Source organism: Actinomyces sp. HMSC075B09 (assembly GCF_001812395.1).
GTDB lineage: Bacteria > Actinomycetota > Actinomycetes > Actinomycetales > Actinomycetaceae > Gleimia > Gleimia europaea.
Genome location: NZ_KV808735.1, coordinates 214,608 through 302,353, shown reverse-complemented (window position 1 = coordinate 302,353; position 87,746 = coordinate 214,608). Strand labels below are relative to the sequence as shown.

Genomic DNA, 87,746 nt, shown 5'->3' with positions numbered 1-87,746 from the left:
CCGGAGCCTCAAACCCGTTGTCCAAGATCGTGTACGTCAAGCCCTTATTCATCTTGGTGCTGGGCATCGTGCCACTACCACCATTAGCGTCATATGAAACTGTTGCGGTTTCCAACGTCACACTCACGGGATCGGAATCAAGCGGCGTTTCCTCCTCGACCAAGCCGCCCCTATCCGTTGCGATCGCAGTAATGGTCGCGCCGACGGACAAATCCTTAATTTGCAGTGTCACGGTACCCGTGCTCGAGTCTACAGAGCCTTCACTCGAAGACCAGGATCCGGTAGATCCCGACGGTTCAGTTCGAGCTAGTACAAATGGGACCACCATTTTCAAGAAAGCGCCGGCGGCCACAGATCTGGTGGACGTATTAGGCGCCGCAGAGTCCGCAGGTCGGGTTAGGGTAATGGTTTTGCCATCATAAAGGACCCTGTAGGAAGCCAAATCTGTATCATCACCCGGATCCGTATAGGCGGGAGGAGTGATGGTGACTGTGCTGGAATCGTAATCAACAGTGATCTTGGGCGATCTTGGCTTGATATTCGTAACTAGGTCTTTCGCGGCGATACTCTTGACCTGTTCCGGGTTCTTGAGTTCATATCTACCGTCTTCGTCCTGTTTAGGGACAAAGGCCCAGTTTTGATCCCAATCCCCAACACTGTTTGAGGGGTTCGCAATTCTCGCGTCGCCATCAGCATTGAAATCAATTAATGCGGGGGTATCTTCCCAGTCTCCGGTACCATCCGGCATTTTTGAAATGCCAGTTACGGTCGTGTAAGCCTGTCGGATGTTCGGATCTATTCTTTTCTTGTCATCTTTAGTTAGTTTCTTCGGATCCCTAACCGGAGTTTTCTCCGGCAACGGTCCCTCCGGAACAATGACTTTGCACGTTGGGAGTTTCTTTGGCTCTTTAACTATGATTCCGATCTCGCCCTCGGAAGACCCCGGCCAATTTAGCTTCAAGGTCTCATAGCCAACGTCGACGGAGAACCTGCCGCTCTCGGCATCTACATCGGCGTACGTTGCCTGAGATTTAACGACGTTACACCTAGCTCCAGGCTCAAAATTCTCACGATCATCGGCATCGATCCTCGTGACAACCTTTACTTTCGTGCCCGGCGTGACTTGCTGTCCATCCTCGGTTTGGAGGGTGCCAGCGACTATATTTCCAGTGACCAGTAGCTTATCAACTAAAGCCTCAGCAGAGCGTTCCGTGATCAGTTTGATGTTGATAGGTTTTGTCGTGCCTTTAGAATTGTCGTTATAAATTATCTCAGCTGAGAGTTGCTCTTGGGAAACGTTATAGAGGTTTATCGCCTTCATATAGCCCGCGATAGCCGGATTACTTGTTTTGAACGCCTCGAAGATCTCACTAATTTCCTCGTCGCTCCGGGTGGCCTGGTCTTCGTGCAAGAATGGACCCTGAGGAACATTTAGACCAGCGTCATACTGATCAGCCAAAGATAGCGAGACTGATACCGATATAGGATCGGATTCAACTCCATCCGGAATCCATTTACTGCCTTTTTTGTTTTCTTGTTTCAGCACGATGTAAAGTATTTGGCCGCTAGCTAGTGGCTCCTGCAATTTCACAGTGAATTTACCGTTGCCTTTACCGGCTGTGCTTTCCCCCAGTGGAATCTGATTAGGCTCCGATTTCGGATCTTTCGCATATACGTATGCCCTAAGTTGCCGATTTCTATCGTTAGTTGCCTCGGCCTGGCCCTTTACTTCTTTCGTACCCGATATTGCAACTATGTCTGTCGGCGGCGCTAGCTTTGCGTTTGGCTCAGCGACGCTTTCACTGACGTTTTCAGGCCCGATCTCCAAGCTCTCCGCGGGAGCAGGCTGTGCTTCGAGCTCCTGATCGTTTTCAACTACAGGAGCTTCTTCTGTGTCAGCTGTGCTTCCAGCTTCCTCTTCAACTCCCGCATCTGCAGTCTCCTCTGATGCAAGAATCTCTTCAGCATTTGCTACATTTTCAGGCTGCTGAGTGGTTGCCAGTTCCCGGGACCCGCTTTCATCCGTTCCTTCATCCTCAGCGTGCACTAGAGGAGGTCCGGAGAACACCAAACCAAAGGTGCAAAACACGATCACCATCAGTCTCAACACGAAACTGAGCGGTTTCTGCCTCGCGACACTAGATTGATCTGCTAACAAAGCTCCGGGCTTTTGATTCAAGCCAAGCATGAGGACCTCCCAAAACCTGCGAAAATAAACGAGTCCTGAGTCCCGATCATACCATCGGCAGCACCGAAAAGATCCGAAATTTCCGCATTTGCTGTAGCGCGAGACGCAGGGGTAACACCAGCATTGAAGCAACCCAAAATGACAGCACAACGATATTGGAATTAATCCTCAGAGATCGTCGTAAATACCACCATCACAGAACCGCTCTACTCGCTCCACATCGTTAAACTTCGTAGAATCGAGGCGTGGCTGACCCTGTAACTTATCGTCCGAAGACGTCTGAGATCCCAACTGAACCTGGGGTGTATCGTTTTCGTGACGCTGAGGGCCGCGTCATTTACGTGGGTAAAGCCAAGAACTTACGCAACCGCCTCACCAATTATTTTCAGGACCCAGCGGGCTTGCATCCGCGCACCCAACAAATGGTGTTCTCTGCAGCATCAGTGCAGTGGACAGTTGTCGCCACAGAGGTTGAAGCACTCACCCTGGAATACTCGTGGATTAAACAGTACGACCCGCGCTTCAACGTCATGTATCGGGATGACAAGTCCTACCCCTACCTCGCAGTATCAATGGGGGAGGACGTGCCGCGCATGCAGATCATGCGAGGAGCCCGGCGTAAAAACACCCGCTACTTTGGGCCCTACTCGCAAGTGTGGGCCATTCGCGAAACCGCTGACCAGCTCCAACGGGTGTTTCCTATTCGCACCTGCTCCAAGGGTGTTTACCGTCGCGCCGAACGCGCCGGGAGACCCTGCCTGCTCGGCTACATCGAACGCTGCAGCGCACCGTGCGTTGGAAAAATCTCCCAACAAGACCACTACGAACTAGCCGAACAACTATGCCAATTCATGTCCGGCAAAGTGGGCCCCTACATTCGTGACCTCAAAACCCAGATGAAGCAAGCCGCCACCGAACTCGACTTCGAGCGCGCCGCGCGCCTGCGCGATTCTCTGGCAGCGCTCGACAAGGTCCTGGAACAAAACGCCGTTGTGCTCGGTGACGGCACGGACGCGGACGTATTCGCCCAAGTTGTTGACGAACTCGAAGCTGCAGTCCAAGTGTTCCACGTGCGCGGAGGCCGTATCCGCGGCGTGCGCGGCTGGGTAGTAGACCGCCCGGACAACACCAGCGAAGCCGAACTCATGCAGCGCCTGCTCCAACAAGTTTATGCCGAAGCTACCCGCGAAGACGTGCACGAACGCGTTGCCGCAGTCTCCGTTGACGATGTGGAACATGCCCCAACATCCGCTGTTCCACGTGAAGTACTCGTATCAGTCCTGCCCACCGACGCCGATGCCGTTGCCGCGTGGCTCACTCAGATTCGTGGCGCCAACGTAGACCTACGTATTCCTCAACGCGGTGAGAAGCGCGCCCTCATGGACACCGTTCAAGCTAACGCGGAGCACGCCCTGCGCCTGCACAAGACCAAACGCGCTGGCGACCTCACGCAGCGTAGCCAAGCCCTCGAGGAGCTGCGCGACTACCTTGACCTCTCGTCCGCACCGCTACGCATCGAATGTTACGACGTGTCCCACACGATGGGCACAAACCAGGTGGCGTCCATGGTCGTGTTTGAAGACGGAGCGCCCCGCAAAACTGACTACCGTCATTTCACTATCCGAGGTGAGGACGGCGATGGCGTACCGGACGACACGGCTGCCATGCGTGAAACCCTAACCCGCCGCTTTAAGAGGCTCTTGGCCGAGGAAGCGGGGGAGTCCGGCTACGACGAGGACGGCATCGAACTCGCCTCCGGCCCGGTAGATCCACAAACCGGTCTTCCTCGCAGATTTTCCTACCGGCCCGACCTGGTGGTGGTTGATGGGGGTCTGCCGCAAGTAAACGCTGCCTCGGCAACGCTAGAAGAACTCGGCATTACCGTACCCGTAGTGGGGCTAGCAAAACGTCTGGAGGAAGTATGGATTCCCGGTGACGACTTCCCGGTCATTTTGCCACGCACCTCACCCGGCCTTTATCTGCTTCAACATTTGCGGGATGAATCGCACCGTTTCGCTATCGCCCACCACCGTCAAAAGCGTTCTAAAGCGATGAGACGATCCGTGCTTGACCAAGTGCCTGGCCTTGGCCCCACCCGGCAGGCTGAACTACTGAAGAAGTTCAAATCCGTAAAGAAGATTCGCGAGGCTAGTGTGGAAGAACTCCAAACGGCTCCAGGTGTGGGGCCCATGTTGGCACAAACCATTTTTGACTTCTTCCACGCCCAGGCGAATGAGCCCGGTAACAAAGAAAGCGAGACGAGCGGCCAAAAGGCTGGCAAACTAGACACATGAGTGAAGACACGAAGTCGGTGACCGAGAACAACCCGCCAACTGTGCCCGCGGGCATCCCGTTACTTGATGAGATGGCGCGGCTTCCTAAAGCGAGCGAACCCGAGCTGATCATCATCTCTGGAATGTCTGGCGCTGGACGTACGCGCGCGTCAATGGCACTGGAAGACCTGGACTGGTACGTGGTAGACAACCTTCCGCCGACGCTTCTGCCGGCGCTGGCCGGCATGATGACCGTGGACGGCTCGGGCGTGCACCGCCTGGGCGCAGTGGTAGACGTTCGCAGCCGCGAGTTCTTTCACGACCTCGAGGACGTCCTTGCCAAACTCAATGAAGACGCGGTTACTTACAGGATTATTTTCCTCGAGGCAGACGAGGCCACGCTTGTGCGCCGGTACGAGTCCAACCGGCGTCCGCACCCTCTTCAGGGCGACGGGCGAATCCTCGACGGGATTCGTAAAGAGAAGCAGATGCTCGCTCCGCTTCGGGTCCGTGCAGATGAGATCATCGATACCTCAAAAATGTCGGTACATGACCTCACGCGGCACATGCGCGACATCGTTGCGGGTGAAGCCGACACGCAGCTGAAACTCACCGTCATGTCTTTCGGTTTTAAGTACGGACTGCCGCTTGACGCGGACCACGTGCTGGACGTGCGTTTCTTGGCGAACCCCTACTGGGTTAGCGAACTTCGCCACCTAACTGGCCGTGATGAGCCGGTTGCGAAATACGTGCTGGAGCAACCCGGAGCTCGCGATTTTGCTATCAATTACGCCAAACTGCTTGCGCCCATGATCCGCGGTTACGTGAATGAACTAAAACCCTTCACTACCATCGCGGTAGGATGCACCGGTGGTAAGCACAGGTCGGTTGCCATGACCGAGCTGATTGCGGCCACGCTGCGTGATGAAGGGTTCCCTGTTCGAGTGCTTCACAGGGACTTGGGTAGGGAGTAACCATGGCAGGTCTACTGGATGCAAACGGCTGGCCGCGCAGGGGAGAGGCTGGCACGCGCGTGGTTGCTTTTGGCGGCGGCCACGGTCTTTCTGCAACCCTGCGGGCCCTCAAACACATAACGCATCAGCTCACGGCAGTGGTAACCGTTGCTGACGACGGTGGTTCCTCGGGCCGGCTGCGCGAGGAAATGGACGTGCTACCTCCGGGAGATCTACGCATGGCACTGGCTTCGCTGTGCGATGACTCCGAATGGGGCCTAACCTGGCGCGATGTCATGCAGCACCGTTTCAACACCGATGGTCCGCTGAATGACCACGCCCTCGGAAATCTGCTGATCGTATCCCTGTGGCAACTTTTGGGTGACCAGGTGGACGGCCTGGACTGGATTGCTCGGTTGCTGGGCGCTCACGGCCGCGTTCTACCAATGGCACAGACCCCACTGGAGATCGAAGCCGACGTGGAGGGCGCCGATGGGCTAACAAGGGTAGTGCGAGGTCAATGCGCGGTAGCCACTGCCGAGGGGCAAACCCGCGCGGTTCGCCTAAATCCTGCTGACCCACCGGTTGCCCCCGAAGTTCTTGATGCGATAGCCGAGGCCGAGTGGGTGGTGCTGGGCCCAGGCTCGTGGTACACGTCCGTGCTCCCACACCTGCTGGTGCCAAAACTGCACGATGCGCTGGTTTCAACGAAGGCGCGGCGAGCCCTCGTGCTGAACCTTGCGGAACAAGAGGGCGAAACAGAAATGCTCTCTGCCGGTGATCACGTTCGCGTTCTGGCTCAGCATGCTCCTGATTTTGCGCTTGATGTGGTGATTGCCCAGCCCTCCACGGTTGACGATATTGAGGACTTGGAGAACGCTGCCCGCGAGGTAGGCGCTAGACTACTGCTTCGACAGGTGTCGATCGGTGGAGCTCAGCCCTTGCACGATCCGTTGCGTCTGGCGGCAGCGCTACGTGACGCATTTGATGGCTTCTTGGGTGAAGTCGGACGGCGCGAGGCCTGGCTCGCTTAGATTGTGGAGAAAGTTTAATGTCGCTGACGCTCGCTCTGAAAGAGGAACTGGTTAGGAAACCCGTTGCCACCCCATCTGAAATGGTGGCGGAGGTAGCCTCAATGCTCCGTTTCGCGGGTGGTTTACACTTGGTTTCAGGCCGCGTGATTATTGAGGCCGAAGTTGATCTGCCGGCCACGGCTGCTCGCCTGCGCACGTTCATGGCGAAGCTGTTTAAGGTGAACTCTTCTGTGGTTATCGTCTCTGGGGGAGCGTTAAAGAAGGGAGACCGCTACGTTGTGCGCGTGGTGGAACGAGCCGATCATCTGGCTCGCATGACGGGACTAATTGATGCGCAGGGCCGTCCGGTGCGAGGTCTTCCCACCCGGATTGTTGCTTCGGGCGACGCCGAGGCCATCGCGGCGTGGCGCGGGGCGTTCCTAGCGCGTGGCTCGCTGATGGAGCCCGGTCGCTCCTCTGCAATGGAAATCACTGCTCCCGGTCCGGAGGCCGCGCTTGCAATGGCTGGTTTTGCGCGCCGAATGGGTGCACAGGCGAAGGTGCGTGAGATTCGCAGTGCGCAGCGGGTTGTGGTGCGCGAAGCTGATGGGATCGCCTCGATTCTGCAGGCCCTGGAAACTCCTGAAACCCTGGAGGTGTGGCAGGCGCGCCGCAAGCGCCGCGTAGCCCGAGGCAGTGCTAACCGATTGGCTAACTTTGACGACGCTAATCTACGCCGGTCCGCGCGGGCCGCAGTAGTTGCAAGCGCGCGGGTAAAGCGTGCGTTCGACATCTTGGGAGACGAGGTTCCCGAGCACCTGCGTGAGGCTGGTGAACTTCGCGTTAGCCACCCGCAGGCCTCGCTTGAAGAACTTGGCAAGCTCGCTAACCCGCAACTGACGAAGGACGCGATTGCGGGACGTATTCGCCGACTTCTTGCCATGGCTGATAAGCGCGCCCATGAGGACGGGCTTCCCGACACGGAAGCAAGTCTCAGCGCCGATTTACTCGAAGGTTAAAGAAAACAGCGGATTGATAGCTAACGCAGACGCCATATTTGCTTAGCTTTTACCTCTAAAAACCTTTCCAAAACCTGGAATTTTCCTAGTAATAACGTAAATGCCGCCTTCGAGCATGCTAAATCTATCGAAACGGTGTAAATTTAGAAGTGCTGGAACCGCAGAAAACTGCGGACTGCGTGCCCGCGTTTCTGGGCATTCAGTTTCATCAGACGAAAATGCGCCGTAGCGCATTACAGGAGGACATTGTGACTTTCCGCGTCGGTATTAACGGCTTTGGTCGTATTGGCCGTAACTTCTTCCGCGCAGCTCGTGAGCAGGGTGCGGACTTTGAGATTGTTGCCGTCAACGACCTAACTGACAACGAGACCCTCGCACACTTGCTCGAGTGGGATTCCATTCTTGGCAAGCTTGACGCAGACGTAACCTACGATGACGAGTCCATCACCGTTGGTGGCCACCGCATCGCAGCTTTCGCTGAGCGCGACCCCGCCAACATTCCGTGGGGCGACCTCGGTGTTGACATCGTGATTGAGTCCACGGGCTTCTTCACGGATGCAACCAAGGCGAAGGCACACATCGATGGTGGTGCTAAGAAGGTCATCATCTCCGCACCGGCTAAGAATGAAGACGCTACCTTCGTTGTTGGTGTAAACCACACCGACTACGATCCGGCTAAGCACAACATCATTTCGAACGCATCGTGCACCACTAACTGCCTTGCTCCGATGGCTAAGGTCCTTGACGAGGCCTTTGGCATCGAGCGCGGCCTCATGACTACGATCCACGCTTACACTGGCGATCAGCGCATCCACGACGCTCCGCACAAGGACCTTCGCCGTGCACGCGCCGCTGCGGTCAACATTGTTCCGACCACTACCGGTGCTGCTCGCGCTGTTGCTCTCGTGCTCCCGCAGCTCAAGGGCAAGCTGGACGGCTACGCACTTCGTGTTCCGGTAATCACCGGTTCGGTCACCGACCTCACCTTCACCACGAAGTCCGAGGTTTCGATCGAGTCCGTCAACGCCGCCATGAAGGCAGCTGCTGAGGGCCCGCTCAAGGGTGTCCTGGCATACTCCGATGGCTACCTCGTTTCGACCGACATCGTAACCGACCCGCACTCGTCGATTTTCGACGCGCCGCTAACCAAGGTTATTGGCGACCAGGTGAAGGTTGTTTCCTGGTACGACAACGAGTGGGGCTACTCGAACCGCCTCGTAGACCTGACCAAGTACGTTGGTGAGCGTCTCTAATTAGGAGTCGAGCGTAAAAGTTGGACGCCCGCACATGCTGACGCGTGCGCGGGCGTCTTCTTTAGGCCCGAACTATTGAACTTCGAGAGGAAGATTTTATGAGAACGATCGAAAGTCTAGGTGACCTTAAAGGAAAGCGCGTCCTGGTTCGTTCGGACTTCAACGTGCCACTAGATGGCAAGACGATCACCGACGACGGCCGTATCCGCGCGGCACTACCCACTTTGAACAAGCTTGTAGAAAGCGGAGCCAAGGTTATCGTCATGGCACACCTTGGCCGTCCGAAGGGCGAGTTCAAGCCAGAGTTCAGCCTTGCACCAGTTGCAAAGCGTCTTGGCGAACTTGTTGACGCCAACGTATCGCTTGCCAAGGACATCACCGGCGAATCCGCTAAGGAAGAGGCCGGAAAGCTAAACGATGGCGATATTCTTCTGCTCGAGAATGTTCGCTTTGACCCGCGTGAAACCTCAAAGGCTGACGCCGAGCGCGAAGAGTTCGCTTCTGAACTAGCGGAACTTGCCGATGCTTTTGTCTCGGACGGCTTCGGCGTCGTACACCGCAAGCAGGCTTCGGTTTACGACATTGCAAAGAAGCTTCCGTCCGCTGCGGGTCTCCTCGTGTTGAAGGAGATCGAATCGCTGTCGAGGGCTACCGACAATCCGGAACGCCCCTACGCGGTTGTACTTGGCGGCTCCAAGGTTTCGGACAAGCTTGGCGTTATCGCTAACTTGCTGAAGAAGGCCGACATGCTCCTCATTGGTGGAGGCATGGCCTTCACATTCTTGAAGGCAAAGGGCTACGAGGTTGGCAAGTCGCTGCTAGAAGAAGAGCAGCTTGCAACGGTTAAGGGCTACATCGATGAGGCAAAGGAGCGCGGCGTTGACCTCGTCCTTCCTGTAGACATCGTGGTTGCTCCCGAGTTTGCAAAGGACTCAACCCCATCCGTAGTTGACGCGGACGCGATTCCTGCCGACCAGATGGGCCTCGATATTGGTCCGAAGTCGCAAGAACTTTACGCTTCGAAGATCGCTTCGGCGAAGACCGTTGCTTGGAATGGCCCGATGGGCGTATTTGAGTTTGAGAACTTTGCTGGCGGCACGAAGGCCGTTGCTCGCGCACTATCCGAAGGTGACTGCTTCTCGGTAGTTGGCGGCGGCGACTCTGCGGCTGCTGTGCGTCTGCTCGGCTTCGATGAATCCACTTTCTCTCACATTTCCACCGGTGGCGGTGCCTCCCTCGAACTTCTTGAGGGTAAGACGCTTCCGGGTATCGCAGTTTTGGAGGACTGATTTAAATGGCACGTACGCCACTTATGGCCGGCAACTGGAAGATGAACATGGATCACCTTGAGGCGATCCACCTGGTCCAGGGCCTAAACCAAGAACTGACCGACGCTAACTTCGATTTCTCGGCTGTTGAGGTTGCTGTCATTCCGCCGTTTACCGACATCCGTTCGGTTCAGACGGTTGTTGAGGGCGACGAGATGAAGATCAAGTACGGTGCTCAGGATGTTTCCACCCACGAGAACGGTGCGTACACCGGCGAGATTTCTGCTTCCATGCTGTCCAAGCTTGGTTGCAGCTTCATCGTTGTGGGCCACTCCGAGCGTCGTGAATACCACGGCGAGAGTGACGCGCTGGTGGGCGAGAAGGCACGCGTTGCCCTCGCTGCTGGAATGACGCCAATCATCTGCTGTGGTGAAGGGCTTGACGTTCGCAAGGCTGGAAACCAAGTTTCACACGTACTAGCGCAGATCGATGGCGCTCTGAAGGGCATGTCCGCTGACGACGTCAAGAAGAGCGTTATCGCGTACGAGCCCATCTGGGCCATTGGCACCGGCGAGGTCGCAACCCCTGAAGATGCACAGGAAGTTTGCGGCGCAATCCGTGTTCGCGTAAGTGAACTGTACGACGCCGAGACCGCTGATGCTGTCCGTATCCTCTACGGCGGTTCCGTGAAGTCCTCGAACGTTGCAGACATCATGGCTAAGGAGGACGTCGATGGCGCCCTCGTTGGCGGCGCATCGCTGAAGGCTGACGAGTTCGCGAAGATCGCGCGCTTCAACGCCTAACCTCTTTATGTGCCTCCACCGGAACAAAATCCGGTGGAGGCACATTTTTAGTGAAAGCCACCATGCTTGCGCGCCCGGCTATGAACTTTCGCGATGCCACGCTAGAATCTAACAGGTTAGAAAGTTTGTTTAAGCGCCGAGGCGTGAAGGAAAAGGATTAGCGTGACAGCTGTAAAAATCATCCTGGACGTGTTGCTCGTGATCTCGAGCCTGTTCCTCATCCTCACCATTTTGATGCACAAGGGTCGCGGTGGCGGCCTATCGGACATGTTCGGTGGTGGCTTTTCGTCCACTGCGGGCTCATCTGGTGTTGCCGAGCGTAACCTTAACCGCATTACCATCGGCACCCTCATCGTGTGGGTAACCGTAATCGTCCTGATCGGTATTTTGACGAAGTTCGCCTAGCTTGGATGCGATAGCAAACATCGAATACTTCTGCGCGCGTGGCCATGTCACGCGCGTTTCTTTTTCTGCAACCGCATTGTTTGACGTTCCAAATTCGTATCCTTGTCAAACGTGCCATGAGGATGCCTACCGTAATCGCCCCCGAGTAGGGGCAAGTGCGGCCTCGCAACGCCAGGAATCCTTGCCTACAACTAGACACTTCGCAGAGGTCGAGGCGCGGCGAAGCTCCGCCGAGAGAGACGCGATCCTCGAAGATGCACTCAGACGTCTACGCGAAGGGGAGCGCTAGAAGATCCTGTCGATCCTGCTGGCTGCAGCTTTGTCCACCCACCACTGCGTTCCCACCTGGTTCATTGCACCTGCGGGCACCTCTCTAAAGTTGGCGCCCTGCAATGCCTGCGCAAAAACCGTAGCCTTTTCTTTACCCGCAACCACAAACCAGGACGCCCGTGAACGCCGCAATAGAGGAATAGTCATTGAGATTCGCTGCGCTGGAAGCTTAGGGGACTGCGGTTCTGCAACATACAGCCCAGCTGCATCCAAGGTTTGGTGAGAGGGAAAAAGGGACGCAAAGTGGCCGTCCTGGCCAATTCCTAAAATACTCATATCAAGAGCTATTGAACGCGGATCCAGCAGGGCGTGCAACGAATATACCGACACCATTTCTTCCGCATACCTGCGTGCCGCCGCCTCCAAATTCCTACTATTCGAGGGGGTGGGTGGCCGGTGGAGCTGAAAAATAGGGAACTGGGATGAGAGGGCCTCATCAACATGCGTGTCGGCGCGGTCTGCATCCTCATATTCCACGTAACACTCGTCAGCCATCCAAATATGAACGGGTGACCACTGCTCCACAAGATCAGGGTGGTGGCGCATGATGTCGGCAATTTTCTGCAACAGCGTGGTGCTTACATCGCTAGCGATCCCTACATGGATACGACTGCGCTGCTGTGAAAGCTCAGTGATCTTGCGAACCAGTGAGAGAGCCACCTTCGCGTGGAGTTCCTCTACCGTTCGGTGAACTTTCAAATCTGTTTCAAGCATTGCTCCGCCTTGCAATCGACTGTGCTCAGTTTACGAGATTAGGGGTAAAAAATCTGGAGGCCAGCTCAGCTGACCTCCAGATTAGTTGAACGTTAGGCTAGAACCTCACGGGCAACCTTAGCCACGTTTTCCGTGGTGAATCCGAACATCTCCATGAGATCATCGCCCGAGCCAACCTCACCGAAACGCTCTAGCGAAACCGCGCGGCCCTTAATACCGAGGTACTTGTACCACGGTGCAGCCAAACCGGCCTCGACACTAACACGTGCGGTAACGGCCGAGGGGAGTACCGATTCCTTGTACTCCTCAGACTGCTCATCGAACCACTCCATACAAGGAACGGACACAACGCGCGCCTTCACGCCCTCACTCGCGAGGACCTCCGCGGCGCCAAGCGCATGCTGGACCTCCGAACCGGAAGCCATCAGAATAATGTCCGGCGTGCCCTCCGTGTCACGCAGCACGTAGGCTCCGCGGGCGAGGCCACTTGCGGGAGCCAGGTCGCCTCCACGCTTCGGGTTAGGCAGGTTCTGACGGGAAAGAATCAGGCCGGCCGTGGCGTCACGCTTCAAGATTTCCTTCCATGCCTCCGCCGTCTCAGCGGCATCGGCCGGGCGGACGATCGAGAGGTTTGGAATAGCGCGGTAAGCGGTCAGGTGCTCCACAGGCTGGTGCGTGGGGCCATCCTCGCCAACACCAATCGAATCGTGGGTCCACACGAAGGTCGTAGGCAACCCCATCAGAGCGGCCAGACGCACCGCACCACGCATGTAGTCAGCGAACACGAAGAACGTGCCACCGTAAACGCGGGTGAGTCCCTCAAGCGCGATACCGTTCATGATGGCCCCCATCGCGTGTTCACGAACACCAAAGTGGAGGTTGCGGCCGTACTTGTTGCCCGAGAACATTGCAGAGCTACGCTCTTCCGGTAGGAACGAGGGCTCGCCGTCCATAAAGGTGTTGTTCGAGCCCGCGAGGTCAGCCGAACCACCCCAAAGCTCAGGAAGAGCCGGAGCCAAAGCGTTCAGCACCTTGCCCGACGCGGCGCGGGTAGCAACGGCCTTGCCCTCTTCGAACTTCGGTAGCGCATCTTCCCAGCCCTCGGGTAGTTCGCGCTTTGCAAGACGATCGTAAAGTTTTGCAAGTTCGGGGTTAGCCTCGCGCCACTTAGCGAACTTCGCGTCCCATTCGGAGCGGGCGGCCTCGCCGCGCTGCTTCATATTCGCCTGTGCGTGTGCGACGGCCTCCTCATCCACATCAAACATCTTCTGCGGATCAAGGCCAAGTGCTTCCTTCAAGCCTGCAAGAGCATCGGAGCCAAGCTTCGAGCCGTGTATAGCGCCCGTGTTCTGCTTGCCCGGGGTAGGCCAGCCGATGATGGTGCGCAGTCCGATTATCGACGGGCGGTCAGTCTCAGCTAGCGCGTTCTGGATCGCCTCTTCAACGGCCGCAACGTCCTCCTTGTATTCGCCGCCCTTGGTCCAATCCACGTGCTGGGTGTGCCAGCCGTAAGACTCGTAGCGCTTCATCACATCTTCAGTGAACGCAATCGAGGTGTCATCTTCAATGGAGATGTGGTTGTCATCCCAGAACACAATCAGGTTGCCAAGCTTTTGCGTTCCAGCCAGCGAGGAAGCCTCGGAAGAAATGCCTTCCTGCAAGCAGCCATCGCCCGCGATTACCCAGATGTTGTGATCGAACGGCGACTCGCCAGGAGCGGCATCCGGGTCGAACATGCCACGAACACGGCGCTGCGCCATTGCCATGCCAACAGCGGAGGAAAGGCCAGAGCCAAGTGGGCCCGTGGTGATCTCAACAAAGTCAGTGTGCTTGTACTCGGGGTGGCCCGGCGTCTTTGACTTCAGGCTACGGAACTTCTTCAGATCCTCAAGGTCAAGGCCGGCGTCAGCTAGGTACAGAGAAATGTACTGGGTCAAAGACGAGTGGCCCGCAGACATCACAAACCGGTCCCGACCAAGCCACAGGCTATCTTGCGGGTCCATCTTTAGGTGCTTCTGGAAGATTAGGTACGCGAGCGGTGCGAGAGAAATCGCGGTGCCCGGGTGGCCGGATCCAGCGTTTTCGACGGCGTCTGCGGCAAGCATCTTTGCTGTTTTAACCGCGCGATCGTCAAGTTCGTTCCATGAAAATGTCATGAAAATAGCCTTCCCTTGTCGTTAATTTAGAAATCGGTCACAATTGTATCTGTTCGGTCGTTTTAACGCGTTCCGTGTTTATTTTAACACGAAAAGAGAGAACATTTAAGATTATGATACCTTCACGCAACAGTGTTTTACAGCAGTATCTAGTCGATTTTTTAGACTATTTGAGTGTTGATAGCGGCGCGTCAAAGCACACCATCTCGGCATACCGTTCAGATATCTCCCGGTTCCTCGATGACACGCACCTAGAGTCGGCCAATGAACTAAACGCCAAGGTCATTAACGACCACCTAACTAAACTTTCAACGGGGGAGCTTGGACGAGCTTTTGCACGGTCCTCGATTGCGCGCGCTCGTTCCTCAATCTCGGGCTTCATAAAGTTCTTGATCGATCGCGACGTGATTGCAACTGATCCCATGGACGACGTCGAGTCGATGGGGACGCCCATGCGACTACCGAAGGCGCTCACGCTCGACCAGGTCAAGCAACTACTCGACGCCGTATCTGAAACACCCGGCCCAATCGGCCTACGCGATACCGCGGTGATGGAGATGCTTTATGGAACAGGGGCTCGCATTTCTGAAATAACCGGTCTCTACCCAGAAGACCTTTTGCTGGATGGAGACGTGCCGGTGGTTCGCCTTTTTGGCAAGGGCCGTAAAGAGCGCCTCGTTCCCCTGGGCAGTTACGCCCGCGATGCGGTAATGAAGTATATGAGGCAGGGCCGTCCCGAACTCGCAGCTAAGAAAGGCAACGACAAGCACCTGTTCTTGAACACGCGCGGGGGAGCGCTATCGCGCCAGTCAGCGTGGGAAATCATCAAGAGTGCGGCAAAGAAGGCAGAGATTGAGGATGTCTCTCCCCACACTCTTCGCCACTCATTTGCCACCCACCTGTTAGAAGGTGGCGCTTCGATCCGCGATGTCCAAGAGCTCCTCGGGCACTCATCGGTGGTAACCACCCAGATTTACACGAAGGTTTCGATCTCAACGCTGCGTGAGGTTCATGCAACCACGCACCCACGAGCCACCTCTGACTAGCGTCGGGGCACTATTTTGGCCCGGCGGCGCAAGAGCAGGCCAGATGACATATTCTAGGGGAGTGAGTGAGATGCAACCAGGATTAGTTCCCGTACCCCCAGAAGGCGGACGCGACAACGACTTCCCCGTACCGTCCCCGCTATCATCGCACGGCCCTGCCCGCGTTATTGCGATGTGTAACCAGAAGGGTGGGGTTGGTAAAACTACCACCACCATCAACCTGGCCGCAGCGTTGGCGGAATACGGCAGGCGGGTCCTCATCGTGGATTTCGACCCGCAAGGCGCCGCATCTGCAGGCCTTGGCATCAACTCGCAAGACCTTGACTTCACAATCTACAACCTGCTGATGTCTTCCAAGGTCTCTATCCGAGACGCCATCGAGCACACCAAGATCGAAAACCTAGACCTAGTGCCCGCAAACATCGACCTGTCAGCAGCTGAAGTCCAGTTGGTAAATGAGGTTGCGCGCGAGCAAGCATTGACCAGGGCTTTGCGCCCCGTCATTGATGAGTACGACGTTATCCTCATCGACTGCCAGCCCTCGCTTGGACTTCTTACCGTCAACGCTCTGACGGCAGCCCATGGGGTTATGGTTCCCCTGGAGGCCGAGTTTTTTGCGTTGCGCGGTGTTGCCCTCCTCATTGACACGATCGACATGGTGCACGACAGGCTAAATCCTCGCCTAAAGATTGATGGCATCTTGGTCACGATGGTTGACCTGCGCACGTTGCATGCGCGTGAAGTCCTCGAGCGTCTTCAAGAAGCCTTTGGGGACAAGGTTTACGACACGATCATCAGGCGTACCGTGAAGTTTCCGGACGCTTCCGTTGCCACTGAACCCATCACTACCTATGCGCCCTCTCACAAGGGAGCGCAGGCTTACCGCCGTCTAGCGCGCGAAGTGATCTCTCGCGGAGACGTAGCGTAGTGACCACAACCGAGGGCGGCGGGTTCACCGTTTCGTTAGAGAACTTCGAAGGGCCGTTCGACCTTTTGCTCGGCCTAATCTCTAAGCGAGAAATGGACATTACTGAAGTTGCCCTCGCCGCTGTGACAGACGAGTTCATCGCCTACATGCGCGTAGACCCCGATCTTTCGCGCACCTCTGAGTTCTTGGTTGTAGCGGCAACCTTGCTGGATATGAAAGCCCGTTCCCTCCTGCCCGTCGAGGATGAACAGCTTGAAGCAGACCTCGAATATCTAGAGGCTCGCGACCTCCTATTCTCCCGGCTTTTGCAATACCGCGCCTTCAAGCAGGTGGCGAATATTTTTGGCCAGTTGTGGGAGGTAAACAGCGGCGCGCATCCAAGGCAAGCGGAGATGGAACCCAAGTTCGCTGCTCTTTTGCCGCAACTACGCTGGTCCACAACCCCGCTTGACCTGGCCAAGATCGCGGCAGAGGTAATCTTTGCTGCGCCGCCGGAAGTTACAACCACCCATTTGCATGACCCGCTGGTGCCCGTACGCCCGCAAGCTGAATACATTTTGAAACAACTGAAAGTGCTTGGCGACGCTAGCTTTGAGCAGCTCTGTGCAGACGCGCCGGATGTCAACACAATAGTTTCTCGTTTCCTCGCCATCTTGGATCTGTACCGTGAAGGCGCAGTGTCATTCAAACAAGAAGCACCCCTCGCGAAGCTCTCAATCCATTGGACGGGTTCGGACACCAACGTCGCCGACATGCGAATGGAAGACGAGGAAGGCGCAGTGGTAGCACCACTTTAGGTACAATGACTTCAGTATTGACGGGAGGTCGACATGCAAGAGGCAATACCCCAAATCTTTAGCGATAAAGAACTAACCAAAATAATCGAAGCAATCCTCATGGTTGTGCCCGAACCTGTAGCATCGGTAGACATTGCGAATGCACTTAATATCGCGGACGACCAGGTGGAGGTAGCACTTACTCAACTTCGCGCCGAGTATGACCGTGACGAACGCGGATTTGAACTCCGCGAAGTCGGTGGGGGATGGCGCTACTATTCGCGTTCTGCATATGACCCCTTCGTGTCTCAGTTTGTCAGTGGTAGCCGCATGCAAAAGCTTTCCCAAGCCGCCCTAGAAACTCTTGCCGTTATTGCTTATCGCCAGCCTGTCACCCGGCAAAAAGTCAGTTCCATTCGGGGAGTCAACGTGGATTCAGTTGTCCGCTCTCTGCAAGCCCGAGGCCTCATTGAAAGTGCTGGTGAAACCGCAAGTGGAGCGACACTCTTTCAAACTACAACTGAGTTCCTTGAACGAATGGGGCTACGCTCACTCGATGAGTTAAGTCCTCTTGCACCCCACCTTCCGCACCGAGACGAACTTTCTGAACTAGCGCAATCTTTGGAGAAATAATGAAGAACGATCCTCACGTAGATTCGGGAATCCGCCTGCAAAAAGTTATCTCGCAAGCCGGCGTGGCATCTCGCCGTCACGCGGAAATCCTCATCACCTCGGGTCGCGTTCGCGTGGACGACAAAGTGGTGCGGAAGCTCGGCACCAGGGTTGACCCCAGCCGGCAAGTGATCCACGTCGACGGCGAACGCCTGCTATTAGATACCGAGTCTCTAACCATTGCCCTCAACAAACCTGTTGGCGTCGTTTCAACCATGGACGATCCAGAAGGACGTGCGTGCCTAGCGGACTACACCCAGGACTACAACCAGCGCCTATTCCATGTGGGACGTCTTGATACCGACACGGCTGGTCTGATCCTACTGACTAATGACGGGGAGCTTGCACACCGACTCATGCACCCCTCGTTTGAAATTCCAAAAACATACGTCGCCACCGTTCCAGGCGAGGTGCCGCGCGGCCTGCGCAAGAAAATGCTCCGCGGTATCGAACTTGAGGACGGGCCAGTTCAGGTTCAAGATTTTCGCGTCAAAGACCAGTATGGCGACCTCACCCTAGTGGAGCTGACGTTGCACGAGGGGCGCAACCGCATTGTCCGCCGGCTGCTCGAAAGCGTGGGCTTTCCCGTGGTTGAACTGGTTCGCACCCAGTTCGGGCCGGTTAAGATCGGGCGACTACACCCAGGCGTCACCCGCAAGGTTGATGGCGCCGTGCTTCAAGAGCTGTACAAAGCCGTAAACCTGTAGGAATCACCGTGCAGATTTCAACCAACCCGGACGGCCGGCCCATCCAAACGACGGGACCGGTGCTTGTGATCGGCTCCGGCCTTCTGGGAGGATCCGCAGCGCTGGCTCTAAAAGCTGCGGGTGTACCAGTGTTCCTCCAAGATATTTCCCCAGTGTCACTAGCTTTGGCTCGCGACATTGGTGCAGGCGAGGAATACACGCCATCTAGCCCGCAACCAGCACTGGTTATTGTTGCAGTGCCCCCCGATGTGACTGCAGATTGTGTTGTGAAGGCACTGAACACACACCCGGATGCGGTAGTGACTGACGTGGCTTCAGTGAAGTCGATTATTTTGGAGGAAGTCGAAGCCGCTGGTGTTGATGCGTCGCGATACGTCCCGTCGCACCCCATGGCAGGTCGGGAAAGATCTGGCGTTGCAGCTGCGGACCGGGACCTGTTTGTGGGGCGCCCGTGGGCAGTGATTCACCACCCAACCTGCTCTCCTCAGGCGCGCGTAGTTGTACGCAACCTTGCGGTGGACCTTGGCGCCACCGTGTTGGAAATGAACGCGCAAGAGCATGATCGGGGAGTGGCTATTGTTTCGCACGTGCCGCAACTAGTCTCGTCCCTACTCGCCTCCCGGCTTCGCGATGCCACCGAGGATGAGCTCAGCCTAGTTGGCCAGGGCCTGCGTGATACCACTCGCATCGCGGCTTCCGACCCGCGCCTGTGGACATCGATCGTGTCAGGTAACTGCGGCCCCGTGGTGGATGTATTGCGCGAGTACCAGCGGGAACTAGACAACCTCGTTAGCGGACTTGAATCGGGTGCTGCCGCAGGCTTTGGCGCTACCGGATCCGTTGCCGCCATAAACACCGCTATATCGCAGGGTAACGAGGGCGTTTCGCGGATTCCCGGAAAGCACGGGGGAGTCCAGCGGCGCTGGGCGATCGTGGAAGTACTTATTCCTGACAAGCCGGGTGAGCTCGGCCGACTTTTCACCGAACTGGGTGCGGCCGGAATCAACATTGAAGACCTCACCATGGATCATTCCGCACACCAGCGCGTTGGTCTGGCCCAAATTTTTGTAAACCCGACTGTAGCCAAAGAAGCCGAAAAAGAACTTGAAATGCGCGGCTGGCGCATCGTTAACCAGTGAGCTGGGAGGAAACGTGGAGGAAACAGCAAACATGAGCGTAGAGCAAATGAAGGCGCTGATTAGCGAGCTTGGGCTGTCTGTTGCTATCGATGGACCCTCCGGATCGGGCAAATCAACCGTTGCTCGTGCATTGGCACGCGAGCTTGGCATCGGCTACCTCGATACCGGAGCGATGTACCGTGCGCTCACGTGGTACTGTCTGGACGCCGGTCTACCCCTGGACGATCACGCCGCTGTAGCTGGTGCGGCAGACTCGTTCCTCTTGTCCATCACCACCTCGCCCGATGATTTCCGCGTAACCGTGGGGGATACGGACGTGACGGAGCAGATCCGCGAGTCCCGTATTTCCAAAGAAGTCTCAAAAGCTGCCACAAATCTGGACGTGCGTGAATCGCTTGTGCGCCAACAGCGCGAAATTATCAATGCGGCCCGCCAGTCCGGCAACGGCATGGTTACCGAAGGCCGGGATATCACCACCGTGGTGGCACCGGATGCGGATGTGCGCCTGCTACTTACTGCTTCGGCTGAGGCGCGCATGAAACGCCGCGCCGTGCAGTTGCTAGGTGAGGGCGTAGACGAGTCCGCCATTGAATCCATGCGCAGCGAGGTTGTTGGGCGAGACGCTAAAGATTCTACGGTGGTCAACTTTCAGGAGGCTACTGAAGGCCAGATCCTGGTTGACTCGTCCGCTCTTGATGCCCAGCAAACTCTTCAGCTTGTACTTGACTACGTGAGGCAGAATCTTGCGCAACGAGCCGAGCAAGCTGAAGCTGACAATGCCCGTGTTCGCGCTATGCGCGCTGCCCTCTCAAACTATGAGCTTTACGACGAAGACCAGAATGTGCTGGAAGGTGAGCTTCCCTTTGAAGAGTTAGAAACCTCGACCTCCGGCAATCCAGTTTTAGCCATTGTGGGACGTCCAAATGTTGGTAAATCAACACTTGTGAACCGGATTTTGCAACGCCGTGCTGCGGTTGTTCAAGACACTCCTGGTGTCACGCGTGACCGGGTTTCTTACCCCGCAAACTGGAACGGACGCGACTTTACGCTGGTGGACACCGGCGGCTGGGAGATTGACGTGCGCGGCCTGGATCGTTCCGTTGCGCAGCAGGCTGAAATCGCAATCGAGATGTCGGACGCGGTGCTGTTTGTTGTAGACGCAACTGTTGGCATCACGGATACGGACGAGCGGATCGTGAAGATCCTTCGTCGTTCTGGCAAACCCGTGGTACTGGCTGCCAACAAGGTTGATTCAGCTGCACAGGAGGCGGATGCCTACGCGCTTTGGAACCTTGGGCTCGGCGAGCCTTTCCCAGTATCAGCGCTACATGGCCGCGGAGCCGGTGACGTGCTCGATGCAGTTCTGAAGATCCTTCCCGAAGAATCCGCTGTTGCACAGAAGCTGCCCGAGGGAGGGCCGCGCCGCGTGGCACTAATTGGGCGCCCAAATGTGGGTAAGTCCTCGCTGCTCAACCAATTGGCCGGGGAAAACCGCGTGGTTGTTGATAACACCGCAGGCACAACCCGAGACCCGGTTGATGAACTTATCGAGATGGCCGGACGCCAATGGTGGTTTGTTGACACTGCTGGTATCCGTCGCAAGATGCACCGCACGTCAGGCGCTGACTACTACGCCTCCATTCGTACCCAGGCCGCGATTGAAAAAGCCGAGGTAGCCATGGTTCTACTCGATGCCACCGAGCCGCTATCGGAGCAGGACGTGCGAATCGTGCAAGCAGCGCTTGATTCGGGTCGCGCCCTGGTAATCGTTAACAACAAGTGGGATTTGGTTGATGAGGATCGCCGGCTTGACCTTCAAAATGAGCAAGAACGCGACCTTGCACACGTTGCGTGGGCTCCGCGCATAAATCTGTCCGCGCTCACCGGATGGCACACGAACCGAATCGTACGGGCACTGGATACGTCGCTACGCTCTTGGGACATGCGCATTTCTACCGCGAAGCTGAACTCGTTCCTGGGAGAACTCGTTGCGGCCACACCCCACCCGGTGCGTGGTGGAAAGCAGCCTCGCATCCTATTCGCAACGCAGGTGTCCGCCCGTCCGCCAAGGTTCGTGATCTTCACAACCGGATTCCTTGACCCCGGCTACCGCCGATTCATTGAACGCCGTTTGCGTGAAACCTTTGGCTTCGAGGGTACCCCAATCAAAATCAGTGTGCGGGTGCGTGAAAAGAAGCGTCGATAAGTTTCCAGCTAGTCTGTTTGGGCCGCGCCATTCTCGTTCCACTCATTCGGAATGGGAATAGCGGCCGCATCAGGCGCGCCCGGATCCACCAGCGTGTTCGATGAGGTTTTACGGAATCTGCGCCAAGAATGTGCCTCATTCTTGGATTTTCGAGGCCGCCGGCGTCGCCATGGGCGTGCTGCGGGCACAGCCCAGGATTTCCTGCGCATAATGGCACGCACGCCATCCAGGCCAAGAATGACCACAGCGAGCCAAATGCCAATGTAAGTAACCCATTCGAGGCCTTCAATGCGCTCGCCCAGCAGGGTTGCAACGACGGTAACCAAGATCGGTTCAACGTAAGACAATAAACCGAATACCGCGTAGGGTAAAAGCTTCGCGGCCATCACGTAAAAGATAAGGGCAAACACGGATAACCCGCCCAGCGTCAAAAGCAAAATTGCGGCAGGAAGGTGCGAAAACGCAATGCTCACGCCGTTTTGTCGTGATGCTGCATAAATCGCGAGGGGCATCGCCAGCGCCATTTCCCAGGTGAGGGCGCCCACGCCATCGGTTTCAAAAATACGGCGAAGGACAAAGTAGATTGGGTATCCCACTGCAACATAAACCGTGACCCAGCCTAACCCGCCACCTCGGATCACTTCGAACACCACCGCGGCGCACGCGACGAGGGTTGCAATAAACGTGATGGTAGAGAGGCGTTCCTTAAAAATCACTCTGCCAAACAGAACCATTACCAGGGGCATCAAGAAGTAGCCCATTGATAGAGCCAACGTGTTACCAGTTTGGGGTGCCCATCCGAAAAGGAACATTTGAGAGGCCAACATTGGCACGTTAAACCCGTATGCCAGTAGTTTCTTTGGAGCAGCTATTGTGCGCTTAAACTCGCCCGAAAACCAGAACCAGCGTCCGCTTACCGCAAGGAGGAAGAGGATTCCTGGAACCGTTAGCACAATGCGCCAGGCCCATACCTGCGTGCCTGACAAAGCTGGTAGTTGTCCGGCCACAAATGCGATAGCTGCAAACATGACCGAGGAGAGAAGCGAAACTACTACGCCGCGACCAGCCATTACACACCAATCTAAAAGGACGCTGTGGGAGGGGATAGGTATTAAAAAAATCCCGAGACATTACTGCATTGTCGCGGGATTTACATCGTCGGGCTGGCGGGATTTGAACCCACGACCCCTTGACCCCCAGTCAAGTGCGCTACCAAGCTGCGCCACAGCCCGTGCTTTTCAGCAACAACGATTCTAACCGAATGATTACTCACATGCCTAATCGGCCAGGCGGATGTGGGCTACTCCCCACATTGTCAGTCCCACGCATGTTTTACTGGGATATCGATTCATGCCGGTAACGGTTTGGTGGCCGCCTTCGATACACTGAAACAGTGGAGACTTTGACCCGTGAAGAAGCGCTGGAACGCAGCGCCAACGTAATACCGGACGAGATTGATGTGTACATCGACCTTTCAAATGCAAAATCTGGTGAAGAGGCGTTTTTCTCAAAATCAACGATTCGATTTGAGACGAAATCCTCATCCGTTTTTGTCGATCTTGTTGCGAATAATGTTGAGGAAGTGCGCGTTAATAGTGCGCCTGCAAACTACGAGGTAACGGATACGCGGGTCTTGGTGAAAGACCTTCCAACGGATCGCCCGGTGAGTTTAGAAATTGAGTCGCGTTGCTACTACTCGACAACCGGGGAAGGCCTGCATCGCTACATCGATCCAGAGGATGGCGCTACCTACCTCTACACGCAGTTTGAGCCCACGGATGCGCGCCGCGCATGGGCCTGCTTTGACCAACCCGATCTGAAGCTCCGCTGGCAGTTCAGTGTTAAGGCTCCCTCGGATTGGATAATTCTATCTAACCAGCCCGAACAGTCCCGTAATACGGTTGGCGAGCTGGCGGAGGTAACGTTCAAACGCACGCCACCGCTGTCGTCCTACATCACTGCGGTGGTTGCCGGCCCATACGCTCGCGTTGATGGAGGCACCTGGAGTGGGGGAGCCGCCGACGGTGGCCACGCCAACATTAGTTTGGGTGTTTACTGCCGCGCGTCTCTTGCGCAGTACTTGGATGCCGACGACATCTTGACAGTGACGCGCCAGGGTCTTGATTTCTATCACGAGCATTACGGCTTCACTTATCCGTGGGGCAAGTACGACCAGGTTTTTGTACCCGAATATAATCTTGGGGCTATGGAGAACCCGGGGTGTGTGACCTTCAACGAGAAGATGATTTCTCGCGACACGCCCACGAGGGCCGCACGCCAATCTCGTGCCAACGTCATTTTCCACGAGATGTGCCACATGTGGTTTGGAGACCTCGTAACCCCAAGGTGGTGGGATGATCTATGGCTGAAGGAGTCCTTTGCGGACAACCAGGGGTCAATGGGATTAACAGAGAATACCCACTTCGACACCGAGTGGGCCACATTCGCTTCCGGCAGGAAAGAATGGGCATACAAGCAGGATCAGCTACCCACTACCCACCCAATCGCAGCCGACATTCCTGACGTTGAAGCGGCAAAGAACAACTTCGATGGAATTACCTACGCTAAAGGTGCGGCTGTGCTTAAACAGCTGGTTGCCTATGTAGGGAAAGAAGCTTTCTTTAGCGGCGCCCGTGAATACTTTAAGAAACACGCGTTCGGAGCAACCCGGATGCAAGACTTTTTAGAGGCGCTCGAGGAAGCCTCCGGTCGCGATAATCTCCAGGGTTGGGCAAAGGCATGGCTAGAGACCACCGGCCCTTCAACTCTGCGTATTCGCCGAGGTGAGGACGGTTTCATACTGGAGCAGGATTCCATGGACGCGATCACTGGGCAGGAGGCGCTGCGCCCTCACCGGGTAAATGTCGGCTTCTATGAGCTGACGGGCGATAATTTGGTGCGCGTGGGGATCGAGAAGGTCACGCTCACTGGATCATCCCTCCCGCTCGAAACTGCCGGGAACTATGACCTCGTCCTCGCAAATGATGATGATCTAACGTACGCGCTTGTTGAACTGGATGAGAACGAGGTAACAACCGCGCTTCGCTTCGTCTCTACGATTGCAAATCCAACCTCACGCGCAGTGCTTTGGTCAGCGCTGTGGGCGGGCGTGCGGGCAGCAAAGATAAATCCATGCGACTACGTGAATGCGGTGGCGAGTCAGGTGCCATTCGAAGAAGATGACGCGGTTGCCGGTGACCTAATCGGCAACGCTCTCGAAGCTCTCCTGCACTACATGGCCACGCCAGAGCGAAAACTGGAGGCAAATAGTTTTGCCAACCACGCGATCAACGCTATTGGACGCTCGGACGCCGAAGATCGCAAGCGCGAATGGGCACTTGCCGCAACTCGTGCTTTGAATATCGCCGGTTCGCCGGGTGAGGATCAGATGCAGTTCTTGCATGACCTTGCCGCCGCTAATTCACCCCTCCTAACAGTTGGTCCAAATCTTGCGTGGCAGGCCCGAATTACCCTCGCTGCGCTAGGAGCAATTACTAGAGAAGATGTGGAGGCGTATCTCAAAACTGATCCTTCCGGTGAAGCTGAAGTGTTTGCGCTACAAGCAATCTCAGCGCTTCCGGGTCGCATCGAGCGCCAGAAGACCTGGACGCGAATTCTTGAAGAAGATCTCGCCAACGAAAAGATGAGCGCTATGCTGGCCGGTCTAAATGCAGGATCGCTAGGTCACGGTGCAACCGGTTTCGCAGGCGACTTTTTTGATCTTGCAGCGAATTATTGGGACTCTCACACGATCGGGATGGGAAGGCGCTTCATTGCGGGTGCATACCCTTCCGTGATCGATGCGGGCAGTCCCGAGGAGGCGGCAGCACTACGGTACATGGCTTCTTGGTGGGTGAGCGCAAACGAGAACGCGCCGGCAGCTCTTGTGCGTCTCATGCGCGAGGCAGCCGATAATTTGGAACGCAGTTTCAGGATCCAAACCAAATGGCTGACGAAGTAGAATCCGTAGATCACGCGGCCGAGGATAATCGGGCATTAACGCAGCCGTCGTCCCAGCTAGGCGACCTCCTTTTTGACCCGCTCAACTATGGCGTGGGCGGATCATCTGAGTCTCGCAAAACGCCGCGCCGCCCATTTGAGACGATCATCGCCCTCTTGCTCGCAATGGTGCTTGCCTTCTGCGTGACCATCGCGGCGAAGAACCTAATCGGCAATAAAACTACACAGGAGAAAACGCGCAGCAACCTCAGTGAGCAGGTTGCTCGCCAGCAAGACATTGTCAATCAACTAGAAGTTGCCAACGCGGAGGACGCGGCTCGAATAGCTCTCTTATCCGCTGACTTAAAGGACACGGTTACTGCAGATCAACCAGCGGCACAGAACGCACAGCTGGAAGAGATCGAAGGAAGTGGCATCCTCGTCACAGTTAGCGAACGGGAGGGGTCCGAATCTGTCGAGAGAGTTTTGGATACCGACCTGCGCTACATCATCAACTCCCTTTGGGCAGGTGGCGCAGAAGGCGTGGAGATAAATGGGGTTCGAGTGGGACCGACCACTGCTGTGCGCACCGCGGGTGGCGCCATCTTGGTTAATTTCCAACCCGTAGTGGCGCCATACAGCATTCGCGCCATCGGAGACCGTGAGGCACTTGAACTCCAGCTAAAATCCGGTGGGGTAGCGGCCTATCTGTCTACACTGGACTCAAAATACGGCATTAAAACATCAATTCAGGCGGAGGAAAAAATCGCCTTGCGCCCAGCTAGCGTTCGGGGCGCGAGCCTTACCGAGATCGTTCAACAGGAGCAGCAATGATCGCAATACTTGGCCTAGTCCTCGGAATTATCCTTGGTATTCTTCTTGACCCGACCATTCCGTACGCGCTCCAACCGTACCTTCCCATCGCCGTCGTGGCAGCGATGGACGCGCTCCTCGGCGGTGCGCGCGCCTGGTTTGAGGGCAAGTTCTCTGATCGCGTGTTCATCACCTCGTTCTTTTGGAACGTGCTCATCGCCGCCCTGCTGGTGCTGGTAGGCGCGCAACTGGGTGTGGGAGCCGCAATGACAACGGCAATCGTGGTTGTTCTAGGTATCCGTATTTTCTCTAACGCAGCTGCGATACGTCGCCACATTTTTGGGGCTTAACCGTGAGAGAAAGAGACTTATCAAAGCGCCGCCTACGCGACCTCCTAACAGTGAGGTTTCGTCCCATTCACCTCCTTATCGGCTTGCTTCTGTTCAGTTTGGGATTTGCGTTTGTGGCACAAATTAAGATCCAACGATCGGATCCACTTGACGGCCTGAATGAAGACGAGTTGGTGTTACTGCTTGACCAACTAACCGCTGCCGAAAGCCAGCTACGCGACGAAAAGGCTGAGTTGACTGACCAAATCTACAAGTTACAATCGGCCCATTCCCAAGGACAAGCAGCCGTGGAAGCCGCCGAGAAGGAGCGTGAACTTGCTCGCATCCTTGGCGGAACTACACCCGTGCACGGGCCCGGGCTCGAGATCGTTGTGAACCAGGGGAGCAGTCCGATTCCTGCCCAAAAGTTCGTCACTATGCTGGGCGAACTGCGCAACTCGGGGGCGGAAGCTATCGAATTGAACGGGAATCGGATTGTGGCCACATCCTTCATTACGTCGGACGATGACGGCGTCTTGAGCCTTTCTGGGACTGAGCTGAAGGCTCCATACACGTGGAGGGTGATTGGCGATGCGGACACTATACAGCCGGCCCTAGACATCGCCCGCGGCGCCACCTCGCAACTTCGCGCGTCAGATGCAACCGTCGAAATCACGCGTGTAGATGACATCGAGATAGATTCCACGGTTGCCCCCAAGACATACCGCTACGCTAAGCCCGTCGAGTAGCGCCACCGTGTGGTGGATAACTTCTTCCAACGGAACTAAACTTGAAGGATAGATATTCGATCCCCGTCGACGAAGGAGAAGGCGATGTCCCTAAACAACACGCCAGATCCCAATGAAACCGCCATTTTTGGCGCATTGGACACGCCAAGTGAACCCACAGAACCGTTTACTCGCCGTCCGCTTTCGGCCGCCGATCAAGCCGCGGTAGACGCGCTACCGTACGGTTCGGCTCTCCTCATCGTTCAACGTGGTCCAAACTCCGGTGCCCGTTTCCTCCTCGACAAAGAGGTAACTACGGCAGGACGAAGCCCAAAGGCTGATATTTTCCTTGACGACGTCACCGTCTCGCGCCGTCACTGTGAATTCCGCGCCGTTGACGGGGGCTTCGTTGTGCGCGATTCCGGCTCTTTGAACGGCACCTATGTTAACCGCGAACGCACTGAGAGTGCCGAGTTACACACGGGCGACGAAGTACAAGTTGGCAAGTACCGCCTTACGTACCACCCATCGAACAAAGCTTCATGAGCGCAAAACGGCTCCGTTTAGAAAATGAGACACCAATATCTTGGCCTCGTGATGTTTCTCATGAGGCAAGGTTTTCTATTGGTCAGGTAACCGAACAGGTTAAACCCGAGTTTCCTGCACTCACGGTGTCTAAAATCCGGTATCTAGAATCGGAAGGCCTGCTTGAGCCTGAACGTACCGATTCCGGGTACCGGAAATACTCCAGCGCAGACATAGAACGGCTGCGTTTCATTCTGACGGAGCAACGTGACTCTTACCGCCCGCTTCGCGTTATACGCGAGCAACTTGCCGCGCTCGACGCGGGTCACGAGATCGACCGGATGCCTACCGCAAGGGTTGTGTCCGACAAGGGCGTAACTAAGGTACCCTCGCGCGAGCATGTTTCGGTTCGTGAGCTTTGTGACCTTACGGGCGCCTCAAAGGCAGAGATCGAGGAATTCACCACGCTTGGCTTGCTCTCTCCGGACCTGAGTGGGTACTTCCGCGCAAAATCTGTAAAGGTAGTTGAACTTCTGCTGCAGATCCGCAACGAGGGGATTAGCCCGCGCAACCTTCGCACGGTGCGCCAAGCTGCCGAGAGACATGCGGATATCATCGACACTACGGTGCAGCCACTTCGAGCACGAGGTCGCGCCTCAGATATTGAACGGGCACGAGCCAGGAGTGCTGAGATTGCAGAACTGACAGCCGATCTGCATCGTGAGTTTTTGCGCATGGCAATCGAGAAACTTTCAGATAGTTAGACGAATTCGATAACAAAATAGTCTCAAGTTAAACTTGAAGGTAAGGCGCGCCGCGCGTTTCATTGACGCCGCGCTTATTCCGTTCTAGCGTTGATCTCAGTTTGACCATCAACCCAATAGTCGCGAGGAGATATTCAGTTGGTACCAGATAATGGAGCCGCTACGGCCCGGCAGGGCATGCTGTTCGGCGACGTCCTCGCGCACCTCACGCCCGAAACCGGCTACCGTGGCCGTATTGCCTGTCAGGCGGCTGGCATAACTTACCGCCAGTTGGATTATTGGGCGCGCACTGGCCTTGTGGAACCGTCTATTCGCACGGCACAGGGCTCGGGTTCACAAAGGCTTTATTCGTTCCGCGACATCCTCGTGCTGAAAGTGGTGAAGCGCCTTTTGGACACCGGCGTCTCGTTGCAGCAGATTCGTACTGCTGTCACGCACTTGAAAGACAGGGGAGTGGACGACCTCGCTTCAATCACTCTTATGAGCGACGGAGCCTCGGTTTACGAGTGCCGCTCACGTGACGAGATGATTGACCTAATCGAGGGCGGTCAGGGCGTGTTTGGTATCGCAGTTGGTCACGTTTGGCGCGAGATCGAGGGCTCGCTAGCTGAGCTTCCTAGTGAGGAGGCCGAGCCGGTTCTTCCGGTTGAAGATGAGCTTGCCAAGGCAAGGCGCGCTCGCCGTAACGCTTCTTAAAATATCTTCGAAGTATTGGGGTGGAACAGATCAAACTGTTCCACCCCAAAGCTTTATTCTGCGCCGGCTAAGCTTCTGCATACTGCCGGCGCAGTTGGGCTACGTCTAGCCTGCGCGCCTTCCTAGCAGCAATCGCGCTAAACAGGAATGACACCAGGCCCCAGAGCAGGAGGGGGATGGCCGTTGCCACGATACTGGTTAGGTTACCGCCAACTACGGTGTGGGTTAGACCGTTCATGAGGGCGGATAGCGGCAGCAATCCAGAAATCATTTGGAACGCACTAGGCGCGGTCTGGATCGGAATGAGTCCTCCAAGCGAGACCACCTGTACCACTAGGAACAGTAACGCCACTATGCGCCCCACGCGCGCTCCAAAAACAGCGAGGAGTGCCTGATTGATTGCGGTGAAAGAAACTACTCCAATGGCCATAATGATTGAGGTTAAAGCGAAGCTCTTTGGAGAAACACCGAACAAACCAGCAATAATCGCAACACCAATGGCTTGTACCAATGCGAACACTAACGCCGGGCGAAGCGAGTTCCAGGCCACCCGCACGGGCGCGACTGAAGAAGCTAGTTCCCGACGGCGCAAACCGGGCATAGCTAAATACGTAGCAAACGCTCCCAACCACAACACTATCGCTGCGGCCCATGGGAATAGCGTGTTGGCTTCACTCGTCTTGTAAAGGGCAGCATTTTCAGACCGGATCGGAATCGCCCCCACATTCACAATGCGGGTACGCTCTGCGTCCGTGTAGCTTGGCACCTGATCGACGCCGCCCTCAAGCTCGGTGGCGAAGCGCGAGGTACCCTCTATCAGCTGCCCGATACCTGCGTAAAGCTCGCTAGTGCCCCCGGCAAGCTGATCGGTGCCTCCTGCCAGCTGGCTCGCTCCGCTTGAGCTTTGCCCCGCGCCCCGCGCCAGTTGCCAAGTGCCGTCTTCTAGCTGAATAAGGCCAGGATTCAAAAGCCTGAGGCCCGCTGCAAGCTGGCTGGCACCATCCACGAGGCCGAGCTGGCTTGGCGTTCCATCGAGGCCACTTTGAAGTTTTGCCGCGCCATCGGAGAGCTGGCTAAGTGCCTGCGACATTCCGAGGCTACCGGGCGTACCGTTCACCCCGTCGCGTAGCTGTGCAATACCTGCGGCAAGCTGGCTCGAACCTTCGCGCAACCTTTCCAAATCTGCGCTAATGCCGGCAAAACCTCCGGCATCTTGGAGTTGTTTCACTAACTCTTCTATGCGAGTACTGATCTGTACGATCTGATCGACGAGCTCATTAATTCCGGACCGGGTGAGTAGCTCATTCAGCTGGGCAAGCGCCTGATCCAGGTTGGGATCGTTCTGAGGAAGATTTGCAAGGGCCTGCTCGAGGTCACTCACAGTCTGGTTAAGCGTTGCGCAATACTCCGGGGTCTGCGTGGCATCGCACTGGGCAGCCAGCTGCCTAAGGCGGGGGAGAGCGCCTATATTCTGGTCCGTACCGTAGATGAGGCCGCGTACGTAATCGAGCAGGTTCTGTGAGTCTTTGATGACGTCACGGATCTTTTCCACCTCAGCGGTAATCTCTGCGGATGAAGGCAGGTTATCCAAGGTTCCATCCGGAATCGCGTTCTCGATCCGCGCGAGGGGTTCGAGCACCTGGTTTAGACCATCTACCAGCTGATCTATGCCTTCGCTTAGCTCTTTGGATCCGTCGGCGAGCTGCCGGGTTCCTTCGGCAAGTCCGCCTGGCTCGTTGACGCTTCGCTCCAACTGGTCGATACCGGATTTCAGCCCGGGGGTAGCGCTCGTCCCTACGAAACCATCACGTAGCTGTTTCGTGCCCGAAGCCAGTTGATCAGCGCCATCGGCAAGCTGTCCCACGCCTGCGCGCAGTTCGCTTACGCCACCGGCAAGCTCATTCGCGCCGCCGTACAGTTGGTTCAATCCAGCCGCCAGCTGTGCGGTTCCATCAGCAAGTTCACGCGCGCCCGAGGAGAGCTGGCCGGCTCCCTCGCCAAGCTTGTTTACACCATCATCTACCTGCTTCGCACCGTCTGCAGCCTGCCCCAGTTGATCCTTCATGTCGCCAAAACCAAGGAAGATCTCATCCAGCATCGTCTCGGTTAGGGTGTGCCCCATTGTGGTGGCAGCGACTGCCGCAATCTGGGCAGAGATGCGTCCCATGAGCTCAGATGATGCGTCATTAGACGTCACGGTAATAAGTGCGGGAGTAGCCGCGGTAGTCCCAATGGACGTCACATTCTTAGAAAAGTTTTTTGGGATGGTGATGACCGCTTGGTACTGTCCAGATTCAAGCCCGCTTCTCGCAGTTTCTTCCGTGACAAGTTGCCAATCCAGGTTCAGATCGACCGGCTCTTCGGGATACATGAGGCCCCCGGCCAGCTCGCGCCCGATGGGCACCAGAATCTCTTCGCCATCAACCACCATTTTGGCGCCCTCGTCCAAGTTGACGATCGCGGCGGGAATCTTGTTGAAGTTGTTCGGGCGGTCTGGAAGCGACCATAGCGTAAGCGCCGTTGCCAGGATGGGCAGTAGCACTACGGCCACGAGCGCCCGTATATCTCGTCCGGTAAGTTTCATTACTCATTCACCGCCAACTTAACGCGTACTTCATATGAGTCTTCATTTGCGAATTCATCCGTGTTATCCGGCCCGAGCAGCAGGGCGCCGCCCGCCTCGAGGTTTTCTTGGACCCAGGCCTTCTCCACCTCGCGAAGAGGGCGATTGACGAGTAACAACATGGGTTTAGAAACGTGCGGGATCTGTGTTGCCGGGTCATCAAGGAAAACGCTGCGTGCGATAACTCGGCTGGCCTCGTCGCGACTCGAAATATCGAACACGTAGATCGATCCGGTGTGGGGGAGGAGCCTGGCGCCAAATGCGGCAAGCATCGCCGTACACGCCACCGGATCGCCGGTGAAGCGGATAATGTCGCCCGGGCGCACGGCCAGTTCTACGCCGCTTACAAGGTCACCGCGCCGGTCTCCAATGCTCACATTCTCAGCTCTGGCGACAACCTCGCCGTATTGGCGTTGCCAATCCACGTGTTTGAAGTGCAGGTCCATGCCGGTTCCCTCAACGTCTAGGAGGGGGAGCATCCGATCCATCCACTTCGGTAAGTACCACGCCTTGTCGCCCAGAAGCTGCAGGACGGCGGGCACCAGTGTCATTCGCACCAGGAATGCATCCACACCAACGCCAACCAACAGGCCGAACGCGATTGGTTGCACGTAGAACGAGCCGTCGGGGATAAAGCCGGAGAACACAGACATCATGATGAGGGCCGCGGCCACAACCACCGGAGCCGAGCCCACGAATCCGGTGCGAATCGACTCTCGCGCGTTGCCACTGTGCGCATAGTCTTCAGCCATGCGTGAGACCAAGAACAGCTCGTAGTCCATTGCCAATCCAAATAGAACGCCCATGAGCATGATTGGCATGAAGGAAATAACGGGGCCTACCTGCCCTATTCGTAACAAGTCGTTGCCAACACCGTCGATGAACACCCACGTGGTCATGCCAAATGCTGCGGCCACAGAGAACACGTATCCAAGCGTGGCTTTGATCGGTACCCAAATCGAGCGGAACACAATCAGCAAAATAACGAGGGAGAGCCCTACAACAACCGCTCCAAATGGCAGTAGCGCAGAGTACAGCTTCTCTGATACATCGATCGCTACGGCCGCCGAACCGGTGACCATCACGTTAGAGATGTCGTATTTACCTTCCCAATCCGGCGCTGCATCCCTAAGGGCATGCACTAGCTGTTCGGTTTCTACGCTATCTGCTCCGGTCTTGGGGATCACCACGACAACGCCCAAATCAGCGCTGCGGTTAGGTGTAGAAAGCTGTACCTGATCAACGCCGGGCATCTGCTCGATTTCAGACTTCATGCTCGCCATTAGGCCCAGCGGATCCCTCGAAGTAACGATGTCACCGATCACAACTAGCGGCCCGTTAGCTCCCGGTCCGAACTCTTCGGCTACGAGGTCAAAGGTTTGCCTAGCCATCGTGGATTCATCTTCAACGCCATTATCTGGCAGAGCAAGGCGCAGATTTAGCGCGGGAATAGTCATGACTACAACCAAGGCAGTAACGCTCAAAATGGTGAGCCAGGGGTGCGAGGTTACGGTTTTCACCCACCATGCAGACAGGTGTCGTTTACGCCCGGAATCGGCCTCGTCCTCGCCATTCTTCAGCTTTCGCCGCTTAGGCCGTAGGCGATCTCCAAGTACGGCAAGGAGCGCAGGCAGGCCAGTTACTGCCATTACCGCCGCAATAGCAACAGCCAAGGCCGCTGCTAGACCCATAATTGTGAGGAAGGGAATGCCCGCTACAAACAGCGCCGTCAGCGCAATAACCACTGTCATCCCCGCAAAAAGCACGGCGGCACCCGAGGTGGCGATGGCACGCGGAATCGACTCTTCGACGGTGTAGCCCTCAGCCAGCTGATCCAAATGTCGCGAAACAATAAATAGGGAGTAATCGATTCCCACAGCCAAACCAAGCATGATAGCAAGCGTTGGGGTAGTGGTAGAGATTGGCACGAAGGCCGCCACTATCATCGTGATTGCCATTGAAATACCAACGCCGAAAAGGGCTGTAATGATCGGCACCATGCCCGTCTTAAACGAGCGGAATGCCACCGATAAAACCATAAGGGCCAGGGCTACGCCCACTGCTTCAAGAGGGGAGAGGGGGATCTCGGTGAGCGACATAATCTGGCCGCCAACGTGCACACTCAACCCGGCTTGCTCTGCCTGTTTCGCGATGCTCACCAACTCAGATACGGAGTTATCATCAATCGAGTCGAGGCCAAATGAGAACTGTACCTGCGACATTGCATAACGATTATCATCTGACACCAGGGGAGCCATTATTGAGTCATCGAATGGGTCAGCTACAGCGGTCGCATACTTAATGCTCTTTGCCTGATCGAGGACGGTAGTAATCTCATCCTGATAATCCCAGATGTTGCCGCCCTCTGGAGCTCCGAAAATAACTTGCCCTGCGGTTCCAGACAGTTCAGGGAAACGCTCAGCCATTACGTTCAGGCCATCTTGCCCCTCGGTGCCCGGGATGGTGAAATCATTAGTCAGCTTGCCGCCCAGACCGAACATCGCAGCTATAACCGCGGCCAGGATCAATATCCAGGCAAGCAGCACCGTTTTTGCATGCTTAACCGTGGAGGTGGCTAGCCGAAACAGAATCGATGACACTATGGTTCCTAAACACGCGATACGTTGTTTCTTCGATTCTATTATTTATTCGCCGCGCTTGAAGACCCAGAACACTCTAGGCGCCAACGCTGAGTGGTTTCGTAGTGGGCACGGCTCATGACAAGCGCCATGCGCTCGCACTCCTCAGGATTGAGAGGGGTAGAGGCACCGTATTGAGATTGCGTAAAACCATATCTAATAATGACATAATGTACATTATCGGATCAGCATATTAGATTGAGCCCTTTGTGGTCGAGGGTCTTTTGCCCTAACGCCGCTCGATTCGCGCATTCAGCTGAAATATTTACCAAAGCGATAGCGTTTATGCGTTTAGACTACGAGCAAGTTCGAAGAAAGGAAAACAGATGGCAGATCGCGCACTACGCGGAATGCAGATTGGCGCTAAGTCGCTAGAGACCGAAGATGGCATCGTTTTTGCTGATCGCCAGCAGCGTCGCTACCAGTGCGAAAATGGGCACGTTTTTGCGGTGACGATGTCGATCGATTCTGAGCCGCCAGCAAACTGGGAATGCCGTTGCGGTTCGCCCGCCGAATACCTTGGCGATGCGGAACCTGAAGAAGAAAAACCAGCAAAACCACAGCGTACGCACTGGGACATGCTTCTTGAGCGTCGTAGCGAAGAAGAACTCGAAGTTTTGTTGCAGGAGCAACTTGAGGTGCTTCGCCGCGGCGAGTTACGCAACGGCGTTGCCTACAGGCGCTAAGCAAAGGTAAAGATTAAGCAAAGCTTGCAGTGAGCATTGTGGTCAAGCAGCGGAGCACCTCACAGAGCCCCTCTTGGCCCCCAAAAAACGCAGATTTGATCTTGCCCACTCCTCCCCCGCGGTCATATATGATCGCGGGGTTCTGCTTGCACCTCGGGTTCGTTTACACGGAATAGTCGAAGCCGCTGATGTCTTTCTTCGAGGCCACGTCGTCCTCGCGCAGGAAGTCCATCTGCTTGATTCCTCGAATTGCTGCCACGATCGAGATTGGGAAGGTAACCACCATCTGGTTCAACAAGCTGATATTGGAGTTCACGATCCGTTTAGAAGCAGCGAGCTGGTCGTTTTCCTTTGCAATCTCACTTTGGAGATTCAGGAACTGCTGCGAAGAGAGCATCTGCGGGTAGTTCTCCCCCACTGCGAAAATATTTCGCAGTGCATTGTCCTGAGAGACCATTGCGTCATTCATCTCTGCAACCGACGCCCCACGGCGCAGTTTTACGATGTTCACAAAAAGCTTCTCTTCATGCTGCGCGTAAGACTTCGCTACCTTCAGCATTTCCAAAATAGTGTCATACCGCTTGGCAAGAGCAATATCGACGTTCTTCTTCGACTCTTCAATAATGACCAGGTAGCGCGACATCTGGTTGCTTTTTGCAATAAACCAAAAGACGATCAACAATAAAATGATCGCAACGGTAAGCCAAATATACAAGTAAGAATTCATTGATTCTCCATTCACAACTGGGAATTAACCTTATCTAACAACGTGTAAAACTGGCCGAGCTGATTCTGCACCTTTTTATACTCGCCACTAAGAGAAAGACTTTCAATCTCTTTTCGGCTAGAGGGACGCTTCAGAATATGGGCGTCCGTGTAAAACGAGACCGCAACCCGTTTCTCATCCATTGTCACAGTAATTGGGCAGCCTTCCCTATACTCCACAAGAGTTCTAAGCAGGTATGGATTCAAGAGCGTGCGGCTGGAGACCTCATCAGTGCAATAGACATTGAACGTCTCATTGAACCGAATGTCTTCCGTCTCAATCTTCAGTTCACCATCCTGGGCTTTGGCATAGCCTTTTTGTTTTTCTCTGCCAAACAGCCCACGAGTTGTGGGCACGATGCGGATGTGGCCGCGCAGTCCCGTGGGATACTCAGCGGTCAGCACCTGCCCATTAAAGTCCTCCACGGTACGCGTATTACCGTCGGAGTCCTCGTACGTATGATAGGCCCACAAATTGCAAAACTCCGTGCGCCTTTCATCATTGAACATAATGTGGCAGTTTGGCGAGTAGCTCTCCGCTCTTGGAGTAACTACTTTCAAAATACGCTTCTCAATGCCGCTGTTGTAATCAACCTCCGCGTTTGGAATAACCTCGTGGAGCACTGGAAGTAAGAAGTGTTCCACATAAGACGCCGTAGTTTTATTTCTGATTGCTGTGCGCTGCTTGTTCCAAAAATAGATGAGGGCTGCGAGTGCCACCATTATGACGGTTTCATTTCGGAGCCAGAACACCAGAATAACTAGCGTAGGAATCCCAATCCACAGCATCTTGTACTGCTCTGACACGCTGGAAACCATGCCCGCCTTGATCTCATTCAACACGGCTTGTTTCTCTGGTGAACTTTCGATTTGTTCGATCCGTGCAAGCACCGTGGAGTCCGCGAAGAATGGATGCTGCTCAGCCATGTTGCGATTCCCCCGTGGTTTCAGCCGTACTGGATCATCATAATTGCTCCGTTGAGCTAAGTAAACATAGCGCCCAAGTTAAGCCACAACTGCAACAGGGTTACGATTTGTTGAACTTAGCGGGCGTACCTTATTTCACTACGCCTGGAAACAGTTCGTATAAACCCCGCAAGCATCAAGAGTCCGCCCAGTGTCATAACCGCATAATTCAGGTACTCGCCCCACCTTGCACTGAATGTGAGGCTGGTACGGAGGGGCACTTCTTCAACAATCCAATCGGCGTGGTAAAGGTCAGTAACTTTGAGTACGGTTCCGTTGGGTCGCACGATAGCCGATACTCCATTAGTGGAAACCTGCATGGCGGTGCGCGACATTGACATGGCCCGCAATCGCACCATCTGGAGTTGCTGCGTGGACTCCGGGGTATAGCCAAAAGACGAATTATTCGTAGGAACAAACAACATCTGCGCGCCCAGCTGCGTGGCCTCACTGAAAATGCGTTCGTAAGCGGCCTCGAAGCATATTCCAACGCCCATCGTGAGCTCTTGATCCGCCAAATCAACCTTCATGACGCCCGGCTTAGTACCCGGGAGCATATCGGTAGATACCTTCGCAGTCTCCTTCGACAGGATCGACAGGTACTCGCGCATCGGTATATATTCACCAAAGGGTACAGGCAGCTGCTTTGTATATATGTCGCCTACAGAACCATCGGGATACCAAACTAGGGCTTCGTTCCAGCGAGCTTCGTCCTCATAGCGCACCACGCCTACAACGAGGGGTACACCGGCACGCTTTGCCAGCCGGTCCAGCATTGCCCTCGCTTTAGCGTCACTACGCGGGTCGCGGTCCATCGAGTTCTCGCCCCACAAGATCACGTCCGCTTTCATACCGGAAGCCAGCGCCTCCTCGGTGGTCTGTACGTGATTCTTCGTGACCTTCAAATACTGCTTGAATGTAGCATCCGCGGGTAGCTCAATATTGCCCTGGATCACGCCTACACGCAGAGTACCCGCCTCCGCGCGTCCATCAAGGGTGAGCATAAACGGTGATGCTAGTAGCAACGCGGCAACAATTATCGCGCCCACGCGTTGAAGCGGCCTGGCGTCTAGTGACGGCACCAGAGAGATGGAGCGACGAATCAACACTGACGAGGTCACTATAACGAGACCGATTGTGACCTCCGAGCCCCAAGGGGCAAGCGTTTGCAAAGGCGCATCAACCTGCGAATACGCGAGGTAACCCCAGGGGAAACCGCCAAATGGCACACGGCCACGTAACTGTTCGACTGCTACCCACAGCAGACCTACGCTTAGTGCATAAAGCAGGGCAGATCGTTGCAACACGCTAATCTGACGTATGCACGCTACCGCGAGCCCGAATACGGCCAGAAACAGAGCCTGCACTGTTGCCAGCGCGAACCATGGCAAATAGCTTCCCACCGAGACCGTAGCCCACCATATGTGGGGTAAGAAAAACCCGAGGCCAAACACGAAGCCATACCAGGCGGCTCGGCCTGCCCTCGACCTATCCAGCGCGGAAACCAGGAGGATTATGGACGGGAATACCAGGAACCAGTACGAAAGATCCGGAAATGCCGCCCACATCAGTGCCGCCGCGGCCGCGATTTGCGTGTAGTCGAGGAAGCGGCGACGTTTAGGAAGATATCCGCTCATGCGGAGCCCTCAGCCAACGCCACTACCGAACGCCGGATGGAGTCGGCGGCCGTATGTGCATTGGTCCGCAATGGTTCGCTAGCACTCGAAGCAATTTGCCCAAGCGCGTCGATCACCTGGCGACACCAGCGCACCCAGTCCCCTGGCGGTAAATCTGCGCTGCGCACGGCAGAGGCGAGGTCATCCCCCATCACCCACCAGTAGATTGCCGGCATGATGCCGTACTCCAGTGGTCCGGTGCTAGGCGCGTGCGCGTCGTTTTCGGCCCGGTTCACATCTTTCAAAATCCGCTCTAAGTCGCGTAGCGCACGGGCCAAGGCACCGGATGGGCCACCGGGGATGTCCGCCTCGGGATCGTGATCTTTACGCGGCTCAAAAACGCACGTTGAGACGGCCGCGGCGAGCTCTGCGGGAGAGAGTTCATCCCAAATCCCTGCGCGAATCGCCAACGCCGTAACCAGATCGTGTTCGCCATAAATACCACGCAGAATCTGCCCGGCTTCAGTAACCTCTTCCCCGTGCAATGCGCCTACTCGATCCAGAACATCCACAATCCGGTCAAACCTATCCGACAGTGAGGAGGTATCTGCCTCGATCTTGTCTGCAAGACGCAGATAATCTCGGCGAGCACTTAGCCAAGCCCTCGCTATGCGGGCATGCTCGTCACGATCAGGGCAAGAGTGCACCGGATGGTTACGCACCTTACTCTCCAGGCGGTCAATCTCAGCTTGAACCGCACGCGGGATACGCATCTTCTTGCGTTTGGGCTCAGCGAGACGGCCCTCTTTACGCATGGCCCTAAGCTCGGAAGAAATTGCCGCCTTGAAACGTGAAGGCCGGCGAATATGGTTCTTCTTAATCCGCATGTGGCCAAGAACAGAGATTCCATGCGGGAATGAATCGGCAGTGACTATATGGACGCGCCCATCCGCGCCAATTACTTGCACGGACGGCCCGTTTCGGCCCGGCCGCGGATCATGCACCACAATCGCATCAATACTCCGTTTGCGCCCCGGTAGTGCTACCACTTCACCCACGCGCAGTTTTGCGATTGCGCGGGCAGTGTCAGCCGACTGGTTTGCCACCCGCAGTTTTGCTGAATCCTTCTGCAACCGGGTCAGGTCATCGCGCGCAATAAAGTAGGAGTGTGCATCACCCAGCTCGCACTCGAAACCATGATCGAGCTCTTTCATCCGCTCCTTTGCTAGACGCGTTTCGCGCGCTACCCCTACCAGTTTTCGGTCAGCCTGGAACTGCGCGAAGGATTCATCCATAACCTCGCGTGCCTGTGCCAACGTTCCCGCAGCCGCCAGGTTAACCACCATGTTGTAAGTGGGACGGAATGCAGAAATCAGTGGGAACGTGCGCTTAGAGGAAAGGGATGCGACCTCCTCGGGCACAATATCGGAGCCGTGCACCACCACCGCGTGGCCCTCAACATCGATACCTCTCCTACCCGCACGGCCAGTCAGCTGTGTGTATTCCCCCGGCGAAAGATCCACGTGTGCAATGCCGTTGAACTTACGGAGCGAATCAAGAACCACGGTTCGCGCCGGCATATTTATGCCCAACGCCAGTGTTTCCGTTGCAAAAACAACCTTTATCAGACCAGCGGCAAAAAGTTTTTCAACCGTTTCTTTCATGACCGGTAGCATTCCCGCATGATGAGCGGCAATACCCGCTTCTAGCGCGGCGACCCATCGCGCAATACCTAGAACCCCGAGATCCTCAGCCGACAGTGAAGATACGGCCTCATCCACCACCGCCGCGATTTCTTGTGCCTCCTGCCGAGTGGTGAAACTAACCCCAGCGCTGTAAACCGCGTCCAGGGCGTCCTCGCACCCCGCACGTGAAAAAATGAAGAAAATCGCGGGAAGCAGATGGGCCTGCTCAAGGGAAATCACTATCTGTGGCTTGGATACGCGGCTGGCTCTGCGTCCGGCTCCACGCATTCGCCGTCCGCCTGCCAGGCCACGGACAGCCTCATGTGGTGAACGCGACTGGATGCCCTGCGACCTAGCGATGGCGTGACGTAGCTGCGGATTAATCTTGCCGCGCAACGCATGTCCACCTTCACGGGTGGGCTGATACAAGTCGTAAAGCTTACGCTCTACCATCATGTGCTGGTATAGCGGGACGGGGCGCACCTCAGACACGATTACGCTACAACCACCGCGCACCTGGTCTATCCAAGCGCCAAACTCCTCCGCGTTCGACACGGTTGCCGAAAGAGCGACGATTTGTACGTGGCTTGGCATGTGAATGATTACTTCTTCCCACACCGGCCCGCGGAAACGATCAGCCAGATAGTGGACCTCATCGAGCACTACCGCACCAAGATCGGTTAGGTCTGTGCCCGAATAGATCATGTTGCGCGCAACCTCGGTGGTCATAACCACCACGGGAGCATCTGCATTAAGCGAAGTGTCGCCAGTTAGTAATCCAACATTTTCACTGCCAAGCTCGGCCACGAACTCGAGATACTTCTGGTTGGACAGCGCCTTAATGGGCGTTGTATAGAACGCGCGCTGTTGCCGGCGTAGCGCCATGTGCAGGGCGAACTCCCCCACCACGGTCTTGCCTGAACCCGTTGGAGCCGCAACAAGAACGCTACGCCCCTCCTCTACTACTTCTAGAGCAGCGCGCTGAAAATCGTCCAGCTCAAAATCAAACTGACTGGCAAACTGGGCGCGCGCAGTTCGCGCATACTCGTTTCGTTTTTTCGCCGCCCGGTAGCGTTCGGCAGCGGAGAGTTCCTGATTCATTCCGCGCTCTCATCCTTCGCGTCCAGCCGTGCCAAAGCGGCATCAAGTTCAGCCTCTTCCTTCGCCATCTTCCTATCATGTCGCCGGTCATGAATATAGGAAATCCCCACAGCTACAAAGTAGAGAGCCAACATAGCTAGCGCCTGGAACGTCATATTCCAAGGGTCAGGCAGCGGATTAGCAAGGGCTGTAAACACGAATGCAGACACTACCGCCCAGCGCCATGCCTTTAGCATCGAAGAGGCGCGAAGCACGTTCATCTGGTTCAAACCAACCATCGCGAGGGGCACCAAAAACGATATGCCGAACACAATCACGAGCCGCATGTAGAAGCTGAAATACATCGAGGAGCGCATAAGCATGACAGCTGAGTTTGGCGCGAACGATGTGAGGATACTAACCGCATGCGGCATGATCCAAATGCCAAAACCTGCGCCCGTAGCGAACAGGATGGCACCCGCGATCGTGAATATCACCGCGTATATCTTTTCCCGCTTCTTCAACGCGGGAGCAATGTAAGCCCAGATCTGGTAAACCCACCACGGAGTGGTTAGTACAAAGCCCGCAAACAACGAAATTTTCAGCTTCAAATCAAAAGCGGCCGAAACCGTCTCAAAGTTGAGATCCGCGCTCACACCACGGGCACGCAGATCACGCAAGGGCTGCGACATATAGTCAAAAATGTAGGGGTAGAGGAACCAGCCGACCACCGCCCCCACCGAAATACCTAGAAGGATGTATATGAGGCGGCGCCGAGCTTCCCTTAAATGATCAACGAGGGGCATTCGCCCCTCGGGATCACGTTTCGTAAGCTTTGCCATAACCTGTAGCGTTATTTATCTTCTTGATCCGAGTCGGAAGGCTTTGGAGAAGGCTGCTCTTCGTCCGTTAGCTCCTTCATTTCCTTCTTCAAAACCTTCGCGGACTTACCGAGGTTCTTTGCAATCTCAGGTAGCTTTGACGCACCAAAAACGATGATCAAAATAATCAGAAGCACAATGATGTGCGAGGGTTTAAATGCGCCCATGTTTCCTCCAAAATACGAAATATTAACTTCATTCTACTTTACTGATTCCATTCACCGCGAAAGAAGTCACGGTTGGCACGCGCCGTCTTTGCCCGCTCTCTCGCCGCCTCTAAAATGTCGGGCCGGTTCGTATCTTCAATCCACGGAGCTACCATCAGCATCTGCGTTGCCATCCACTGCTGGTCGAAAACTTCGAATACCGCGCGCATTTTCTTGTTGTACTGCTTGATAGTCGCGTTTGTCTCTACAGCAGACTTGCCCCGCGGCTCGATAAACATCCAAACTTTCTCACCTCGGTCCTCCCCGCCGGCTTCCGTGGATGCGACCTCTTGACCAGCGCGAATGTTCTCCATCCGGTCCAGGCGGAACGCGCGTTTTTCAGCCTTATCCAAATCTATTGCTTCCACGATCCAATTTGGCCCAGCTTGTCGCAGGCTCAAAGGGTACACATTTCGTTCACTCAGATGATTTGCGTTGCTCACGTATTTGAACTGAAGTGAAGCGCTTTCTCTAATCGCCTGCTGGATGGTTTCGCGATGGCTTGCAACCTGCTCATCCTCAAAAGAAACCAGTTTGGAAAAGTCCAGTTTTAGACCGCGCGGGGCAAGCAGCTTAAGCGCCGCGCTGAAAGTGCTCTCGCGCATGTCAGTGGGAAGAAGGTAAGACAAAAAGATAAGGCCGGTTACGAAACCGATCGTTTCATCATCAGACAGACCAATCTTTTCACTCACCCGGTTCATGTCTTGGAAAGTGACGTAGTTACTCTCTTCAAACATGAACCAGTCCAGGCCGAGGTCTTCATCCGGTGCCCCATCACCAAACCATGCTTCCCCTAAGGTCACCACCGCGGTGCGGACTGAACTTTCGCTCACTCCAAAGCGGCCCGCAATTTCGCTTACCTCTGCGCCACCGACCTCTTGCAACCAGGCGAGGATCGTGAACATGAGCGTGTCTTTGTTTGGATTAGCCACTACTCCCCCAATGCGTCGATCCTGCGGTCCACTGCGCTCACTAGTGCGGGCGGCCCAAGGACCACGATATTGTCGATCTCGCCCAATAGGCGCTCTAACCAGATTCCGAGGGAACCAGCTCTGCCCTCATGGATCTCCCAGCCCTGCGGAGCCTCCACTTCAGTAAGACTGGTGTGCTGCCGGGTCAGCAAGGCCGCGCCCTCTTTAATCGCAAGTTCTGGCGTAATAAGGAAGAGGCCGCGGTCATCATCTGGTGAAGGGGCTGTAGTGATGGATTCGTCCAAAATCTCAATGTTGTCCTCGTCGACGCGAGAGAGCCTAAAAGTACGCTTCTCCTGTCGCCCGCGATCAAAACCGCACATGTACAAGTTGCCGTCTTGGAGGAACAAGTACCACGGTTCAACCGTTCGTCTAACGGTTGAACCATGTGGTTTGTTATAGGTGAAAGCCACCGGTTTTCCCTCGGTCACTGCCCGAGCGAATGCGGCCACGGCTCGCAGTCCGCTCAAACTGGTTTGCGGCATGCTTCCCGGATTATTCAAGATCGCGTGCAGGCGAGCGGAGAAGTTTGGCTCCCTTTCTTTTGACCAAAGTCCCCCGGCTGCGTGGACCAGAAGCTCTTCTGTAGGCGTCAAATCTGCTTCGAGGCCCGTGCCCTTTTCAAGAATGTAAATCTCATTACCCTCGTGATTCACGCCGGTTTTCAGATTGAACCCCATGTCTTTCAACGTAGCCTTGTCGCGAGTGAACAGGCGTTCACGCGCCGAGCCCTGCACCTCATACCCGGGGACGAGATCAAAAATCTGGGTTGCGGTCAGCCCGAGCTCACGCTTAGACAAAGCCAATATTAGGCCCAGAAGGCGCTGTCCTCGCGACGTATCAACATTCATGCTTTCACCCTAACCGCTATGCTAGGCGTGTGTTGCAACGAAATGCCAAGGTCTTGAAACTCGCGCGTTCCTGGGGCCGCGCAACCGAACTCGACGCAGAAATTACGGCTGCGCCCGAAGGCGCTACATGCTTTCTGCCTGGCACAACCGTCCGCGCCGTCGCTCTTACTGAGCTGGTTGGACAAATCGGTTTAGGCGATAACATTCGGATCGACTGCTCCGCACTGGCAAAGAACCTTGGCACGGGAGGTTATGCCACTGTCTTATCTGGCTCTCGACTACCCGCTGATTCCTTGCCCGCCGCCGGCCACATCGTGAAGGCACGCTACATGCCCCACCAGCACGTTGTGCAAAGCGTTGAAGAGCCGGACTCCCCGCATCATCAGATCATGGCTGAGGCCACCTGCCTTGAAGGAGCTCCCGTACTTGTAGCGGACCTGCATTCCGCTGTTCCTGCCGTAGTGGCAGGAATTCGCAGCCAAGACCCTACTTCTCGCATCGCATACGTCTGGGATGACACAGCCGCTCTCCCCCTCGCGTTCTCCATGAGCATCGCAAAAATGAGAGAGTGCGCAGACCTCGATTGCACTATCACCAGCGGGCAAAGCTTCGGAGGTGACCTCGAGGCTGCCTCCATGCCATCAGCCCTCCTAGCCGCCCGCCACGTGGCGAAGGCCGACTACATAGTGGTGGCTCAAGGACCCGGCAATCTCGGAACCGCCACCCGTTGGGGCTTTTCTGGCACGGCCACCGCCCAGGCCCTCCACGTGGCGCACGCTCTTGGCGGCAAACCCATTCCCGTTGTGCGCGCCTCGCAGGCAGATCCACGCCCAAAACACCTGGGGATCTCCCACCACACGCTCTCAGTGCTGAACCAGCTGGTGCTCATTCAGCTTGACGTGCCCATCGTGGATAGCAACTCTCTTAACCTATCCGAGGCCGCTAAAACAGCACTTGAGAATGGCGCCCGAGCGATCGCGCAGAGTCATACCGTGCACCGCGTGAGTAGCAGGAGCGCCCTCGCCTGTCTCAAACACACAACTGTTCCACTTCGAACGATGAGTAGAGGATTGAGCGAGGACGCGCTCGCATTCGCCGCTGCAAGTGCCGCTGGGATCTACGCCGCTAGTGGGCGGCAACCCCGCTAACTAGGCCACAGGTGCTCTAGAGGCGCGAGGCTGAAAGTTCTGTAACCAGGATGCCGCGGGCACCCGCATCATAGAGCTCGTCCATAACGCGGTTGATGTCGCCGCGTGGAACCACCACGCGCACTGCCAGCCAACTCGAGTCAGCAAGTGGCGAGATCGTAGGCGATTCAAAACCTGGCGCCACCGCAACTGCCGCAGCCATGTCCCGCTCGTGCACGTTGTAATCGACCAGCACGTTTGCGTGGGCACGCATCACGCCATCCAGCCGGCGCTGGAGGACCTTTACCTGCGGATCGTCGCGGTATTCCTCACGCCCAATCAAGATGGCCTCGGACTGCAACAGGATTGGACCGAACACTTCCAATCCCGCGGCTCGTAGCGTTGAGCCAGTTTCCACAACATCGGCAATCACGTCCGCAACGCCCAGCTGAATGGAGGATTCTACTGCTCCATCTAAGTGCACGACCTCGGCGTCAACGCCCTCTTTTTCCAAGAACTGCTTCACAAGATGGTCATACGAGGACGCCACACGCTTACCCTCGATGTCGATAAGCTCGCTCATTTTGCCCGCAGGAGCCGCAAAGCGGAACTTTGACTTGGCAAAACCAAGCTGTTGGAACTCAACGGCAGGCGCACCGGAGTCAAGCAGGAGGTCACGTCCGGTAATACCGACGTGAATCGTGCCTTTACCCACGTAAACCGTAATATCGCGCGGGCGGAGCAGGAACAGTTCGACGTCGTTGAGGTTGTCAACGAGCACGAGCTCCTTACCTCTGCGGTTTACCTTGTATCCAGATTCGCGCAGCATCTCTACTGCGGCTTCGTGTAGCGAGCCCTTATTGGGAACAGCAATTCTTAGCATTAGAGCTTCCTATAAATATCTTCTAGGGAAATACCTTTTTTAACCATCATTACTTGCGTGTGGTAGAGCAGTTGCGAAATCTCAAGCGCGGCGTCATCATCCGACTCGTATTCACAGGCCATCCACACCTCGGCAGCCTCCTCAACGATCTTCTTCCCGATCGCATGGACACCCGCATCAAGCTCCGCGACCGTTCCAGAGCCTTCCGGCCTCGTTACCGCTTTGGTGGATAGTTCGTTGAAAAGTTCCTCAAATGTCTTCATGAAATTGATGATAACGAAAAGTGGGCGCGGAACGAGTCCGCGCCCACCAGTAGAACACTGAGCCAACTACTTAATGAAGTCGTTAGTCACCGTTTCATCGAGTTTAACGTCAGATGCTAGCAGGCCATCCTGCGTTGCCAAGAAGTCAAGCATGGCCGCCCAAGTATCCAGATTCTGGCGCATCGTCACTTCGCCGTCCTTCTCAAACAGCTTATTGGTAGCAACGAGGGTTGCCTTTGCCGCGTCCGTTGCACCGGGAGCAGACAGATTCGGATCGTACCCCTTGGTCACTTCAACAGCTTTATCCGGGTCATCAACACACAGTTGCTTAGCCTGGCGAAGGCCTTCCAGAACTGCCTTGACCAAGTCGGGATTCTCCCTAGCAAACTTCGAGGTCGTAACAACGTTCGCACCGATAAGCGGTAGCCCGCCTTCTGGCGACATCTCAAGCTCACGCACACCCACATTCGCAAGTCCAAACTGGACCGTATCGTTATTAGTGAAGCCCACAACAGCCTCTACTTCTCCTGCCTGGAGAGCAGCGAGCTGGGTGAAACCAATCGAAGTCAGCTCAATATCGTTCACACTCATGTTGTGCGCGGCCAGGGCAGACAGCAGGCCGTACCAGTTGGAACCGAACTCGCCCGGCAGGCCAACCTTACGCCCGCGCAGGTCCTCGAAGGTCTTAATGTCCGAGTCTTCCTTGACAATCACCACCACCGGGTACTTCGCGTAATACTGGCCCACAGATACCAGGTCCATACCCTGTGACCTCGCAATAGCCATCTCATCACCAGTGGCCACCACCATGTCCTCTTCACCTGCGAAGAGGGCCGTGAACAAGCCCTCGTCGGATCCGTGGTGGCGGATCGTCACATCGGCGCCCTCGCCTGCAAAATATTCTTCCTCAACGCCTACGTATGCGGGAGCGAACTGGACGTTTGGGATGTAGGTAAGGCCCAACGTGACGGGGCTGGCGGTATTCTCACTGCCCTCAGTTGGAGCCTGTGCCGGACCTTCAGCGGGCGACGAACACCCGGCAAGAACGAGCGCACTAAGTGCCAACGTTGGTAGTGCAAGCCGCTTCAAAAACATTATTTTCCTCTCCAAGACTATCGACGAGATGTATTAACGAGCTTCGATTTGCGCTCCACCGTGTAAATCAAGGAATAAACCGTCATCGCCATTACGCACAGAAGTGAGATAGTCACAAACATTCCGCTTGTATCTAAACTGTTACGTTGCACGGTGAGGACCGTTCCAAGTCCGGCCCCTCCCATAACCATCTCTCCAACGACAGCGCCGGTCACCGACAGGGTGAAACCATTGCGCAGACCAGCCAGGATTGACGGTAGTGCGAGGGGGATTTCCATGTAGAGCAGTAGAGTTAGCCCGGATGCTCCGTCGAGTCTGGCTGCCTCCATGACTTCCACGTCAAGGTGGCGTAGCCCGACCGTGGTCGAGACCAAAATGGGGAAGAAAACCATCAGTGTGCATAGTGCAACTATGGCGCTCGTGCCGTAACCGACCCAGAGGACGAGTAGCGGAGCTAGCGCGATCGCGGGGATCGCCTGCGTAGCGCCGAGGAATGGTTCCACCGCAGCTGAGAACACCTGGGACCTGTAAATCAGGTAAGCCATGGGAAGCGCAATGAGGGCACCGAAGAATGAGCCGAGTGCGGCCTCCTTCAGCGTCACCCAAAGTGCTTGCCACAAAGCGGTGCTAGACAACGATGAGATAAGACGCGTAGCGAACTCGGCAGGGCTGGGAAGCATCCAGCTCTCTACGCCCTCTTGAATGGTGATCAGCCACCAGCAAAGGAGCAAAAAGAGCCCAAACACCAGGGGCGCTCCAAACGTGAGCACTGCTGGGCGTCTGCGGCCTGGCCGGGTTGACACGCTATCTTGTCCGTTCCTCGATTAACTCGTCCGGGCAGACAAGGCACAAGCCAGCTTAAGATAAGCGAGCTCCTCCCATCCGGACTTTAACCGTCGGTGCTGGAGTTTCACCAGCTCAACCGCCGTAGCGGCTCGCGGACTTTAACCGCCGGCTCGGAATTACACCGACCCCGGAGCACAATCCAATGTTACACGGCAAGCACAAAAAATACTTGCCCAGCACATTTTCTCAGTGAGCGTGCATAGCCTCGGACGCTATCCGGCGAAGCTGCTCGACCTCCTCATATGCATCTTCCGCGCGGAATACGGCTGAGCCTGCAACAAAAACATCTGCTCCGGCCTCGGCTGCAATCTGGATGGTCTCCCGATTCACGCCGCCATCTACCTGGATTGCGATCTCTACGCCAGCTTGCTTCGCGGCTTCGCGTACACGGCCGATCTTCTTCATCTGCGAATGCAAGAACGGTTGCCCGCCGAAACCAGGCTCTACCGTCATGACTAGAATCATGTCGAATGAAGGCAAGAGATCCACGTAGTCGTGGATGTCCGTGGTTGGTTTTAAACCCAATCCAACCTTGGCACCCTGCTTGTGGATCTCATTTGCCAGACGTAGCGGTGCTTTGGCGGCTTCGGCGTGGAAGGTCACCGAGGCAGCACCTGCCTCGGCATATGCGGGCGCCCAACGGTCCGGGTCTTCAATCATCAGGTGGCAGTCCACCGGCATGATGTCCTTAGCAATCACGGCCTCCACAACGGGCAGACCCCACGTAAGGTTTGGCACGAAGTGGTTGTCCATGATGTCCACGTGCGCGAAGTCTGCGTTGCGAATTTTGTGTAGCTCTCCGGCAAGGTCTGCAATATCGCAGTTGAGGATCGAGGGGCTGATGGTTGGTTTCATTCTTCTCACCTAATTCTCTTGATAAGGGCAAGGAACATGGCGTCCGTGCCATGAACGTGGGGCCACAATTGCACGACGTCTCCCTTACCCATTTTCACGCGGGTTAGTTCAATTTCAGTCATTGAGATTTGGTCAATTGCCGAGGCAGCGGAAAGGAACTCAAATTCCTCTCTGCCGGTAATGCGTTCCATCTGGTCGATGGTTTCTTGTTTGTGAGGCGAGCAGGTGATGTACGCGAGCACACCACCTACATTCAGTGCGTCAAGGCCAGAATCGATTAGTTCGCTCTGGAGTTTCACGAGGTCTGCAACGTCGGTAATCTGCTTGCGCCAACGTGATTCTGCACGCCGGCGAAGAGCGCCCAGGCCCGTGCACGGGGCGTCCAAAATGATGCGGTCAAACTTCTCTCCGCCCAGGTCTCGCCCGTCGCCCACCTGTACAGTAACCCCAGTGAGCTGGCGAGTTGTAGCTTCAACTAGCTTCGCGCGATGTTCTGATACCTCGTTGGCTACAAGGTGTGCTCCCCTGGCATCCGCGATTGCGCCAACTAGGCCTGCCTTCCCTCCGGGACCAGCGCACATGTCGAGCCACCGCACATCGTCATTTTCCACCTCGGTTTCGGCGAAAGCCGTGGCCACAAGCTGCGAGCCCTCGTCCTGCACCGCTGCGCGCCCATCGCGAATCTCTGGCAGACGCCCGGGGTCTCCTCCCCCAATAACTACCGCCCATTCGGAGTAGTCACCTGGGCGGGCGCTGGTCTTCAAGAAATACTCCACGTCCTCGGCCAGATCGATCGGCAGAATCAGGCCTGGGCGCGCACACAGCGTGACGGAAGGATTCACGTTGTCTACCGCCAGTAGGTCTTCCAGTTCACGCGGGTCGCGCCCGTGCGCCCGCAGAGCACTGGCCAGCGCCCGAATAATCCACTGGGGGTGCGAGTAGATGATAGAGAGGCGCTCGGCATCGTTCTCGATGCGCTGCATCCGCTTTTCCCACTCGGCCGGTGAGTGTTCTGCCACGGAGCGCGCTACACCGTTTACAAACTTCTCGCTGCCCCTCTCACCTACCTGTTTTGCAAGTTCTACCGCCTCGGCAACCGAAGCGTGGTCGGGTACACGCATATGCAGGATCTGGTGGGCTGTCATCCGCAAAATAGCGCGGACCTCTGGATCCACATCCGCGATCTTGCGGTTCATGCATTGGCTTAGCACCCAGTCGATGCGATCGCGGTATCGAAGCGTGCCGTAAACCAACTCGGTTGTCATACCCGCGTCACGCGGAGATAGCCGGGCTTTGGTGAGCATGGGCGGCAACACGAGGTTTGCGTAAGCGCCTTCAGTTTCAATTTTGAGCAGCGCCTCGTAGGCGACTCGGCGCGAATCTTCTACGCCGCGAGGGCGACGCGCCCGAGGAGGTCTGTTATCTCGGCGATATTCCATCAGTTCTCCTTGCCTTTCAAAACCGCGCCTTGCTCTAGCCTGGCTCCCCTGGCCCAATCAGCTGCTGCCATATGTGATTTACCAGCCGGCGCCACGGTAATCAGTTCCAGCCATGCGTCTGCGGTCGCAACGAATACAGCGTTCTTTTCTATACGTAGCTCGCCTGGTTTTCCACCTGGCTGATCCGTCATTTTCGTTGCCAGAATTTTTAGTCGCTTCCCGTCAGGAAGCATCGCGTAAGCACCGGGAGCGGGCGCGAATGCACGCACCTGATTGTGTACCTGCAGTGCAGGTTTAGTGAAGTCGATTGGCAAATCGTCACGGGTAATACGGTGGGCGTAGGTTTCTCCGCTCTCGTTTTGCACCCGCGGGTTCGCAATGCCCATTGCGATGGAATCAACCACGTCCACAACGTCTTTAGCCCCAATCTGCGCTAGTTCGGCAAGTAGCTCGCCGCCGCTAATATCGGGGTCAATTTCTACCGGCCGAGTTGAATGCACCGGTCCGGTATCCAGCCCTTCTTCCAGCTGGAAGACGTCAACGGCAGTAACCGTATCGCCCGCCTCGATAGCGCGTTGAACCGGCGCGGCCCCACGCCAGCGTGGCAAAGCCGAAAAGTGCAGGTTAATCCAACCGTGGTCGAGGCCTTCCAAAGCGGTTTTGGGAATAATCGCTCCGTAGGCCACAACAACGCCGAGCTGAGCTCCGGTTTTTTGCACTTGCTCCAAAACCTGCGGGTCTTTGAACGAATCCGCCTCAATGACGTGGAGGCCATTCTCACTGGCCCACTCTCCCACTTCTGACGGGTAGAGAGTTCGGCCACGACCTCGCCGAGCGGGCGAACGAGTTAGTACACCCACAACCTCATGATCGGATTCGGTCAAGGCCGCAAGCGTTGGGATTGCAACTTCTGGAGTGCCAGCAAAAAGGATCTTCACTCTAATAGTCTATCTTGATTGGTCTTTGAATCTGTCTGGCGCATATTAAAGAAGGCTCGCGGGGTTCACATGAACGCTTACCGCGCCTTTACGGCCCATGCTTCTTGCAACTTGAGTAGCTTTCACCGACTCAATGAAGGTTGGCGTTGCATCCCACGGGCACCTGTAAATGGCGCGGCTTTGATCGCGGCCGTATGTTTTTTGCAGGTCACGTCCCTCCCTGGCCGCCACTCCAACGAGCTGGCACCTACCGGGCACGTTTACTTCCTCAATAAAAGAAGCAACGTTCTTCCTGTCTCCATCGATCGCAACCATGCACACAGCGGGGAAAAAACCGAGCAGTTCACGTTCATCCAGCAACTGCATTGCGAATCCGAGAGGGTCGCGGCGCACGAGCGAGCCACGAATCATCGGATCACGAACGCCCACCACGATCATTTTGCCATCTGGCCTAGCCAGTGAATGAATGTTCATCCACCTGCGCATCGCTTCAGCGGGGGCCCAAAGTTCCGGGCGTCCCAGGATTGCCCAAGCGTCTAGCGCAACCACGGCCGCATACCCTCCGGGCGTAACGGGCTCCATGCCCGGTGTGGCGATTACTATTCCGCTCGGCTTCACAAACTCGGTAACGGGCGTATCTGCACTGGACATTTCGATAATGGTCCGAGGGAAAGCACGCCCGAATTCCTCGGCAGTTCGCACTGATCCCACCCGGGCCGATCGCCAACTTGAGCTACCGCACTTGACGCATCTCCAACCCACCTGCGGACGGTTACACCACATGCAGGACAGTCCCCCGTTTGCGAACGCCCGTAGCGGCCCATGGCAAGCATTACACCGTGCGCTTTGATCGCAACGGCTACAGGCGATGACCGACACATATCCGCCGGTTGGAACGTGCACCAGCACGGGACCTACGTCCAATGAGGTGCGAATGAAACTTTGTACCGAGGGAGGAATCCGCGAGTGGCCGGCAGGACCTTCTCGTTCCATATCAAACTCGTCGGGTACCTCAATGATTGCCGTTTTAGAGCGGGTAACTTCTCGGTCTGCAACTAGCGGAGCTGCCCAGCCGGAGCGCACCAGTTGTGCTTCTGGTACAGAAATCGACGGACCTGCACTCACCAGGGCGCATCCTTGCAAGTGTGCTCTGCGCATCGCGATCTCGAGAGCCGACAAGTACGGCGCCTGTTGGTCAGTCAGCCTGTCATCGCCCGCGTCCCATACACTAATCAAACCCAGATTAGGCACGGGCGCATAAACGGTAGACCTCGTGCCGATCACCACGTCGGCCTCACCCGCTCTAATCTCCAGATAGGAACGGTACTTCTTATACTGTGAATCAGATGCCCGCTGGTAGACCACCCTCCAGTGCGTCTGCGCAAAAACGGCTTCCATCGCATCCACGTCCCGAGCCGTAGGCACCACAATCAGCGTGCGCCGCCCAGACCTCGCGGTTGCCTCCACAAGATCTAACAGCGGGTGATGCTCCAATCGCGCAGGGAGCACCCTCGGCAACGTAAGCCACACAGCGCGTGGAGATTCGCCCTTGCCAATACGCTCAAGAAACGCATGGCCTCCCGCATAGTAGCTCCACGACGAGGAAAACTCGCCTCCCGTGGGATCACTGACATCAGCTACTTCATTGCTCCAGCCGGAAATAAACGCCTTTTCCGCCCCCGCGTGCCTGCTTGGCACCATGGCTGTCAGAACCTTAGAGACAGCGGTAGCATTGCGTTTTGCGAGGTCTTGAGCAAGTGTAATCATCTGCTGATCCACTAGCGGTATTGCGGAAACCACGCGCTCTACAGGCGCAAGTTTGCCCTTAAAGTCAGAATCTTCGCCGACTTCAAGGACGAAACCATTCATTCTTCGCCCTGCGAGCTTCACCCGCACGAGTGAGCCTACCTGGACCGGCTGGCCTGTAGCCTCGTAGTCGAAGAGCCTGTCTAGGTGAGGCACCGCGGTATCGACGAGCACACGGGCCACTCGTCTTCCCAGTAGTGCTTCAGGCTGATTCGACATGGCTTAATCGTATCGTGCACCGCAGACATTTATTTTGCTCAAAGTAATAGGACCCCATTCAAGGGGTCCTATTACCTGGCTTGAGAATTAATCAGCCGACAACGCCGCGTAGTTCGTCTGCCTTAGAAGTGTCCTCCCAAGTAACGCCCTCGCGCCCGAAGTGACCGTACGCCGATACGGCCGTAAAGCCCGGCTCGTTTAGTCGTAGCGTCTCGATGATTGCCGCAGGGCGCAAATCAAAAACTCGACCTACTGCGCTCAGCAACTGGTCATCAGAAACGCAGCCCGTACCGAACGTGTTGATGTGTAGCCCAACTGGTTCCGCACGGCCAATCGCGTAGGAAACTTGCACCTCACAGCGGCGAGCCAAGCCGGCTACAACAATGTTCTTCGCAATCCAACGCGTTGCGTATGCGCCAGACCTATCCACCTTAGAAGCATCTTTGCCCGAGAACGCGCCGCCTCCGTGGCGCGCAAATCCGCCGTACGTATCAACGATGAGCTTGCGTCCTGTAACTCCCGTGTCACCCGCGGGGCCTCCAACCACAAAGCGGCCTGATGGGTTAATCAGCAGCTTCGCTTCCGAAGTGTCAAAGCGCTGGCCAACCTGTTCCAGCACCGGATCCACAACGAGGGTTTTCACGCCCTCGCGGATTTGCTCAAGCGATAAAGCGTCATCATGCTGAGTGGATACAACAATCGTGTCCAGGCTGACCGGCTGCTCGTTTTCCATGCGAACCGTAACTTGAGTTTTACCGTCCGGGCGAAGCCCGCTCATCTCAGTGCGGCGAACCTGTTCAAGTTGACTAGCGAGCCGGTGGGCCACGTAAATCGGCAACGGCATGAGCACTGGCGTGTCGTCGCAGGCATAGCCAAACATGAGGCCCTGGTCTCCCGCTCCCTGGAGAGAGAGCAGATCACCGGAGGACTCTTCTCGAGCTTCTATTGAGCGATCCACCGACTGCGCGATGTCGGGAGACTGCTGATCGAGAATATCCATCACCTGCAGGGTGCGTGCATCAAAACCCATGCCTTCTTGCGTGTACCCGATCCGTTCAACCGCTTCGCGCACGATCTGCTCGACATCCAGCTCGGCAGTTGTTGAAAGCTCTCCCGCAACAATCACGCGGTTAGTGGTTGCCATTACCTCAACGGCTGAACGCGTTTTGGGATCATACTCCAAAGCGGCATCCAAGATGCCATCGGCAATCTGATCGCAAACCTTATCCGGGTGTCCGCTAGTGACGGACTCAGAAGAAAATAGTGGAGCGGCTTTCATTTGTACCTCAGTTGTTCTTAACTAGCTGCGTGGCTGCAAGTTCTACCAGTTCTCGAGCCACTTGAAGCTTAGTTCCAGCCACGGACAAAACTTTTGTCCCCGCAGCATCCACCACGGTCACACGATTGTTTTCGGTGCCAAATCCTTGCCCGTTGCCTACCTGGTTGATCGCGATAAAACGGGCGCCCTTACGCCCGGCTTTAGCACGGCCAAACTCTAAAACTTGCGCCTCATCACCGGTCTCTGCGGCAAAACCGAAGCACAGCAGATGCGGATACTTGCTTGCAGTTTCGCGCAAAATATCTGGATTTTTAACCAGCTGCAAGGACCATCCGTCCTCATTATCACTGGTCTTCTTAACCTTTTGTTCCCAGCTTTGTTGCGGGCGGAAATCCGCAACCGCAGCCACAAAAAACCCGATGTCGAAGTTTGCGGCAGCGCCTTGGACAGCCTCGTACATTTCAGTTGCCGAGGGAGTATCTACAACCGTCACGCCGTCAGGTATCACACCGGGAGCAATATTTGCGGCGAACACGGTGACGTCAGCGCCGCGTTCCACAAGAGCACGCGCAATCGCAGCACCTTGTTTACCACTGGAGTGGTTACCAATAAAACGCACGGGGTCAATGGCCTCGCGCGTGCCTCCGGCAGTCACGAAGGCCCGCACCCCGGCTAAGTCCTTTTCTTGAAGGGGGGTTTCTTCTGCTAATACGGCTTCAGCAAACTTGCAAATAGCTTCTGGTTCGGGCATGCGGCCCGCGCCCCTGTCCCCCGAGGACAGATCACCAACCGCAGGTGCCATTACATGCAACCCGCGTTCCTTCAGAGCGCGAATGTTGTCCTGCGTTGCAGCGTTTTCCCACATGGCGGTATGCATCGCCGGAACTACAACTATCGGGCATGTAGCGGCAAGCACCGTAGTGGTGAGCAAGTCGCTGGCTATACCGGCGCGAATCTTCGCGATCAGATCAGCCGTTGCTGGCGCAATCACAATCAGGTCTGCACCTCGGGCGGCCTCCACGTGGTCTACCCCGGCTTCGCCATCAAAAACGTCGGTGTGGGCGGGAGAACCAGAAAGTGCCTGCCACGTGGTTTTCCCAACGAAGTGTAGGCTAGCCGCAGTGGGAATAACCCGCACGTCGTCACCCGCCTTCGCGAAATGACGTACGACGCCAGCCACCTTATACGCGGCAATGCCGGCCCCCACCCCAACGATGATCCGCCGGGGTGGCGTGCCGGCATTGTTAAGAGCTGTCAATCTGTTACTCGGCGTCCGGGGCCTCTTCCATAATCAACAGGCCTTCGTTGATCTCGCGAAGCGCGGTGCTAAGCGGCTTGTCATCAGCCTCAACCGGGACAACCGGGCCCACAAACTGAACCATGTTCGACTCAAGTTGCAGGTTGTAAGAGTTAATCTGCCTTGCGCGGCGGGCAGCAAATACAACCAGCGCGTACTTCGAATCGACCTTCTCCATCAGATCGTCGATCGGTGGGTACGTAATACCTTCAGGATGGGCAACGATTCCCGTCATGAATCCTCCTAGCTTCGTAACGCAACAATCCTACGCTAAGCCCATAAGACTAGCCAGTTTCCGCGCTGTGTGATCCACCTCGTCATTAACCACAATATGGTCAAATTCGCTCGCGGCATCCATCTCCACACGAGCAGTGTCAAGGCGGCGCGCCATCTGCTCTTCCGTCTCAGAGCCGCGGCCACGCAGCCGCGCTTCCAGTTCCTCCCACGAGGGAGGGGCCAGGAAAATGAACTGGGCGTCGGGCATCTGCTCGCGCACCTGCCTTGCCCCTGCAAGGTCGATCTCTAATAGCGCCGGGCGTCCCGCAGCAATAGCCTCTTCAATCGGAGCCTTCAAAGTCCCGTAATAGTTCATACCGTGAACCTCGGCCCACTCCAAGAAAGCATCTTCTGCAACGAGCTCGAGAAAGCGCTCGCGAGAGAGGAAGCGATAGTGCTCTCCATCAACCTCACCGGGGCGAGGATCGCGAGTTGTTGCCGAGATTGACAAGAAAACCTGCGGGTGCAACTCCAATAGGCGAGCAACCACTGTCCCCTTGCCAACCGCGCTAGGACCTAATAAAACCGTAAGATGCTGGTGATTCATGGCATCCATTATGAAACGCCTTCGAGCGCGTTCATAATCTCGGCATTCGTAGCCTTCAATGCGGCGGCCAGATCCACCGGGTTAGGACCGGCCTTTAGCACCGCCCGCGAAGAAGACACCACGATGTTCAAACCGGCATCTTCAGCGTTAACGCTACCGCCTTGCGCGCCAAATCCGGGCATCAGGATCGGCCCGGTATAGCCGGCTAACGCCTCACCTACCACCTGTGCTCTATCCGTGATAGTTGCCCCAATCACAACACCAAAAGAGCCTACCTTTTGGCCCGCATCAAACTGCTCATTCTTTGCTCGAGTCCACTCAATCACCTGCCGGGCAACCGTCTTACCTTGCCCTACCGAACGCTGCAAAGTAGCGCCCTGCGGGTTCGACGTCAGTGCGAGCGCGAACAGGCCCTTGCCATGCTCGGCCGCCAGCTGCGCGGTTTCATCGAAAGCTGCTGGCCCCATGTAGGGCGCAACCGTGATCGCATCGGCCTCCAACGGAGCGCCCTGCGGCAGATATGCGGCTGCGTAACCAGCCATCGTCGAACCGATGTCACCGCGCTTCACGTCCAAAATCGTGATTACGCCGCGTTCACGAGCGCTCTGCAACAGCTCCTCTAAAACCGCTACCCCCGCCGCGCCAAAGCGCTCAAAGAAGGCCGACTGCGGTTTGATAGCCGCCGCCTCGCTCAACCCGTCAAGGGCGCGCTTCGAAAACTCTGACAAGCCATGCACGTTTACCGGTAATCCCCAAGCTTCAAGCAAACCAGCATGCGGATCGATACCCGCACAAACCGGCCCGCGCGTAGCCAGCGCCCTGCCTAGCCGCGTACCAAAACTCTCAGGCATTTACCTGCCTCCGTTGCTCGCGTTCGCGGTCCCATTCTTGAAGGGACTTTACGTGTAGTTCTTCCGTCTGAGCCGCCTTGATAGCGCGCACAGCCGAGTTAAACGCCTGCAGCGTTGTAATGATCGCTTTCCCAGCCGACGTTGCAGCCGCGCGAATCTTGTAGCCGTCGCGGCGTTCAGACTCGCCCTGCGGCGTATTCACGATCATGTCAACCTTGCCTGAATGAATGAGGTCAGTGATTGCAACGCCTCCCTCGCCGCGTTCGGACTCCTTGGCCACGACTTCCACATCAATTCCATTTCGACGCAAAACCGATGCTGTACCCGTGGTAGCCATGATCTTGAAGCCCAGCTCAACCAGCTTTGAAGCCGGTAGAACGATACCGCGCTTATCCGCATCCGCAATCGAAATGAACACCGTGCCGGAAGCAGGCAGACCACCATAGGCAGAAATCTGCGATTTCGCGTACGAGGCGGGGAATGACTCATCAAGACCCATGACCTCGCCGGTTGAGCGCATCTCCGGCCCCAGCAGGGTGTCAACAACCTCGCCGTTGCAATCGCGGAAGCGGTCGAATGGGAGAACCGCTTCCTTAACGGAAATTGGCTCATCAAGGTTTTGGACCGACTGATCATACGGAGGTAGGTCACCTGCCTCGCGCAGCTGCGTAATGGTTTGACCCATCTGGATCTTCGCAGCAGCTCGCGCAAGTGCCACGCCAGATGCTTTGGAGGCAAACGGTACAGTTCGGGAAGCCCTCGGGTTTCCCTCGATCACGTAGAGCACATCCGAGGCCAGTGCGAACTGGATATTCAACAGGCCGCGTACGCCAACGCCCTTCGCGATAGCCTCGGTCGATTTCACAATACGATCGATCTGCCGTTCAGACAGCGACATCGGGGGCATAACGCACGCAGAATCACCCGAGTGTATACCGGCCTCTTCAATGTGTTCCATAATGCCGCCCATGAACAGCTCGTTACCGTCGTAGAGCGCATCCACGTCGATTTCAACGGCATCATCGAGGAACTTATCGATTAGCAACGGGCCGGTAGAAAATACTGCGGCACCCGCGTTTTGCAGGTACTCTGCCAGGCCTTCCTCTTCGTAAATGATTGCCATACCGCGGCCACCAAGAACAAACGAGGGGCGAACGAGTACTGGATACCCCACCTCGCGTGCCGCCGCCAGCGCCGCGCTGGCCGTGGTAGCCGTCTTATGTGCGGGAGCGGGCAGACCCGCTTCGTCTAGAACACGGCCAAATGCTTCACGGTCCTCAGCCAGATTGATCGAGGCCGGTGTGGTACCCACAATCGGCATTCCCGCGCGTTCAAGCGCGTCTGCAAGTGACAGCGGGGTTTGCCCACCCAGTTGCACCAGCACGCCCGCAATGGGGCCGGCCGCCTGCTCGGTTTCAAAAATTTCGAGCACGTCTTCAAGAGTGAGGGGCTCAAAGTAGAGACGATCCGAAATGTCGTAGTCCGTCGATACCGTTTCCGGGTTGCAGTTCACCATGATGGTGTCAAAGTCCTCGCGTAGCGCCATCGTGGCGTGCACACACGAGTAGTCAAACTCAATACCCTGACCAATACGGTTCGGACCCGACCCCAGGATCATCACTGCAGGGCGTTCACGCTGCTCGATCTCCGAGACTTCCTCGTACGTTGAGTAATAGTACGGGGTTGCGGCGTCATACAGGCCCGCGCAAGTGTCCACTGCCTTGTACACCGGGTGAATGTTGTAGGCGCGGCGGATTTCGCGCACCACCTCTTCTGGCATTGACCGCAAGGACGCGATCTGCGCATCAGAAAAACCGTGACGCTTTGCAACGCGGAGCACGCCTGCAGAAAGAGCCTCGGCGTCCATGATCTGACGCGCAACCTCTTCTACCTGCTGGATTTGAGCAATAAACCACGGGTCAATAGCCGTTGCGCGATTAATCTGTTCCAATGTGGCGCCACCGCGAATCGCCTGCTGTAGCTGAACTAGGCGGGCCTCCGTAGGCGTTGCGATCTGCTCCAGCAGCGCCTCCACCTCGATCTCATCCGGAGCCGGTCCGTCCCAGTGGAACGAAACCCCAGCTTTGTCGATGGAACGCTGCGCCTTGAGAAGAGCCTCGGTGAAGGTACGACCAATCGCCATCGCCTCACCCACCGACTTCATGGAGGTGGTCAGCGTCTTGTCAGATGCCGGGAACTTCTCAAACGCGAAGCGCGGCACCTTCACCACCACATAATCAATCAAAGGCGCCTGCGCTGCCGTACGCGCAGGAGCAATATCTGACTGAATTTCCGCTAGGTCATAGCCAATCGCTAGACGCGCTGCGATCTTTGCGATCGGAATCCCCGTTGCCTTCGACGCGAGGGCCGATGAGCGCGAAACGCGCGGATTCATCTCAATCACAACGATGCGGCCATCTGCGGGGTTAATCGCAAACTGGATGTTACAACCACCCTGGTTCACGCCCACACCCTCAATGATGTCAGCGCCGATACGCACAAGCTCATCGATTTCGCTCTGCGTGAGGGTGAGAGCGGGAGCCACCGTAATAGAATCACCTGTGTGCACGCCCACGGGATCTACGTTCTCGATGGTTGTAACCAGCATCGTCTCGCCGGTGCGATCTCGGATCATCTCGAGTTCGAGCTCTTTCCAGCCCAGAATCGACTCTTCGAGCAGAACCTCGTTAGTGAGCGAATCGCGCAGGCCGTGCTCAACGAAACGCGTCAGCTCCTCTTTTGTGTGCGCAAAGCCAGAACCGAGGCCGCCCATCGTGAATGAGGGTCGAACCACCAACGGGTATCCAAGCTCCTCGGCCGCATCAAGCGCATCCTGTAGCGAGTGGGCAATACGCGACCTTGCCACCTCTGCGCCGCACCGCTCCACTATCTCTTTAAACTCGTCGCGGTCCTCACCCGCGCGAATCGTTTCCACACTGGAGCCGATGATTTCAACGCCGTACTTTTCCAAGATCCCCGCCTCGGCAAGGTTCATCGCTGCGTTTAGAGCCGTCTGCCCACCCAGGGTGGGTAGGAGGGCATCGGGGCGCTCCTTCGCAATGATTCGCTCAATAGAGCTGGTAGTAATCGGCTCCACGTAGGTGGCATCAGCCATGTTTGGATCCGTCATGATCGTAGCGGGATTCGAATTCACGAGGATCACGCGCACGCCCTCTTCACGAAGCACGCGGCAAGCCTGCGAGCCCGAGTAGTCAAACTCGCATGCCTGGCCAATAACGATCGGGCCAGAACCAATTACTAGAACGGACTTCAAATCATTTCTGCGTGGCATTAGTTGGCCCCCTTGACGCGGCTTTGCAAACAGTTCACGAGGTCGCGCGGGATGCGCTCGCCCTCTTCTAAATCATGGGAATCAATGACTGTGCCAGAGAAAATCCCCACACGTAGATCTGGACTTTTCACCAAAAGCTTGACGAGCGCGCGCGTATCGATCCCCTCGATACCAACCACACCTGCGGCCCGCAATGCCGGCTCCAGCTCAGCCTTTGACTGCCAGTTCGACGCGACCTTGGAAGCCTCGCGAACCACAACCCCTACTGCCTTCGGTTCAAACGCATCGGGCAGCCCTACGTTCCCAATATGCGGGGAGGCAAACAGAACGATCTTCCCCTCGTTATCGGCGCTCGCGAGCACACGTGGATAATCCGCTACGGAAGCGTCTATCACAGCGGGAGCAACGACCTCGCCAATCGCGCCAAATGCGCGGCCACTAAACACGTGACCATCTGATGTAACCAGAACTGCGATACTCATCGTTCCTCCTCTACCGGCTTGCCTTCGCGCACCGTGATCTTGCCGCGGTAAACCGTGTACTTAACCTGACCTTTCAGCGTGTGGCCAAGGTAGGGGTTATTGGTTGAGCGCGACCAGCCGTTTCCTACCACGCGCTCCACACTCGGGTCCACAAATGCAAGGTTGGCAAACGAGCCGGCCTCGATTGGCTGGCCCTGCTCGGTTGCAAGACCAATCTGCGCGGGCTTTTCAGACATGACGCGCGCAATATCGCGCCAGTTCATACGCCCAGTGTCCACCATCGTGGTGATGAGGACGGGCAGTGCGGTCTCAATGCCGATCATGCCGAATGCGCCAGCCTGCCACTCGCAATCCTTCATCTCCAGCGGATGTGGCGCGTGATCAGTACCGATCGTGTCGATCGTGCCATCTTCAAGAGCGTCGCGCAGCGCCTCTACGTCCTTCTGCGTGCGCAAAGGCGGGTTCACCTTAAAGCGCGGATCGTACGAGCGCGCTTCTTCTTCGGTGAGGAAAATGTGGTGCGGCGTGGCTTCGGCTGTCACGTTAATTCCGCGGCGCTTGGCCTCGCGGATCTGCTCCACGGAGCCCTTTGTAGACGCGTGCAACACGTGATAGCGCGAGCCAACGTGATCCGTTAGGGCAATGTCGCGGGCAATAATCGCCTCTTCAGCAACGGCTGGCCAACCGGCCAAACCAAGCTCAGCGGAAAGCGGCGATTCGTTCATTTGTGCGCCTTCGGTGAGCGCCGGATCCTGCGCGTGCTGTGCGATCACGCCGTCAAACGTTTTTACATACTCGAGGGCGCGGCGCATCAGCACCGGGTCGGCAACACACTTACCATCATCAGAGAATACCCGCACCGCAGCTTCAGACTTAGCCATAGCGCTCATCGAGGACAGCGTCTTGCCCTCCAAGCCAACGGTGACCGCACCAATTGGGCGAACCTCTACCCAGCCGGCCTTGTCGCCAAGCATCTTCACCTGTTCTACTACCGAGGCGGTATCTGCAACCGGATTTGTGTTCGCCATTGCAAACACACAGGTGTACCCACCTACCGCGGCGGCCCTCGTGCCCGTGAACACCGTCTCGGCATCCTCCTGACCGGGCTCGCGAAGATGCGTATGTAGGTCGACCAGGCCCGGCAGTGCCACAAGACCCGTCACATCAACCACTTCAGCCTCGGGAACCGCACTGCGCGCTTCCTTTCCAACAGCGACGATTCTGTTTCCACGAACGGCAATATCCGCGCTCTCTTCACCGTACGGGCGCGCACCTACAAACAGATTTTCCTTAGACATTCAAACTCTCCTTAGCTGCCAGAAGCAGGTACAGCGCCGCCATTCGAACGCTCACCCCATTACTTACCTGTTCCACGATTACCGACTGGGCCGAATCTGCCGCCTGCGCACAAATCTCCAAACCCCGATTGAGCGGGCCCGGGTGCATAATCGCCGTGCGCTTGCCAAGCCTTTCAAACCGTTCGCTGTCCAAACCATACGAATGGTGGTATTCCTCCGCCGAGGGGAAGAACCCTCCGCCCGCCGCGCTCATCCTCTCGTGTTGGATTCGCAACATGATCACCGCGTCGGGATGAGTAGCAAGAGCCTCGTCAAAATCATAGGTGACCTCGCAAGGCCAGTTTTCAACGCCCACCGGAAGGAGGGTAGGTGGAGCAACCAGGGTTACGTGCGCCCCAAGCAGTGACATGAGGCCCACGTTGGAACGGGCCACTCGCGAGTGCAGGATGTCACCCACGATTGCCACATGCGCTCCTTCGAGAGTGCTTCCAGGCGCAGCGGGGCAGCCATCGTTAGTGAAGTGACGGCGTAACGTCATTGCGTCAAGCAACGCCTGCGTTGGGTGCTGGTGGGTACCATCGCCAGCATTGAGTACCGGCAAGTCAATCCAACCAGCATGCGCCAAACGGTGTGCGGCCCCAGACGAGCGGTGACGCACCACAACGGCGTCTGCGCCCATCGCCTGCAATGTCAGAGCAGTATCTTTGAGCGACTCTCCCTTAGAAACTGAGGAACCTTTTGCGGAAAAACTGATCACATCAGCGGATAAGCGCTTAGCTGCGGCTTCAAATGACAGCCTCGTTCGCGTGGAATCTTCAAAAAACAGGTTGATAACCGTCTTGCCGCGCAACGTTGGGAGCTTCTTAATGGACCGCGACTGGGTAGCCGCCATAGCCTCGGCAACGTCTAGAATGCGGATCGCGTCATCCAGGCTCAGATCAGAGATAGAAATTAGATGCTTCATCACGCCTCCCGGATTACTACGCGGTCAATCCCGTCGATCTCAACAAGTTCAATATCGACGGATTCTTTTCGTGAGGTCGGCAGATTCTTGCCCACAAAATCAGGGCGAATAGGCAACTCACGGTGACCGCGATCAACCAGCGTGGCCAGCTTCACCGCTTGCGGACGGCCCAAGTCGAACAGCGCATCAAGAGCAGCTTTAACCGTGCGCCCCGTGTACAAAACATCATCAACCAAGATGACTATTTTGCCGTCAATGCCTGATTCGGGAATCGACATCGGGTGGGGCGTTCTAATCGGATTGCCTGCCAGATCATCGCGATACATTGTGATGTCCAGCGAGCCCACTTCAACCGGTGCGTTGCTAACCTCTCTTAGCCTTTTCGCTAACCGGTTTGCCAGGGGAACTCCCCTGGTTGGGATTCCTAGAATAACGAGATCTTCAGCACCATCTGTGCGCTCGAGAATCTCGTAACAAATGCGCGAAACAGCGCGCGAAATCTGCCCCTCATCCAGGACAGTTTTCACCTGTGGCATGTGCCCCACCTTTCCCGCCTCACTGGACGGCTTTAAAGGATGAACTATAAAAATAATGCCCGAACCGATACCGGCTCGAGCATCATTCTTACGGATTATTTAGTTGTTCACTCGATTCATCGAGCGCATTGGCAACGGGTTCTTCCCCCGCACCAAAGTCTTCAAGGTCGATGTCCTCACGTGGCGCCAAAGCCGCCGCAAGAGCATCATCTGTTTCTCGAACCCTGGCAGCGTCTTTCAATACGGCATCCAAGATTGCGTTGACCACGGCTGGGGATTCGTCCGTAGAAATGTCCTTTGCCAGCGTTACGGCCTCATCAATAGCCGTAACCGAAGGCACGTCCTCATTCCACACGATCTCCCATGCGCCCACCCGCAGGATCGCACGGTCCGTGGAAGGCAAACGATCAAAGTCACGCGTAGTGGTGTGCAGAACCAAAAGTTCATCAAGTTCGTACAGGCGATCAGCTACGCCCTCAACGACCTCAATAGCATACTCCGGAAGTGGCGTTTGGGCCGCCGTTACCTGCAGGCGCTCAGAAAGAATCTGGCGCAGGCCCTCCGGCGTTAGCTCGCCCTTTTGGTCGGCTTCAAAAATTGTGTCCACCGCACGCTTACGAGCGCGCGTACGTGACGTGATCCTACGAGACATTAGTCGTTGACGCGCCCTGCGTACTCGCCGGTGCGGGTATCAATCTTAATGCGAGTGCCCTGATCGATGAACAGCGGCACCTGCACCTCGTAACCCGTCTCCACCGTTGCCGGCTTCGTGCCAGCGTTCGAGCGATCGCCCTGAACACCCGGCTCGGTGTAGGTAATCTCCAGCACCACGTTCGGAGGAAGCTCAACTGAAAGAACCTGGCCCTCATACATCGAGACAATGGCCGGCTGATTCTCAATCATGTAGTTCTTGGCGTCGCCAACAACCTCGCCGGTTACGAGAATCTGATCGTAAGTCGCGGCATCCATGAACACGTAGTCGTTGCCGTCCTGGTACAGGTAGGTCATATCGCGGCGATCCACTGTGGCGGTATCAACCTTCACGCCAGCATTGAACGTCTTGTCAACGATCTTGCCCGACAGAACGTTCTTGATCTTCGTGCGCACAAACGCGGGGCCCTTACCCGGCTTCACGTGCTGGAATTCAACAACCGACCATAGCTGGTTGTCGAGTTTAAGAACCATGCCGTTCTTCAAGTCATTAGTCGTTGCCACAACTGTTCCTTACGTCTAGTTTAAGTTCCGATATAGGATAACCCGTTTTAGCCGTTAAATGCGAGTACCCGCGCGGCCACATGCTCTGGTTTAGACAATGAGGTATCGATCACGAGGTCAGCGAGCCCCGCAAAATCAGCTCGGTAGGCTGCCACCATGTCCGTAAAAATCTTGCGTGTTGGCCCCAGCGCGACCGATCGTGGAGCGTTCAGCCCCGTCCGTCGCATCAGCGTAGAGATATCAGCGAATACCTCAACTACAAGCGCCCCCTCCGCGCGAAGCACGCGCAGCTTCTCCCCCACCTTCTGCGTGCGCGCCACACCCGGAGCTAGAGTTATGACGCCCTCACAATCCAGCAGATCCATCGCCACACGCAAAGCCGCCTCCTCGTACTGTGCTTCACCACGGCGAACCAAAAACTGCGAGTCGTCCTCTCCCATCAAGCTTTCAAACGACTCCTCAAAATCATGGAGCCCTAGACCCGACTTGGCAGCGATGGCCTGGGCGATATCGCTTTTGCCTGCACCCGAAACGCCAATCAGAATAATCGTGCTAGTCATCAACAACTCCCATTGTCAGTGCGGCCGCATGTAGCGTTGCAGGCTCAACTACCCGCACCAGCGTATGACCACTTTGCGTAGTAAGCACCATGCGGACCTGCCTGGAACGCACTTTCTTATCCGAGCTCATCACATCCAATATCGTGTCCATACTGTCGCAGTGCCAACTCGTGGGAAGCCCCTGTGTGGCCAGTAACCGGCGCTGCATGCATAGCCAATCCTCATCGGCTAGCCCCAGCTCCACCGCCACGTGGGCGGCAAACACAATGCCAATCGACACTGCCTCGCCATGCCGAATCTGATAGCCAGAAACCTTTTCAATCACGTGCGCAAGCGTGTGACCGTAGTTCAAGATCTCCCGCTCACCAGATTCCTTCAGGTCAACTCCCACCACGTCAGCTTTAACCCGCACTGACTTTTCAACCAGGTCAACAACTTGAGCGGAAGACTTTGTGACCGGCTTCGATGCCAGATCGAGGATGGATCCATCGCGAATGAACCCGCACTTGATGATTTCGCCTAAACCCGCACGAAACTCCGCTTCGGGTAGCGTTGCCAGACAGTCCGTATCAGCGATGACCGCAATCGGCGAGTGGAACGCGCCCGCCAGGTTTTTGCCATGCCGCGTATTGATTCCCGTTTTACCCCCTACCGCAGCGTCAACCATGGCGAGGAGGGACGTGGGCACCTGGAGCACTGAAACACCGCGCAACCAAGTGGCCGCAACGAATCCTGCTAGATCCGTTGTGGCGCCGCCACCCACCCCAACGATGAGGTCGCGCCTACCGATGTGGCTATCTCCCGCAGCTTCCCACGCGGCAGACAGCTGCTCAACCGTCTTGCCTAACTCCCCATCTTCATGCACAAAATAAGAAGTCGCAATACCGGCCTTTTCCAGTTGTGCACCTACCTCGCGCGCGATCTGGCCAACCGCCACCGGATGGATGACCAGCGCCCGCGCATAATCGCGATCAAGACTGCCAGCCACCTGGTTAATGGCACCGGAACCAACGACTACGGGATATTTGTGCTCACCGCGAACTTCAACCACTCGCATTACTTCACCAACTCGTCAATAGCGCGCAACAAGACTCGCGTATTCTCTTCTTTCGACGCTTGCCCAAGCTTCACCGACACGGAGGCCACCTGCTCATAAAGCGGACGTCGCCGCGTGGACAGTGCCCGCATCCTTTGCTTCACATCACCTTGCAACAGGGGGCGCGATTCGCTCCTGCTTGCACGTGCAATCGCCTCATCTAGATCAATATCGAGAAACACAACATGCCGGTTCTTCAAGAGGGCGCGGTTCTCTTCGCGCTCCACGATTCCCCCACCCGTTGCAATGAGAGCTTCAGGACCTGCCAACGCATCCTTCAACGCTTGTGTTTCCAAGGAACGAAACACGTCCTCACCCTCGCGAAACAGATCTGGAATTGTTCGACCACTCGCAGCCTCGACCGCCTCGTCCAAGTCAATAAACGGCAGACTCAAATGCTTGGCCGCGAGCCTTCCCAGCCGAGATTTTCCACTTCCGGGAAGACCAACCAAAACTATGCTCATGGATTCAGACGCTCACTAACCCTACCGTTGTAGGCCTCAATCGCGGCGCGAATACGCTCAACGGAACCGGTGCCGAACATTTTTAGGATCTCGTTTGCGAGCGTTAGAGCCACCATGGACTCGCAGATCACTGCAGCCGGAACAATCTGGCTCGCATCAGAACGCTGGTGCAGCGCCGGAGCCTGCTGGCCGGTAGCCAGATCAATCGTGGAACGCGCACGCGGCACAGTAGAAATTGGTTTGAAACCCACGCGAGCTAAGATTGGCTCGCCATTAGACATGCCGCCCTCGATACCCCCGGCCCGGTTAGAAAGCCGGCGCGGCTGCCCTTCTACAACAATTTCGTCGTGCGCCATCGAGCCGGGCCGATCCACCTGGTCGTGCCCAATCTCCACTGACTTCGCCGATTGGATAGACATGAGAGCAGCGGCAAGGGCGGCGTCGAGCCGCTCATCCCACTGCGTGTAGCTTCCCAGCCCCACAGGCACGCCGTAAGCGGCTACCTCCACAACGCCGCCGATTGTGTCCCCGCTCTTCTTCGCATCGTCTATCGCGGCAATAAACCGTGCCTGTGCGTCCTCATCTAAGGTTCTTACCGGGCTGGCATCCAAACGATCTGCGTCCTGTGGGAGCGGAGCGGGAATATCCGCTGTTTGTGAGCCTACCGCCACCACGTGCGAGACGATCTCAATGCCCGCTACCTGACGCAAAAACTGGCGCGCTACCAAGCCGAGTGCAACTCGCGTTGCGGTCTCGCGCGCTGAAGCTCTCTCTAACACGGGGCGCGCATCCTCGTGGTCAAACTTCATCATGCCCGCGAGATCCGCATGACCCGGGCGCGGCCTAGTAAGCGGACGGTTGCGAGCCACCTCACGCTCGTCGCCAGTGCCCGCGTCGATAAGAAGATCCTTCGGATCGACCGGGTCTGAGCTCATCACAACCTGCCATTTAGGCCACTCCGAGTTCGCGATCTCGATAGCTACGGGAGATCCAATGGTGACGCCATGCCGAACTCCCCCAAGAATGCGTACGCGATCCTGTTCGAACTTCTGCCTAGCGCCGCGACCATGCCCCGCCCGCCTGCGCGCGAGCTCGTCGGCCACCTTTTGGGTGCTTAGCGCTACGCCCCCCGGAACGCCATCAATAATGCCCACCAGGGCTTCGCCATGCGATTCGCCCGCACTCATCCACCTAATCATGGTTCCAGGTTACACACCAGCGAAAATGGCGGCGGCTAAAACTACCAGGGTGAGACGGCACCACCCGTCACAAACCAAGCGATCAGACCTCCAACAACCAGTGCCGGCCCGAACGGAACAGTTGCACTCCACGAGACCTTGCGAATCAGCAGCAGTGCAAAAGCGTAGACGCCGCCAACAATAACTGCAGTGAGCAGTCCTCCAAACGCCACACCAGCTCCATACAGGCCCAGCCAGGCACCGATTATTGGAGCCAGTTTCACATCTGCGCGGCCAATCCCGCCTCCGAACATATAAAGCAGCCAAAATGGCCCCAGCCAAATCAGCGCGCCCGCCACTATGCCCACAATCGAGGTTGTTTCATGTAGCGCTAAGAATCTAATGAGAATACCAACCACGCCGCCAACAACTAATGAAATCATCGTGAGGAAGGTCAGCACGTTCGGTATCTTCTTCGTCCTTCCATCAACGACCGCTATAAGGCTAAAGAGTCCCACTAACGGAACCGTAGCCATCAAGAACGGATCTTTTGTGCCAGCCAGTGCGACAACAACCTGAGGAACAGCCGAGTAGAGCACCAGTTCGGTGCGCGTAAGCGGGCGCTTATTAGCTTTTTGGAAATACGAGTCGAGATAGGTAGGGCCGCTGAATGCCGCCCACAATACAACCGCCACACCCATAGCAGCGGCAAGAACCCAGGTAATAATTTGCGTTGTCATAGGTTAAATAGCTTAGTCGCTTCCTGAAGCGCATCACGCATTTCTTCCACAGGCGCGCCGCGTCCGGTCATGAGTTCAACCTGCTGGCATGCTTGGTAAAGCAACATCGAATAGCCGGACACTACCACCGCTCCCCCGGCCTCACCCGCTTGTGCAAGTTTTGAAGGCCAAGGATTGTAGGCGACATCGAGGAGGATGCTACCCGGCTTAGGACGGAACTGCCCAGCCCAATAGTCACCTACCCCGGTCGGTAAGGTCGATACCACGATATCTGCTCCCGATAGTGCAGCCTGTGCGCTCTCACTATCGCGCCACGGAATATGCTGCGTAGATACACCCAACCGGGTTTCAGCCAAGCTTATCGACCCCGGCCCGCTAAACGAACGGGCGACTGTCTGGACTTGGCTAGCTCCTAGTTGACCCAGTGCGGCCAACGCCGACGAGGCTGTGGCGCGGGCACCCAAGATCACCGCCTTAGCGCCCTTTTCTACCCGTTTAGCCCGCGAAATCGCCTGCACAATCCCATACACGTCGGTGTTAAAACCCGACAGTACACGCGCCGCGGGCACTACCGTGTTCACGGCGCCAACGGCCGCAGCAAGAGGCTCAATAGCGTCCAAATGCTGCATCACTGCTTGTTTCAGCGGCATCGTAACCGCCAAGCCACCAACGTCCTCGCCAATCGAATCCAGGAAGGCAGGTAGATCATCAGATCCAACTTCGCGGCGCTCAAACGTCCAGGGCAACCCGAGTGCTTCGTAGGCTACACGGTGCAGCACAGGAGACAAGCTATGCTCGATCGGTTGCCCAATCACAAAAGCCCGCACGTTAGCACTTCCCCGGATTATCCGTGCACCACTGGTCAAAGAGGGCCCGGTTCTTCTCCTGCTCTTCAAGAGTTGCGGCGAACTTCGTCTCACCCGTATCCAAGTTGACTGTTACAAAGTACAGCCAGTCACCATCTGCGGGATTCAGCATCGATTCGAGCGCCAAGTCCGATGGGCTCGAGATCGGGCTTGGTGGTAGCCCCTTGTGCTTGTAAGTGTTGTATGGGTTCGACTCATCGGCAACTTCATTGGCAGTGGGAACACCGCCCACCTTGCCCACGCCGTAGAGCACCGTCGAATCCATGTTCAAATAACCAACAGTTTCAGCCTGAGGCTGGGTAAGCCGGTTCTCAATTACGCGCGCGACCATCGGGTAGTACTGCTCGATGTTCACCTCGCGCTCAAGGATGGAAGCCTTGATGAGGAGCTCTTGACGCTGATCCTCCGGCACACCCAAACCGTCGAGTTTCGCCTTCATCGCTGTAACCATCGCGGCGATTACATCCTGCGGCTTATCATCACTGTGCACCTCGTAGCTACCGGGCGCCAGCCAACCTTCCGCGTCACCAATTGCCTCTGCTGGCAAGCCTATGCCCGCAGCGTCCGACATTGCGGCCTCGACCTCATCCGCACTGAAGTTACCGAAACTTGAGAGCCGTTCCACAACCTGCTCCTTGGTAAAACCTGGAGGAACAGTGACTGCATTTGAAGATCTGTTAGACGGGTCGAGTAGCGCAGCCAACGCATCCACTGCGCGCATTTCCTTCTTGAGCGTATAGGTGCCGGGCTGTAAAGAGTTCGCGGCCGCATTGTCCACCCACGCCTGCAAGAAAGCGTCCTCAGACTTTACAACTCCTAGTTTCACAAGGTTTGCGCCGATTGCACCGCCCGAATCACCCGGGTTCACAACCACTTCAACCTCACCACTGCCTGGACCCGGATAGTCCAATGCGCCGGTCTGAGAACGAGAACTCGAAATTGCACCCACGGCAATGTAGACACACAGCGCGATAATAGCGAGCACAGCGGTGATGACCAGCGCTGTACGGATTTTAGCGTTACGTCTGCGCTTCAAAACGCGAGCGCGTTCAGCAGCAACGCGGCGTGACCTCGTGCCAGTTGTTAGCGGATCATGGAGCATATGCTCGTCGTGAATGCGTTGCGCTCCCCTTGTGGATCTTGGTCCGGGCGCATTGAGAGACTGAGGGGAGGCCGCACCCTCCTCGGCTAGACGGCGCTTTTCACGAGCCCGCCGGCGTTCTTCTTTACGCGCTTCTTCTGCTGCCCGTAGCTGACGTTCTCGAAGAATGTCACGACGATTAGGGAACTTTTGGGCTTCACCATCGCCGTGCGGGTGGGGAAATTGATCACTCACTGCCTTGCTTCTCCTAGAACTTTCCGCGACTTACAGTCTCACCGGGAAGCTTTCCCGTATTTTCTTCAAAGTCTATGGACGTTTCTAAAATAATAGCCGCTGCGAGCTGATCTACCTTGTCACCCCGCAGCCGATTTTCAATTCCTTGCGCTGCAAGGTCAGCGTGAGCCAAGTTTGTTGTTAGCCGCTCGTCAAAAAGACAAATGCGAGGGCGGTCCAAATCTGCCTTTAGCTCATGTGCTAATGCGCGGGCCGCTTTTGCCGACGCTCCAGATTTTCCTTTGAGATGCTTAGGGTAGCCGATAACGATCTCAATCGGATCAAGCTCTTCAGCTATCTCAATTAGCTCGATGATGTGCCCACCGTACTTATCGACCTGCACATTAGTCTTAGGGAAAACAATCTGGCCCGAAGGATCGGTGACCGCGACTCCGATTCGAACGGAGCCGTAGTCGATGCCCATCCTCGGGCCAGGTCGTTTAATCAAGATTTAACGCAGTTCCGACTCGATGGCTTCCTTGGCCAGCCCAGTTGCCTCCGGATCCTGGCCACCACCCTGAGCCAGATCGTCACGGCCTCCGCCGCCGCCCTTTAGAGCCTTCGCACCAATGCGCACGAGGTTGCCAGCCTTGACTCCCAAAGTCCTCGCTGAATCATTAGTTGCAACAACCACCTGAGGCCGGCCATTCACCACGCCGATACCCGCAACCACAGCTGGTTTAGATTCACCAAGGCGAGCGCGGATGTCAGTTACGAGGGAGCGTAGAGCATCCGTGGATGGGAGTGCACCCAGGTCCTCGACCACGGCCTGAACCAAACCGAGCTCGTGCACACGGGACGCGATTTCGCCCGCGCGAGCCAGAAGTTGTTGCTCACCGAGCTTTGCAGCGGTCTTCTCAGCCTCCTTCAGCCTCTTCATTAGCGACTCGACGCGGCCGGGGAGTTCGTCGACGTTTGCCCCCATCATTGCTGACAGTTGTGAAACAATCGCGTGCTCCTTGGCTTGGAAACCATACGCCCCATCACCTACGAGAGCGTCAATACGACGCACGCCCGAACCGATGGACGACTCTCCAAGCACCGCGATACGACCAATGTGGCCCGTACTCGGCACGTGCGTACCCGCACACAGCTCCAGAGACCAGCCGTCACCAATGTTCACCACGCGCACTTCGTTGCCGTACTTCTCGCCAAACAATGCCATAGCGCCGAGGCCGCGAGCCTCATCTAGCGACATTATGGAGTCAGTAACGGTTAGGTCTTCAGCTAGGCGCTGGTTGACGCGTTCCTCAATGCCATCCATAACGTCGCTGGGAACCTGCGACGGGTGGTGGAAGTCAAACCTCATTCGCGAAGGAGAGTTCTCAGAACCTGCCTGCGTGGCCTGTTCGCCGAGGAACTCATGCAGGCCCTTGTGCACCATGTGCGTTGCGGTGTGTGCCCGTGCAATTGCCAGACGACGCGCAGCGTCAATCTCCGCAATTGCGAGTTCGTCAAGCGCAACCGTTCCCTCCAGCAGTCGACCGCGGTGAACCGCAAGTCCCTTCACTGGCTCCTGCACGTCGTGTACGTCAATCAGAGCGCCAGAGGCCGTACGAATCGTGCCGTGGTCGGCCAGCTGACCACCCTTCTCGGCATAGAACGGAGTGGTATCCAAAACGATCTCAACGTCGGCAGGAGCTGACGCAGCCGGAACGCCATTGCCGTCCACAACGATGCCCGCGATCTTCGACTCGATCTTGGAGTCCGTGTACCCCACAAAACGAGAGTTGCCACCGAGGTTGTGCTGAATGTCGTGGTAAATACGCGAATCCACATGCCCGCTCTTCTTCGCCAGTGCATCGGCGCGGGCACGGGTCTTCTGCTCCTCCATTAGCTCGTGGAAACGCACCTCATCAACATCGACGCCCTGTTCACGCGCCATCTCGAGGGTGAGGTCGATCGGGAAGCCGTAGGTGTCGTGCAAACGGAATGCGTCCTCACCAGAAAGCTTCGAGGCGCCCTTCTTAGCCTTGTCCACCGCTGTGTCTAGAATGGTGGTACCCGAAGACAGCGTGCGCCTAAACGACTCTTCCTCGCTGTAAGCAACGTCGGCGATCCGGCTCCAGTTTGTCTCTAGCTCTGGATACGAGCTCTTCATAACGTCGCGAGAAACCGGCATGAGGGTCGGCATGGTCGCCTCGTCCACGCCCAGCAGGCGCATCGAGCGAATTGCGCGGCGCATGATACGACGAAGCACGTACCCGCGGCCATCATTTCCGGGAATAACACCATCGTTGATAAGCATCATTGCCGAACGCACGTGGTCCGCCACGATGCGCATGTGTACGTCATGTTCGGGATTATCACCGGCGTCGTACTTGTAGCCGGACATCTCCTCAGCTGCAGTAATGACCGGACGCACCTGATCGATCTCAAACATGTTTGGCTTGTCTTGAAGCACAAACGCAAGGCGTTCCAAACCGGCACCGGTATCAATAGCCTTCTCGTCCAGCTCCCCAAGGAGCGGGAAGTCAGCCCCCGTGCCTTCACCGCGCAAGTACTGGTCAAACACGAGGTTCCAAACCTCCAGGTAACGATCACCACCCGGGTCTACAGTTCCGCCAACGGCCTCCGGTCCATAGGCTGGGCCGCGATCGTAGTGGAACTCCGCGCAAGGTCCGGCCGGGCCGGGCTGACCGGTGTGCCAGAAAATATCTTCACGAGGTAGCTGGACAATATGCTTTGGGTCCATCCCAATGTGCTTGGTTAGGTGATCGTAAGACACGTCATCCTGATCCCATATCGTAACCCACATGCGGTCACCATCGAGACCATACAGACCATCATCAACACGGCCGGTTAGAAGCTCCCACGCGAAGTCAATGGCGCCCTCTTTGAAGTAGTCACCGAACGAGAAGTTGCCATTCATCTGGAAGAACGTGCCGTGACGAGTGGTACGACCAACGTTCTCAATGTCATTGGTGCGAATACACTTTTGCACGGACGCAGCTCGCGGCCACGGGGCTTTCTCGGTACCGATAATGTACGGAATAAACGGCACCATGCCCGCGATCGTGAACAGGATCGACGGGTCTGGAGATACCAGTGGAACCGACGGGCGGATAACATGGTCGTTCTTCTCAAAATACTGAAGCCAACGCTTCGCAATCTCAGAAGTTTGCATTCTGATCCTTGTGGGGTTCGAAGTTTAAATCAATGCCAATAATACGCAGTTTTGAAGCGCGGTCGGAAACTGAAATCGCGGGGCGCTAACTGGTGCGTACGTACTGCAAGTGCCCCGGCAAAACCGGGGCACTCGAAAAGTTAAAGATTAACGCGAGTAGTATTCAACGACCAGCTGGTCTTCACAAACTACCGGAATCTCTTCGCGCTGCGGCAGACGAACAAGAGTTGAACGCAGACGCTCAAGGTCAACCTCAAGGTAGCCCGGTACTGCCGGAAGCACGTCGCGGTGAATACCCTGCGCAGCAATCTCAAACGGCGTGGTGGTCTGCGACTTTGGCTTAACCTGGATGGTCTGCCCCGGCTTCACGCGGAACGAAGGACGGTCAACGATCTTTCCATCAACGAGGATGTGACGGTGCACCACGAACTGGCGGGCCTGCGCAATGGTGCGAGCAAAACCGGAACGTAGTACGAGCGCATCGAGGCGCTGCTCGAGGTGCTGCACCAGGTTCGAACCGGTGATGCCTTCCATACGGAGGGCCTCTTCGAATGCACGACGCATCTGCGCCTCACGCAGACCGTACTGTGCGCGTAGACGCTGCTTTTCCTTCAGACGAACCGCGTAGTCAGAATCTTGACGACGGCGGGCGCGACCGTGCTGGCCGGGGCCGTACGGACGCTTTTCGAAGTAGCGGGCTGCCTTCGGAGTTAGTGCAACGCCAAGGGAGCGCGATAGACGCACCTGGCGGCGTGAGCTCTGTGCCATGTGGAATTCCTTCCTGTTTCTTCAAAACGAATCGCGTAGTCACCTACGCGGGGCCACCTCTGCGCAATGCGTGGGCTAAGACCCCAGGGTGTTGCTTTTTGCAACCTTCGCAGTCTACCGCATTTTTAAGCGTTTACGCACGTTCTCAAGCCGTTTAGTGATGCTTGCCTCAAAGCCATTGGACGTGGGCTCGTAGTACTGCGTGCCTTCCAGTTGATCCGGCAAGTATTGTTGAGCCGCGATCGCATAGGGCTCGTCGTGCGCGTACACGTACCCATTTCCATGACCGAGCTTCTTCGCACCGGCGTAATGCGCGTCCCGCAGATGTTTTGGCACCGGCCCACTCTTACCCGCGCGAATATCAGCAATAGCACGATCAACAGCAAGATATGAGGCGTTTGACTTCGGCGCTGTAACGATTGCAATAACCGCCTGCGATAGCAGTATTCGCGCCTCCGGCATGCCAATCATTTGCACCGCCTGAGCGGCCGAAACAGCGGTTTGTAGTGCCGTTGGATCAGCCATACCAACATCTTCAGATGCACAAATCATGATTCGCCGGGCAATAAATCGCGGATCCTCACCCGCCTCGAGCATGCGCGCCAGGTAATGAATAGCTGCATCGACGTCAGAACCTCGCATGGATTTAATGAAGGCGGATGTCACATCGTAGTGCTCGTCTTCCCCGTAGCGTACGAGGGCGGCGTCAGCGGCACGCGATACGTGATCGAGCTCAATCGCCCGGCTTTCACTATCGATAGCGTTCGCAGCCGCGGCCTCCAATATCGTAAGCGAGCGGCGAGCATCCGCACCGGCCAGGCGCACCAGTAGTTCAAGCGCCTCATCGTCTATTCCGACGCGCCCGTCCAGACCGCGCTTATCGTTCAAGGCCCGGCGCACGAGAGCTTCAATATCACTATCTTGTAGCGGCTCCAGCGTAAGCAAAATCGAGCGGGAAAGCAGTGGACTGACAACTGAAAATGACGGGTTTTCCGTGGTTGCAGCCACCAGGGTAACCCAGCGATTTTCAACCGCGGGCAGCAGGGCGTCTTGCTGGGAGCGAGAGAAGCGATGGACCTCGTCAATAAACAAAACAGTTTCTTCACCGGTTGCGCCCAGGCGGCGCTTAGCCGATGCGATTACGGCGCGCACTTCTTTAACGCCGGCATTCACCGCCGAGATTTCCTCAAAATGACGTCCCGACAAGCGCGCAATCAAATATGCGAGCGTTGTCTTCCCCACCCCCGGCGGGCCCCATAAAATCAAAGAGGACACGGCGCGCGACGAATCCGCCGGCGCAAGGAGACGCCGCAACGGAGAGCCATCCTTCAATAGGTGGTCTTGACCGAGCACCTCCTCAACCGAACTTGGCCGCATGCGCACCGCCAGCGGAGCGGCCTCACCGGCCTTTGGGATCCCAATCGGATCCATATTCGCCGCCTCAAAAATGTCCATAACCCCAACCCTAGTTGTTCAGCAATGCCCGCGCGAAGTTGTATCCCCTACCCAGCTACCGATTTCGCGCAGACAAAAGGAGGGCGCTATCCGCGCCCTCCTCCATGATTGATTAGTCGAACAGCTCTGTTGATCCTGCGCCCTGGCGCACAACTTCAGGACTACCGCTGGTGAAATCAATAACCGTTGTTGCTCCCGCGTTGCCAACCGGGCCTCCAAGAACCATGTCAACGAGGTGGCCAACGCGATCATTCACCACCGCCGGATCCCAAAGCGCCTCGTCCTCACCCGGCATGATCAGAGTGGAACAAAGCATGGGCTCACCCAGAGCCTCCACTATCGCCTGCGTGATCTTGTGGTCGGGGATACGCACTCCCACGGTCTGTTTCTTCTTATTCAACGTCTGACGCGGCACTTCCTTGGTGCCACGCAAAATGAACGTGTAAGGGCCTGGAGTTAACGCCTTGATGGTGCGGAATGCTTTATTGTCCACAATCACGATGTGGCCAAGTTGTGAAAAGTTATGGCACAGGAGGGAGAAATTGTGCTTTTCGTCAAGGTGGCGCATCTGGCGGATCCGGTCCAGCCCATCCTTGTTACCCATCGTCGTTGCGACCGCGTAACCAGAGTCGGTTGGGAGCGCGATGACTCCCCCATCCTGCAACAGCTGAACAGCTTGATTAACGAACCTAACTTGCGGATTTTCCGGGTGAATCTCAATGTATGCCATAACTCATTGTAGTCACCTCGTCACCTATAACGCGCGCGATCGAGTGGATTTGCCAGAGCGCTTCGCGGGCAGGCGCATATGAATGCTCCCCACTGCTCGGAACGGTTTCCCGTCCACCCAGTGGGGAGCATTTTCGGCCAGCCGGCGCGCAGGAGCGCTTAGGGCTAGTCCTCTTCGTCCTCTGGCTTCCAGTCCACGCCCGTCTCCGCGCGTTGCTCATCTGGAATCGGCGCCGGAGCCTGGGTGAGCGGGTCGTAGCCGCCGCCCGACTTCGGGAACGCAATCACATCGCGGATCGACTCCGACTTGGTAAGGAGCGAAACAATACGGTCCCAACCAAATGCGATGCCACCGTGCGGTGGAGCACCAAACTTGAATGCGTCAAGAAGGAACCCGAACTTTTCCTGCGCCTCTTCTTCACCAATACCCATCACCTTGAATACGCGCTCTTGCACGTCGCGGCGGTGAATACGAATGGAGCCGCCACCGATCTCATTGCCGTTGCAGACAATATCGTAAGCGTAAGCGAGGGCGTTACCCGGATCTTCCTCGAAGTTGTCGATCCAGTCCGGGTTTGGAGACGTGAACGCGTGGTGTACCGCGGTCCACTTCGAAGAGCCGAGATCCACGTCGTCATCCTGTCCGGCTTCCTTGAACAGTGGAGCATCAACAACCCATACGAAAGACCATGCATCTTCGTCGATGAGGCCGGCGCGCTTGCCCACCTCAAGACGGGTTGCACCGAGCAGGGCCCGGGCCTCCGACGGTTTGCCCGCACCAAAGAAGATGCAGTCCCCCGGCTTTGCACCGGTAGCCTCCATAAGGCCAGCCCGCTCCGTCTCGGAAATGTTCTTCGCAACGGGGCCGCCAAGCTCACCATCGTCGCTAATCGTCACATATGCGAGGCCACGTGCACCGCGCGAACGCGCCCATTCCTGCCACTTATCGAACGTACGGCGCGCCTGTGAACCGCCGCCGGGCATCACGACAGCACCAACGTATTCGTTTTGGAACACGCGGAAGGGGGTGTCCTTGAAGTACTCCGTCAGGTCAACGATTTCTAGACCAAAACGTAGATCCGGCTTGTCCGTACCGTACTTTTCCATCGCATCCTTGAACGTCATGCGCGCAATCGGCGTCTCAAGGTCATAATCGATGGTCTTCCACACAGCTTTGAGGACGTCCTCAGCAACCGCGACTACGTCTTCCTGGTCCACAAATGACATCTCAATATCGAGCTGGGTGAACTCCGGCTGACGGTCCGCGCGAAAATCCTCGTCACGGTAGCAGCGCGCGATCTGGTAGTAGCGTTCCATGCCACCGACCATGAGGAGCTGCTTGAACAGCTGCGGAGACTGCGGCAATGCGTACCAAGAACCCGGCGCGAGGCGGGCAGGAACAAGGAAGTCACGCGCCCCCTCCGGCGTGGAACGAGTCAGCGTTGGGGTTTCGATCTCGACGAAGTCATGATTGTCGAGGACAGCGCGTGCTGCTTTCGACACTTGCGAACGCAAACGAATTGCATGCTGTAGCTTTGAGCGACGCAGGTCTAGGTAACGGTAACGCAGACGCGTTTCTTCTCCTACCTTGCCCGAGTCATCAGCATGGTCAGACACCTGGAACGGCAGTGCAGCCGCAGTGTTCAAGATCTTGACGTCGTCACCGAGCACCTCGATCTCACCCGTAGGGATGTTTAAGTTCTCGTTACCCTCGGGACGGAGCGACACCTCGCCTGTCACCTGCAGGACAAATTCGGAGCGAAGCTGGTGCGCGACTACCTCATCTCGCACAACCACCTGCGCCACGCCGGACGCATCTCGCAAATCAATAAATACAACCCCACCGTGGTCGCGGCGGCGGTCAACCCAACCTGCCAAGGTAACAACTTGGCCAGCCAGTGACGCGTTCAAAGATCCAATATTGTGTGTACGCAGCATTCGGCGTTCCTTTCAGATTTAGCGGCACCGCGAGACGGGCGGGCGCGACACAATCCTAAACCCTTTGCCCCACTCCTAAAAAATGTTTGCTATGTGTTGGCGTTGTCCACGGCCTCATAAATGGGGCGTGAGGTCGCGGCTAAACGACAAGGCGCGGAGATTTTGCTATTTTTTGGGCAGGTCTCTACCTTGGACTGTATGAAGCAAGCGCGGAACAAAACCACCTCTACTCCGATTGAGAAACTCCTTCTAATCGGCTCGGTAGTACTTATTACCTGCCTGGCTTTTGAAGCGCTTGCAACCACTAATGCGATGCCTACGGTTGTTGCAGACCTGGGCGGAGACCGCTGGTATTCGCTTGCCGCGGGAATGGTTTTGGCCGGACAGATTCTCTCTACCACCATCGCTGGCTGGTGGGCCGACAAGATGGGAGTTAGAAGGCCCCTTGTGTTCGGCATGACCATGTTTTCGCTTGGCGCACTCGCCGCGGGCGTGGCGCCAAACCTCGCGGTCTTCATTGTTGGCCGCGCGATCCAAGGCCTTGGCTCAGGCATGATCATGGTGCCGCTATACGTCATGGTCGGTGACGTGGTGTCAAACGAACGCCGCCCATTCTTCTTCGCAGTCTTCTCGTTCGCTTGGGTATTACCCTCAATGATCGGCCCTTCCATTGCCGGCTACATCGTCCAGCACTGGAGCTGGAGGCCCGTGTTTTGGCTTATCATCCCCATCGCGCTGGCCGCTCTGCTTCCCCTCATTCCAATTCTGCGTCGCATGCCAGCCAAAGAGCCCGGTGAGGCTACCCCACCACCGGCATTCGTAGCCGCCCTACTTGCGAGCGCCGGTATCGTTGCCCTGCAGATTGCCGGTGGCCTTAGTGAGGTATCCATGTGGATAGGCATCATCGTCGGAGCCGCGCTACTTGTAATAGGCATGCCTCGTCTGCTCCCTAAAGGCACCTTCAAAGCAACCGCAGGTGTGCCCTCCATTGTGGGCATGCGCATGGCAATCATGGCGGCCCTCATTGGTGCAGAGTTCTTCCTGCCCCTCGTTCTAGACCGCGTACACGGTTGGAGCCCTGCATCCACGGGGTGGGCAATCGCGATTGGTTCTGTTGCTTGGACCATCGGATCGTGGGCGCAAGCGCGGGTGGCCCTATGGGAGAGCCGCACTAAGATTCCTGGAGTTGGATCAAGCCTCATTCTGCTGGGCGCGCTACTGGTAGTAACCATGCCCATGCAGTCCATTTCCCCAGCCGTCTCTATTACAGGGTTTGCCATCATGGGGTTGGGCCAAGGCTTAGCTCATTCAACTTCCTCTGATCTTGCACTTGGAGTGGCAGCAAAATCGCGCCACGGCGACGTCTCTGCTTCCTTGCAGTTGGCTGACGCACTCGGTCCCGCCCTCGCAATGGGATTGTCATCGGTGGCTCTATCGGGATGGGCGCACCTAAACGGCGGCGTATCTCCGTACCTCCCTACCTCGTTCGTGTCAATCAGCTTCGCCATCCTCGCTATCTTTGCCTCCACACGCATCATTGGAGTTAAGCGAGTAGCCAGCATCTAAAGCAGCCAGGTAAACAGGGGCTGTAAGGAACCTCACCACCGAGGTTTATCGACCGGCAAGACATTTTCGGTAGAGTTTCAGTAGCCGCTAGCCTCCAATGATGGTGCAAGAGTATGTGTGACGGGGGATGCGGCATTTCTTTTTCTAGTGAATGGATGCCATGGAATCCCCCAAATTTTCTGACCTTTCTCTTTCTGCGCCAATTTTGGATGCGATTAACGAGATGGGCTTCGAAACGCCCACTCCTATCCAAGCCGGCTCAATCCCGCCTCTTTTGCAGGGCCGCGATATTGTGGGCATCGCCCAAACGGGAACCGGCAAAACCGCCGCGTTTGGTCTTCCCCTTCTTAGCCTGATCGACGCTGAGCAAAAACACGTTCAAGCCGTGGTGCTTGCCCCTACGCGTGAACTGGCAATGCAAAGTGCAACTGCCCTCGAGTCCTTTGCGAAGTACCTGCCGGTCTCCGTCGTCACCGTGTACGGCGGTTCCTCCTACACGCCGCAGATCCGGGCGCTGAAGGCAGGCGCACAGATCGTTGTGGGCACGCCTGGCCGCATTATCGACCTCATCAACAAAGACTATTTGAAGCTCCAAAACGTTCGCGTCCTTGTGCTTGATGAGGCCGACGAGATGCTGCGCATGGGCTTTGCCGAAGACGTGGAAACCATCGCTGCTTCTATGCCTGAATCGCAGGAGCGAGTAAACGCTTTATTCTCTGCAACCATGCCGCCCGCCATCCAAAAAGTCGCGGATGCCTACCTCACCGACCCTGTGCGCGTAGAGGTAGCCCCGCAAGCCTCTACAGCTGACAATCTAGAGCAAACGTATGCCGTGGTGCCGTTCAAACATAAACTTGGCGCTCTCGGCCGCGTCCTGGCTACCCGGGATGAAGACGCTGCAATAGTGTTCGTTCGCACCCGATCCGATGTGGACGAGGTCTCGGCTGACATGACCCGGCGCGGTTTCAAAACGGCAGGTATCTCCGGCGATGTTTCGCAAAACGAGCGCGAGCGAATTATGCGCCGTTTGCGTGACGGATCGCTCGACGTGCTGGTTGCCACTGACGTGGCAGCGCGTGGCCTTGATGTGGATCGCATCGGCCTCGTGGTGAACTTCGATGTGCCGCGTGAAGCCGAAGCCTACGTTCACCGCGTTGGTCGCACCGGCCGCGCGGGACGATCGGGCCGTTCGCTCACCTTCTTCACGCCGCGCGAGCGCGGACGCCTACGCAAGATTGAGAAGCTGACCGGCACCCCCATGACCGAAGTTGCGATCCCCACCCCGCGCGAAGTCTCGGCCGTGCGCGCTCGCCGCCTTCTCGACAAGCTTCCCGGCCGACTCGAGGCCGGGCGGCTGGAGCTGTACTACGACCTCATCAATGAAATCACTGATACCGGTGAGCTTGACCTAGATGACCTTGCTGCGGCGCTTCTCGCGCAGGCTATTGGTGACCTTGGGCGCGTGGAGGATCCTGAGCGCCGCGGCAGCGGCCGTATTCGACGCGAAGAAGTGCTGGATGAAGACGGCAATTTCGTTGTCGCATCGTTCGAAGAGGGACGTGACAAACCTAAGAAAGCTAAGAATCGCGGAGCTGGCCGCATACCCGAATCCGGGTTTAGGCACCGTTATCGGGTGGAGGTTGGTCATAAGGACAACGTGAAGCCAGGAGCGATCGTTGGTGCGATCACGAACGAGGGCGGCGTTGACGGCAAGGATCTAGGCCGCATCGACATCTTCCCCACCTTCTCCCTCGTTGATATGGCACTGCCGTTAACCGATGACGCACAGCGCAAAATCGGGCGTGCGACCATTTCCGGCAGGCAGCTTCGCATCAAAAAGGATCGCGGCCCATCCAAGTACAACCATGAGAGCGCAGACAGGCGCGAATCCCGCCACCGCGATAGGCGCGCCGGGGAGGAAGAACCGTTTGAAAACCGGCGCGACGGTGGCAGCTTTCGTGACAAGAAGCGCCGCCTAGGTAAACGAGGCCGCGACTTCGCCTCGCATTCGCGCGGACGCAGCGGTTTCAAGAGGAAACACTTCCATTAAACCGCTTGACTTGTTGTACAAGGTATGCTGTGAATCCCGGGCTTCGCACTCGCTGGTTGGGGATTTGCAAGACTTAAAGGCAAACAAACGTTAAGAATCAACGAGAACAACCTTGGTGGTAGTGAAGATTTAGCTACATGGGACAGTTAAAACCGTTTTACATGTGGGCCGGAGGCAAGAGCAGATTGCTCAAGCACTACGAGGATAAGTTCCCAAGCCTCTCGCAATACAGAAGTTACGTAGAGCCATTTTTTGGAGGCGGCGCAGTATTTTGCAACCTTTACAACCAATACGCTGAAACAAGCCCCGAACTTGATTTCATTATCAACGATGTCAACAGTGAACTCGCAGGCATCCTCCGGGCACTCAAAACCGATGCGGCTCGCTTCATCGAAGCCGTTGATGCCTTAACAGACGAATACCTTGCGATTGAAGGCAAAGAACGACGCAAATCCTTCTACTATGAAAAGCGTCGCGAGTACTGGGAAACCCAGGATTCTGCACTGCTTTATTTTCTAATGCGCACTGGATTCAATGGAATCTGGCAGACGAATAAAGAGGGTGGAGGCCTTTTTGCCACCCCTGCGGGCTTGCTGAACCACAAGGCCAAAGAACAGGTCTTTCAAGAACCCCTGCTACTGGCTTGGGCATCTGCCTTGCAACGCACAGAGATTAACAGCACTGACTACAAGCAAGTCCTGGTTCCAGACGGGAGCTTTGTGTACTGCGATCCGCCCTATCGCGGAAGTTTCACTTCCTACGGCACAGATTTTGATGACGAGCACCAAAAGCAGCTTTGCGAGTGGATGGAAATGCTCGTTACTGACAAAAACTGCGCGGTAGCCATGAGTAACCGCACCGTGGATGACGACAACTTTTTCGAAGACATCTTGTCAACGAATTGGCGTTTTCACTATTTTGATGTCACGTACACGGCAGGTAGGCGTTTGCGCACGCAAAATGGCTTCGAGGCAAAGCCCGCGCGAGAATTTCTCGTTGTTTGCGCGAGATAGTACTGCCCTAGTGTTTACCACAGGCGTTTTATGACAACTCATGCGAGCTGGCCGTGCTACAAGCGCGAGAGCAGATCCACGATCTGGCGTTGCCGCTGATCCTCGGCGTGCAGCGGAGCCCAGAGTTTTGCCCGTACCGTTGTCTCAATACTGGTTCGCAGTGACTGAGCAGCGCGACCCCCAAGTCTTCTTGCAATCATCCGCGTTGCAAAGTGCGAGATGAGAACCACCAGTAGCGTCCAGGCCAGGCCTCCCAGAAGCATCCAAGTAGGATAGGGCACCTCGTGGAAACGAGGAAGATCCCAACTGATCAGCAGAAACTCTCGCGAAGCCCATACGGCTACAAGCCATAAAGCTCCAATAAGTGCAACCAGCCAGCCGACCCACTGCAATGCATTCGAAAAACGCCACCACCCCGATGTCTCATCGCGAATAGCGAGGTCTGTACTGGCCACCGCCTCATTCAAGTCATCGCTTATGCCACTGCCAGCTTCACTTGCAACCTCCCGCAGGTCGTTAGCCCACACGCGTGGTCGGCCTTGCGCAACGCGTTCGGTAAGAGACCTCAAACTCACCTGTAGCGAAGAGCTCGATACCTCACTTACCTGCATAGAGTGCAGCTCTCCCTTGCCTTCGCCTAAATGCCAGCGCTTCAGCGGATCGGGTCGCAAGTTACGCCAGTAGCGGGTAGGAAGCCAACCGACATGCTTCTTCGCGCGATGGATGTAGGCCCTGCGCACCGCGTCAGCAACTTCCGGCGCTCCCGCGGCTCGAGCACTAACCTCGGTTAGGTCCCTAACCACATCGCGCTCCTTCACAGCAGGAAGCACGCTACTCGTCTGCTCCAAGTCAGAGCGGATGCGACTGGCCACGTCACTCACGTCAGCCTTCAACCGCGCCGACTCAATGCGCTGCACCTGCGCCGTGTCGTTAATGTGCATGCGCAGCTCGGCAATACCCTCCCCCGTCTTTGCAGAAGTAGGCACAATGCGAGCATTTTGCAGGCCGTCAGCGGCAAGCAGACCTCGCAAATCATCCACAATCACCATCTGGTCACCGGGCGAAAGCAGATCGACCTGCGTGAGCGCCACGATGGTGACGCGCGAATGCTTCGCATACGGCTTAATAAACTGCGAGTGCAAAACATCATCAGCATACTTTTGCGGATCGACCACCCAAACCAGGATGTCTGCTCGCTGCGCAAGACGCTGGGCGCCCTCGCGATTCTGGGCGTTCACCGAGTCAATGTCCGGCATGTCCAAAATCGTTACATCACGAGATAGCCCAAGCCCCGCCGGAATGTACACGCGATTCTTAATCTGTAGCCAATCCAAAATCGCATTCGACTGCGTTCCCGGAGCGCTGGCAGCCATTATCGAAGTCGTGGTCGGCCGGCGCACACCAACGGGCGCCAAATCCACCTCAAGTAGTGCGTTAAACAGGCTTGACTTACCTGATCCCGTAGCTCCGATCAGTGCCACCACGGTCATGTCTGGATCGAGGGCAAGGCGATCCGCTGCAATATCAGCCACCCGCGTATACTCGCCGCGTTTGTCGACCGGCAGGTCATCGCCGAGTAGCTCCAGCACCGTGGCGAGGTCGCGAACGCGCGCGTCAATCGGCGCGTCATCAATTCGGTTAAAGATTCGCATGGTCGCCTCGCTCCCATGTTTGCCGTGCACGCTGAACAGCTCTACTAAGTTCTTCAGGGTCCGACACCTTGGGCATGCTGCGCGTAAACGGTGCAAGCGATTCACTTACCACTGCGCGGAAGCGCTCCTGCAAATCACTGTGCGCCTGCTTCGTCATCGACGAGACCGCCTGGTCTCCAAACACAGATTCGAGCAGGCGCTGAGCCACCACCGAAGTTGCTCCCGCAACCCCAACCTCAGCCCCCGTCAAACCACCTGTAGAAGCGAATATAACGATCATCAGTGCAACACCGAGGACGTTCACGCCGATCGCCAGGAACCTAGCCGAAAGCTTCTTAGATCCCGCCTGGTCCGACACCATTTGCAACAGACTACGCTGCCACTCGCGGGTCAATTCCTTGGCCATATCATCAAAACGCGCGGTAGGGACCGGCTCTACCTCGGCCTCAACATCTCGCATCGCCCTGCTTTGCGCCCAAGTTAGCCTAACTTCGTCGTGAGTACGAGCAATCTCATCCGCCAGCAGCGCACGCAATCCGTCACCGAGCGCAGCTTCAACCGGCTGCGCGCTCACGGGCTTACCCGTCAAAAAGCCAGTTACGCGGGCTTTCAACCAAGACACGCCCTCATCGATTCGACGCGAAAGCTCAGCAGTTCCCACCACCTCTTGCCACCTGGCGAGCACCTCGCCCCGCAGCAGAGTTCCATCTCCAGTTTGGGTAGCTACCCTGCGCACCGCACCGTCAACTCGGGCATCGAGAACGGCAAGACCATCCGTCTCCACAACCGCCTGCTCCACCAAAGCCGATTCAACCAGTGAGAGGCCGTCAAGTAGTTCTGCAACAGATCCGCGCAGCGTCCTCCTCGCGGTTTCAGCGCGAGCTGCTGCCGTATCGGTTAGGGAGGTCAACCAGTTCAATAGAGGACGCAGATTCTCCTGCGAAATCATTCCATCTGTGAGGGCAGATTCCTCAATCGCGATTAGGGGTGCGCTTGCCAGCCCCGCCTGTGCCAGCATGCTCGAAAGATCTGCGCGGACCTCTTCCACA

At 56.4% G+C, this 87,746-nt stretch carries 77 protein-coding genes, 1 tRNA gene and 1 riboswitch (1 of these 79 only partly in view); of the genes, 28 read left to right on the top strand and 50 right to left on the bottom strand.

The genetic code is table 11. The features are described 5' to 3' along the window. Positions 1-2,188, bottom strand: a 2,188-nt coding sequence (locus HMPREF2854_RS05930) for a hypothetical protein (protein ID WP_148130910.1), incomplete at its 3' end; no start/stop codon positions are given. A 245-nt stretch (positions 2,189-2,433) separates the two neighbouring features. Here HMPREF2854_RS05930 and uvrC point away from each other — a divergent pair. The 9 genes from uvrC (at position 2,434) to HMPREF2854_RS08905 (ending at position 11,464) form a co-directional block, all read left to right on the top strand. Further along, a complete protein-coding gene (gene uvrC / locus HMPREF2854_RS05925) occupies positions 2,434-4,482 on the top strand; it encodes an excinuclease ABC subunit UvrC (RefSeq protein WP_070620324.1) in 2,049 nt (682 codons plus the stop codon). Beyond that, complete coding sequence (rapZ, locus tag HMPREF2854_RS05920) at positions 4,479-5,435, top strand: RNase adapter RapZ (RefSeq protein ID WP_070620321.1); 957 nt, start codon at positions 4,479-4,481, stop codon at positions 5,433-5,435. Before uvrC ends, rapZ begins: the two co-directional genes overlap by 4 nt. A gap of 2 nt (positions 5,436-5,437) precedes the next feature. After that, positions 5,438-6,448: a gluconeogenesis factor YvcK family protein gene (gene yvcK / locus HMPREF2854_RS05915; RefSeq protein WP_070620319.1), complete on the top strand. Its 1,011-nt coding sequence runs from the start codon at positions 5,438-5,440 to the stop codon at positions 6,446-6,448. Between the two features lie 17 nt (positions 6,449-6,465). Further along, positions 6,466-7,446 carry a DNA-binding protein WhiA gene (whiA, locus tag HMPREF2854_RS05910; protein WP_070620316.1) on the top strand — a complete coding sequence of 327 codons (981 nt, stop codon included), beginning with the start codon at positions 6,466-6,468 and terminating at the stop codon, positions 7,444-7,446. Positions 7,447-7,694: 248 nt separating this feature from the next. After that, a complete protein-coding gene (gene gap / locus HMPREF2854_RS05905; RefSeq protein ID WP_070620400.1) occupies positions 7,695-8,699 on the top strand; it encodes a type I glyceraldehyde-3-phosphate dehydrogenase in 1,005 nt (334 codons plus the stop codon). 98 nt (positions 8,700-8,797) lie between these two features. Next, positions 8,798-9,988: a phosphoglycerate kinase gene (locus HMPREF2854_RS05900; RefSeq protein ID WP_070620313.1), complete on the top strand. Its 1,191-nt coding sequence runs from the start codon at positions 8,798-8,800 to the stop codon at positions 9,986-9,988. Positions 9,989-9,993: 5 nt separating this feature from the next. Further along, complete coding sequence (tpiA, locus tag HMPREF2854_RS05895; protein WP_034507759.1) at positions 9,994-10,770, top strand: triose-phosphate isomerase; 777 nt, start codon at positions 9,994-9,996, stop codon at positions 10,768-10,770. Positions 10,771-10,932: 162 nt separating this feature from the next. Beyond that, positions 10,933-11,175, top strand: coding sequence for a preprotein translocase subunit SecG (gene secG / locus HMPREF2854_RS05890; RefSeq protein WP_070620310.1), 243 nt, complete (start codon positions 10,933-10,935; stop codon positions 11,173-11,175). A gap of 1 nt (position 11,176) precedes the next feature. After that, a complete protein-coding gene (locus HMPREF2854_RS08905; protein WP_083309417.1) occupies positions 11,177-11,464 on the top strand; it encodes an RNA polymerase-binding protein RbpA in 288 nt (95 codons plus the stop codon). Here HMPREF2854_RS08905 and pgl read toward each other — a convergent pair. Further along, positions 11,461-12,219: a 6-phosphogluconolactonase gene (gene pgl / locus HMPREF2854_RS05885; protein WP_070620306.1), complete on the bottom strand. Its 759-nt coding sequence runs from the start codon at positions 12,217-12,219 to the stop codon at positions 11,461-11,463. The genes HMPREF2854_RS08905 and pgl overlap by 4 nt on opposite strands. A 92-nt stretch (positions 12,220-12,311) precedes the next feature. Then, the gene (gene tkt / locus HMPREF2854_RS05880; protein WP_070620302.1) at positions 12,312-14,375 is read right to left on the bottom strand and encodes a transketolase; all 2,064 of its coding nucleotides are present in this window, start codon (positions 14,373-14,375) and stop codon (positions 12,312-12,314) included. 113 nt (positions 14,376-14,488) lie between these two features. Here tkt and HMPREF2854_RS05875 point away from each other — a divergent pair, with 113 nt between their 5' ends. Genes HMPREF2854_RS05875 through der form a run of 7 tightly spaced genes read left to right on the top strand, consistent with a single transcriptional unit; the run spans position 14,489 to position 21,849 of the window. Beyond that, positions 14,489-15,421 (top strand): site-specific tyrosine recombinase XerD, encoded by a 933-nt coding sequence (locus tag HMPREF2854_RS05875; protein ID WP_070620299.1) that lies wholly within the window; start codon positions 14,489-14,491, stop codon positions 15,419-15,421. A 43-nt stretch (positions 15,422-15,464) separates the two neighbouring features. Continuing rightward, positions 15,465-16,349 carry a ParA family protein gene (locus HMPREF2854_RS05870; protein WP_261666671.1) on the top strand — a complete coding sequence of 295 codons (885 nt, stop codon included), beginning with the start codon at positions 15,465-15,467 and terminating at the stop codon, positions 16,347-16,349. Then, the gene (locus HMPREF2854_RS05865) at positions 16,349-17,146 is read left to right on the top strand and encodes a segregation and condensation protein A (RefSeq protein WP_070620294.1); all 798 of its coding nucleotides are present in this window, start codon (positions 16,349-16,351) and stop codon (positions 17,144-17,146) included. The genes HMPREF2854_RS05870 and HMPREF2854_RS05865 overlap by 1 nt, the downstream gene beginning before the upstream one ends. A 33-nt stretch (positions 17,147-17,179) precedes the next feature. Continuing rightward, complete coding sequence (gene scpB, locus HMPREF2854_RS05860; protein ID WP_070620291.1) at positions 17,180-17,758, top strand: SMC-Scp complex subunit ScpB; 579 nt, start codon at positions 17,180-17,182, stop codon at positions 17,756-17,758. After that, on the top strand, positions 17,758-18,504 hold the full coding sequence (locus HMPREF2854_RS05855; protein ID WP_070620288.1) for a pseudouridine synthase: 747 nt from the start codon (positions 17,758-17,760) through the stop codon (positions 18,502-18,504). The genes scpB and HMPREF2854_RS05855 overlap by 1 nt, the downstream gene beginning before the upstream one ends. A gap of 8 nt (positions 18,505-18,512) precedes the next feature. Continuing rightward, positions 18,513-19,643 carry a prephenate dehydrogenase gene (locus HMPREF2854_RS05850; protein WP_070620285.1) on the top strand — a complete coding sequence of 377 codons (1,131 nt, stop codon included), beginning with the start codon at positions 18,513-18,515 and terminating at the stop codon, positions 19,641-19,643. Between the two features lie 31 nt (positions 19,644-19,674). Further along, positions 19,675-21,849: a bifunctional cytidylate kinase/GTPase Der gene (gene der / locus HMPREF2854_RS05845; protein ID WP_083309423.1), complete on the top strand. Its 2,175-nt coding sequence runs from the start codon at positions 19,675-19,677 to the stop codon at positions 21,847-21,849. 8 nt (positions 21,850-21,857) lie between these two features. Here der and rarD read toward each other — a convergent pair whose 3' ends face one another. Beyond that, positions 21,858-22,919: an EamA family transporter RarD gene (rarD, locus tag HMPREF2854_RS05840; RefSeq protein WP_070620282.1), complete on the bottom strand. Its 1,062-nt coding sequence runs from the start codon at positions 22,917-22,919 to the stop codon at positions 21,858-21,860. An 88-nt stretch (positions 22,920-23,007) separates the two neighbouring features. Continuing rightward, positions 23,008-23,081 (bottom strand) — tRNA-Pro (locus HMPREF2854_RS05835). A gap of 161 nt (positions 23,082-23,242) precedes the next feature. On the opposite strand from HMPREF2854_RS05835, the gene pepN reads away from it, so the two are divergent. From pepN to HMPREF2854_RS05800, 7 genes are all read left to right on the top strand, one after another. Beyond that, on the top strand, positions 23,243-25,810 hold the full coding sequence (gene pepN, locus HMPREF2854_RS05830) for an aminopeptidase N (protein ID WP_070620279.1): 2,568 nt from the start codon (positions 23,243-23,245) through the stop codon (positions 25,808-25,810). After that, the gene (locus tag HMPREF2854_RS05825; RefSeq protein ID WP_070620276.1) at positions 25,795-26,622 is read left to right on the top strand and encodes a DUF881 domain-containing protein; all 828 of its coding nucleotides are present in this window, start codon (positions 25,795-25,797) and stop codon (positions 26,620-26,622) included. Before pepN ends, HMPREF2854_RS05825 begins: the two co-directional genes overlap by 16 nt. After that, positions 26,619-26,951, top strand: coding sequence for a small basic family protein (locus HMPREF2854_RS05820; RefSeq protein ID WP_034507735.1), 333 nt, complete (start codon positions 26,619-26,621; stop codon positions 26,949-26,951). The genes HMPREF2854_RS05825 and HMPREF2854_RS05820 overlap by 4 nt, the downstream gene beginning before the upstream one ends. A gap of 113 nt (positions 26,952-27,064) precedes the next feature. Continuing rightward, positions 27,065-27,679: a DUF881 domain-containing protein gene (locus HMPREF2854_RS05815; protein WP_232219365.1), complete on the top strand. Its 615-nt coding sequence runs from the start codon at positions 27,065-27,067 to the stop codon at positions 27,677-27,679. Positions 27,680-27,763: 84 nt separating this feature from the next. Then, positions 27,764-28,204, top strand: a complete 441-nt coding sequence (locus tag HMPREF2854_RS05810) for an FHA domain-containing protein (RefSeq protein ID WP_070620273.1) — start codon at positions 27,764-27,766, stop codon at positions 28,202-28,204. Beyond that, a complete protein-coding gene (locus HMPREF2854_RS08865) occupies positions 28,201-28,947 on the top strand; it encodes a transcriptional regulator FtsR (RefSeq protein WP_070620271.1) in 747 nt (248 codons plus the stop codon). The genes HMPREF2854_RS05810 and HMPREF2854_RS08865 overlap by 4 nt, the downstream gene beginning before the upstream one ends. A 177-nt stretch (positions 28,948-29,124) precedes the next feature. Further along, entirely contained in the window at positions 29,125-29,643 is a 519-nt protein-coding gene (locus HMPREF2854_RS05800) for a MerR family transcriptional regulator (protein ID WP_034507728.1), read from the top strand. A gap of 67 nt (positions 29,644-29,710) precedes the next feature. Here HMPREF2854_RS05800 and HMPREF2854_RS05795 read toward each other — a convergent pair whose 3' ends face one another. Beyond that, positions 29,711-32,227: a YhgE/Pip domain-containing protein gene (locus HMPREF2854_RS05795; protein WP_070620268.1), complete on the bottom strand. Its 2,517-nt coding sequence runs from the start codon at positions 32,225-32,227 to the stop codon at positions 29,711-29,713. Next, a complete protein-coding gene (locus tag HMPREF2854_RS05790; protein ID WP_070620266.1) occupies positions 32,227-34,866 on the bottom strand; it encodes an MMPL family transporter in 2,640 nt (879 codons plus the stop codon). The genes HMPREF2854_RS05795 and HMPREF2854_RS05790 overlap by 1 nt, the downstream gene beginning before the upstream one ends. 365 nt (positions 34,867-35,231) lie before the next feature. On the opposite strand from HMPREF2854_RS05790, the gene HMPREF2854_RS05785 reads away from it, so the two are divergent. Further along, entirely contained in the window at positions 35,232-35,591 is a 360-nt protein-coding gene (locus HMPREF2854_RS05785) for an RNA polymerase-binding protein RbpA (protein ID WP_070620262.1), read from the top strand. Positions 35,592-35,754: 163 nt separating this feature from the next. Here the strand turns inward: HMPREF2854_RS05785 and HMPREF2854_RS05780 are convergent, their stop codons facing one another. The 8 genes from HMPREF2854_RS05780 to HMPREF2854_RS05745 all read right to left on the bottom strand — a co-directional run bounded on the left by HMPREF2854_RS05780 (position 35,755) and on the right by HMPREF2854_RS05745 (position 44,612). Next, positions 35,755-36,318 (bottom strand): LemA family protein, encoded by a 564-nt coding sequence (locus HMPREF2854_RS05780; protein ID WP_070620260.1) that lies wholly within the window; start codon positions 36,316-36,318, stop codon positions 35,755-35,757. Positions 36,319-36,329: 11 nt separating this feature from the next. Continuing rightward, positions 36,330-37,283, bottom strand: coding sequence for a DUF3137 domain-containing protein (locus HMPREF2854_RS05775; protein ID WP_070620259.1), 954 nt, complete (start codon positions 37,281-37,283; stop codon positions 36,330-36,332). Between the two features lie 116 nt (positions 37,284-37,399). After that, entirely contained in the window at positions 37,400-38,959 is a 1,560-nt protein-coding gene (gene lnt, locus HMPREF2854_RS05770; protein ID WP_070620256.1) for an apolipoprotein N-acyltransferase, read from the bottom strand. After that, entirely contained in the window at positions 38,956-41,724 is a 2,769-nt protein-coding gene (locus HMPREF2854_RS05765; protein ID WP_070620254.1) for a DEAD/DEAH box helicase, read from the bottom strand. The genes lnt and HMPREF2854_RS05765 overlap by 4 nt, the downstream gene beginning before the upstream one ends. Beyond that, a complete protein-coding gene (gene tatC / locus HMPREF2854_RS05760) occupies positions 41,721-42,545 on the bottom strand; it encodes a twin-arginine translocase subunit TatC (RefSeq protein ID WP_070620251.1) in 825 nt (274 codons plus the stop codon). The genes HMPREF2854_RS05765 and tatC overlap by 4 nt, the downstream gene beginning before the upstream one ends. 11 nt (positions 42,546-42,556) lie before the next feature. Then, on the bottom strand, positions 42,557-42,751 hold the full coding sequence (gene tatA / locus HMPREF2854_RS05755; protein WP_070620248.1) for a twin-arginine translocase TatA/TatE family subunit: 195 nt from the start codon (positions 42,749-42,751) through the stop codon (positions 42,557-42,559). 38 nt (positions 42,752-42,789) lie between these two features. Further along, entirely contained in the window at positions 42,790-43,722 is a 933-nt protein-coding gene (locus tag HMPREF2854_RS05750; RefSeq protein ID WP_070620245.1) for a helix-turn-helix transcriptional regulator, read from the bottom strand. Beyond that, the gene (locus HMPREF2854_RS05745; RefSeq protein WP_070620242.1) at positions 43,722-44,612 is read right to left on the bottom strand and encodes a helix-turn-helix transcriptional regulator; all 891 of its coding nucleotides are present in this window, start codon (positions 44,610-44,612) and stop codon (positions 43,722-43,724) included. The genes HMPREF2854_RS05750 and HMPREF2854_RS05745 overlap by 1 nt, the downstream gene beginning before the upstream one ends. Positions 44,613-44,641: 29 nt before the next feature. Here HMPREF2854_RS05745 and HMPREF2854_RS05740 point away from each other — a divergent pair, with 29 nt between their 5' ends. Then, positions 44,642-45,760, top strand: a complete 1,119-nt coding sequence (locus HMPREF2854_RS05740; RefSeq protein WP_070620239.1) for a DUF3866 family protein — start codon at positions 44,642-44,644, stop codon at positions 45,758-45,760. A gap of 16 nt (positions 45,761-45,776) precedes the next feature. Here HMPREF2854_RS05740 and hisG read toward each other — a convergent pair whose 3' ends face one another. The 33 genes from hisG to aspS form a co-directional block, all read right to left on the bottom strand. Then, entirely contained in the window at positions 45,777-46,622 is an 846-nt protein-coding gene (gene hisG / locus HMPREF2854_RS05735; RefSeq protein ID WP_070620236.1) for an ATP phosphoribosyltransferase, read from the bottom strand. Next, positions 46,622-46,885 (bottom strand): phosphoribosyl-ATP diphosphatase, encoded by a 264-nt coding sequence (locus HMPREF2854_RS05730; RefSeq protein WP_034507902.1) that lies wholly within the window; start codon positions 46,883-46,885, stop codon positions 46,622-46,624. The genes hisG and HMPREF2854_RS05730 overlap by 1 nt, the downstream gene beginning before the upstream one ends. A 66-nt stretch (positions 46,886-46,951) precedes the next feature. Continuing rightward, entirely contained in the window at positions 46,952-47,980 is a 1,029-nt protein-coding gene (locus HMPREF2854_RS05725) for an ABC transporter substrate-binding protein (protein ID WP_070620233.1), read from the bottom strand. Positions 47,981-47,997: 17 nt separating this feature from the next. Further along, positions 47,998-48,783: an ABC transporter permease gene (locus tag HMPREF2854_RS05720; protein WP_070620230.1), complete on the bottom strand. Its 786-nt coding sequence runs from the start codon at positions 48,781-48,783 to the stop codon at positions 47,998-48,000. A 63-nt stretch (positions 48,784-48,846) separates the two neighbouring features. Next, positions 48,847-48,965: riboswitch (FMN riboswitch) on the bottom strand. 47 nt (positions 48,966-49,012) lie between these two features. Beyond that, on the bottom strand, positions 49,013-49,681 hold the full coding sequence (gene rpe, locus HMPREF2854_RS05715; protein WP_070620227.1) for a ribulose-phosphate 3-epimerase: 669 nt from the start codon (positions 49,679-49,681) through the stop codon (positions 49,013-49,015). Between the two features lie 5 nt (positions 49,682-49,686). Then, on the bottom strand, positions 49,687-51,120 hold the full coding sequence (locus tag HMPREF2854_RS05710; protein ID WP_070620224.1) for a transcription antitermination factor NusB: 1,434 nt from the start codon (positions 51,118-51,120) through the stop codon (positions 49,687-49,689). Further along, complete coding sequence (gene fmt, locus HMPREF2854_RS05705; RefSeq protein WP_070620221.1) at positions 51,120-52,058, bottom strand: methionyl-tRNA formyltransferase; 939 nt, start codon at positions 52,056-52,058, stop codon at positions 51,120-51,122. The genes HMPREF2854_RS05710 and fmt overlap by 1 nt, the downstream gene beginning before the upstream one ends. 45 nt (positions 52,059-52,103) lie before the next feature. Further along, a complete protein-coding gene (locus tag HMPREF2854_RS05700) occupies positions 52,104-54,083 on the bottom strand; it encodes a primosomal protein N' family DNA-binding protein (RefSeq protein ID WP_148130909.1) in 1,980 nt (659 codons plus the stop codon). A 91-nt stretch (positions 54,084-54,174) separates the two neighbouring features. Beyond that, positions 54,175-55,362 (bottom strand): methionine adenosyltransferase, encoded by a 1,188-nt coding sequence (gene metK / locus HMPREF2854_RS05695; RefSeq protein ID WP_070620215.1) that lies wholly within the window; start codon positions 55,360-55,362, stop codon positions 54,175-54,177. Between the two features lie 7 nt (positions 55,363-55,369). Beyond that, complete coding sequence (coaBC, locus tag HMPREF2854_RS05690; RefSeq protein ID WP_070620212.1) at positions 55,370-56,620, bottom strand: bifunctional phosphopantothenoylcysteine decarboxylase/phosphopantothenate--cysteine ligase CoaBC; 1,251 nt, start codon at positions 56,618-56,620, stop codon at positions 55,370-55,372. A gap of 4 nt (positions 56,621-56,624) precedes the next feature. Continuing rightward, positions 56,625-56,894, bottom strand: coding sequence for a DNA-directed RNA polymerase subunit omega (gene rpoZ, locus HMPREF2854_RS05685; protein ID WP_016443576.1), 270 nt, complete (start codon positions 56,892-56,894; stop codon positions 56,625-56,627). Between the two features lie 30 nt (positions 56,895-56,924). Beyond that, a complete protein-coding gene (gmk, locus tag HMPREF2854_RS05680) occupies positions 56,925-57,482 on the bottom strand; it encodes a guanylate kinase (RefSeq protein ID WP_070620395.1) in 558 nt (185 codons plus the stop codon). An 8-nt stretch (positions 57,483-57,490) separates the two neighbouring features. Beyond that, positions 57,491-58,333: an orotidine-5'-phosphate decarboxylase gene (pyrF, locus tag HMPREF2854_RS05675; protein WP_070620209.1), complete on the bottom strand. Its 843-nt coding sequence runs from the start codon at positions 58,331-58,333 to the stop codon at positions 57,491-57,493. Further along, entirely contained in the window at positions 58,326-61,625 is a 3,300-nt protein-coding gene (gene carB / locus HMPREF2854_RS05670) for a carbamoyl-phosphate synthase large subunit (RefSeq protein WP_070620206.1), read from the bottom strand. The genes pyrF and carB overlap by 8 nt, the downstream gene beginning before the upstream one ends. Further along, entirely contained in the window at positions 61,625-62,107 is a 483-nt protein-coding gene (locus tag HMPREF2854_RS05665) for a carbamoyl-phosphate synthase domain-containing protein (protein WP_070620204.1), read from the bottom strand. Before HMPREF2854_RS05665 ends, carB begins: the two co-directional genes overlap by 1 nt. Beyond that, positions 62,104-63,405, bottom strand: coding sequence for a dihydroorotase (locus HMPREF2854_RS05660; protein WP_070620201.1), 1,302 nt, complete (start codon positions 63,403-63,405; stop codon positions 62,104-62,106). Before HMPREF2854_RS05660 ends, HMPREF2854_RS05665 begins: the two co-directional genes overlap by 4 nt. Then, the gene (locus HMPREF2854_RS05655; protein ID WP_070620198.1) at positions 63,398-64,369 is read right to left on the bottom strand and encodes an aspartate carbamoyltransferase catalytic subunit; all 972 of its coding nucleotides are present in this window, start codon (positions 64,367-64,369) and stop codon (positions 63,398-63,400) included. Before HMPREF2854_RS05655 ends, HMPREF2854_RS05660 begins: the two co-directional genes overlap by 8 nt. Continuing rightward, entirely contained in the window at positions 64,369-64,905 is a 537-nt protein-coding gene (pyrR, locus tag HMPREF2854_RS05650) for a bifunctional pyr operon transcriptional regulator/uracil phosphoribosyltransferase PyrR (RefSeq protein ID WP_070620195.1), read from the bottom strand. Before pyrR ends, HMPREF2854_RS05655 begins: the two co-directional genes overlap by 1 nt. Positions 64,906-64,993: 88 nt before the next feature. Next, a complete protein-coding gene (nusB, locus tag HMPREF2854_RS05645; protein WP_070620192.1) occupies positions 64,994-65,557 on the bottom strand; it encodes a transcription antitermination factor NusB in 564 nt (187 codons plus the stop codon). Then, on the bottom strand, positions 65,557-66,120 hold the full coding sequence (gene efp, locus HMPREF2854_RS05640; RefSeq protein ID WP_034507670.1) for an elongation factor P: 564 nt from the start codon (positions 66,118-66,120) through the stop codon (positions 65,557-65,559). Before efp ends, nusB begins: the two co-directional genes overlap by 1 nt. Positions 66,121-66,167: 47 nt before the next feature. After that, positions 66,168-66,680, bottom strand: coding sequence for a shikimate kinase (locus HMPREF2854_RS05635; protein WP_070620189.1), 513 nt, complete (start codon positions 66,678-66,680; stop codon positions 66,168-66,170). After that, on the bottom strand, positions 66,673-67,737 hold the full coding sequence (gene aroB / locus HMPREF2854_RS05630) for a 3-dehydroquinate synthase (protein WP_070620186.1): 1,065 nt from the start codon (positions 67,735-67,737) through the stop codon (positions 66,673-66,675). Before aroB ends, HMPREF2854_RS05635 begins: the two co-directional genes overlap by 8 nt. Further along, positions 67,737-68,240, bottom strand: a complete 504-nt coding sequence (locus HMPREF2854_RS05625; protein ID WP_070620182.1) for a shikimate kinase — start codon at positions 68,238-68,240, stop codon at positions 67,737-67,739. Before HMPREF2854_RS05625 ends, aroB begins: the two co-directional genes overlap by 1 nt. Beyond that, a complete protein-coding gene (aroC, locus tag HMPREF2854_RS05620) occupies positions 68,237-69,439 on the bottom strand; it encodes a chorismate synthase (protein WP_070620180.1) in 1,203 nt (400 codons plus the stop codon). Before aroC ends, HMPREF2854_RS05625 begins: the two co-directional genes overlap by 4 nt. A gap of 41 nt (positions 69,440-69,480) precedes the next feature. Then, on the bottom strand, positions 69,481-70,158 hold the full coding sequence (locus tag HMPREF2854_RS05615) for a prepilin peptidase (RefSeq protein WP_070620177.1): 678 nt from the start codon (positions 70,156-70,158) through the stop codon (positions 69,481-69,483). Beyond that, positions 70,155-70,985, bottom strand: a complete 831-nt coding sequence (locus tag HMPREF2854_RS05610) for a shikimate dehydrogenase (protein WP_070620174.1) — start codon at positions 70,983-70,985, stop codon at positions 70,155-70,157. Before HMPREF2854_RS05610 ends, HMPREF2854_RS05615 begins: the two co-directional genes overlap by 4 nt. 1 nt (position 70,986) lies before the next feature. Next, positions 70,987-72,360, bottom strand: coding sequence for an endolytic transglycosylase MltG (gene mltG / locus HMPREF2854_RS05605; RefSeq protein WP_083309414.1), 1,374 nt, complete (start codon positions 72,358-72,360; stop codon positions 70,987-70,989). A gap of 13 nt (positions 72,361-72,373) precedes the next feature. Continuing rightward, a complete protein-coding gene (gene ruvX, locus HMPREF2854_RS05600) occupies positions 72,374-72,847 on the bottom strand; it encodes a Holliday junction resolvase RuvX (protein WP_261666670.1) in 474 nt (157 codons plus the stop codon). 3 nt (positions 72,848-72,850) lie between these two features. Continuing rightward, positions 72,851-75,526 (bottom strand): alanine--tRNA ligase, encoded by a 2,676-nt coding sequence (gene alaS, locus HMPREF2854_RS05595; RefSeq protein ID WP_070620171.1) that lies wholly within the window; start codon positions 75,524-75,526, stop codon positions 72,851-72,853. 147 nt (positions 75,527-75,673) lie between these two features. Further along, complete coding sequence (gene rpsD / locus HMPREF2854_RS05590) at positions 75,674-76,294, bottom strand: 30S ribosomal protein S4 (protein ID WP_034507645.1); 621 nt, start codon at positions 76,292-76,294, stop codon at positions 75,674-75,676. A 114-nt stretch (positions 76,295-76,408) separates the two neighbouring features. After that, entirely contained in the window at positions 76,409-77,749 is a 1,341-nt protein-coding gene (locus HMPREF2854_RS05585; RefSeq protein WP_070620168.1) for a replication-associated recombination protein A, read from the bottom strand. A gap of 112 nt (positions 77,750-77,861) precedes the next feature. Then, a complete protein-coding gene (locus HMPREF2854_RS05580) occupies positions 77,862-78,479 on the bottom strand; it encodes an L-threonylcarbamoyladenylate synthase (RefSeq protein ID WP_070620165.1) in 618 nt (205 codons plus the stop codon). Positions 78,480-78,643: 164 nt separating this feature from the next. Beyond that, the gene (gene aspS / locus HMPREF2854_RS05575; protein ID WP_070620162.1) at positions 78,644-80,416 is read right to left on the bottom strand and encodes an aspartate--tRNA ligase; all 1,773 of its coding nucleotides are present in this window, start codon (positions 80,414-80,416) and stop codon (positions 78,644-78,646) included. A 198-nt stretch (positions 80,417-80,614) separates the two neighbouring features. Here aspS and HMPREF2854_RS05570 point away from each other — a divergent pair, with 198 nt between their 5' ends. From HMPREF2854_RS05570 to HMPREF2854_RS05560, 3 genes are all read left to right on the top strand, one after another. Continuing rightward, positions 80,615-81,982, top strand: coding sequence for an MFS transporter (locus HMPREF2854_RS05570; RefSeq protein WP_070620390.1), 1,368 nt, complete (start codon positions 80,615-80,617; stop codon positions 81,980-81,982). Between the two features lie 160 nt (positions 81,983-82,142). Continuing rightward, entirely contained in the window at positions 82,143-84,032 is a 1,890-nt protein-coding gene (locus HMPREF2854_RS05565; RefSeq protein WP_070620387.1) for a DEAD/DEAH box helicase, read from the top strand. Positions 84,033-84,169: 137 nt separating this feature from the next. Further along, entirely contained in the window at positions 84,170-85,045 is an 876-nt protein-coding gene (locus HMPREF2854_RS05560) for a DNA adenine methylase (RefSeq protein ID WP_083309412.1), read from the top strand. Positions 85,046-85,101: 56 nt separating this feature from the next. Here the strand turns inward: HMPREF2854_RS05560 and HMPREF2854_RS05555 are convergent, their stop codons facing one another. Continuing rightward, the gene (locus tag HMPREF2854_RS05555) at positions 85,102-86,697 is read right to left on the bottom strand and encodes a GTPase family protein (RefSeq protein WP_070620160.1); all 1,596 of its coding nucleotides are present in this window, start codon (positions 86,695-86,697) and stop codon (positions 85,102-85,104) included. After that, positions 86,684-87,746, bottom strand: the 3' portion of a protein-coding gene (locus HMPREF2854_RS05550) for a GTPase domain-containing protein (protein ID WP_070620158.1). The gene runs 644 nt beyond the window's last position; 1,063 of the gene's 1,707 nt are visible here — the last part of the coding sequence; the start codon falls outside the window, past its right edge; the stop codon is at positions 86,684-86,686. Before HMPREF2854_RS05550 ends, HMPREF2854_RS05555 begins: the two co-directional genes overlap by 14 nt.

What these genes read in the sequence shown, in the direction of transcription:
- rapZ (WP_070620321.1), top strand. Translation starts at nt 4,479, where the DNA reads ATGAGTGAAGACACGAAGTCGGTGACCGAGAACAACCCGCCAACTGTG.
- yvcK (WP_070620319.1), top strand. Translation starts at nt 5,438, where the DNA reads ATGGCAGGTCTACTGGATGCAAACGGCTGGCCGCGCAGGGGAGAGGCT.
- whiA (WP_070620316.1), top strand. Translation starts at nt 6,466, where the DNA reads ATGTCGCTGACGCTCGCTCTGAAAGAGGAACTGGTTAGGAAACCCGTT.
- HMPREF2854_RS05900 (WP_070620313.1), top strand. Translation starts at nt 8,798, where the DNA reads ATGAGAACGATCGAAAGTCTAGGTGACCTTAAAGGAAAGCGCGTCCTG.
- tpiA (WP_034507759.1), top strand. Translation starts at nt 9,994, where the DNA reads ATGGCACGTACGCCACTTATGGCCGGCAACTGGAAGATGAACATGGAT.
- pgl (WP_070620306.1), bottom strand. Translation starts at nt 12,219, where the DNA reads ATGCTTGAAACAGATTTGAAAGTTCACCGAACGGTAGAGGAACTCCAC.
- tkt (WP_070620302.1), bottom strand. Translation starts at nt 14,375, where the DNA reads ATGACATTTTCATGGAACGAACTTGACGATCGCGCGGTTAAAACAGCA.
- HMPREF2854_RS05875 (WP_070620299.1), top strand. Translation starts at nt 14,489, where the DNA reads ATGATACCTTCACGCAACAGTGTTTTACAGCAGTATCTAGTCGATTTT.
- HMPREF2854_RS05870 (WP_261666671.1), top strand. Translation starts at nt 15,465, where the DNA reads ATGACATATTCTAGGGGAGTGAGTGAGATGCAACCAGGATTAGTTCCC.
- scpB (WP_070620291.1), top strand. Translation starts at nt 17,180, where the DNA reads ATGCAAGAGGCAATACCCCAAATCTTTAGCGATAAAGAACTAACCAAA.
- HMPREF2854_RS05855 (WP_070620288.1), top strand. Translation starts at nt 17,758, where the DNA reads ATGAAGAACGATCCTCACGTAGATTCGGGAATCCGCCTGCAAAAAGTT.
- der (WP_083309423.1), top strand. Translation starts at nt 19,675, where the DNA reads ATGAGCGTAGAGCAAATGAAGGCGCTGATTAGCGAGCTTGGGCTGTCT.
- rarD (WP_070620282.1), bottom strand. Translation starts at nt 22,919, where the DNA reads ATGGCTGGTCGCGGCGTAGTAGTTTCGCTTCTCTCCTCGGTCATGTTT.
- HMPREF2854_RS05825 (WP_070620276.1), top strand. Translation starts at nt 25,795, where the DNA reads ATGGCTGACGAAGTAGAATCCGTAGATCACGCGGCCGAGGATAATCGG.
- HMPREF2854_RS05820 (WP_034507735.1), top strand. Translation starts at nt 26,619, where the DNA reads ATGATCGCAATACTTGGCCTAGTCCTCGGAATTATCCTTGGTATTCTT.
- HMPREF2854_RS05810 (WP_070620273.1), top strand. Translation starts at nt 27,764, where the DNA reads ATGTCCCTAAACAACACGCCAGATCCCAATGAAACCGCCATTTTTGGC.
- HMPREF2854_RS08865 (WP_070620271.1), top strand. Translation starts at nt 28,201, where the DNA reads ATGAGCGCAAAACGGCTCCGTTTAGAAAATGAGACACCAATATCTTGG.
- HMPREF2854_RS05800 (WP_034507728.1), top strand. Translation starts at nt 29,125, where the DNA reads ATGCTGTTCGGCGACGTCCTCGCGCACCTCACGCCCGAAACCGGCTAC.
- HMPREF2854_RS05795 (WP_070620268.1), bottom strand. Translation starts at nt 32,227, where the DNA reads ATGAAACTTACCGGACGAGATATACGGGCGCTCGTGGCCGTAGTGCTA.
- HMPREF2854_RS05785 (WP_070620262.1), top strand. Translation starts at nt 35,232, where the DNA reads ATGGCAGATCGCGCACTACGCGGAATGCAGATTGGCGCTAAGTCGCTA.
- HMPREF2854_RS05780 (WP_070620260.1), bottom strand. Translation starts at nt 36,318, where the DNA reads ATGAATTCTTACTTGTATATTTGGCTTACCGTTGCGATCATTTTATTG.
- HMPREF2854_RS05775 (WP_070620259.1), bottom strand. Translation starts at nt 37,283, where the DNA reads ATGGCTGAGCAGCATCCATTCTTCGCGGACTCCACGGTGCTTGCACGG.
- lnt (WP_070620256.1), bottom strand. Translation starts at nt 38,959, where the DNA reads ATGAGCGGATATCTTCCTAAACGTCGCCGCTTCCTCGACTACACGCAA.
- HMPREF2854_RS05765 (WP_070620254.1), bottom strand. Translation starts at nt 41,724, where the DNA reads ATGAATCAGGAACTCTCCGCTGCCGAACGCTACCGGGCGGCGAAAAAA.
- tatC (WP_070620251.1), bottom strand. Translation starts at nt 42,545, where the DNA reads ATGGCAAAGCTTACGAAACGTGATCCCGAGGGGCGAATGCCCCTCGTT.
- tatA (WP_070620248.1), bottom strand. Translation starts at nt 42,751, where the DNA reads ATGGGCGCATTTAAACCCTCGCACATCATTGTGCTTCTGATTATTTTG.
- HMPREF2854_RS05745 (WP_070620242.1), bottom strand. Translation starts at nt 44,612, where the DNA reads ATGAATGTTGATACGTCGCGAGGACAGCGCCTTCTGGGCCTAATATTG.
- hisG (WP_070620236.1), bottom strand. Translation starts at nt 46,622, where the DNA reads ATGCTAAGAATTGCTGTTCCCAATAAGGGCTCGCTACACGAAGCCGCA.
- HMPREF2854_RS05730 (WP_034507902.1), bottom strand. Translation starts at nt 46,885, where the DNA reads ATGAAGACATTTGAGGAACTTTTCAACGAACTATCCACCAAAGCGGTA.
- HMPREF2854_RS05725 (WP_070620233.1), bottom strand. Translation starts at nt 47,980, where the DNA reads ATGTTTTTGAAGCGGCTTGCACTACCAACGTTGGCACTTAGTGCGCTC.
- rpe (WP_070620227.1), bottom strand. Translation starts at nt 49,681, where the DNA reads ATGAAACCAACCATCAGCCCCTCGATCCTCAACTGCGATATTGCAGAC.
- HMPREF2854_RS05710 (WP_070620224.1), bottom strand. Translation starts at nt 51,120, where the DNA reads ATGGAATATCGCCGAGATAACAGACCTCCTCGGGCGCGTCGCCCTCGC.
- HMPREF2854_RS05700 (WP_148130909.1), bottom strand. Translation starts at nt 54,083, where the DNA reads ATGTCGAATCAGCCTGAAGCACTACTGGGAAGACGAGTGGCCCGTGTG.
- metK (WP_070620215.1), bottom strand. Translation starts at nt 55,362, where the DNA reads ATGAAAGCCGCTCCACTATTTTCTTCTGAGTCCGTCACTAGCGGACAC.
- rpoZ (WP_016443576.1), bottom strand. Translation starts at nt 56,894, where the DNA reads ATGACGGGAATCGTTGCCCATCCTGAAGGTATTACGTACCCACCGATC.
- gmk (WP_070620395.1), bottom strand. Translation starts at nt 57,482, where the DNA reads ATGAATCACCAGCATCTTACGGTTTTATTAGGTCCTAGCGCGGTTGGC.
- pyrF (WP_070620209.1), bottom strand. Translation starts at nt 58,333, where the DNA reads ATGCCTGAGAGTTTTGGTACGCGGCTAGGCAGGGCGCTGGCTACGCGC.
- carB (WP_070620206.1), bottom strand. Translation starts at nt 61,625, where the DNA reads ATGCCACGCAGAAATGATTTGAAGTCCGTTCTAGTAATTGGTTCTGGC.
- HMPREF2854_RS05665 (WP_070620204.1), bottom strand. Translation starts at nt 62,107, where the DNA reads ATGAGTATCGCAGTTCTGGTTACATCAGATGGTCACGTGTTTAGTGGC.
- HMPREF2854_RS05660 (WP_070620201.1), bottom strand. Translation starts at nt 63,405, where the DNA reads ATGTCTAAGGAAAATCTGTTTGTAGGTGCGCGCCCGTACGGTGAAGAG.
- HMPREF2854_RS05655 (WP_070620198.1), bottom strand. Translation starts at nt 64,369, where the DNA reads ATGAAGCATCTAATTTCTATCTCTGATCTGAGCCTGGATGACGCGATC.
- pyrR (WP_070620195.1), bottom strand. Translation starts at nt 64,905, where the DNA reads ATGCCACAGGTGAAAACTGTCCTGGATGAGGGGCAGATTTCGCGCGCT.
- nusB (WP_070620192.1), bottom strand. Translation starts at nt 65,557, where the DNA reads ATGTCTCGTAGGATCACGTCACGTACGCGCGCTCGTAAGCGTGCGGTG.
- HMPREF2854_RS05635 (WP_070620189.1), bottom strand. Translation starts at nt 66,680, where the DNA reads ATGACTAGCACGATTATTCTGATTGGCGTTTCGGGTGCAGGCAAAAGC.
- aroB (WP_070620186.1), bottom strand. Translation starts at nt 67,737, where the DNA reads ATGCGAGTGGTTGAAGTTCGCGGTGAGCACAAATATCCCGTAGTCGTT.
- HMPREF2854_RS05625 (WP_070620182.1), bottom strand. Translation starts at nt 68,240, where the DNA reads ATGAGCATAGTTTTGGTTGGTCTTCCCGGAAGTGGAAAATCTCGGCTG.
- aroC (WP_070620180.1), bottom strand. Translation starts at nt 69,439, where the DNA reads ATGATTAGGTGGATGAGTGCGGGCGAATCGCATGGCGAAGCCCTGGTG.
- HMPREF2854_RS05615 (WP_070620177.1), bottom strand. Translation starts at nt 70,158, where the DNA reads ATGACAACGCAAATTATTACCTGGGTTCTTGCCGCTGCTATGGGTGTG.
- alaS (WP_070620171.1), bottom strand. Translation starts at nt 75,526, where the DNA reads ATGCAAACTTCTGAGATTGCGAAGCGTTGGCTTCAGTATTTTGAGAAG.
- rpsD (WP_034507645.1), bottom strand. Translation starts at nt 76,294, where the DNA reads ATGGCACAGAGCTCACGCCGCCAGGTGCGTCTATCGCGCTCCCTTGGC.
- HMPREF2854_RS05585 (WP_070620168.1), bottom strand. Translation starts at nt 77,749, where the DNA reads ATGGACATTTTTGAGGCGGCGAATATGGATCCGATTGGGATCCCAAAG.
- HMPREF2854_RS05580 (WP_070620165.1), bottom strand. Translation starts at nt 78,479, where the DNA reads ATGGCATACATTGAGATTCACCCGGAAAATCCGCAAGTTAGGTTCGTT.
- aspS (WP_070620162.1), bottom strand. Translation starts at nt 80,416, where the DNA reads ATGCTGCGTACACACAATATTGGATCTTTGAACGCGTCACTGGCTGGC.
- HMPREF2854_RS05570 (WP_070620390.1), top strand. Translation starts at nt 80,615, where the DNA reads ATGAAGCAAGCGCGGAACAAAACCACCTCTACTCCGATTGAGAAACTC.
- HMPREF2854_RS05565 (WP_070620387.1), top strand. Translation starts at nt 82,143, where the DNA reads ATGGAATCCCCCAAATTTTCTGACCTTTCTCTTTCTGCGCCAATTTTG.
- HMPREF2854_RS05560 (WP_083309412.1), top strand. Translation starts at nt 84,170, where the DNA reads ATGGGACAGTTAAAACCGTTTTACATGTGGGCCGGAGGCAAGAGCAGA.
- HMPREF2854_RS05555 (WP_070620160.1), bottom strand. Translation starts at nt 86,697, where the DNA reads ATGCGAATCTTTAACCGAATTGATGACGCGCCGATTGACGCGCGCGTT.